Origin of the sequence: Pseudomonas chlororaphis subsp. chlororaphis, from assembly GCF_003945765.1 — a bacterium.
Lineage (GTDB): Bacteria > Pseudomonadota > Gammaproteobacteria > Pseudomonadales > Pseudomonadaceae > Aquipseudomonas > Aquipseudomonas chlororaphis.
Genome location: NZ_CP027712.1, coordinates 5,641,713 through 5,752,851 on the forward strand (window position 1 = coordinate 5,641,713; position 111,139 = coordinate 5,752,851).

Genomic DNA, 111,139 nt, shown 5'->3' on the forward strand with positions numbered 1-111,139 from the left:
GCGATGGCGGCGGCATGGCGTCCCTGCTATTGCCGGAAGATGTCGAGATTCGCGTACCGGCCAATGTCACTGCACGCATCCAGGAAGTCCACCTGCTGGCGATCCACTGCCTCTGCGACTTGATCGACAGCCAACTGTTCGGGAGTGAAGAATGACCCCTAATCGCCTTGGCCTACTGGCCCTGACCCTAGCCTTGAGCATCAGCGGTTGCAGCTCGGTGATTACCGCCACCCGCGAAAGCCCGATCGAAGATGACCGCGGCACCCGCACCTTCGGCAGCAAGATCGATGACTCACTGATCCAGACCAAAGTCGAAGTGAACGTCGCCAAGGCCAGTCCGGATCTGGACCACAATTCGCACATCGTGGTGACCAGCTTCAACGGTATCGTCCTGCTGGCTGGCCAGACCCCGCGCGCCGAGCTCAAGACACTCGCCGAGCAGGCCGCCAGCGCCGTGCAACGGGTGAAGAAAGTCCACAACGAACTGCAGGTTCTGCCGCCCTCTTCCCTGCTGGCCCGGCAGAACGATGCCTGGCTGACCACCAAGATCAAGACCCAGATGCTGACCGATGCCAGCATTCCAGGCTCGCGCATCAAGGTCGTGACGGAAAACGGCATCGTCTACCTGCTGGGCCTGCTGACCCAACAGGAAGCCACCCAGGCGACCAATCTGGTACAGGGCGTTTCCGGCGTGCAGAAAATCGTCAAACTGTTCGAGTACATCGACTGATGTGAACGAAAGGTACAGACACAAAAAAGGCGATCCGGATGGATCGCCTTTTTTATTACTTCACGACCTTCAGACTGGGTCGACCGCTTGGACGCGGCGGCTCGTTATCCGGTGGTGGAATATCATCATCCGGCTCAACTTCATCGTCCTCGTCATCCACGGGCGACTCCAGATCGAACACCATACCCTGACCATTCTCCCGGGCGTAAATGCCCAGGATCGCCGGCACAGGGACGTACAAGCTATGCGGGACGCCACCGAAGCGCCCCTCGAAAGTCACCACCTCGTTATCCATGTGCAAATGACGCACGGCACTCGGCGAAATATTCAGGACGATCTGTCCGTCACTGGCGAAACCCTGAGGCACCTGCACCGCCGGGTATTCGGAATTGACCAGCATATGCGGGGTGCAATCGTTGTCCACAATCCACTCGTAGAGCGCGCGGACCAGATAAGGTCGACTGGAGTTCATAGCGGCTCCTTAAGCCTTAGCGCATGTCGCGTTCGACGCCAGACAGACTTGCCTGGAACGTCTCACGGGCGAACTGGCGCTCCATGTAATCAAGCAACGGCTTGGCTTGCCGTGGCAATTCAATACCCAGGATCGGTAATCTCCAGAGTATTGGTAATAGGCAGCAATCCACCAGACTTTGTTCCTCACTGAGGAAAAACGGCTTCTCCGCGAACAGCGGTGAAACGCCAGTCAGGCTCTCGCGCAGCTCTTTGCGAGCCTGGGCCCGAGCGGCTTCCTTGGTCCGGGAATCCAGGATCAGATCCACCAGCCCACACCAGTCACGCTGGATCCGGTGGATCAGCAGACGGCTGTTGGCACGCGCCACTGGGTAAACCGGCAGTAGTGGCGGGTGCGGGTAACGCTCATCCAGATATTCCATCACCACGGTCGACTCCCACAACGCCAGGTCACGATCGACCAGGGTGGGCAGACTGCCGTAAGGGTTCACTTCGATCAGCTTCGGCGGCTGACGCCCCGCCTCCACACTGATGATCTCGGCGCTGACACCCTTCTCTGCGAGCACGATACGTACCCGGTGGGAATAGTGGTCGGCGGGGTCGGAGTAACAGGCCAACCGATTGGTCACGCCCATGGCGGTCCTCCTCGCTTGTTGAAATTATCGGAAGCAGAAAAACGAGCGCGCCCAGAGGGCGCCTCCCGTAACGCCTGGATGATCCAGACTCGTTACACCTTCAGAGACGCCCTTGGGCGCGCACGATTAACAGCAATGAATTACAGCTTTATCAATGAACGTCTTTCCAGTATTCGCGCTTGAGCAGATAGGCGAACACGAAGAAGAAGGCCAGATACAGTAACACATAGGTGCCGATACGTTGATGCTCCAGCTTGACCGGGTTGGCCGAGTAGGCCAGGAAGGTCACCAGGTTCTTGACCTTCTCGTCGAACTGCTCTTCGTTGAGCGTGCCGGTTTTCGGCAGCACGGTCAGTTGGTCGCAAGCTTCATGGGTCAAAGCGGTACCGGTCAGCGGATCGTATTGCTTCTTGCCATCTTCGACGATCTGCACCTGTTTGCAGCCAACAACCTGGCGACCCTGCAGGCCGACCAGGACGTTAGGCATACCCACGTTCGGGAAGACCTTGTTGTTCACGCCCCATGGACGCGCAGGGTCTTCGTAGAAGGAGCGCAGGTAGCCATAGAGCCAGTCGGTACCACGCACACGAGCCACCAGGGTCAGGTCGGGCGGAGCCGCACCGAACCAGGTCTTGGCGTCAGCCGGCTGCATGCCGATGCTCATGTGATCGCCGATTTTCGCACCGGTGAACACCAGCTTGCTCATCATCAGATCGTGAGGAATCCCCAGATCGTCGGCAACGCGCTCATAGCGTTGGAACTTGGCGCTGTGGCAGCCCATGCAGTAGTTGGCGAATGTCCGTGCACCATCCTGCATGGCGGCCTTGTCGGAGACGTCGATGTCGACTTTTTCCAGCTCGGGACCACCGTGTTCGGCCGCGAAGGACAGTACAGGCATAGCAGCAAGAATCAGTACAGCAAATAGCTTTTTCATCAGCCAGTCACCCTTTCCGGAACCGGTTTGGTCTTCTCGAGCCTGGTGTAGAACGGCATCAGAATGAAGTAGGCGAAGTACAGGAAGGTACATACCTGCGACAGCAGCGTGCGACCCGGTGTCGGTGCCAGAACGCCGAGGATCCCCAGGATCACGAACGAGATGCAGAACACCACCAGCCAGATCTTGCTCAGCCAACCCTTGTAGCGCATGGATTTGACCGGGCTGCGATCGAGCCATGGCAGCACGAACAACACGGCGATCGCCGCGCCCATCGCAATAACACCCAGCAGCTTGTCCGGAACCGCGCGCAGAATCGCGTAGAACGGGGTGAAGTACCAAACCGGGGCAATATGCTCAGGCGTCTTGAACGGGTTGGCCTGTTCGAAGTTCGGCTTCTCTAGGAAATAACCACCCATTTCCGGGAAGAAGAACACGATCGAGCAGAAGATGAACAGGAACACCACCACGCCGACGATGTCTTTCACGGTGTAGTACGGGTGGAAAGCGATGCCATCCAGCGGTACGCCGTTTTCGTCTTTGTGCTTCTTGATGTCCACGCCATCCGGGTTGTTCGAACCCACTTCGTGCAGCGCCAGGATGTGCAGCACTACCAGACCGAGAATCACGATTGGCAGGGCCACTACGTGCAAGGCGAAGAAGCGGTTCAGGGTAATACCGGAAATCAGGTAGTCACCACGAATCCACTGGGTCAGGTCGTTACCGATGACCGGGATCGCACCAAACAGCGAGATGATCACCTGGGCACCCCAGTAGGACATTTGCCCCCAAGGCAGCAGGTAGCCCATGAAGGCTTCGGCCATCAGCGCCAGGTAGATCAGCATGCCGAACAGCCACACCAGCTCACGCGGCTTCTGGTAAGAACCGTAGAGCAGGCCACGGAACATATGCAGATAGACCACGATGAAGAACGCCGAGGCGCCAGTGGAGTGCAACAGACGCAGGATCGAGCCGTACTCGACGTCGCGCATGATGTATTCGACGGAAGCGAAAGCCTCTTCCGCCGACGGGGTGTAGCTCATGGTCAGCCAGACACCGGTGACGATCTGGTTAACCAGAACCAGCAGAGCCAGGGAACCAAAGAAGTAGAAGAAGTTGAAGTTCTTCGGGGCGTAATACTTGCTGAGATGGTCTTCCCACATTTTGGTCGCGGGGAAGCGCGCATCAACCCAATCCATGAACTTGCTCATCACGCTTTCTCCGTATCGACGCCGATGACAATAAGGTCGTCCGACTCATAGGAATGCGGGGGTACTGGCAGGTTCAAAGGCGCGGGTTGCGACTTGTAGACGCGGCCAGCCAGATCGTAGTGGGAACCGTGGCAAGGGCAGAAATAGCCACCTACCCAATCCTTGCCCAGATCCGCAGGCGCCACTTCAGGGCGGAAAGTCGGTGAGCAACCCAGGTGGGTGCAGATACCGATCAGCAGCAGAATCTCTGGCTTGATCGAACGCACTTCCGGGTCGACGTAGGTTGGTTGGACAGAGTTCTTGGAGTCGGGGTCGGAAAGTTGACCCTCGATCTTTTTGAGATTCCCCAGGATTTCCTGTGTGCGGCGGACGATGAATACCGGCTGACCACGCCACTCAGCAATCATCTGCTGACCTGGGTCGATCTTGCTGATATTCACTTTCACCGGTGCCCCTGCGGCTTTCGCCTTGGCACTGGGAAACCATGACCCCACGAACGGGACCGCAGCCCCCACCGCTCCTGCAGCACCCACCACGGATGTGGCTGCTACAAGGAAGCGACGCCGGCCTGCATTCACGCCGTCATTGCTCATTCAGTCCTCTCCCATCAGCTTTGTGGCCTGTTAAATCAGGCATCTACTAAGTAAAAATCTGAACTTATAAAAATTTTGCCGAATGGTAATGAAAAGCCCCTACTCTGACAAGGTAATTACCAACTTGGCCCTGCCCCAAGCCCTGTAGTATAGGGGCTCTGCAGATGTGGCAAGTTGTCACAGCGCAAAATAATCGCCCATAAAAAAACGCCCAGCTCCGCAAGGAGACTGGGCGTTTTTTGAACGCGAAAGCGAATTAACGCTTCGAGTACTGCGGACGCTTACGCGCTTTACGCAGACCAACTTTCTTACGTTCAACTTCACGTGCGTCACGGGTTACGAAACCGGCTTTACGCAGAGCGCTGCGCAGAGTTTCGTCGTAATCCATCAGAGCGCGAGTGATGCCGTGGCGGATTGCGCCAGCTTGGCCACTCACACCACCGCCGATAACGGTGACGTAGATGTCGAACTTCTCGACGGTCTCGGTCAGTTCCAGCGGCTGACGAACTACCATGCGGGCAGTTTCGCGGCCGAAGAAGTTATCCAGGGAGCGGTTGTTGATGGAGATGTTGCCAGTGCCCGGACGCAGGAAAACGCGTGCGGTTGCAGTCTTGCGACGGCCAGTGCCGTAATTTTGAGTCGCCGACATAATGAACTATTCCGTTAAATCTTCAGTTCTTGGGGCTGCTGAGCAGTATGAGGGTGTGCAGCGCCCGCATAGACTTTCAGCTTACGGTACATGTCGCGACCCAGCGGGTTCTTAGGCAGCATGCCTTTTACCGCGGTCTCGATCACGCGCTCAGGGGCTTTGGCGATCAGCTTTTCAAAGTTGATCGACTTGATGCCGCCCGGGAAACCGGAGTGGGAGTAGTACATTTTGTCAGTGGTTTTAGCGCCAGTAACACGTACTTGCCCAGCGTTGATCACGACGATGTAGTCACCGGTGTCGACGTGAGGGGTGTACTCAGGCTTGTGCTTGCCACGCAGACGGCTCGCGATTTCGGTGGCCAGACGACCCAGGGTCTGACCAGCAGCGTCGACGACAAACCAGTCGCGCTTAACTGTTTCCGGTTTAGCAGTAAAAGTTTTCATTCTTTATAGCCTCAGGGGCCGCCCTGTAAATTAGACGGCGGATCTTACTGAATAGTGCGTACTTTGACAAGTCAAAGGCAGCCGGATACAGACGCTATCGGGGGCTCGGGTCAGCGCGTCCGTTATACGGCAAGATTCTTCGGCAGGCGGCGCATCACTTCCACTGCAGAAAGAGCTGCGGAATTATGCAGATTGCGAAAAAAAATTCAACCTGCTTTTATGATTGTTTTGCCGAAGGAGCACCCGATGGACTATCGCCAGCTAGGCCGGACCGACCTGAACGTGAGTGCAATCTGCCTGGGAACCATGACCTGGGGCGAGCAAAACAGCGAGTCCGAGGCCTTCGCCCAGATCGAACGGGCCAAGGCTGTCGGGATCAATTTCATCGACACCGCGGAGATGTACCCGGTGCCGCCAAAGGCCGAAACCTATGCCACCACCGAGCGCTACATCGGTAACTGGTTCAAGGCTCGCGGCGATCGCGCCGACTGGATCCTGGCGAGCAAGATCGCCGGCCCCGGCAACACCATCGACTACATTCGCGACAACCAGCTCAAACACAACCGCAAACACATAGTCCAAGCCGTGGACGCCAGCCTCAAGCGCCTGCAGACCGACTGGATCGACCTCTACCAGTTGCATTGGCCAGAGCGCAGCACCAACTTCTTCGGCCAACTGGGCTACAAGCACAAGGAAGAAGACTTCACCCCGCTGGAGGAAACCCTCGAAGCCCTGGATGAGCAGGTCAAGGCCGGCAAGATCCGCCACATTGGCCTGTCCAACGAAACGCCCTGGGGCACCATGAAGTTCCTGGCCCTCGCCGAGAGCCGCGGCTGGCCACGGGCGGTATCGATCCAGAACCCCTACAACCTGCTCAACCGCAGCTTTGAAGTGGGCCTGGCGGAAATCGCCATTCGCGAACAATGTGGATTGCTGGCCTATTCGCCACTGGCGTTCGGCTTCCTCTCCGGCAAATACGAAGGCGGCGCGCGCCCGGCCAAAGGCCGCCTGAGCCTGTACAGCCGCTTCAGCCGCTACTTCAACCCGCAATCGGAAGCGGCCTGCAGCCGCTATGTCGCCCTGGCCCGCGAGCACGGCCTGGATCCGGCGCAAATGGCCCTGGCATTCGTCACCCAGCAACCGTTCGTCACCAGCAACATTATTGGGGCGACCACCCTCGAACAACTGGACAGCAATATCGCCAGTCTCGAGCTGAAGCTGTCGAATGAGGTGCTGGCCGGCATCGAGGCGATCCACAAGGACCACCCGAATCCGGCGCCGTAACCCGCTCGTAGGTGCGAGCCTGCCTGGCTCGCTCTTACGCGCAACCCAATGCCGCTACAGGGAACGCGCAATGATTTCCTTCATGATCTCGTTGGTCCCGGCATAGATCCGCTGCACCCGCGCATCCGCCCAGGCCCGGGCCACCGGGTACTCCCACATGAAGCCGTAACCGCCGTGCAACTGCACGCATTCGTCGAGCACCTTGCATTGCAGGTCCGTGCCCCAGTACTTGGCCATGGCGGCGGTCGGTACATCGAGCTTGCCTTGCAGATGCAATTCCAGGCAGCGGTCGACGAAGACCCGGCCGATCTGGATCTCGGTGGCCATTTCCGCCAGTTTGAAGCGGGTGTTCTGGAAGTCGGCGATCGACTTGCCGAAGGCCTTGCGCTCGCGGGTGTACTCCAGGGTCCACTGCAATGCCGCCTCGGCTGACGCCAGACCGCCTACCGCCACCGTCAAACGCTCCTGCGGCAACTCCTGCATCAGGTAGGCAAAGCCCATTCCGGCCTGCCCCAGCAGGTTTTCCTTGGGCACGCGGACGTCCTGGAAGAACAGTTCGGAAGTGTCCTGGGCCTTCATACCGACCTTTTCCAGGCGTTTGCCCTTGGAGAAACCGGGCGTATCCGCCTCCACCAGGAACAGGCTGGTGCCCTTGGCGCCGGCCTTCGGATCGGTCTTGGCCACGACAATCACCAGATCGGCCAGATAACCGTTGGTGATAAAGGTCTTGGAGCCGTTGATCACATAGTCGTCACCGTCCAGCACCGCAGTGGTCTTGACCCCCTGCAGGTCGGAGCCGGCGCCCGGCTCGGTCATGGCGATGGCCGTGACCATCTCGCCGGACACCAGTTTCGGCAGGTACTTGTGCTTAAGCTCCTCGCTGCCGTAATGCAGGATGTAAGGCGCGACGATATCGGAATGCAGGGAGAAGCCGATACCGGTCAGACCAAGGCGCCCCACCTCCTCGATCACTACCGCGCTATAGAGAAAGTCAGCCCCCAGTCCGCCGTACTCCTCGGGGAGATGGGAGCAGAGCATTCCCGCCTCACCGGCCTTGTTCCACAAGGCGCGGTCGATGTTGCCCTGTTTTTCCCATTGCCCATGGAACGGCACGGCCTCCTTTTCCAGGAAGGTACGTACGCTGTCACGAAAGAGTTCGTGCTCGGAGCTGAACAAGGTTCTGGGGATCATGGGGCCACCTGTCGTTATTGTTAGCCGGGATTGGCCCACAGAGCCTAAGCCCACGCGTACAACACAGGACACTGGACACATCCGACAAAAAATAAGACGATCCAGCCGTCTGGTGACCACTTTCCCCTATAAGAACAATTTAATTATGTCTAACCAAACCTCCACGCCCTTGCGGCGCGTCAGCATCCTGGCCATCGACCGGGTTTTCGCCTCCACCCTCATGCAAGCCAAGGATTTCTTCCATCTGGCCAGCCTGCGCTACGGCAAGCAGCTGGGCCAGGGCCTGACCCCGGCCTTCGAAACCCGCCTGGTCAGCCCCGATGGCAAACCGGTATGCAGTTTCAGCAATGTGATCATGCCGGTGGACGGCGGCCTGGAAGATACCGACGTGATCATCCTCCCGGCGTTCTGGGACGATTTCGAAACCCTCTGCCAACGTTATCCACAGGTCCTGCCCTGGCTGCGCCAGCAACACGCCCGCGGCGCCGTGCTCTGCGGCGAGGCCACCGGGGTGTTCTGGCTGGCCGAAGCCGGGTTGCTCGACGGCAAGGAAGCCACCACTTACTGGCGTTTCTTCAATGCCTTCAGCGAACGCTTCCCCAAGGTCCAGCTCAATCAGGACAAGCACCTGACCGACGCCGACAACCTGTATTGCGCCGGCGGCACCACTTCGGCCTGCGACCTGTACATCTACCTGATCGAGCGTTTCTGCGGCGCCAACGTGGCCCAGGCCGTGGCCCGCGACATTCTCTATGAAGTGCAGCGCAGCTATTCCCCGGGGCGTATCGGCTTTGGCGGCCAGAAGCTGCACCAGGACGTGATCATCCTGCAGATCCAGCACTGGCTCGAAGAGCATTTCGCCGACAAGTTCCGCTTCGAGGACGTGGCCCGCGAACATGGCATGAGCATTCGCAATTTCATGCGTCGCTTCCAGACCGCCACCGGCGACAAACCCCTGCATTACCTGCAGCGCCTGCGCATAGAAACCGCCAAGGGCCTGCTCTCGGGGACGCGCAAGAGCATCAAGACCATCAGCTACGAGGTCGGCTATGACGATGCGAGCTTCTTCGCCCGCCTGTTCCGCCAGCACACCGAGCTGTCACCGAACCAGTACCGGCAGCAGTTTCACCAACAAGCCGCGTAAATGAAAAAGGGCCTGCAATGCAGGCCCTTCTTTTATCCGGAAACCGTTAAGGCTTGTGCGCCCGCGAGAGGAACTCGTGGGACTGCATTTCCAGCAGACGGCTGAGGGTGCGCTGGAACTCGAAGGTCAGGCGGCCGCCGGTGTACAGATCCTTGAGCTCGACTTCAGCGGAAATGATCAGCTTGACGTTACGGTCGTAGAACTCGTCGACCATGTTGATGAAGCGACGGGCGATATCGTCGGTGGCGACGCTCATCTGCTCGACACCGCTGACCAGCACGGCGTGGAAGATCTTGCCCAGCTCGATGTAGTCATTCTGGCTGCGTGGGCCATCGCACAGTTCGCGGAAGTCAAACCAGGCTACGTCATCGCAGGTACGCAGGGCGCGGATTTCGCGGTTCTCGACGATCAGCACATCGTTTTCCACCGCCTGGGTGCATTCCGGCGTCAGCGCACGGAAGCTCTTGCGCAGGCTTTCGTGGGCCGCTTCGTCCAGCGGGAAGTGGAACAACTCGGCCTGCTCCAGGTGACGCAGACGGTAGTCGACGCCACTGTCGACGTTGACGATCTCGGTGTGCTGCTTGATCAGGGCAATGGCCGGCAGGAAGCGCGCACGTTGCAGGCCATCCTTGTACAGACCGTCCGGCACGATGTTCGAGGTAGCCACCAGGGTCACGCCGTTCTTGAACAGCTCTTCCATCAGCGTGCCGAGGATCATCGCGTCGGTGATGTCGGAAACGAAGAATTCGTCGAAGCAGATCACCCGGGCCTCGTCGGCGAAGCGCTTGGCGATGATGGTCAGCGGGTTCTTCTCGCCGCCCAGGGTTTTCATCTCCTCGTGCACACGCTTCATGAAGCGGTGGAAGTGAGTACGGACCTTCTGCTTGAACGGCAGGGCTTCAAAGAAGGTATCGACCAGATACGTCTTGCCACGCCCTACCCCGCCCCAGAAGTACAGGCCCTTGACCGGCACCTGGTCTTTCTTGCCAAACAGCTTGCCCAGCAGGCCCGGCTTGTTGTTCGACGCGGCGATCAGATCGTCGTACAGGCGCTGCAAATGACGCACGGCGGTTTCCTGCGCGGCGTCGTGGAAGAACTCCGGGCGTTTCAGATCAGCTTGGTATCGTTCTAGGGGCGTCATAATTCGTTAGCAAGGCAACAAAAACGGGCCGTCACTGTAGCGACGGCCCTTGAGAATGGCAATCAGCCCTTGGTCGGGAGATTGCGGTTAGTCCTGCACAGGCGCCAGGGCGACGCGCAGCGCCTCGATCGCCGCATCGCGGGCCGCCGTGTCGGCAAAGGCCGGGCTGTCGGCCACGCACTCGCCTTCCAGCCACACGCTGAAACCCAGCGCTTCACTGCGCAGATCCAGAGCCTGGCCAGATTGCAGTTGCTTGGTCACTGCACCTGCGGTCTTGCCGTCGGCGAAGTTGCGCGACAGCAACAATTGCTCGCCATCGGCGGCCAGCAGGCGGAAGCGGAAGCTGCCGTCGTCTTCGCGGAAGCTGACGAAGCGCGCGGCCTTGGCCGCTTTCTTCTTGGTGGTCGCCGCCACTTGTACCTGATTGACGAACGAACGCAGGCCCACGGCCTCGCGCAGCTCGTTGAGGAATGGCGTGGCCACGGCGCGGGCTTTCTTGGCGCCGGCCTGGAGGATGTCTTCCAGGTCCGAAGGACGCTCGATCAACTGGTGATAACGCTCGCGCGCCTCGCCCAACTGGTTATCCAGCAGCTGGAACAGACGATTCTTCGCCTCGCCCCAACCCAGGCCCTGCAGCAGCTCGCTGCGGAATTCGTCGGCCTGGGCCGGCGTCGCGAAAGCCTGGAACAGGGTGAACAGGTGAGCGTTGTCCGGGTCCTTGGCTTCGCCAGGAGCGCGGGAGTCGGTGACAATGCGCGAGATCGCGTCCTTCATGTCCTTGGCGCTGCTGAACAACGGGATGGTGTTGTCGTAGCTCTTGGACATCTTGCGGCCATCGAGGCCCGGCAAGGTGGCAACGCTTTCCTCGATCAGCGCCTCGGGCATGGTGAAGAATTCCTTGCCCTGGCCGAACAGATGGTTGAAGCGCTGGCCGATATCGCGGGCCATTTCCACGTGCTGGATCTGGTCGCGACCGACCGGCACCTTGTGGGCGTTGAACATCAGGATGTCCGCGGCCATCAGCACCGGGTAGCTGTACAGGCCCATGGTGATGCCGGCGTCCGGGTCTTCGCCGGTCTCGACGTTTTTATCCACCGAAGCCTTGTAGGCGTGAGCACGGTTGAGCAGGCCCTTGGCCGCCACGCAGGTCAGCAACCAGGTCAGTTCAGGGATTTCCGGGATGTCCGACTGGCGATAGAAAGTCACGCGCTCCACATCCAGGCCACCGGCCAGCCAGGTCGCGGCGATTTCCAGGCGCGAGCGCTGGATACGCAGCGGGTCATCGCACTTGATCAGAGCGTGATAGTCGGCCAGGAAGTAGAACGAGTCGGCATTGCTGTCGCGGCTGGCGAGGATCGCCGGGCGGATGGCGCCAGCGTAGTTGCCCAGGTGCGGCGTGCCGGTGGTGGTGATGCCGGTAAGGATGCGCGTACGAGTAGTCATGGGTAATCGCTTATCAGACTGCAATCAATTCGAGAGTCGTGGCAGCACCAGATCCTTGAGATCGGTGAGCTTGCCATGAAAAAAGTGTCCGCATTCTGCCACTTTCAGCAGCTCATGGGGGCGCTCAAGCGCGTCGGACCAGTCATAGACCAGCTGCGGGTCGACCACTTCGTCGGTTTCCGGCTGGATCAGGGTCAGCGGGCAGTTCTGCGGCAGCAGGTCGCTATCGCGCAAACGCATCACGGCGGCAGCGACCATGAACAGGTGCTTGAGCGGCTCGCCGCGGGCCTCTAGGCGCCCGCCGAGGCTGGCGGCGACGAAGCCGCCGAAGGAGAAGCCGAGCAGGGTCATCGGCAAGTCCGGGTGCTTGGCCCGCAGCCATTCGGCAGCCGCCTGCGCGTCGTCGACTTCACCGCTGCCCATGTCGTGGCTGCCTTCGCTGGCGCCGACGCCACGGTAGTTGAAACGCAAGGTGATCAGGCCGGCGTCACGCGCCGTACGTTGCAGGGTCGAGACCACCTTGTTGAGCATGGTGCCGCCCTGCACCGGGTTCGGATGACAGATCAGCGCCACGCCACGGGCGTCGGCGACATCCAGATACAAGGCTTCCAGTTGGCCGACCGGGCCGGCAATCACTACGGGGGTTTCACGCATAAGCAAGGAAGGAACTCCGTGACCTCGAATCGGGTCGACTCGTCTAGCAAATTGTCTGTGCCAATCTATTGCGAGTGAATCGCGGTATACAGCGCAGGTTCGAGCCGTTAACGTAAAGCAAAGCCGTTTATAGAGGAAGGACTCGTGGAACACTCGCTCCTAGTTTGGTTGTTGCCGACTCTTGCCCTGATCGCGGGTGTCGCCATTGGATTTCTGGTCGCTCGCCTGCTGCCGAATGCCGCGCCTAACCGCACGCAACGTCAGCTGGATGATATTCAGGAACGTTTTGACAGCTATCAGAACGAAGTGGTCACCCACTTCAACAGCACCGCCACCCTGGTGAAAAAACTCACTCAAAGCTATCAGGAAGTGCAGGACCACCTCGCCGAGGGCGCCAACCGCCTGGCCCTGGACGAGTTGACCCGCCAACGCCTGCTGGCCGCGCTGCACTCCGACTCGGTGCAGGCTCCACGGGAACGCCTGACGCCACCGCGCGACCAGGAACCGCCACGGGACTACGCGCCAAAGACGCCTAACGCGCCTGGCATGCTCGACGAGCATTATGGTCTGAAGAAGTAATCAGGCTTCGCGTCCAGTAAAAAGCCCCCGGACAATTCGGTTGTCCGGGGGCTTTTTTGTATCTGGTGATTTGATAGCGGCTGATCGGACCTCTTCGCGGGCAAGCCTGCGAAGAGGCCGGCAAAGGCCACACACAAAAATGCCCGACCACAGGATCGGGCATTTCTTCATTCAAACGATCAGTTACGGATACTGCTGAACCGTACCCGGCTGTTGCTGCTGACCACCATACTGCTGGCCAGGAATCGCCTTGAGGTTCACTTCCACTCGACGGTTCTGCGCACGGCCGTTGACATCGCCGTTGCTGGCGATCGGGTTATCCGGGCCAGCGCCACGGGCCGACAGGTTGGCACCGCTGACACCTTGCGAGGTCAGGTAGGTCGCCACGCTCTGGGCGCGACGCTGGGACAGGTCCATGTTGTGCTGGCGGCTGCCGGTGCTGTCGGTGTAGCCGACGATTTCGATCTGGTTCTGGTTGAACTCCTTGAGGGAGTTGGCCAGGTTGTTCAGCGGCTGATAGAAGCTTGGGGCGATGTTCGCCGAATCGGTGGCGAAGGTGATGTTGCCCGGCATGATCAGTTTGATCTGATCGCCCTGGCGCTGCACTTCGACTCCGGTATTGGCCATGCTGGCACGCAGTTTCTTTTCCTGCTGGTCGGCGTAGTAGCCGTAGCCGGCGGCGGAAGCACCGACTACCGCGGCGCCGATCAGCGCGCCCTTGCCACGGTTGTTGTGGTCGATGGCGGCACCGGCCAGCGCACCGGCCAAGGCACCCAGGCCACCGTATTTTGCAGTTTTGCTCATGCCCGTGGAGCCGTCGGCCTGCCCCTGATTGTCATAGGGGTTAGGCGAAGCACAGCCGGACAACAAGGCCACAGCGGTAGCAACAACGATCAAACGACGCGAGGTGAACATGGAGAAGCTCCTACTTTTTTCATTCTGTGATGCAGCGGACGTTGGCAACAGACCTTTGCAGGTGTTTGAACACGGCCAATGACAAAAATTCCGTGAAACTTTTGACAGCAAAGCTCAGGCCCTGACAAAGGGATTCTCACGCATTTCATCGCCCAGGCGGGTGTCCGGACCATGCCCGGCCACCACAGTCGCGTCTTCGTCGAGGGTGTACAGACGCTGCTTGATCGAACGCACGATGGTGGCCTGGTCGCCCCCCCACAGATCCGTGCGCCCTACCCCGCGCTTGAACAACGTGTCGCCGGCAATCAGCAGCTTAGCCTCTGCGAACCAGAAGCTCATGGAACCTGGGGTATGTCCCGGCGTATGCAGGGCCACGCCGCAACCGCAGGCCAGCTCTTCGTCATCCGCCAACCAGCGATCCGGTGCCGGTACCGGCGTGTAAGGCACGCCGAACATGCTGCACTGCATCTCCAGGTTGTCCCATAGGAACTGATCCTCCTTGTGCAGGTGCAGGGTCGCGCCGGTTTTCTCCTTCATCTGTCCGGATGCCAGGAAGTGATCCAGGTGGGCATGGGTATGAATGATGCTCACCACCTTCAGCCCCAGCGCGTCGAGCCGCGCCATGATCAGGTCGGGATTGCCGCCCGGGTCGACGACTATGGCCTTCTTTGTAACAGGGTCGCCAATGATCGTGCAGTTGCACTGCAAGGGACCGACGGGGAAGGTTTCGCGAATAAGAGCAGGCTTGGCGGCTTCCATGGGATGTTCCTGAAGAAATCGATAGGCCATTCTCGCACAGCTTGCAGCTGCTGCTTTGCCGCGCAATGCAGACAACGACAACTGCCGCCACGCCCCGGGGCGGCAATCATTCACAGTCAGAACGCCAACTGCAGGGTTTCCTCGCCTTCCAGTGCCAGCAGAAACTGCTTGGCCTGCAGGCCGCCGGCAAAACCGGTGAGGCTGCCCGAGGCGCCGATCACCCGGTGGCAAGGCGCGATGATCGAGATCGGGTTCCGGCCATTGGCCGCACCGACTGCGCGCACGGCCTTGGGACTGCCCACCTGCGCGGCAATCTGGCTATAGCTGCGGGTTTCACCGAAAGGAATGGTCAGCAGCGCCTGCCAGACCTTGCGCTGGAACTCGGTGCCGACAAAGTCCAGTTCCAGTTCGAAGCGATCGCGGCTGCCGGCAAAGTACTCCTTGAGCTGGCGCTCGGTTTCCAGCAAGACCGGATGATCGTCGGCAGGCTGCAACGGGCCGAGACGCACCCGGTTTTCGCGTTCGTTCTCCCAGAGAATCGCGGCGAGCTTCGTGCCTCTGGCCACCAGGGTCAGTTGACCGACAGGCGAGTTGATCAATTTGAATACGCAGGACATGACAAGCCTCCTTTATCTTCCAGGGAGATCAGGCCCGGACCTGGCCTTCATCTCGGTACGCCTGCACTGTAGATCGACATTCAAGCGCAAGAACTACGTTTCTTGCGCTTGAACTCAGTGCCGGATTTTCCCGGGGCCGCTACATCGGCTACTCATCCTCTTCGATCAGATAACAATTGTCACTGCTGCTGCGCCGGCCATGGGGATCGACGATAAAAGCCCCGCGCCCGTTGCCGCACTCCAGCAGATGCACCGGCGACAGCTCACGCTGTTGATCGATACGCGCATTGAGCCGGACGATATAGGTGCCCAGCGCAAGCGCCACGCAAAGAATCAGCAACAGGCACAGCACCAACTGGTCGGTGTAATCCGCGCAGGTCTTTTCAGAAGGCATAGGCAATAGAGCCCGATCCTGCTGCCAGCCCGCCCCCATTCCCGGTCAAGAACCCTGACAGCGGCCCACCCCCGCCCAGGCGCGCCACAGACGTGCCGGGCGACAAGGCACAGGCCATCAGGCCGATGACAATCAAGACCAGCAGAATGCCTTTGACGACAGCAGACAAGTTCATGGTGGCGCTCTCTTGGTGTAAAAGCCGCCACCCTAGAGTCCGACAGGTTAACGCCAGGTAAACATCGGTAAAAAACGCGCCGGCTCCGTTATCCTCTGGGCCACTGAGCGACACAGGTCCAAGGGGACGTTCCCGTGCATATCCACCTGCTGCTGGTCGAGGACAACCTCGACCTGGCCAACACCGTCATCGAATACCTGGAGATCACCGGGATCGTCTGCGATCACGCCAGTAATGGCCAGACCGGCCTGAACCTGGCGCTGAGACAACACTATGATGTGATCCTGCTGGACATCATGCTGCCGCGCCTGGACGGCCAACAGCTGTGCAAACAGCTGCGCGAACAGGGCAAACAGACACCGATCCTGATGCTTACCTCGCTGGATGCCCTGCCGGACAAGCTCGCCAGCTTTGCCATGGGCGCCGACGATTACCTGGTCAAGCCCTTCGAACTGGCCGAACTGGTGGCCAGGATCCGCGCCCTGAGCCTGCGGCGCAGCGGCCAGGCCAGCCGCCTGCAAGTGGCCGACCTGACCATGGATCTGTCCACCCGCAAGGTCAGCCGCGCCGGACAGGAACTGCACCTGTCGCCCACCTGCTGGACCCTGCTGGAATGCCTGATGCGTGCCAGTCCCGAGCCGGTGGGGCGCGAACGTCTCGAGGCAACGGTCTGGGGCGACGAGCCGCCAGACAGCAACACCCTCAAGGTGCACATGCACCGCTTGCGCAAGGCGGTGGACAAGGATTTCAGCCAAGCGCTGATCCACACTATTTCTGGCGTCGGTGTGCAGTTGAGGACTCCATGCGTAAAGGGCTGAGTCTGAAATGGGTGATCAGCGGCAGTTTCCTGCTGTTGATTGCCGTGGTGCTGCTGATCTACAGCCAGCTGCTATCGAGCTATAGCATCCGGGGCCTGCTCTATACCGCCAGCGCCATGATGGAAGAAGAAGCCCTGTATTTCGTCAGGCACTACAAGAAAGACCCAAGCCTTGCCCCGCCGCAGAACTATTTCTTCAGCAGCGTTATCGGCAAGGAAGCGCTGCCGCCGAAAATTCGCCAGTTACTGGATACGCCGCCAACCCTGTCCTTCGGCGCCGTGCAGGTGTTCGGTGAACTGGACGCCGATGGACAGGATGAAGTCAAGGCGATCCTGGCCCAGCCCCTGGGTGACGGCAAAATCCTCTACATGTTCGATGTCGACCACGACCATGAAGAAGGTGGCGAGGTCGAGACCCCGTTGTCGGATGCCTATCTCGATCACGAACTGAACAGCATTAATGTCATCAGTCTGGCGGTATTCATCCCGGCACTGATCATCATCGCCCTGCTGGTCTGGTGGCTGGTGCGTCCTCTCGGCCGGCTGGCCCAGTGGTCCACCACCCTGAAAGATCCGGAGGAGGTGTCCAGCCAACGCCCGAATTTCCGTTTCAAGGAGTTCAATGTCCTGGCCGACTCCCTGGCCCAGAGCGTGCAGCAGGTGCAGGCCGCCAGCCAGCGCGAAGGGCGCCTGCTGCGCTACACCAGCCATGAGTTACGCACACCGCTGGCGGTGCTCAAGGCCAACCTGGAACTGCTGACCCTGCAGGTCGGGGGCTCCCTGCCCCTGCCTCTGCAACGTATCGAACGCTCGGTGCTGAACATGCAGCGCATTGCCGAGACGCTACTGTGGATGAGCCGCGAGCGCGTTGAACCCTTGCCGGAAGAAGCCATCGACATGGCCGAGCTGTTCAACGAATTGATCCAGGAGCATCGCTACCTGATCGGCAAGCGGGATATCGAACTGATCCTCGACATCAGCAACGAGCCTTGTCGCCTGCCCCTGACCGCCTGCCGAATCGTGGTTGGTAACTTTCTGCGCAATGCCCTGCAATATGCTGAAGAAGGCAGCATCGAAATCACCTTCGAACAGCTGCAACTGCGCATCGTCAACCGTATCCGTGATACCAGCCAGGCGGAAGAATCCAGCGACTTCGGCTACGGCCTGGGCCTGGAGCTGATGCGCCAGCTGTGCGCCAGGCTGGGCTGGCACATCCAGGTCCTCACCGAACAACAGCGCTTCACCGTGACCCTGGACTTCAACACCGCAGAACCACCTGCTTCGCCCCAGGAGCGAGCCGAGGACGATACCCGCAAGATCAGCTGAGCGCTCAATCAGCCCAGTAATCCCAACTCCTGGGCCCGGGCCACGGCCTGGGTGCGACGCTCCACCCCCAGCTTGCTGTTGATATGGCTGGCGTGGGTCTTCACGGTGTGCAGCGAGATAAACAACTGATCGCTGATTTCCTGGTTGGAACAGCCCTGGGCGATCAGTTGCAGCACCGCCAGCTCGCGGGAGCTGAGGGCTTCGCCGTGATGCTGCTCCAGGGAATCACGTGCCACAGCGACCGGCAGGCGTTCGAGCAAGGTCTGGCGCAATGGCGTCGCCGCCCCCTGCTGAAGTTGCTCGCGAACCCAGGCCGGATGCGCCCGCACCGCCCATTCGAAGGGTTGCAATGCCCCGCCCACGGCAGCCTCCAGCGCCAGGGCAAAGGCCTGTCGGGCCTCGGGGTCGCGCCCCTGGGCCAGCAACAGCGCGACCTTCTGATTCAGCGCCATCACATTGAGCATCTGCCGCCCGGTCTGCCGGCCATGCTCCAGCAGTTTGTCCAGGCGCTGCTCGGCCAGGGCCGGCTCGCCCTGGATGCTGTCGAGCAAGGCTTGCTGCAACTCGATATGCAGCGGCAGCTGTGGATGAAATTCCGGTGCCGCTGCGGCCTGGTCGCCGGTGTAGGTCTGCCCCAGGCGAGCCAGCCATGCCTGCGCCAGGTCGGTGCGGCCCTGGGCCAGCCAGAGTTCGCATTTGACCAGGGTGATCATCGCCAGGTAGTAGATCGGCGGTACGTCCCAGATGTGCATCAGGCGTTCAGCCTCAGCCAGCTCGGCAAAGGCCTTGGCAAATTCACCGTTGTGACCTTCCAGGTTGGCGATCACGCAATGGCCGATCAGCACGCTGATATCGCGACAGGCCCGTGCCTCGACCAGCCCCGCCCGCAGGCGCGCCAGTCCGGTCTCGGGCTGGCAGCGCAACGCCAGCAGGTAACCTTCGTACAGCGTCAGCCGCGCCCGTATCGCGTACAGGCGTTGCGCCGACAGGCCATACAAGCGCTGCAAGCCCTGGCGGACTTCATCCAGCGCCCGCAGGATCTCGCCGCGGGCTTGCAGCACCCGGGCCCGGTCGTAATGGGCCAGGGCCTCGAACAAGGGGTTGCCGACCCGCTGCGCCAGTTCCAGGGACTCGCGGTTGAGCCCCCGGGCGCGCCACAGGTCGCCATCGGCGATCGCCAGGTTGGACAGGGTCGACAGGCACACCAGCCGCTGCCCGTAACGTTTCTGGGGCAAGGTTTCCAGGGCTTCGGTGCAGTACAGCAGGGTCAGCTCGCGATTCCCCCGTCCGCGGGCGACGATCCCGCTCAAGGCCAGCCATTGCGCCAGCATGGATTTCTGCGCGGTGGCCGAGGGGGCCGGCAGGAAGCGGCTCAAATGGCTGGCCAGCTCCTCGGCGGCATCCAACTGGCACGCCAGCCCCAGCGCCCAGCTGTACAGCACGATCAGCCGCGGGGTGCTGATCAGCAGGCTGTCGGGCAAGTCCATTTTCCAGCGCAACAGCATGCCGACGTTCTGCTCGGCCAGCAGTTGTTCCTCGGACAGGTTCTGTACCAGGTTCGCCGCCACGTCCAGGTGCCCGGCGCGCAACGCCTGCTCCACCGCTTCGTCCAGCAGCCCCTGGGCGTTGAACCAGCGACAGGCCCGCAGGTGCAGGCTGGCCGGCGGCAATATCGCGTTGGCGGTGGGCCGGGTGCGCAGCAGGTCGGAGAACAGGTGGTGATAACGGTACCAGTGCCCCTGCTCGTCCAGCGGCACCAGGAATACCTGGTGGGCCAACAGGTAACGCAGGATCTCGGCACTGTCGTGGGACTCGCGCAATGCATCGCACAGGTCGCTGCAGAAACGTTCCTGGGGCGCCGTGTCGTAGAGGAACGACTGCACTTCGGCAGGCAGGCAATCGATGACCTCTTCCAGCAGATAATCGCGAATCAGGCCTTCACCGCCATTCAGCGACTGCGGCAAGGTTGCGCCACTGCCCGCCTCCGAGGCCGCCAACAGCCAGAAACGCAGCCCCGCCACCCAGCCTTCGCTGCGCAGGATCAGGCTTTCCAGCGCCTCGCCGCGCAGCGAACTGCTGTGCCGGTCGAGCAGGGTCAGGGATTCGTCGTAAGTCAGGCGCAGGTCCTGTTCGTGCAGTTCCAGCAACTGCCGCGACAGGCGCAGACGCGCCAGGTGCCAGTCCGGGCGCTGGCGGCTGGTTACCAGCACCAGCAAGCCGTCGGGCAAATGATTGAGGAAGAACTGCAGGCAGCGATCGAGCACCGGCCCCTGGGCCAGGTGGTAATCGTCCAGTACCAGCAACAAGGGAGAAGCAGTGGAAAGATGGGCCGCCAACTCATCGAGCAGCCCGTCCAGCCACTCTTCGAAGGCGAAGGGCTGGTGGCGCTGGCGCATCTTCAGCAGCCCGAGGGATTGGTTGCCCAGTTGGGCGAAATATTGTTGCAGCCCCTCAAGCAGGCGTTCAAGAAAACGTCCCGGATCGCTGTCCCGGCGACTGAGCCCCAGCCACAGGCTGCGCCAGTGCGGCGGCAGGCTTTGGCAGAACTCCACCGCCAGAGAACTCTTGCCAAAACCGGCCGGTGCGCTGACCAACAGCAGCCGGCCACTGAGGCCCGCGCTCAAGCGCTCGCACAGACGCGGCCGCAGTACGTAGCCGTCGGGCAAGGGAGGTCGGTAGAAGCGCCCTTCCGGCGCGGGAATGGCCGCACCGGCAGGCCCCTGGATACGGGACAGATCAGTCATGGCCAACTCTTATTGAAGTGCTGTTGTCGGCAATACAGATGTCGGCAGACTAGCGGTAAAAAGCCCCCTGTTGAAGATTTTTGCTACAGATGGATAGAAAAAGAATACAACCGGGTTTTTCAACGTTCCCCGCGTACCAGTAGGAGCGAGCTTGCTCGCGATAAGGGCAGCGCGGTTTTACCGGGAGGTGGCATCGTCTGGAGTATTTTTCGCGAGCAAGCTCGCTCCAGAGGCCACCCCGGGTCTTGTAGAAAAACGCAGACAATAAAAAACGCCCCGAACCAGTCGGGGCGTCGATCGAGGATGCGCCTCGATTTACCGCGGGTTAACGAACGCCATCCTGGCGCAGGGCCGCCGGAGTGAAGTCGCTGGTGGTGGCGGTGAAGCCGAAGTCGTAGGCCGATTTCTCTTCGTTCTTCATGCCCAGTGCCAGGTAACGGCCGGACTGCAGGTCGTAGAGGGTTTCCAGGGCGTACCACGGCACTTGCTTGTCGTAATAGTTCTCGGCATGCGCCTCGGCCACGCGCCACAGCTGGCCACGACCGTCGTAGTGGTCGATCACCGCGGCCTGCCAGGTGTCTTCGTCGATGTAGAAGTCACGCTTGGCGTAGATATGGCGCTGACCTTCCTTCAGGGTCGCGACCACGTGCCAGACACGGCGCAGCTCGTAGCGAGCCAGGTCCTGGTTGATGTGGCCGGCCTTGATGATCTCGGCGTACTTCAGTTGCGGCGAATCGAGCTTGTAGCTGTTGGAGGCGATGTACATCTCCTTCTTGCCTTCCAGCTTCCAGTCGTAGCGGTCCGGCGCGCCGTTATACATGTCGAGGTTGTCGGAGGTACGCAGGCCGTCGGCGGCGGTACCCGGACCGTCATACGACACTTGCGGGGCGCGACGCACACGACGCTGGCCAGCGTTGTAGACCCACGCCGAACGCGGCTCCTTCACCTGGTCGAGGGTTTCGTGCACCAGCAGCACACCACCGGCCAGACGCGCCGGCGCGGTCACTTTCTGCTTGAAGTAGAACAGGATGTTGCCCGGGTTGGCCGGATCGTAGTCCTTCATCTTGTCGCGGAACACGAACTGGTCCTGGAAGTACACCAGGCTGAACGAGCCGTTGGCCTGTGGCGTCGCCTGGGTCACCAGGCGGGTCACGCTGCCGCCGCGATAGCGGGTGATGTGGTTCCAAATGACTTCCACGCCGCTTTTCGGAATCGGGAACGGAATGGCGGTCTTGAAGTTTTCCAGGCCGTTGCCGCCGCTGACCAGGTTGGTCTTGGTGGCGTTTTCCTTGATCGCGGCGAACACATCGGCTGGCACCGTGGCGCCGCGGTGGGAAGGATAGACCGGCATCTTGTAGGTTTCCGGGTAGCGCTTGAACATCGCGTACTGCCCTGGCGCCAGCTTGTCCTTGTACTGCTCGACATTCTGCGCGGTGATGGTGAACTGCGGCTGCTCGCTGGCGTACGGGTTGGACAGGAAGCCCTTGCCATCCACACTGCCGGCGTTGGTCGGCAAGGCTTTCCAGGCCGGAATGGTGCCGGCTGAGTTACCGGCCATTTCCGCGCCCATCGGCGTCAGGGAGGTACCCAGCTTGGCCGCTTCATCGGCCGAGACCGCGGCCATGACCCCGGTCGCCAGCAGCGACAGCCCGAGGACACCGACCTGCAACAGACTCTTGGTTACTTTCATATTCTTGTTCTTCCTGAAAATGCAGTGCTTAGAAGTTCACGCCGAAACTAAGGGCCACGAAGTCACGGTCATCCACGGTGGTGTACTTGCCGTCGAAGAAGTTGGTGTACGCCAGGCTCGCGGTGTAGGTGTTCTGGTACTCGGCATCCACGCCCAGGCTGATGGCCTTGCGACCTTCCTCGAAGTTGCCGCCAGGGCCAGGCGAGTAACCACTGACGTCATGGGACCAGGCCACGTTCGGCTTGAGGTTCACACCGGCGAACACGTCGTTGTATTCCCAGATGGCACGACCGCGATAACCCCAGGAAGTCGAGGTGGTGAAGCCGTCGTCGTTGCAGTTGCGGCTGCGATTGTTGGTCGCCGCGCCTGGACCCGCGCCGTTGATGGTGCTGGTATTGAGGATCTGCGAGCAGGTGTCCAGGCTGCCGGTGGCAGGCAGTTCGCCCGGGCCATAGACCGGATCGCGGCCGTAACGAACCTTGGAGGTGCTTTCCAGGCCGCCCACGTAGGTCAGGCCGACTTCACCAACCAGGGTCAGGCGGCTCGCGCCCATGACCTGATCGAAGAAGTGGGTGAAGGTGGTCTGCAGCTGGGTGATCTCTTTACGGCGATAGCCGTGCAAGTCCTGACCCGGGGAGCCGTCGAGCAACGAGGCATTGGCCAGGGTGCCGCCCAGGGGACGAACACCGGCGAACAGGATATCGGTGGAGTTCAACTGCACCGGAGCGTTCGGGCGATAGCTGATCTCACCGCTCCATGCGGTACCGGTAGGCAAGGTGGTGGAGAAGCTCAGACCGTAGAGGCGGATGTCCTCAGGGTACTCGACGAAGTACTCGGAGCTGCCCGCCACCACCAGTGGGCCCAGGGCGCGGAACGCTGGAGGCAAGGCCGCGACACGGTCGAAGACCGACTGCGGAGCACCGGTGGCGCTGAAGATCGGCGCACGGCTGTGGTAGTTCATGAAGTACGCGCCGAACTCGGTGTCGAGCGGCTCGTACATGTACTTGAAGGACACGCCCCACTGCCCGCTGTCCCGTGCATCGCGGTCCGGGCCACGACGCACCAGCACGCCTTCCTGATTGACGTCGACGCCCGCGGCGGCCAGTGGCCCCAGGGCAATCGACGGAATGGTCGAGCGCTTGTTCAGCACCCGCAGATTGTCGGTGCAACCGTCGGCGATGATGTCCGGCTGGGAGAAGAAGGTGCCGCAGTTGTCGACGACGGTCTGGTCCCATTCCAGCTGATAGAAGGCTTCGGCCGAGAGGTTGTCGGTCAGGCTCTGGGAAACGTAGAACATGTTGACCGGGATCAGGCCTTCCTTGACCTCCGCGCCAGGACGGCGGAAAGCCGATACGTCGATCGGGTTGATCGAGTTGATGCCGCCGCCGATGAAGGTACTTTCACCCCAGCTCACGACTTGCTTACCCAGGCGCACGGAACCCGGCTGCTCGGCGATCGAGTAGTTGTGGTAGATGAAGGCGTCGAGGATCTGCCCGCCGGAGGACTTGGCGCCTTCCTTGCGGTTGCTGTCGCTGATGTCCTTGAACTCGCGGCTTTCGTCCTTGAGCTCGAAGTCATACCAGTATTTGCCACGGACGAAGACGCCGGTATCGCCGTATTTCAGTTCAAGGTCGTGGATGCCCTTGAAGATCTTGGAAAAGGTTTCGCCGCTTTTGAAGTTAGCGTGGCCATCGTCGGAGGTCTGGGACAGGCCATGACCGCCGTTGTTGACACCAATCAGATTCTTGTTGGGGCTCTGGGTAGACCAGCTCGCACCCAGCGATAGAGAAGAGTCGAACTGACCTTCGATTTCACCGATGTTGAAACTGACGCCGAAGGCAGGTCCGGCGAGCGTAGAGGCGAGACTGACGGCCAGAGGCAGTTTCGCCCGGCGCCAGAACTGGTTTACTGATGTCATCGACGCTACTCCATGTGCTTTATTGTTATGGCAGTGAGCACTTTTAAAAACGCTCTGAACGGGCGGAACCCAGTCAGCCCCGAAGTCGTTCAAAGTTGCATCGCCCCATGTTGTGCGGTTGCCCCGTTCTTAAAAATCCTTGGGCGGACTATAGCCAGCAGGTGGTACGGCTTGATCCCTCTAAAGTGTGATTTGCAGCCTCCAACCACTCTGGAACGGTCCTTTCGCCAGTCCGGCAAATGCCGGCACGGCAAGGATGGCTGAAAATTCGGATTTGACAAGGCAAGCGCTTGCTTGGTGGGCTCTACCGTGCCCTTTCGGGCACGGTAGGAGGTGTTTATAGCGTCGAAAGAAAGGTGCTGTTGTTGGCCTGCCATTCGGTGATGTCGAGGCGGATGCGCTTCTTGTCGAGCTTGCCGACACTGGTCTTGGGAATTTCAGTAACAAGGGCGATCTGGCTGGGAATCGCCCACTTGCTCAAGTGCCCCTGTTCGACAAACGGCTTGAGATGCTCCTTGAGTTCCTTGGCCTCGATCGCATGCCCTTCACGGACCACCAGCAAGGCGAACGGGCGCTCGCCCCATTGCGGATCGGGGATCCCCACCACTGCTACTTCGCGTACCGCCGGGTGACGGCTGATCAGGTCTTCCAGGGCCAGGGACGATACCCACTCGCCTCCGGTCTTGATCACATCCTTGATCCGGTCGCGAATATCGATCACGCCCATGCCGTCGAGAGTCGCCACGTCGCCGGTGTGCAGCCAGCCGCCTTCCCACAGCTCTGCGCCCTTCTGCGGCTCATTGAAATAGCCTTCGGTCAACCAGGGCGCGCGCAGCACCAGCTCACCCTGGGTCTCGCCATCGGCCGGCAGGAAGTTGCCGTCGCCATCGACAATCGCCGCCTCCACCAGAGGTCCGGGCACGCCGGCCTTGATCCGGTAGGTAGTGCGCTCATCCTCGGTGCCCACCAGCAGTTCTTCGTTGAGGTGGGCGCAGGACACCAGCGGCCCGGTTTCCGACATGCCATAGGCCGCCGTCAGCTGAATGCCCTTGGCCTTGGAGGCCTCGTACAGCGCACGGTTGAGCGCGCTGCCGCCAATGACGATCTTCCAGCCGCCGAAATCCGTGCCCTGGGCCGCCTTGGCATTGAGCAGCATCTGCAAGATAGTCGGCACGCAATGGGAGAAGGTGACCTTCTCCTTGCGCCACAGCTCCACCAGCAGTTCCGGGTCGTAACGGCCGGGGTAGACCTGCTTGAGGCCGAGCATGGTCGCCACATAAGGCAGGCCCCAGGCATGCACATGGAACATCGGGGTAATGGGCATGTACACATCGCTGGTGCCCAGCAGGCGCACGCTGTCGATGCTGCCCATGATCACCGCCACGCCCATGGTGTGCAGCACCAGCTGGCGGTGGGTGAAGTACACGCCCTTCGGATTGCCGGTGGTGCCTGTGGTGTAGAAGGTGGTGGCCACCGAGTTTTCGTCGAAATCCTCGAAGGCGTACTGGGTGCTGGCAGCCGCCAGAAGCTGCTCGTATTCGCCCACCAGGTTGGGCAGGTCGGCGCTCTTGTCCGGGCCGTCGGTCAGCAGCAGGGTTTTCTCCACCGTGCTCAGTTGCCCGGCGATCGCCTGGTAGAGCCCGACAAACTCGCTGTTGACCAGCACGAAGCGGTCCTCGGCGTGATTCATGGTGTACAGGATCTGTTCCGGCGACAGGCGTACGTTGATGGTATGGATCACCGCGCCGATCATCGGGATGGCGAACATGCACTCCAGATAGCGATGGCTGTCCCAGTCCATCACCGCCACGGTATCCCCGGCCTTGACCCCGGCAGCCGTCAACACGTTCGCCAGCCTGGCCACGCGCTCGATCAGGGTTGGGTAGCTGTAACGCAGCTTGTCCCGGTAGACGATTTCACGGGTCTTCTCGTAACGGGTGCCGGACATCAGCAGCCGCTTGATCAATAGCGGGTATTGGTAGGCGCCTTCGGCTGGCGGAATAACGCGAGTCTGCAACATAAGCATCCCTTTTCGTGACTGCACGGTCGTGGCTGAAGAACGCTCACTCTAGAGCGCCGCTGGCTCTGCCAAATCAGCCAAAGGAATGATTTGCAGAGCCGTACGAATGCTAGCTCCAAGCCAGCATTCGCGCGACCAGACATTCGCCATGGGAAGGCACATGTGTGAGTGTCAAGCCGTTTGCTCGACCACCCTGCGCGGGAATAGCTCGGCGCCCCGAATCAGCTCAAGGCGCCAGGACCCATTACAGCCCCATCAGTTAGCCCCGGGTGTAGCCCCGTGCAGTTGCAAATGCTGTTGCAGGTAGCTGCGCAGACGTTTTTCCACATCGCGGTTACGCGGCCTGGGCAACCCGGCCGGCCATTCGCCACGTGCCAGCGCGCGAATCGGCGCCTGCTGGCTCATGCCCCGGCGCTGGATCTGACGCAGCCCCTGATCCCACCAGACATGGCGGCAAGCCTCGACATAGGGCGAGATCGGGCCGCAGCTGCCATACAGCAGGTCGCGTCCGACTTTTTGCATGTCCTTGTTCTGCCGCCTCAAGTAGAACTTGATCCGCGAGCGCTGAAACAGCGACGGCAAGGGTTTACGCCGTGGGACCTCGCGCTGCAGGCGCAGCAACTCCGGCCGGAAGGCTTCGCCATGGCGCTGGAAAAACAGCGCTTGCATGGCGTGGAAGAAGTCCTTGTCGGAGAAGTAGTGATAGATGCAACTCTTGCTCTCGCCCACGGATTGACCGCGCAAGGCAAATGACAAGGCGATCTGTTCCAGGGTGTGCAGGTCCTTGATGTGGGCGCTCCACTCGTCAATCAAGGCAATCGAGGCTTGCATCAGCGGACCATCGCCGGCCGTCAGGCCACAAACCCCGCTGTTGAACAGGCGCTGGTCGTCGGCTACCGACTGACCGCTGGCCTGCAGGTAGCGGTCGAGTTTGACGAACTCGGGGCGGGTACGGACCTCTGACCAGAGAAACTCGTCTTCATCGATCAGATACTGGCCGGGTGCGATGCGATCGAACAGCCGCTGCGGGTCGGCCTCGAACAAGGTGTCGGTATCGACAAACAGGGTCTTGTCCGCCAGCACGAGGCCTGCGGCAAAGGCACAGGCCTTGCGCCGGTGGTAGTAGCCCTGGTCACCCTGCCACTCGACCAGCATTTGTTCACTCAACGGCACCACTTGCACCGGCCAGCCGCGGTAATCCTCGGGACGGTCGGTCATGACCCGAATCACCAGCGGCTCGGCACTCTTGCTCTGGTCGAGGGCCGTCAGAATGCTGAACTTCGCTTCATGGCGATAAACCTCTTTGCCGCCATAAACCAGATAGAGCAACTGCTGCGGTACTTTTTGTATCGTCATCAAGCGTCCGGTCTCGCGCGCTCTCCGGACGGTCAAGGGGCTCGACCTGCCGGAGTGGCATAAAAGCGGACGATTGTACGATTAATCCCAATTAAGGATCAGAAATATCCGATAAACCTGAACGAGAAAGACCGGCTCAATGCATCTCGGTAAAGGCCAGCTTCATCCCGATGGCGATCAGCACCGCGCCCATGGTGCGGTCGAACCAGTGGCCCATGCGGGCAAAACCGGCGCGGACTTTCTGCTGGCTGAACAGCAGCGCCACCAGGCAGAACCAGGTAGCCGTCGCCACCGCCAGGTACACGCCATAACCGGCCTGGATGGCCAGGGGCGTGTGCGGATTGATGACTACGGTGAACAGTGACAGGAAAAACAGCGTCGCTTTCGGGTTCAGGCCGTTGGTCACGAAGCCGGAAGTGAAGGCACCGCGCGCGGTGCGCTCGCCAGCTTCCAGGTGCAGATTCTCGGTAGCTGGCTTGGCCGGCTGCGCCCGCAGGGCCTTGTAGCCGATGTACAGCAGGTAAGCGGCGGCGGCCCATTTCAGCGCGTTGAACAGCACGATCGACTGCGACACGATCAGACCGATACCCAGCAGCGAATACCCCACATGCAGGAAGATCGCGGTGCCGACGCCCAAGGCGGTCCAGGTGCCGGCGCGGCGACCGTGGGTCACGCTTTCGCGCACCACGACGGCGAAATCCGGGCCCGGGCTGGCCACTGCAAGCAGGTGAATAAGGGCGACGGTCAAGAACTCGGCGAGGTACATGGACACTCCTGTGTATCTAATTATTTCATCTGTTAGGCTCGGCAGATTACGCCTTCGGACCCTCGTGCAAAAGGTACAGTTGATGACTAACAATCGCCGCGCCGTCTTCCTCGACCACAGCTCCCTGGACCTCGGCGACCTCGACCTCAGCGCGCTGCGCCACAGCTTCGACGAACTGCAACTGCATGACCGGACCAGCCCCGAACAGGTGGTCGAGCGCCTGCAGGGAGCCCAGGTGGCGATCAGCAACAAAGTACCGCTCAATGCCGAAACCCTGGCCGCCTGCCCCGGGCTGAAACTGATCCTGGTGGCGGCCACTGGTACCAACAATGTTGATTTGGCCGCCGCCCGCGCCCAGGGCATCACCGTCGCCAACTGCCAGGGCTACGGCACGCCATCGGTGGCCCAGCACACCCTCATGCTGCTGCTTAACCTCGCCACCCGCCTCGGCGATTACCGCCAGGCGGTCAGCGACGGTCGCTGGCAGCAGGCCCGGCAGTTCTGCCTGCTGGACTTCCCGATCGTCGAACTGCAAGGCAAGACCCTGGGCCTGCTGGGCCATGGCGAACTGGGTGGCGCCGTCGCCCGCCTGGCCGAAGCCTTCGGCATGCGCGTGCTGCTGGGGCAGATTCCCGGCCGCCCGGCCCGCGCCGACCGCCTGCCGCTGGACGAATTGCTGCCACAAGTCGATGCACTGACCTTGCACTGCCCGCTCAACGAACATACCCGGCACTTTATCGGCGCCCGGGAGCTGGCCCTGCTCAAGCCCCAGGCCTTTGTGGTCAACACCGCCCGTGGCGGCCTGATCGACGAGCAAGCCCTGGCCGATGCCCTGCGCAGCGGTCACCTGGGCGGCGCGGCCACCGACGTGTTGAGCGTCGAGCCACCGACCGCTGGCAACCCGCTGCTGGCCCATGACATCCCGCGGCTGATCGTGACCCCACACAACGCCTGGGGCAGCCGCGAAGCCCGGCAGCGCATCGTCGGCCAGCTGGCGGAAAACGCCCAGGCGTTTTTCAGCGGTACAGCGCTGCGGGTCGTCAGTTGATAAACTGCGCCACTTTTTTCCCAGGAGCAGATTATGGATCCGCGCAGTGAAGTACTGCTTCGTCAGGCTGACTTGTTTCAAGGCTCGTTGCTGCTGGCCGGCCTGCCCGCCGATGACCTGCTCGGCCGCCTGCCGGGCGCCCATGGCTGGTGCTGGCACGCCGGCGATCAGGCCGCCCTGGATGCGCGTTTCGCCGGGCGCAGCCACTTCGGCGTGACGGCCCCCGAGCAAGCCTTTGCCAACGCCGTGCTGTTCCTGCCCAAGTCCAAGGAATTAACCGACTACCTGCTCAACGCCCTCGCCTCGCGCCTGGCCGGGCGCGAGCTGTATCTGGTCGGGGAGAAACGCAGCGGCATCGAACGCGCGGCCAAGCAGCTCAACCCCTTCGGCAAACCGCGCAAGCTCGACAGCGCGCGGCACTGCCAGCTGTGGCAAGTGACGGTAGATAACGCGCCACAAGCCGTCAGCCTGGAAAGCCTGGCCCAGGAATATGAACTGCCGTTGGCCGAAGGGCCGCTGAAAGTGGTCAGCCTGCCGGGGGTGTTCAGCCATGGTCGCCTGGATCGCGGCAGCGCCCTGTTGCTGGAACACCTGGACAAACTGCCCAGCGGCCACCTGCTGGATTTCGGTTGCGGCGCCGGGGTTCTGGGCGCGGCGATCAAACGTCGCTACCCCCATAACAATGTGACCCTGCTCGACGTCGATGCCTTCGCCGCTGCCAGCAGTCGCCTGACCCTGGCCGCCAATGGCCTGGAAGCCGAGGTCCTGACCGGTGACGGCATCGATGCCGCGCCCATGGGTTTGAACACCATCCTGACCAATCCGCCGTTCCATGTCGGGGTCCACACGGACTACCAGGCAACGGAGAACCTGCTGCGAAAAGCAGCCAAACATCTGAAAACCGGTGGCGAACTTCGGCTGGTGGCCAACAGCTTCCTGCGTTATCAACCGCTGATCGAAGAGCATCTCGGCCCTTGTTCGATCAAGGCCGAAGGCCAGGGTTTTCGCATCTACAGCGCCAAGCGCGGCTGAAAACCTTTTTGCAAAAGAACGCTTGCCGAATGGATTTTGCCTAGGCAGAATCCGCTCCGTCCTAGGGGAGTAGTCTCCCGCGAGCGTCACGCTCGCCCGGCATGCGTCAACATACTTGATCCTCAGATCATGGCGCATGCGACCCAAGAGTCCGCACAGACGGACCGCAGGGTTTGACAAGACCTATGACACGCACACCTTACCCGGGGCGGGAAGGCTGTACGTGTCATAGCCGTGTCGACCCGCCCCTTAGGAATGCCCTGATGCTGGATTCTCTACTGGTTCCCACCGCGATCGTTGCCTTGGCCGAAATCGGCGACAAGACGCAACTGCTTGCCCTCATTCTCGCCGCGCGCTTTCGCAAACCCTGGCCGATCATCGCTGGCATCGTCGCCGCGACCCTGGCCAACCATGCGGCAGCCGGTGCGGTAGGCGCCTGGTTCGGCAGCTTCTTCTCGGACGCGACCTTGCACTGGATCCTCGCCGCGAGCTTTACCGCGACCGCACTCTGGACCCTGGTGCCGGACAAGATGGATGACGACGAAGCCAGCACCGCCCGCAAGTTCGGCCCCTTCCTGACCACGCTGATCGCGTTCTTCCTCGCTGAAATCGGCGACAAGACCCAGATCGCCACCGTCATGCTCGCGGCGCAATACCCGGAACTGTGGCTGGTGATCATCGGCACCACCGCCGGCATGCTGATCGCCAACGTCCCGGTGGTACTGGCCGGCAACTTCGCTGCGGAGAAACTGCCCCTGACCCTGATCCGTCGCCTCGCGGCCTCGGCGTTCTTCATCCTGGCCATTGTCGCGGTGTACAAGGCCATGCAGAGCAGCGGCTGGTTGTAAGCGCACCATCAGCAGGCACACCTCCAGGCAAACCTGCGAGCACAAAAAAGCCCCGAACCAGTCGGGGCTTTCTTTTGCAGGGGGCCGGCTTGTTCACGACCCTGTCGTCAACAACACGCCAGACGATCAGGGCCTCTTGGCTTGCTGGTACAACGGCATCACCTTCGGAATCGCCGCTTCCAACGAGGAAATACGACTGCCGGACGCCGGGTGAGTACTGAGGAATTCAGGTGGCGCGCCTTCCGAAGCCTTGCTCATCTTGTTCCACAGGGTAATGGCCGCGTTCGGGTTGTAGCCGGCGCGGGCCGCCAGTTCCAGGCCGATCAGGTCGGCTTCGTTTTCATTGCCGCGACTGTTGGGCAGGGTCATCAACAGGTTGACCCCGTTGTCGCCCACGGCGACCGCTTCCTGCGGCGCGCCGGCGATCAGCGCAATCTGCTTCAGCGCGCTGACACCGTAGGCCTTGGACATCGCTTCACGACCGTGCTCGCGCAAGGCGTGAGCGATTTCATGCCCCATGACCGCGGCGATTTCATCGTCGGTCAGTTGCAACTTGTCGATGATCCCAGTGTAGAAAATGATCTTGCCGCCAGGACCACAGTTGGCGTTGAGCTCATCGTTCTTGATCAGGTTGACTTCCCAATTCCACTGCGCGGAATCCGGGCGGAACACCGGGGCCTGGGCAATCAGCCGGTTAGCGATCGCCTGGAGGCGCCTGGCATTGGCACTGGACTTGTCCAGCACGTTCTTGCTGCTCGCCTCGCCGATCGTCTGTTGATAGGACTGCGCGTAGGACTGGTTGACCTCATCGGTCGACAGCATGCTGAACATGTACTGCTTGCGATCGACCCCAACAGCGCCACCGCTGGTGGTGTTGACCGACTGGCAACCCGACAGCAGCAACGCAGCGGTGAGTGCACCCAAAACCTGCTTCTTACTCATGAAAACGCTCCCTGAAAACATGGCGCGTATCCTAGGCCCAGTTGTGTATCGACGCCAGATACAACGGACGTGTAGCACGCTGTTTTCAGATACGGCACCGTAGGAAAAAATTCACAGAACCTCCCCCTCCGCGCTGGCAACGGCCGGCAGCTGTCCATTTGCGACATGCCAGCCTACAAAACAGCCATTTTTCCAATCCTCGCTCATGGTCGGCGAGGGCCTTGCCGATACAACGGGGCAGACGTCATTCCTGCGTCCGGAGCCCTTATGAAATTCAAGTCGATCCAGTTTTCCGTGGCCGCCCTGGCCGGTGCCATCGTCCTCAGCGTGGTCGTTGCCCTGGTGCTGTACGCCCTGTTCGCCGGTGCCCGGACCCAGGAGATGGTGCAGCAGCAAACCCAGGCTCAATTCGAGCAAGTCATCGAGCAGCGACTGGTCGGCCTGGCGCAGACCCAGGTCAGCCAGATCCAGCGTGAACTCGAGGCGCCCCTGCTGATCGCCGGCGGGCTGGTGCGGATCAACGCGCTGATCGGCAGCAAGGGCGCGGACGGCAATCCACAGCTCAATCTCAGCCGCGAGCAGTTGATCAACCTGATCAAGGAAAACGTCGCGCAGAACCCGAAGATTCTCGGTGCCTATATAGGCTGGGAAAAGAACGCCATCGACCATAACGACAGCGCCTATGTCGACACCAAGGTGGTGGGTATCGATGCCAGCAACGGACGCTTCCTGCCGTGGTGGTTCCGCAACGAAGACGGCAGCCTGGGCCTGGACAAACTGGTGGACGTGGACGACCAGAAAGTCCTGTCCACTGGCGTGCGTGCCAGCGAGTACTACCTGTGCTCCAAGGAAAGCAAGAAATCCTGCGTGATCGACCCGGCGCCGTACAAGGTCGGCGACAAGATCGTCATGCTCGCCTCCTTTATTGAACCCATCCTGCTCGACGGGGCCTTCCAGGGCATCGTCGGTGCCGACCTGTCGGTGAACTTCATCCAGGACATGCTCCTGGGCGCCAACCGGAAACTCTATAACGGCGTCGGCGAAATGGCCCTGATCGGTGGCAATGGCCGGCTGGTGGCCTACACCAAGGACCCGAGCAAGTTCGGCGAAAAGGTCAGCGACATTCTCGACAGCGAGGAAGTCGCCAAGCTGGGCAACCTCAAGCGCGGCGAAGTGAACTACAACGTCGATCAGGCCCACGGGCGGATCGAGCTGTACCTGCCGTTCGGCATTGGCCAGGCCGACGCCCGCTGGATCCTGATGCTGCAACTGCCGCTGGACGCTGTCATGGCCGACCTGCAGAAACTGCAGAGCGACCTGGCCGAACAACGCCAGGCCGACACCTTCGGCATGGCCATGGTCGGCCTGATCATCGCCGGCCTCGGCCTGCTGGTGATCTGGCTGGTGGGCCACGGCATCGCCCGTCCGCTCAAGCAAATGGTGGCCATGCTCGACGACATCGCCCAGGGCGAAGGCGACCTGACCCGCCGCCTGAGCAGCGACCGCGCCGACGAACTGGGCTCGATCGCCAAGGGCTTCAATACCTTCCTGGCCAAGCTGCAGGCGATGATCAGCCAGGTGGTGACCTCGGTGCAGAGCGTCAGCGACTCCTCCGAACACACCGCCGATATCGCCATTCGCACCAACCAGGGCGTGCACAAGCAGATGGCCGAGATCGACCAGGTGGCCACCGCCGTGCATGAAATGACCGCCACCGCCCAGGACGTGGCCCGCAACGCGACCCAGGCCGCGCAAGCCGCCAACCATGCCGACCAGGCCGCCAGCCAGGGCATGCGGATCGTGCGCGACACCTCGACCGCCATCGGCGCCCTGGCCGTGGAAATCGGTCGGGCGGTGGGCGTCGTGCAGACCCTGGCCAAGGACAGCGAGAACATCAACGCAATCCTGATCGCCATTCGCGGCATCGCCGAACAGACCAACCTGCTGGCCCTCAACGCCGCCATCGAAGCCGCCCGTGCCGGCGAACAGGGCCGCGGCTTTGCCGTGGTGGCCGATGAAGTGCGCAACCTGGCGCAGAAAACCCAGCAGGCAACCGAAGAAATCCAGTCGATGATCCAGCAACTGCAGCAAGGCACCCGCGATGTGGTACGGGTCATGGAAGACAGCCAGAACCGCACCGACGAAAGCGTGCAGCACGCGGCGAAAGCGGCCGAAGCCCTGGAAACCATCACTCAGGCGGTGTCGGTGATCAATGACATGAACACCCAGATCGCCAGCGCCGCCGAAGAGCAAAGCGCCGTCGCCGAGGACATCAACCGCAACGTGATCAATATCGGCCAGGTGGCCAACGAAGTGGCGGGCGGCGCCGACGAATCCAGCGCAGCCAGCGCCGGCCTGACCAAGCTGGCCGAGCAGCAGCGGCGCCTGATCAATCAGTTCAAGGTGTAAAAAAGGCCCTGCGGACCTTGCGCAACCTTCGGCAGCGGCTACAGGGATTGCGGCGCGATTCAACAGCCCGACACGGGCTCTGTAGTCGCTGCCGTAGGCTGCGATCGAGTTGGGCGGCACTCCGTGCGAAGCGCTAGCCGAATCAGGCCACGCGACTCAGGGACGGCGTCAACCCGGGGTCAGGCATTCCGGGGCGTTGAGCTTCGGATCGTTCACCAGGTTGGCCAGCACCCGCTCGCGCAAGGCGGCCGGTGGGCTGGCCAGCAAGGCTTGCAGCACCGGCAACGGTGTATCGGGGTCGAGCCAGGCTTCCTGGCCCTGGGCATCGAGAATCAATGGCCGACGCTGGCTGGCCGCCGGCTGGGTGACCACTGCGGTGCTCAGCCAGACCTGTTCCTGCACTGGATAGGCTTCCCAGATCGCCGCGAAGAACAGCGACGAACCCTCCCCCGGCGTCAGCCAGTACGGGCGCTTGCGGGTGCCGCCGCGCCATTCGTAAAAACCGTTGGCCGGCAGCAGGCAGCGGCGCTGGCGAAAGGCTTCGCGGAACATCGGCTGTTCGGCCAGGGTTTCGGCACGGGCATGGGCCGGGGTGCGCGACAGATCGGTCAGCCAGGGTGGCGTCAGGCCCCAGCGGGCGCGGGCAAGGTTGCGCTGGCCGTCGCTGTTGCGCAGGATCAGCACCGAATCGTTGGGTGATATGTTCCACTGCGCCTGCTGGTCCGCCGGAAATCCGGGCAAGACGGCAAACGCTTGGTTCCAGCGAAACAGGGCATAACGTCCACACATGGGGCAAACAACTCTCGGAAAATCGGCGGCCAGCCTAACAGATCAGCACGCCGGCATGATTGGCTGGCTCGTCGCCGGGCATCGGCAGCGCGGCATTGTACGCGGCGATCAGCTCCCGAGCGTATTGCGCCTGGTCGTTATCCACCGCCAGCCCAAGGAGGCCGAACATGGGCAACTCACCGGTACCGCCAAGCAAATCCCGCCCCACCAGATGCGCCTCGACCCCCTCGCTGGCCAGCATGCCCTGAAGCAACTCCGCCTCCAGCAGGTTTTCCGGTTCGTAGATTCGCTGCATAAAGCCCCCCGTCACTCGTTTTCGCTGCGCACGTCGAGCATCCATTCCTGCCCGTCGGTCTGCAGGGTAAACACAATGGGCCGACAACAGACCGGACAATCCTCGATGTACTGCTGATCGCCCCCGGACAGGTCCAGTACAGCCTCGGCCTCTTCACCACAGTAGGGACATTGATAGCGCTCGGTTTCCAGCATCGCGGCCTCCGGAGTGACTTGTGCGTATAATCGCCGGTCTATTTGCAGGGCTATTGAGATCTGAGCTTACTTTTCAGACCGCGCCCGGCTATTTTTCGATCCAAACCTTTTCTTACCTAGCCGTTTCCAACAAGAGAGCATGATGGGCGAATTCGATGCCATCCGACCTTACGACGACACTGAAGTACCAGCGGTGCTGGCTCGACTGCTCGGCGACAAGGCGTTTCTAGATATCCTCACCCACTTCAGCTTCCCGCGCTTTGCCGGTGCTTTCGGCTGGCTGCTCAAACCCCTTATAGCTCATCGGCTGCGCCGTGAGTTCGCCGCGGTCACTTCGGTGGCGACCCTGCAGGACAAGGTCGAGTTCTACGTCGACCGCACCATCGAGCGGGCCACCGACGGCGTGACCTACACCGGGGTCGAGCAGTTCAAGTCCGGCAGCGCCTACCTGTTCATCGCCAACCACCGCGACATCGTGATGGACCCGGCCTTCGTCAATTACGCGGTGTACCACGCCGGGCTGCCGACCCCGCGCATCGCCATTGGCGACAACCTGCTGCAGAAGCCTTTCGTCAGCGACCTGATGCGCCTGAACAAGAGCTTCATCGTGCACCGTTCTATCACCGGACGCCGGGAAAAGATGGCCGCCTACCAGCTGCTGTCGGCCTACATCAACCACTCGATCCGCAACGATTGCGCATCGATCTGGATTGCCCAGGCCGAAGGCCGGGCCAAGGACGGCGACGACCGTACCGAATCGGCGATCCTCAAGATGTTCCACATGAGCCGCAAGGACGAGCCGTTCGGCGAGGTCATCCAGTCGCTGAACCTGACCCCGGTGTCGATCAGCTACGAATACGACCCTTGCGATCAGGCCAAGGCCCGCGAGCTGTATATCCGCGCTACCACCGGCAGCTACACCAAGGCCCCGGGCGAGGACGACATCAGCATCGCCAAAGGCATCACCGGCTATAAGGGCCGGGTCCATGTGAACTTCGCCGCGCCGATCAGCGAGCTGTTCGAGGACACCAAGCAATTGGCGGTGGAGATGGACCGGCAGATCCTCGGCGGTTATCGCCTGTTCCCGGTGCATTACCTGGCCTACGCCCAGTGGAGCGATGCCGACCCGGCGCTGCAGGTACCGAGCGCGGCCCAGGTGTTCCCGGCGGACGAACTGGCCAAGGCCCAGGAAGAGTGGCAACGGCGCCTGGACGCCTGCCCGGAGGAACATCGCCCGTACCTGGTGCTGCAATATGCGACGCCGGTGCGCAATCAGTATCGGGTCAAGGCGGGACTGGCATTGCCATAACGCTCACCGCACACGACAACGGCGCCAGAAGGCGCCGTTGTCGTTTGTGCAATGTGTGCCGGGAAACGATGCCGATCGCCAGCTTGCTCGCGAGAGCGGCCTCGGCTTTCAGAATCGGGTACTGATCCAGGACACCAGCAACGCCAGCCCCAGGCAGGCAAAACCGAAGCGGTAGAAGAACCGGTTCATGCGCAAGGTCGCATCGTCCAATGCCTGCCCCGGCAGATCCTGGGAGCGGGATTGGCCCTGGGCGGCCAGATTGGCCAGCGCGCGCTGCTCACGACGTCGTGTGGCGTGCAACAACCAGCTACCGGGAAAGGCGAACAGCAAGGCAAGAATATTGATCAGCTTGGCGGGGTGGGCGCTGAACAGCGACCAGATCAGTTGCAGCGACATCACGAACCTCGAATGAAACCGGATAACGAGCCCTGACGGCTCGCGGCGCGGATTTTACCCAAAGGCCCACTTTCTGCCTGGGCTTTCCGACAGATAACAAGCCGCCTGCCGGTTAATTCACCCTGTCATACGTTCGTCATACAAACAGGCCAGTCTGGCGCCCCTCGAAACCGACACGGAGCTTGTCATGCTGCACGCAGAAAACCAGGACCGCCTCTACCTGATCGCCCCCAGCGACGAACAGGAAGCCTTGGTCGGCGCCTTGGCCTTCAACGTCCAGGACCGCCACTGGCTGGTGTATTGCGCCCTCGGCGGGCACCAGCATGCCGACCTGCCGGAAACCGACCTGCTGACAGGCGTCAGCGTGCTGGATTTTTACGTCGAGGCGGCGTGAGTCCGGACTCGAAACAAATCGACAGTCAATAAAAAGCCCGGCTTCTGTGGAAGCCGGGCTTTTTTGTGTACAGCGCCGAAGCCGTCAAGCAAGGCCCTTCGGGCCTTATCGTCCGAACGCGGCCCGAGCCTGCGGCAGCGGCTACACAAGGCTCACATCATTCGCCGAGAATCTGGCCGATGCTCGGGTCCTTGAACAGGCGGGTCAAGGCGTCGCTGAGCACGTCGCTGACCAGCTTGGTATTGGTTTCCTGGTTCGGCGCCATGCCGAAACGCTGGTCCAGGGACGCACCGTAGCGACCGCTGTAGCGGCGGTTGGCGTTCTGCACATCGGAACGGAAGGTCGCACCGATGGTGGCCTCGGTCACGTACAGGCCTTCCTTGGGCGACTGATACTTCAGCTCGGCCAGGGTCACGGTCAGTTGCGGAGCGTTCAGCGCGTTGGCGGTCGGGGTAAAGCCCAGCAGGCGTACCGCGGCCTCGGCCTGGGCCTGCAGCTTCGGCAGGATCTGCGCGCCCTGGACGGTAATCGCGCTGGTTTCAGGGTACAGCCCGCCGCGGGTACCCAGGGTTGGCGACGGACGGCCATCGACCACTTTCACGACCACCGGCTGGCCATGGCCGACCGGCGCGAGCTGAGTGGTGAGCTTCGGTTCCGGGCTGAGTTGTTGCGGGCTATGGGCGCAACCAGCCAGCGTCAAACTGGTCACAGTAATCAAACCGAACAACAGGCGTTGCAACATGCTCATTTCTCCAGGAATCAGGCACAGACAGACGCGCAGTATAGCGGGGGTCAGCGGCCGCTAACCAGCGGCCCGGCGCGAGTCAGTCAGCTCTCATACAGGTTCGGTACAAGGCGCTTGCTGTAACCTCCCCGTCACGGACGTTACATGGCCATGTAACGCCCAGGCGGCATTCTTCATCGCAACTGCCCAACAGGTACATCGCCATGCATTTCCTCTGGTCCTTGTTCGCTCCGCGCCAGAAATACCGCAGCTTCGCCAAGCTCGACCCGCAGGGCCGCTGCCAGGCTTTCAAGCACTGCAAAGTGCCGCCAATGGGCGACGGCTGGGTGGAAATCGAGGAAATCCGTCTCAACTGGTTGCACCAGCCGCTACCCGCCAGCGCCCGCGTCAGCCCACGCATTGCCCGCGCCCGGGTGCAACCGATGATGGCTACCTGACCAAAAGACTAATAAAAGTCATTAAACAGGATCATTTCCGCGCGTTTCTTCGTTACAATCTCCCCCCGATTATAAGGACGTCTCCTGATCGGGCCTCGCAGCATCGCTGATGCATCAGCTTCAGCTCCCCCGCATTGCCCACAGAGAGCCGCCCACACAGATCGAGTGAAGCCGGCGTGCTTGCTGTTCATCTTGCAAACCACCGCTTTTCGCGCATCTGCAGAGCTGCCATTGCTCGGCCACTAAGCTGTTCGCCCGTTAATGCCACGTGCTCCATGTCGGCATTCACCCCTCGGGCCGGTGCCAGGCTTGGACAGCCCTTTTTTGAGGTTCACGTCTTCAAAAGAGCGTGAAAAAACGGGTTTTCACAACTTCACAAGAGTGTGGCGAGCAAATGAATAGTTTTGCGTCTGTACTGGCACCATTAGCGTCTACAACAGCCCGATTACACAGGACCGAGCACGCCTCAGATACTTGCGCTTGAAGCCTGTCCGCTACGGATTTGGTTGCACAAACGGACTCTTGACCATAAGTCGAATTGCCCGCCCTGCCCTGAAATGCGTTCATACGCGGATCAGGCCCGGTTGGTAGCGTCCGTCGAAGTTGCGAAAAATTGCGAAGATTCGGACATGGCGATCCTGGCCATGAGTGACCCGGGGCATAACGTGAACCGCCCCTTACTCCTGGCAGCTATGCCGTCAATTTGGTGCTGCAGATTTTGGAGACGCGTTAATGGCGCATAACGAAGCAGTAGACGTCGTATTGGTTGGGGCCGGTATCATGAGTGCCACCCTCGCTGTACTGCTCAAGGAGCTCGACCCCGCGATCAAGCTGGAAGTCGTCGAGCTGATGGATTCGGGTGCCGCGGAAAGTTCCAACCCGTGGAACAACGCCGGTACCGGCCACGCCGGCCTCTGTGAGCTGAACTACACGCCACAGGCCGCCGACGGTTCCGTCGATATCAAGAAAGCCGTGCACATCAACACCCAGTTCGAGGTGTCGAAGCAGTTCTGGTCCTACCTGACCAAGAAAGGCACCTTCGGCTCGTCCAAGTCCTTTATCAGCCCGGTGCCGCACCTGAGCTTCGTCCAGGGCGACAGCGGTGTGTCCTTCCTGAAGAAGCGCTTTGAAGTGCTGAGCAAGCACCACGCTTTCGCGGACATGGAATACACCGAAGACAAGGCCAAGATGGCCGAGTGGATGCCGCTGATGATGCCGGGGCGCGCGGCTGACGAAGTCCTCGCCGCCACCCGCGTGATCAACGGCACCGACGTCAACTTCGGCGCCCTGACCAACCAGTTGCTCAAGCACCTGACCAGCGCACCCGATGCCCAGGTCAAGTACTGCAAGCGCGTGACCGGCCTGAAACGCAACAAGGACAACGGCTGGACCGTCAGCATCAAGGACGTCAACAGCGGCAACACCCGTGAAGTCGACGCCAAGTTCGTGTTCCTCGGCGCTGGTGGCGCAGCACTGCCGCTGCTGCAGGCTTCGGGCATCGAGGAAAGCAAAGGCTTCGGCGGCTTCCCGATCAGCGGCCAGTGGCTGCGTTGCGACAACCCGGAAGTGGTCAAGCATCACCAGGCCAAGGTCTACAGTCAGGCCGCGGTCGGTTCGCCACCGATGTCCGTGCCGCACCTGGACACCCGCGTGGTCGATGGCAAGAAGTCCCTGCTGTTCGGGCCGTACGCCGGCTTCACCACCAAGTTCCTCAAGCACGGCTCGTTCATGGACCTGCCGATGTCGGTTCGCGCCGGCAATATCGGCCCGATGCTGGCCGTGGCCAAGAACAACATGGACCTGACCAAGTACCTGGTCAGCGAAGTGATGCAGTCCATGGAGCAGCGCCTGGAATCCCTGCGTCGCTTCTACCCGGAGGCCAAGGCCGAAGACTGGCGCCTGGAAGTGGCCGGCCAGCGGGTGCAGATCATCAAGAAGGATCCGAAGAAAGGCGGCGTGCTGCAGTTTGGTACCGAGCTGGTCGCAGCCAAGGACGGCTCCCTCGCCGCCCTGCTCGGCGCTTCACCAGGCGCTTCGGTGACCGTCTCGATCATGCTGGAACTGATCGAGCGCTGCTTCCCGGCCAAGGCCAGCGGCGAGTGGGCCAGCAAGCTCAAGGAAATCTTCCCGGCCCGTGAAAAGGCCCTGGAAACCGACGCCGCGCTGTACCGCAAGATCAACAGCGAGAACAACGTCAGCCTGGAACTGGTCGAACAGAGCAGCGAAGCCGAAAGCTACGCTTAAGCCGCGCTCATGAAAAACGCCCCGCTCTCTTGGAGAACGGGGCGTTTTTTTATCGCCGCTTAAACACAGCCACAGACGGGGCGGTGAGTTTTCAGCCGCGGGCTTTTTCGATCAGTTCGATGTAGTCGGCGGCATTGCGCTGGTCCTGGATCAGGGCCACGAAGTCCTTGCCGTGTTCGTCCTTGCCGTCCAGGTCGTAGCCGGCCTCGACGAAGAACACCAGGAAACGCTCGAAATCGTCGATACGCAGGCCACGATAGGCCTTGATCAGCTTGTGCAGGGACGGCGAAGTGGCGTCGGCCGGCTCGAAATCGAGGAACAGTTTGATCTGCGCATCGCCGATCTCGTCACCAATCACTTGTTTCTTATCTTTACGCATTGCCGACTCCAGCTCGCAGACATTTCACGGGGCAGGCAGTTTACCCCCAGGCCGCATCGGGCCTCAACGCGAGTGTACGGCGCCGGTGTGCAGATCGGCCCAGATGTGGCCGTTGGCGTAGCTGAGGAACTGGCAATACACCGTGTCGTTGCGCAACAGGTCCATCACCACCCGATACTGGGCCAATGGATAGAACAGGGTGAGGGTCTTGCTCTTGGCGTCGAACTGGGGCTTTTTCAGGCTTTTGCTCTCGCCATCGAAATTCACCAGCACCTGGCTGATGGTCGCGCCCTTGTTCAACGGCTTGCCCTTGAGCCGGACCAGCAGCGGCGAAGTGACCGGGATCGGTTGCTGGTTGGATTGGCGCTGGCTGCCGATGACCACCGAGTATTCGGTGACCTGCAACAACTGTTGCTGCTCGGGGGCGGCGTCACGCAGGGTCAGGTCATCGGGGGGCAGGAACTGCGCATGCATGGGCGCCGGGGCGGCGGCCAGGGGCAGGCTCAGGATCAGAACAAAGGCCGCGCAACTGCGAATCAAAAGGCTCATGACAGGCTCCGGACACAAGGCCTGGCACTCTAGCATGGGTCAGCGCAGATTTTTTGCAGCGGCTACAGCTCAAGCGCGAGGATGGCGCTCAGTCGAACTGGGCGCGCATCCAGGCCTGGTATTCGGCCACATCCGGCTCCCCCTCGCGGGGCGCCCAAGCGGCCAGTTCACCTTCGCCGACCGGGCGATAAGGCCCGGCCTTGCATTCGAACATCAGGCTATCGGGCTCAAGCACCACAAGACCGTGGTAGACGCCGACCGGCAAGTCGACGCCCATGCAATCGCCACCCGCCTGCAGCACACGTTTTTCCAGCACCTGACCGGCGTCGTCGAAAATCAGCAGGCCCAGGCGCCCCTTGAGCACCAGCAAGGTCTCGGCCTTGTCGTCACTCAGGTGACGATGGGGCGGGATATAGGTGGATGGCTGCAGTCCCACCGCCATGCGGTGACAAGGCTCTTGCATCTGATGGAAGTTGTGGTGATGACGACCACGGGGGCTGGCCGAGGACTTTTCGGCCAGTTCGGCAAACAGCGACTGATCCAGATAGCTCGGCCCGCCCATGGCTTACATGCCCTTGACGGCAAAGATGCCGGCAGCGTTGCGCCAGTAACCCTTGTAGTCCATACCGTAACCGAAGATGTAGCGGTCCACGCAGGGCAGGCCGACGTAATCGGCCTTCAGGTCGAGACGGGCCTTGCGGTCGTGGTCCTTGTCGATCAGCACGGCGGTGTGCACCGCGCGGGCACCGGCGTGTTTGCAGAAGTCGATGATCGCGCCCAGGGTATGCCCCTCGTCGAGGATGTCGTCGATGATCAGCACGTCACGGTCGATGAAGGACACTTCCGGCTTGGACTTCCAGAACAGCTCGCCGCCGCTGGTTTCGTTGCGATAGCGGGTAGCGTGCAGGTAGGAAGCTTCCAGGGGGAATTTCAGGTGGGTCAGCAGCTTGCCGGAGAAGATCAGGCCACCGTTCATCACGCAGAAAACCACCGGATTGCGCTCCGCCAGTTGTTCATTGATTTGTGCACCGACTCGGGCGATGGCCGCCTCGACCTCAGCTTCGGTGTACAGGCAGTCAGCCTCGCGCATGATTTGACGGATATGCTCGAGATCAGCGGACATGGCGCTCTCCAGGGGGGTGGCAGTTTCGGAAAAGCGAGCAAAGGTACGCATCCGGCCCGGTCAGATCAAGCGTTTCTGGACTAACGTACTTAGATGTCTATAGGACAACACCCTCGGATAGATTAATCTAGGCCGGTTTTTTTGCCCGCCGCCGGAGCCTTTCCCTATGCCCATCCGTGAGATCCGCCATCCGCTGATCCGACACAAACTTGGCCTTATGCGCCGCGCCGACATTAGCACGAAGAACTTCCGCGAGCTCGCTCAGGAAGTCGGTGCCCTGCTGACGTACGAAGCCACCAAAGACTTGCCGCTCGAATCCTATGAGATTCCGGGCTGGTGCGGCCCCGTCCAGGTCGAGAAGATCGCCGGCAAGAAGATTACCGTGGTGCCGATCCTGCGTGCCGGTATCGGCATGCTCGAAGGCGTGCTCAGCCTGATCCCGGGCGCCAAGGTCAGCGCCGTGGGCGTGGCCCGCAACGAGGAAACCCTGCAGGCGCACACCTACCTGGAAAAACTGGTTCCGGAAATCGACGAACGCCTGGCCATGATCATCGACCCGATGCTCGCCACCGGCAGCTCCATGGTCGCGACCATCGACCTGCTGAAAAAGGCTGGCTGCAAGGACATCCGCGCCATGGTGCTGGTCGCCGCCCCCGAGGGCATCGAAGCCGTCGAGAAAGCGCACCCGGACGTGACCATCTACACCGCATCCATCGATCAGAAACTCAACGAGCACGGCTACATCATCCCGGGCCTGGGCGATGCCGGCGACAAGATCTTCGGCACCAAGCAGAAGGACGCCTGAGCATGCGGGATGAGTTCAACGATCCGCTCTGGCGCCAGGTGCTGTCTGGCGCGCAGATGCTCTTCGTGGCCTTTGGCGCGTTGGTGTTGATGCCGCTGATTACCGGTCTCGACCCCAACGTGGCGCTGTTCACGGCGGGTCTCGGGACTCTGTTGTTCCAGCTCGTGACCGGGCGCCAGGTACCGGTATTCCTGGCCTCCAGCTTTGCCTTCATCACCCCGATCATTCTCGCCAAGGGCCAGTTCGGCCTGGCCGCGACCATGGGCGGGGTGATGGCGGCCGGTTTCGTTTATACCTTCCTGGGCCTGGCGGTGAAGATCAAGGGCACCGGTTTCATCGACCGGCTGCTGCCGCCGGTAGTGATCGGCCCGGTGATCATTTCCATCGGCCTGGCCATGGCACCGATCGCCGCCAACATGGCGATGGGCAAGGCCGGCGACGGCAGCGAGCTGATTCATTACCAGACGGCGATGATGATCTCGATGCCGGCGCTGCTGACCACCCTGATCGTCGCGGTGTTCGGCAAAGGCATCTTCCGCCTGGTGCCGATCATCTCCGGGGTGCTGGTGGGCTTTGCCCTGTCGTTCTACTTCGGCGTGGTCGATACCGCGAAGATCGCCGCGGCGCCCTGGCTGGCCCTGCCGCACTTCACCGCGCCGGAGTTCAACTGGCAGGCGATCCTGTTCATCGTCCCTGTGGCCCTGGCACCCGCCATCGAGCACATCGGTGGGGTGATCGCGGTCGGCAGCGTGACCGGTCGCGATTACCTGAAGAAGCCCGGCCTGCATCGCACCCTGTTCGGTGACGGCATCGCCACCACCGCCGCCGGCCTGTTCGGCGGTCCGCCCAATACCACCTACGCCGAAGTGACTGGCGCGGTCATGCTGACCAAGAACTACAACCCGAAAATCATGACCTGGGCGGCGGTCTTCGCCATCAGCCTGGCGTTTATCGGCAAGTTCGGCGCATTGCTGCAAAGCATTCCGGTACCGGTGATGGGCGGGATTCTCTGCCTGTTGTTCGGTTCGATCGCGGCGGTGGGCATGAACACCCTGATCCGTCACAAGATCGACCTGGGCGAAGCCCGCAATCTGGTGATCGTTTCGGTGACCCTGGTGTTCGGGATTGGCGGGGTGTTGATCGGTACCGGTACCGGTCCGGACGACTTCGGCCTGAAAGGGATCGCCCTGTGCGCCGTCGTCGCGATTGCGCTGAACCTGATCCTGCCGGGCAACGATGGCTGGAAGAACAAGAAGGCTGAGGAACCGCTGATCTGAGGATCCGCGTCAGCCGGAAATCCATCGCGGGCAAGCCTCGCTCCTACAGACGGTATTGCCGTAGGAGCAAGGCTTGCCCGCGATGCGTTTACAACGCCAAAGGCCCGCGCTCGCACAAGGTGTTCAATGCCTTGGCCCATTGCGGGTCATCGTTCAGGCACGGCACCAGTACCAACTCCTCCCCTCCCGCTTCGCGGAACTGTTCGCGACCGCGATCACCGATCTCTTCCAGGGTCTCGATGCAGTCGGCGACAAACGCCGGGCACATCACCAGGATCTTCTTCACCCCCTGTCGGGCCAATTCATCCAGGCGCGCTTCGGTGTAGGGCTCGATCCACTTGGCACGCCCCAGACGGGACTGGAACGACACCGACCACTTGCCGTCCGCCAGCCCCATGCGCTCGGCGAATGCCCGGGCCGTGCTCAGGCACTGGCCGCGGTAACAGGTCGCGGCTACCTCGGGTGTCGCGTTGCGGCAACAATCGCCTTCCAGGCTGTGGCCGGGATTGAGCTTTTTCAGGTGCCGCTCGGGCAAGCCATGAAAGCTCAGCAGCAGATGATCGAAGTCCTGTTGCAGGTGCGGCCTGGCACTGGCCACCAGCGCGTCGAGGTACTCCGGCTGATCGTAAAACGGCTGCAGCACCGACAGCTGCACATCCAGCTTCTTGTCCCGAATCACCCGCCGGGCTTCCTCCACCACCGTGGTCACGGTGCTGTCGGCGAATTGTGGATAGAGCGGCGCCAGGGTGATCTTCTTCTGCCCCTGGGCCACCAGGCGCAGCAACGCCGACTCGATGGACGGCTCGCCATAACGCATCGCCAGTTCCACCGGACCGTGCTTCCACTCACTCGTCATGGCTTCCTGCAAGCGGCGGCTGAGCACCACCAGCGGCGAACCCTGCTCCCACCAGATCGAAGCGTAGGCATGGGCCGATTGCTCCGGACGCTTAATCAGGATCAGCGATACCAGCAACCGCCGAACCGGCCACGGCAGATCGATCACGTAAGGGTCCATCAGGAATTGATTGAGGTAGCTGCGCACATCCGCCACCGAGGTGGAGGCCGGCGAACCCAGGTTGACCAGGAGCAACGCGTGATCGGTCATGCAACGTCCTATTTCAGAGGCGGCTGGACAGGTCGTCCAGGGCCGCACGCAAATCAGTGAACTGGAAAGTGAATCCGGCGGCCTGCAACCGCGCGGGGACCGCGCGCTGACCACCCAGCAGCAACAACGACAATTCCCCCAGGCCGACACGCAAGACAAAGGCCGGCACCGGCACTACCGCCGGCCGGCGCAAGACGCTGCCCAGGGTCTTGGCGAACTCGCGATTGCGCACCGGCCTGGGCGCGCAGGCATTATAAGGACCGCTGGCATCACTGCGGTGCAGAAGAAAATCAATCAGGGCGATTTGATCCTTGATATGAATCCACGGCATCCACTGCCGACCGTTGCCAATCGGCCCGCCCAGCGCCAGTTTGAAGGGCAGCAGCAGGCGCGACAAAAAGCCGCCCTCGGCCGCCAGCACCAGGCCCGTGCGAATCAGCACCACACGCAGGCCCATGGCCTCGGCACGCTGCGCGGTTTCCTCCCAGGCGATACACAACTGGCTGGCGAAATCCTCACTGACCGGGGGCGAATCCTCGTTCAGCTCGCGCTCCCCGCCATCGCCATACCAGCCCACGGCCGACCCGGAGATCAGCAACCCGGGCTTCTGCCCCCGGCTTTCCAGCCAGGCCAACAACTTTTCCGTCAGGGTAATGCGGCTGCTCCAAAGCAGCGCCTTGCGCTTGTGAGTCCAGGGCCGATCGGCGATCGGTGCTCCCGCCAGGTTGATGATGGCGTCGACCGGTTCCTCTGCAAGCTCGTCCAGGCGGGCGATGCCGCGAACCTGAGCGCCACAGAGTTTGGGCACCTCGGTGGGCCGGCGACTCCATACGGTCAACTGATGGCCCTGGGTCAACCAGTGACGGCAGAGCTGACGTCCTATCAAACCAGTACCGCCGGTCAGCAATATGTGCATGACATCTTCCTCGCGTGGCGTTTTACCCGCATCCCTAGTCTATTTTTATAAGCAGGGATCTTTTCAATCGGGCAGGCTCTGTGTTTAACAATAGGACACCCTGTAAAACCGATAACGCCGAAAGTTATACCAAAAAACAAAATTGTACAGATTTTAACGACGGCGTAGTCTGCACAGAAAGGTAAACGAGGCCCCTATGACCGTACCCATCGCAATCATTGGTACCGGCATCGCCGGACTCTCCGCCACCCAGGCGCTGAGAGACGCCGGGCATGTCGTGCAACTCTTCGACAAGAGCCGCGGCAGCGGCGGGCGTATGTCCAGCAAACGCAGCGACGCCGGCGCGCTGGACATGGGCGCGCAATATTTCACCGCCCGCGACCGGCGCTTCGTCACCGAAGTCCAGCGCTGGCAAGCCAATGGCTGGGCCGCCGAATGGGCGCCGCAGCTGTACAACTTCCATGGCGGCCAGCTCACCCCGTCGCCGGACGAACAGACCCGCTGGGTCGGCACCCCACGCATGAGCGCCATCACCCGTGGCCTGCTGGGCGAAACTGAGGTGCATTTCGCCTGCCGCATCACCGAGGTCTACCGCGGCGAACAGCATTGGCACCTGCAGGATGCCGAAGGTTTCACCCACGGCCCGTTCAGCCACGTGATCATCGCCACGCCGGCCCCCCAGGCCACCGCCCTGCTGGCCGCCGCACCGAAACTGGCGAGTGCCGCCGCCGGGGTGAAGATGGACCCGACCTGGGCTGTCGCCCTGGCATTCGAGACCGCGCTGGAAACCCCAGTGGAAGGCTGCTTCGTACAGGACAGCCCGCTGGACTGGCTGGCCCGCAACCGCAGCAAGCCAGGGCGCGACAACAGCCTCGACACCTGGGTCCTGCATGCCAGCAGCACCTGGAGCCGCCAGCACATCGATCTGCCGAAAGAAGCAGTGATTGAACAGTTGCACGGCGCATTCGCCGAACTGCTGCACAGCGCCATGCCCGCCCCGACCTTCAGCCTCGCCCACCGCTGGCTCTACGCTCGCCCGGCCAGCAGCCATGAGTGGGGAGCCCTGGCGGATGTCGATCTGGGGCTCTATGTGTGCGGCGACTGGTGCCTGTCCGGTCGCGTCGAAGGGGCCTGGCTCAGCGGGCAGGAGGCCGCCCGCCGGTTGCACGAAAACCTGTAAGCGCATCACCCGCGTAACGTTTTGCTGCTGTCGCAATGGACAGCAGCCTGTCTGCTCCGCTCAAGAATCGAACACACTTCTACCAGTCGGACCGTTCCGAGACGAAGAAAAACGCGCGCCACAATCTCATGCGTTAGCCAGCCAGCAATCGCACGACAGATGAGCAGGACATAACCCGAAGGGCTGCGCGGCAAACCTATACAAAATATTTGACTTGCACACCTTTGACCCTATGATGAGGCAAAGTTGTACAAAATCTTATTTTTGTACATGAAACCGGAGCCTCTCACATGCCCGACAAGCCAGCCCAGACCGACAAGCCGAGAATCGCCATCAGCGCCTGCCTGCTGGGGGCGCCTGTGCGCTACAACGGCGGGCACAAGGAATCGCGCCTGTGCAGCCAGGCCCTCGCTGAGTTTTTCGAGTTTGTCCCGCTGTGCCCGGAAGTCGCCATCGGCCTGGGTACCCCCCGCGAACCGATCCGCCTGATGGGCGATCCGCGGCAACCGCGGGCCGTTGGCAGTGTCGACCAAACCATGGATGTCACCCGGGCACTCACCGATTACGGCCAGCGCATGGCCGCTGAACTGGACAGCCTCTGCGGCTACATCTTCATGCAGAAATCTCCGTCCTGCGGCCTGGAGCGGGTCAAGGTCTACCAGGACCAGGGCCGCCCCGCCGAGCTCAGCGGACGTGGTATCCATGCCCAGGCGTTCTGCAGCCGCCATCCGGACCTCCCGGTGGAAGAAGACGGCCGGCTCAAGGATCCGGTGCTGCGGGAAAACTTCCTGACCCGGGTATTCGCCTACAGCGCCTGGCAGGACGTGCTCAGGCAAGGCCTGAGCCGTCGCCGCCTGACCGACTTTCACGCGCGCTACAAATACCTGCTGATGGCCCACAACCCGGAGCAATACAAGGTCCTCGGCAATCTGCTGGGCAGCATGGGCCAAAGCGACCCGGTGTTCGTCGGCCCGCGTTATTTCAGCCAGTTGATGGCGGCCCTGAAAAAGTGCGCCACCCGCCGTACCCACAGCAACGTGCTGCAACACATCAGCGGCTATCTCAAGCAAGCCATCAGCCGCGACGACAAACAGGAAGTGCAGCACCTCATCACCCAGTACCGCCATGGCATCGTGCCGCTGGTGGTACCGCTGACCTTGCTCAAGCATCATCTGCGCCGGCACCCCGATCCCTACATCGCGCAGCAGGCGTACCTGCAGCCCCACCCGGAAAGTCTCAGCCTGCGCAACGCGCTCTGAACCATGAACGACTCGAGGCTCGACCCGGATGCATCCGCCAGCGAATCCGATGGTGTCCATGAGCAAGGCTGGTTGCCGATTCGCGAGGTGACCCGCCAGACCGGGGTCAATGCCGTCACCCTGCGCGCCTGGGAACGCCGTTACGGGCTGATCGTGCCGCAACGCACCGCCAAGGGTCACCGGCTGTTTTCCAACGAACACGTGCAGCGCATCCTGAAGATCCTGACCTGGCTCGATCGCGGGGTGGCGGTCAGCCAGGTCAAGCACCTGCTGGACGCCGAGCCGGCGCCCAGCGAACCGGCCCACAACGACTGGCACCTGCAACGCCAGTGCCTGGTCCAGGCCATCAGCCAACTGGCCGAGCGCCAGGTCGACGAAAGCTTCAACCAGGCCATGGCGCTCTATCCGCCACGAACCTTGTGCGAGCACCTGCTGCTACCGCTGCTGGGCGAACTCGAACAGCGCTGGCAGGGCCGCTTCGGCATGCGAATGGAACGGGTGTTTTTCCATTCCTGGCTGCGCAGCAAATTCGCGGTGCGGGTCTATCACAACAATCGCCAGCTACAAGGCGCCCCGCTGCTGCTGATCAATCACTCGGACCTGCCGCTGGAGCCGCACCTGTGGCTCTGCGCCTGGCTGATCAGCAATGCCGACTGCCCGGTGCAAGTCTTCGACTGGCCGCTGCCCCCCGGTGAACTGGCCCTGGCCGCCGAACACCTGAAAGCGCGGGGCGTGCTGCTGTACGCGAGCCAGTCGATCAACCTGCGGCAACTGCCACGCCTGCTCGGCGGCCTCGACCGCCCGGTACTCATCGTCGGCCCAGCAGTGAGCATCCACCACGCCGAACTGGCCATCTGCACTACCAAGATCGCCAATCTGCACCTCGCCGCAGACCCGCTCTCGGCGCATCAGGCCCTGACCGGGCTAAGGCTTCTCTAATGCAGGAATTCCCATGCAACTGATCTGGCTACGCAGCGACCTGCGCCTGCATGACAACACCGCACTGAGCGCCGCAACCCAGCGCGGGCCGACCGTGGCCCTGTACCTGCTGAGCCCGCGGCAGTGGCAGGCGCATGACGATGCGCCGTGCAAGGTCGACTTCTGGCTGCGTAACCTTGAGCAGCTGAGCGGCGACCTGGCGCGGCTGAATATCCCGCTGCTGATCCGCCAAGCGCCGAGCTGGGAGCAGGCACCCCAGGTACTGTTGCAGCTGTGCCGGGAACTGGCCATCGAGGCGCTGCACGTCAATGAGGAATACGGCATTCACGAGAGTCGCCGTGACATGGCGGTGGCCAGCCTGCTGAAGAGCCAGGGCGTGGGCTTCCACAGCTACCTCGACCAACTGCTGTTCCGGCCCGGCAGTGTGCTGACCAGGAGCGGCGGCTACTTCCAGGTCTTCAGCCAGTTTCGCAAGGTCTGCTACAACCGGCTGCACAGCGCCCTGCCGCCACAGCTGGCGGCTCCCAGGGCGCAAGCCGCGCTGAGGATAAAGGCCGATGCGGTGCCCCGGCAGGTCGAGGGCTTCCCCACACCCGGCCCGCACCTGCAGGCGCTCTGGCCGGCCGGTGAAACCGCGGCGCAACAACGCCTGGCGCGCTTTGCCGAGACGCAGCTCGACCACTACCAGGCCGAGCGCGACTTGCCGGCCAGGCCCGGCACCAGCCAGCTTTCGCCCTACCTCGCCGCCGGCGTGCTGTCGCCGCGCCAATGCCTGCACGCGGCGCTGCAAAACAACCGGGGAGAGTTCGCCAGCGGTAGCCCCGGCGCCGTCACCTGGATCAACGAACTGCTCTGGCGCGAGTTCTACAAACACATCCTGGTGGGTTATCCGCGGGTGTCCCGGCACCGGGCCTTCCGCCCGGAAACCGAAGCCGTGGCCTGGCGCGATGCCCCCGAGGAGCTGGCGGCCTGGCAGCAGGCCCGCACCGGCCTGCCGATCATCGATGCAGCCATGCGCCAGTTGCTGGAAACCGGCTGGATGCACAACCGTTTGCGGATGATCGTGGCGATGTTCCTGACCAAGAACCTGCTAATCGACTGGCGCCAGGGCGAGCGCTTTTTCATGCACCACCTGATCGACGGCGACCTCGCGGCGAATAACGGTGGCTGGCAATGGAGTTCATCCACCGGCACCGATTCGGCGCCCTACTTCCGCATCTTCAACCCCTTGAGCCAGTCGCAGAGGTTCGACAGCCAAGGGACGTTCATCAAGCACTGGCTGCCAGAGCTGGCGGGATTGAGCGAAAAAGATATCCACAACCCGGCTGCCATGGGCGGCCTGTTCGGCGTGGCCGATTACCCGCCGCCGATGGTCGATCTGTCGATGTCCCGCGAGCGCGCCCTGGCGGCCTTCAAGAACCTGCCGTCACGGGTGGCGGCCGAGGAATATCGGGAGTAAGGGCGGCAGGCGTCCGTCAGTGGTTTCACACAGCCTGCGGCCACTGCCTTACACTGCGCGCCTATGACCACTATTCCTGTCACCCAGATCGCCGAAACGGCGGTCACCTGCTCGAGCTGCGCGGCCTGCTGCTGCCAACTGGAAGTGATGCTGATCACCGAAACCGGGGTGCCCGAACGTTTTATCGACACCGACGACTGGGGCGGCGAAGTCATGTTGCGACTGGATGATGGCTGGTGTGCCGCGCTGGATCGCAACAGCATGCTGTGCAGCATCTACGAACAACGGCCACTGATCTGCCGGGAGTTCGAGATGGGGGAAGTGGACTGCCTCAACGAACGCCGCGGCATCGCCACGGCGTATCGCTGAAAGGGTCTTACAGCGGCATGGTGTAATGCAGCGAGTAGCTCTCTACGCCGTCGTTGGGTGTCGCGATACCGGCATTGGAATAGTGCGTGGCACGGAGACCGACTTCATGCCCGCCGTTGAACCGCAGGCCGAAACCGAAGCGGTCCTCGAACTGGAACGCCGAACCGAGCTTGTTGTCCTCCACCTCGGTGTTGGCGAACACCGCCACGCCGATCCCCGCCTCGATGTAAGGCTTGATGTTCTGCCCGGCAAATTCGTACACCAGCACCGGCGAGAACGACAGGCTGTGGTTGCTGGACTTCTCGTCGCCATCCCAGAAGGTATAGGCACCGCTCCAGTAGCCGGTCAGGCGACCGACATCGCTTTGCAGCCAGCTTTTGTCCCAATCGAATTGCATACCCAGGCGATAGGTCTGGGTCGAATCGCCGGTCTGCCCCACCGAAAACTCGACGCCGGCCGCCTGTGCCGAAAAACTTTGCCCCAATAGCGCGGCTGCAAGTGCAGCCAAACAAAACATTCGTCTCATCAGGAACATCCTTTTCAAACGATTTGTATGGTGTTGTCAGATTCCGCAAACAGGTTAATAGAAATCTGTGCTTGAGCAGAAGTTCAGCTTAAATCACCGTTTCTGCGCGATTTTCTTATAGGGCGAAGCTTTGCACCGCTCCCGCCTCTTTCCAGAGCAGCGGCAGAATATGTTTGAAGTGATACGGATCGCCACTGGTCCAGAACCGGGCCTGGCGTGCAGGCCCCGCAGCCAACAGCTCGCGCTCGCCGAGCAGGCGCTCCAGCTGGCGGGCAACCGCGGCCCCGGTATCGATCAGGCTGATGTCCTCGGGGATCATCGACTTGAGCAACGGCTTGAGAAACGGATAGTGGGTGCAGCCGAGAATGAGGGTGTCACAGCCGGCCGCCAGCAGCGGTTCGACATAACCCTGCAGCAGTTGGCGCAACGCGGGGCTGTGCAGGTCCCCGGCTTCGATCCGCTCCACCAGGCCCGGACATGGCCGGGTAATGACCTTGATATCGGTGGCGAAACGATCGAGCAAGGCGGCGAACTTGGCACTCTGCAAGGTTCCGGTGGTGGCCAGCACGCCGACCACGCCGCTGCGGGTGGCGGCGGCAGCCGGCTTGACCGCGGGCTCCATGCCGATGATAGGCCAGTCCGGGTAGTCCCGACGCAGGTCGGCGACAGCGGCCACGGTCGCGGTGTTGCAGGCCAGCACCAGCGCCTTGGCGCCCTGCTCGCGGAAAAACCCGGCGACCAGGCTGCAACGCTGACGGATGAATTCGGGGGTTTTCTCGCCGTAGGGAATGTTGCCGCAATCGGCTACATATAGCAGCGACTCATGGGGCAGGCGCTGCTGGATCTCCGCCAGCACCGACAGGCCGCCGACGCCGGAGTCGAAGACACCGATCGGCGCCTCACGCATGTGGGCCCCCACAGACGCTGCAGCCCGGGTCGCGCTTGACCCGCAGTTCGCGAAAGCGCGTGCCCAGGGCATCGATCAACAACAGGCGACCCACCAGCGGCTCGCCGAACCCCACCAGCAGCTTCAAGGCCTCGAGGGCCTGCAGGCTGCCCACCAGCCCCACCAGCGGCCCGAGCACACCGGCCTCGCTGCAGGTCAGTTCGGCTTCGCTGCCGTGCCCATATAAACAGTGGTAGCACGGGCTCTCGGGACGCCGTGGGTCGAACACCGACAGTTGCCCTTCCAGGCGAATCGCCGCGCCGCTGACCAGCGGCTTGCCGGCGGCGACACAGGCGGCATTCACTGCTTCGCGGGTCGAGAAGTTATCGGTGCAATCGAGTACCAGGTCCACCGCCGTGACCGCGGCCGCCAGGGAGTCGGCATCCAGCGCGGCACGATGAGGCACCAGCTGGATTTCGGGATTGATCGCGGACAGACGCCCCATCGCCGAATCGACCTTGCTCAGGCCGATGCTGTCGGTGTCATGGATGATCTGGCGTTGCAGGTTGGTCAGGTCGACCGTGTCGAAGTCGGCCAGGTGCAGCTCGCCGACGCCCGCGGCGGCCAGGTACAAGGCCACCGGAGCGCCCAGGCCACCCAGGCCGACGATCAATACGCGGCTGGCCTTGAGTCGCAACTGGCCGTCGATGTCGACGTGCTGCAACAGAATCTGCCGGCTGTAGCGCAACAACTCCTGATCGTTCAGCACGGCAGGCGCCCCAGGCTGATGCGTTCATGACCGCCCAGGTCGACACGGCTGTGCACCTCGGCAAACCCTTGGCTGAGTAACAGGTCGCGTACAGCCGGCGCCTGGTCGTAGCCATGCTCGAGCATTAACCAGCCGCCAGCCTCAAGATGCTCTGGCGCCTGGGCGATGATCAGGCGCAGGTCGTCCAGCCCGTCCTTGCCCGCGACCAGGGCGCTCTCCGGCTCGAAACGCACATCGCCCGCCGCCAGGTGCGGGTCGGCGTCGGCGATATAGGGCGGGTTGCTGATGATCAGCTGATAACGCTCGCCTGGGAGAGCACTGAACCAATGGCTACTCAGCACCGTGACATTGTCCAGTTGCAGGCGCTGGCGGTTGCGTTCGGCCAGGGCCACGGCTTCCAGCACCCGGTCGACCGCGGTGACCCGCCACGCCGGGCGCTCGCTGGCCAGGGCCAGGGCGATGGCGCCGCTGCCGGTGCCCAGGTCGAGCACTCTGGCCGGGGTGGCGGGCAGCAGTTCCAGCGCCGCCTCCACCAGCAATTCGGTGTCGGGACGCGGAATCAGGGTGTGTGGCGCCACTTCCAGGTCGAGCTTCCAGAAGCCCTGCTGGCCAAGGATGTAAGCCACCGGTTCGCCGGAACGGCGCCGCTGCAGGTAACTGGAGAAGGTCAGCGCCGCTTCGCTGGGCACGATCCGCTCGGGCCAGGTGTGCAGGAAGCTGCGCGGCTTGCCCAGGGCAGCGGCCAGCAGCAACTCGGCATCCAGGCGGGCCGTGGGCGAATCGGGCAATTGGGCGGCGCGCAACAGGCTGGCGATGATGGTCATTTATGTTTACTCGCCCAGTGCCGCAAGTTGATCGGCCTGGTATTCGGCCAGAAGCGGTTCGATCACGGCCTCGACGCCACCGGCGAGGATTTCATCGAGGGAATAGAGAGTCAGGTTGACGCGGTGATCGGTCACCCGGCCCTGGGGAAAGTTGTAGGTGCGAATGCGCTCGGAACGGTCGCCCGAACCCACCAGCAGCTTGCGTTCGCTGGCAATCGCGTTGGCCGCGGCGCTGGTCTGCTGGTCGTTGAGCTTGGCCGACAGCCAGGACATGGCCCGCGCCCGGTTCTTGTGCTGGGAGCGTTCTTCCTGGCACTCGACCACGATTCCCGACGGGATGTGGGTGATGCGGATCGCCGAGTCGGTCTTGTTGACGTGCTGGCCACCGGCACCGGAGGAGCGGTAGGTATCGATCCGCAGGTCCGCGGGGTTGATCTCGATGGCTTCCTGTTCGTCCGGCTCGGGCAATACCGCCACGGTGCAGGCCGAAGTATGGATGCGGCCCTGGGACTCGGTGGCCGGCACCCGCTGCACGCGGTGGGCACCGGATTCGAATTTCAGCTTGCCGTAGACGTTCTCGCCTTCGACCCGGGCGATGACTTCTTTATAGCCGCCGTGCTCGCCCTCGTTTTCCGAGAGGATCTCCAGCCGCCAGCCACGCCGCTCGGCATAACGCGAATACATGCGGAACAGGTCGCCGGAGAAGATCGCCGCCTCGTCGCCACCGGTGCCGGCGCGGATTTCCAGGAACACGTTGCGCCCGTCGTTGGGGTCCTTGGGCAGCAGCATCCGTTGCAGGGTGCTTTCCAGCTCGACCAGTTGTTCCTTGGCCTCGCGGACTTCTTCCACCGCCATTTCACGCATGTCCGGATCGCTGTCCTTGAGCAGCGCCTGGGCGCCCTCGAGGTCGGCCTGGACCTTGAGCACCTGTTTATAGGTCTCGACGATCGGCTCGACTTCCGCGTACTCCTTGGAATAGGCGCGGAACTTGGCCTGATCGGAAATGACTTCGCCGTCGCCAAGCAACGCGGTCAGTTCTTCGAAACGGTCCTGGAGGACATCCAGCTTATTGAGCAGTGACGCTTTCATTGCGGTTTTTTATCCGAAGAGTCCGAAGCGCCCTCACCGAGGGCAAAGAGTTCCTGGGCCATGGCCAGCGCATCCAGGCGGCCTTCAGCGGTCAGTTTTTTCAACTGGACGCTGGGCGCATGCAGCAGTTTGTTGGTCAGGCCGCGAGCCAGTTGCATCAGGACGTCTTCGGCGCTGCTGCCGTTGGCCAGCATGCGCTGGGCCTTTTGCAGTTCCTCATCGCGCAGGCGCTCGCTCTGCTGACGATACGCCTTGAGCACGTCCACCGCAGCCAGCTCGCGCAGGCGCACCATGAAGTCCTCGGCGCCGATGTTCACCAGCTCTTCCGCCGCCTGCGCCGCGCCTTGGCGGCTCTTGAGGTTTTCGGCGACCACTTCGTGGAGATCGTCGACGGTATAGAGGTAAACGTCGTCCAACTCGCCGACTTCCGGTTCGATATCCCGCGGAACGGCAATATCCACCATGAAGATCGGCTTGTGCTTGCGCAGCTTCAGCGCGCTTTCCACCGCGCCCTTGCCAAGGATCGGCAACTGGCTGGCGGTGGAACTGATGACGATATCGCTGTGCACCAGCTCCTGGGGAATATCCGACAGCAGCACGGCATGGGCTCCAAACTGTTCGGCCAGGGTGCTGGCGCGCTCCAGCGTGCGGTTGGCGACCACGATGCGCTTGACCCCCAGGTCATGCAGGTGGCGGGCGACCAGGGTGATGGTCTCGCCGGCGCCGATCAGTAGCGCCTGGCTGCGCTGCAGATCGCTGAAAATCTGTTTCGCCAGGCTCACCGCGGCAAAGGCCACGGAAACCGGGTTTTCGCCGATGGCGGTGTCGGTACGCACCTGCTTGGCGGCGCTGAAGGTAGCCTGGAACAGCCGCCCCAGCAGCGGACCAATGGTTCCGGCCTCACGCGCCACGGCGTAGGCGGATTTCATCTGCCCGAGGATCTGCGGTTCGCCCAGCACCAGCGAGTCCAGCCCCGAGGCGACACGCATCATGTGACGAACGGCCGCATCGTCTTCGTGCACATAGGCACTGGCGCGCAGGTCTTCGAGGCTCAGATGGTGATACTCGGCCAGCCAGCGCAGCACGATATCCGCTGAAAGGTGATCCTGTTCTATATAGAGTTCACTGCGATTGCAGGTGGAGAGGATCGCAGCTTCGCGGCTGTCGGTGAGGCGGCAGAGCTGCTGCAAGGCCTCAACCAACTGCTCAGGGGTAAAGGCCACGCGCTCGCGGACGTCTACTGAAGCAGTCTTGTGGTTAATACCGAGTGCGAGGAAGGCCATTCAAGGTCGCTGATGATGTCGAGAAGCCGACAATTGTCCTACTTCGAAAGATTCAGAACAACCACTGCCGACTATTGTCCCAATAGACTGCCTCTGTAAGGCATCCGCTGAGTCTCGGTTATGTTTGGCCGAAGGCTTGTGTCATGATGATCCGACCGCAGGTTAGTCGTCCTCTTCCTATATGAATAGATCTTCCGCGTTGCTCCTCGCTTTTGTCTTCCTCAGCGGCTGCCAGGCCTTGGCCCCCGTTTCACCGGACGGTACGCCGCCGGTCGAAGACACTACCCCGGCTCCTGAAAAGCCCAAGGTTTACTCCTCGTTCAGCGAAGACACGGTCTTCAGCCTGCTGAGCGCGGAGCTGGCTGGCCAACGCAATCGTTTCGACATTGCCCTGGACAACTATGTCACCCAGGCCATCAATACCCAGGACCCGGGCATCTCCGAGCGGGCGTTTCGCATCGCCGAATACCTGGGCGCCGACCAGGCCGCGCTGGACACTGCGCTGATCTGGGCGAAAAACGCCCCGGACGACCTGGAAGCCCAGCGTGCCGCCGCCATCCAGCTGGCCCGCACCGGGCGTTACGACGAATCCATGGTCTATATGGAGAAAGTCCTGCAGGGCAAGGGCGATACCCATTTCGATTTCCTCGCGCTGTCGGCCGCCGACACCGACCAGGACACCCGCAACGGTCTGATGAAGAGTTTCGACCGCTTGCTGCAAAAACACCCGAACAACGGCCAACTGGTGTTCGGCAAGGCGCTGCTGCTGCAACAGGACGGCGACACCCGCGAAGCCCTGAAGCTGCTGGAGCAGAACCCTCCGGAAGAAGGCGAGATCGCGCCGATCCTCCTGCGCGCCCGCCTGCTGCAGAGCCTCAGCCGCGCCGACGAAGCCCTGCCGCTGCTGGAAAAAAGCATTCGCAAGTACCCGGACGACAAGCGCCTGCGCCTGACTTATGCGCGCATGCTGGTCGAGCAGGATCGCATGGACGACGCCAAGACCCAGTTCTCCAGCCTGGTCCAGCAGTATCCGGAAGACGACGAGCTGCGTTACTCCCTGGCGCTGGTCTGCCTGGAAGCCAAGGACTGGGAAGAAGCCAAGGGTTACCTGGAGGACCTGATCGCCCGGGAAAGCCACGTCGATTCGGCGCACCTGAACCTGGGCCGCATCGCCGAAGAACTCAACGACCCGCAAGGCGCGCTGGCGGAATACGGCCAGGTCGGCCCAGGTACCGACTACCTGCCGGCACAATTGCGCCAGGCCGACATCCTGATGAACAACGGCCGTACCGCCGAAGCCGAAAAACGCCTGGCCGCCGCCCGCGACACCCAGCCGGACTACGCCATCCAGCTGTACCTGATCGAAGCCGAAACCCTGTCCGCCAACAAACAGGGCGACAAGGCCTGGAAGATTCTCCAGCAAGCCTTGCAGCAATACCCGGACGATGTGAACCTGCTCTACACCCGTGCGATGCAGGCCGAGAAGCGCAACGACCTGGCCCAGATGGAAAAGGACCTGCGCCTGATCATCAAGCGCGAGCCGGACAACGCCATGGCATTGAACGCCCTCGGCTACACCCTGTCGGATCGCACGACCCGCTACGCCGAAGCCAAGGCCCTGATCGAACAGGCCCACCAGCTGACCCCGGACGATCCAGCGGTACTCGATAGCCTGGGCTGGGTGAACTATCGCCTGGGCAACCTCGCGGAAGCCGAACGCCTGCTGCGCCAGGCGCTGGAACGCTTTCCCGACCAGGAAGTCGCCGCGCACCTGGGCGAAGTGCTCTGGGCCAATGGCAAGCAACGCGAAGCCAAGCAGATCTGGAGCAAGTTCCTCAAGGACCAGCCCGACAGCCCTATCCTGCGCAGCACCATCAAGCGCCTGACCGGATCAGAGACCCTTTAAGACTATGTTTTTGCGCCACCTTATCGTTTTCAGCTTTATCGCTCTGCTCGCCGGTTGCTCGGGTTTCGGCACCCGCGAATCCGTCGAGGGTCACGGCAGCCCTGCGCTATGGCGCGAGCACAAACAGCAACTGAGCGGCCTCGACGGCTGGCAGATCAACGGCAAGATCGGCATTCGCGCCCCCAAGGATTCGGGCAGCGGCACGCTGTTCTGGCTGCAGCGCCAGGATTACTACGATATCCGCCTGTCCGGCCCGCTGGGTCGCGGCGCCGCCCGCCTGACCGGACGTCCCGGCAAGGTCGCGCTGGAAGTCGCCAACCAGGGACGTTACGAAGCTCCGACTCCGGAAGCCCTGCTCGAAGAACAGCTGGGCTGGAACCTGCCGGTCTCGCATCTGGCCTGGTGGGTTCGCGGACTGCCCGCCCCCGACAGCAAGAGTCGCCTGACCCTGGATGGCGACAGCCGCCTGTCCAATCTCGAACAGGACAACTGGCAGGTCGAATACCTGAGTTATGCACAACAGAGCGGTTACTGGCTGCCCGAGCGGATCAAGCTGCATGGCCGCGACCTTGACGTCACGCTGGTGATCAAGGAATGGCAACCACGCAAGCTGGGGCAGTAAGCATGAGCGCGCCACGACTGACCCTGCCCTCCCCGGCAAAACTCAATCTGATGCTGCATATCCTCGGTCGCCGTGAAGACGGCTATCACGAACTGCAGACGATTTTTCAGTTTCTCGATTACGGCGACGAAATCACCTTTGCCGTGCGTGATGACGGCGTCATTCGCCTGCATACGGAGTTCGCCGGCGTCCCCCACGACAGCAACCTGATCGTGCGCGCGGCCAAACAGCTTCAGGAACAGTCCGCATGCCCGTTGGGCATCGATATCTGGATCGAAAAAGTCCTGCCCATGGGCGGCGGCATCGGTGGTGGCAGTTCCAATGCAGCGACCACTTTGCTGGGCCTGAATCACCTCTGGCAACTGGGCTGGAACGAAGATCGCCTGGCCGCGCTGGGCCTTTCCCTGGGCGCCGACGTGCCGGTTTTCGTGCGGGGGCATGCGGCTTTCGCCGAGGGCGTGGGAGAAAAACTCACCCCGGTAGACCCCGAGGAACCTTGGTATCTCGTGCTGGTGCCGCAAGTCTCTGTAAGTACAGCAGAAATTTTTTCAGATCCGCTGTTGACACGTGACACTCCGCCCATTAAAGTGCGCCCCGTTCCCAAGGGAAACGGCAGAAATGACTGTTTGCCGGTGGTTGCAAGGCGTTATCCAGATGTACGTAACGCATTGAATTTGCTAGGTAAATTTACCGAAGCAAAACTGACCGGAACTGGAAGTTGTGTGTTTGGGGGCTTCCCAAGCAAAGCTGAAGCTGATAAAGTCTCGGCCCTTCTTACAGAGACCCTTACAGGGTTTGTAGCAAAAGGAAGCAACGTTTCGATGTTGCATCGCAAGCTGCAAAGTCTGCTCTAAAAGGAACCAAGTGCCAGGCACTTGATGCAACAGATACAGGGGCGTCGCCAAGCGGTAAGGCAGCAGGTTTTGATCCTGCCATGCGTTGGTTCGAATCCAGCCGCCCCTGCCATTTTCCTTATACTCATCCAGGTATACCCTCAGCCTTCAGGTACTGCGCGTGTCCAAGATGATGGTCTTTACGGGGAACGCTAACCCCGATCTGGCTCGGCGTGTCGTACGTCAGCTGCATATCCCTCTCGGTGACATCTCTGTCGGTAAGTTTTCCGACGGCGAAATTACCGCTGAGATCAATGAAAATGTCCGCGGTAAAGACGTCTTCATTATTCAGCCGACTTGCGCTCCGACCAACGATAACCTGATGGAACTCGTCGTGATGGCTGATGCCTTCCGCCGCTCCTCAGCGACTCGAATCACTGCTGTAATTCCTTACTTTGGTTATGCCCGTCAGGATCGCCGTCCGCGTTCCGCACGTGTGGCTATCAGCGCGAAAGTCGTGGCTGACATGCTTACCGTAGTCGGCATCGACCGTGTTCTCACGGTTGATCTGCATGCTGACCAGATTCAGGGCTTCTTCGATATTCCGGTAGATAACATCTACGGCTCCCCGGTTCTAGTGGATGACATCGAAGACCAACGTTTCGAAAACCTGATGATCGTCTCCCCGGACATTGGCGGCGTCGTGCGTGCACGTGCCGTTGCCAAATCCCTGGGCGTGGATCTCGGGATCATCGACAAGCGCCGCGAGAAAGCCAATCACTCTGAAGTGATGCATATCATCGGTGACGTTGAAGGCCGTACCTGCATCCTGGTTGACGACATGGTCGATACCGCCGGCACCCTGTGCCACGCGGCCAAGGCCCTGAAAGAGCATGGCGCTGCCAAGGTCTTTGCCTACTGCACACACCCTGTGCTGTCGGGTCGAGCAATCGAGAACATTGAAAATTCCGTGCTGGACGAGCTGGTGGTGACCAACACCATCCCGCTGTCCGCTGCAGCACAAGCCTGTGCGCGTATCCGTCAACTGGATATCGCACCGGTTGTTGCCGAAGCGGTTCGCCGTATCAGCAACGAAGAATCGATCAGCGCGATGTTCCGCTAGGGCCCTGCCCTAGCCTTACATCTCGATGACGAAAAGCGCCCCGCCCCAGCATTCCTGTTGGGGCGGGGCTTTTTTGCCCATATCGCCTTTAGCGCTGGTCGCAAACGCTGGGGCGAGTGTGGTTATTTTGGAGATACAACATGAACGATTTTACTCTGAATGCTGAACTGCGTTCCGACCTGGGGAAAGGTGCGAGCCGCCGCCTGCGTCGTCTCGCAAGCCTGGTTCCAGCTGTAGTTTACGGTGGCGACAAAGCCCCTGAATCCATCAGCATGCTGGCCAAAGAAGTTGCCAAACTGCTCGAAAACGAAGCGGCTTTCAGCCACGTTATCGAACTGAACGTTGGCGGCACCAAGCAAAACGTCGTGATCAAGGCGCTGCAACGTCACCCGGCCAAAGGCCACGTGATGCACGCTGACTTCGTACGCGTTGTTGCTGGTCAGAAACTGACCGCTATCGTTCCAGTGCACTTCATCAACGAAGCTGCTCCGGTCAAGAAAGGCGGCGAGATTTCGCACGTTATCGCTGAAATCGAAGTGTCCTGCCTGCCGAAAGACCTGCCTGAGTTCATCGAAGTCGACCTGGGCGACGCTGAAATCGGCACCATCGTTCACCTGTCGAACATCAAGGCCCCTAAAGGCGTTGAGTTCGTTGCTCTGGCTCACGGTAACGACCTGGCTGTTGCCAACGTTCACGCTCCACGTGTTGCTCCAGAAGCTGCAGAAGGCGCTGCAGAGTAATTCACTCTGCTTGCCGGAGTTACCGGAAACATCGCGGACTGGAACGTAGCGAGAAAGCGGGCGGGAACGCGGAGTTTACATAATGGTAAATGAGCACTTGTCGTCCACTTTCGCCGCACACTCCAGTCGCGGCGATGTTATCCACAACTCCAAGGAAGGGCCCCTATCGTGACTGCCATCAAACTGATCGTTGGCCTGGGTAATCCAGGCGCCGAATACGAACAGACCCGGCATAACGCAGGGGCCCTTTTTGTTGAGCGCATCGCCGAGAAACAAGGCGTCAGCCTTGTGGCCGATCGCAAATATTTCGGCCTGACCGGGCGCTTTTCGCACCAGGGCCAGGACATTCGCCTGCTGATACCCACCACCTACATGAACCGCAGCGGCCAGGCCGTGGCGGCATTGGCCGGTTTCTTCCGTATCAAGCCCGAAGAAATCCTGGTGGCGCATGACGAACTCGACCTGCCACCCGGCGTCGCCAAGCTCAAACAGGGCGGCGGGCATGGCGGGCACAATGGGTTGCGCGACATCATCGCGCAACTGGGCAACCAGAATACCTTTCACCGCTTGCGGCTTGGCATCGGCCACCCAGGCGTCGCCAGCATGGTCTCGAACTTTGTCCTGGGTCGTGCGCCGCGCGCCGAACAGGAAAAGCTCGATGCCAGCATCGATTTTGCCCTCGGCGTGCTGCCGGATATCTTCGCCGGTGAATGGAACCGTGCGATGAAAAACCTGCACAGCCAGAAGGCCTGACTCTTATCCGAGGGGAAACACCATGGGATTCAACTGCGGCATCGTCGGCCTGCCTAACGTCGGCAAGTCCACCCTGTTCAACGCCCTGACCAAATCCGGTATCGCGGCCGAGAACTTCCCCTTCTGCACCATCGAGCCGAACAGCGGCATCGTGCCGATGCCGGATCCGCGTCTGGACGCCCTGGCCGCCATCGTGGTGCCCGAGCGCGTGCTGCCGACCACCATGGAGTTCGTCGACATCGCCGGCCTGGTGGCGGGTGCCTCGAAAGGTGAAGGCCTGGGTAACAAGTTCCTGGCCAACATCCGCGAAACCGATGCCATCGCCCACGTGGTCCGCTGCTTCGAAGACGACAACGTGATCCACGTGTCCAACAGCGTCGACCCGAAACGCGACATCGAGATCATCGACCTGGAACTGATCTTCGCCGACCTCGACAGCTGCGAAAAGCAACTGCAGAAAGTCGCGCGCAACGCCAAGGGCGGTGACAAGGACGCCGTGGCGCAGAAAGCCCTGCTCGAGCAACTGATCGCGCACTTCACCGAAGGCAAGCCAGCGCGCAGCCTGATGAAGAACATGAGCGCCGACGAAAAAGCAGTGATCAAAGGCTTCCACCTGCTGACCACCAAGCCGGTCATGTACATCGCCAACGTTGCTGAAGACGGTTTCGAAAACAACCCGCACCTTGACGTGGTCAAGGCCATCGCCGAAGAAGAAGGCGCCGTGGTTGTGCCGGTCTGCAACAAGATCGAAGCGGAAATCGCCGAACTTGAAGACGGCGAAGAGAAAGACATGTTCCTCGAAGCCCTGGGCCTCGAAGAACCTGGCCTGAACCGCGTGATCCGCGCCGGCTACGAAATGCTGCACCTGCAGACCTATTTCACCGCGGGTGTAAAGGAAGTGCGCGCCTGGACCGTCCGCGTCGGCGCTACCGCTCCGCAGGCCGCCGCGGTGATCCACACCGACTTCGAGAAAGGCTTCATCCGCGCCGAAGTGATCGCCTACAACGACTTCATCCAGTTCAAGGGTGAAGCCGGTGCCAAGGAAGCCGGTAAATGGCGCCTGGAAGGCAAGGACTACATCGTCAAGGACGGCGACGTGATGCACTTCCGTTTCAACGTCTGATCTGACCTGTGCGAAATGCCCCGTGGCTTGAAACCCAAGCCACGGGCTCGCCGATGGGACTCCTGGCCCTGCTGGCTGTTACGCCCCCCTTACTCCCTCCTATTTGCCAATGCTTTACGGACATCCCCTGCCCCATGCCCGCTGTCAGGCCAATGCCTGTTTTGCCTGAAGCGGTGGACACTTCATCGCGCCACGCGACAGGAGTACCCTGCGCACCGCTGACACTGTCAGATACTTGCATGCGTTCTGCTTAACTCTATGCTCTCGCTACGCACGGACAGGAACCCGCCACAGATGCAAAGGAAAGTAATACTCGTCGACGATCATCTGCTGACACTGATCGGCATCCGCGCCTCGCTCAGCGGCGACAGCACGTTGCAGATCGTCGGCGAGGCCCAGAATGTCGAAGGGCTGTTCCAGCTGTTGGCCGAACAGCCCTGCGATCTGGTCGTCACCGATCTGATGATGCCCCACAGCGAACAGGCCGACGGCATCCGTCTGATCGAACAGTTGCGCCGCCGTTACCCCCAGATCGCAGTCATCGTGGTGACCATGCTCAACAACCCGGCGCTGCTGGCCTCGATCCTCAAGCTGGGGGTCCAGGGGTTGATCAGCAAGCGCGGGGTACAAGGCGACCTGCAAAAGGCCATTCGCGCAAGCCAAGCCAAACCCTTCGTCTCCCCGTCCATCCGGCATCTGTTCGACCCCGTGGAGCCTATGGCCGAGGTCGAACAACTGTCCCCCGCGAAGTCGAGGTGCTACGCCTCTACGGCGCCGGGCTGTCGGTCAATGAAATAGCCACGCACCTCAATCGTTCCAAGCAGACCATCAGCAGCCAGAAGAGCAGCGCCATGCGCAAGCTGGGCCTGGACAGCAACGCCAGCCTCTACCTGTACATCCAGGAAGTCGGGCTGGCCTGAGACTATGCCGAACCCTCCAGCCGGCCTGCCGCGCCTGATCCTCTGGATCATGCTCTTGCTGACCAGTGTCGCGTCCCTGGGCGCCGCCGAGCCTGAGCCTGCGCCGCTGTCCCTGGCCACGCTGATGGCCATGCGTCAGACGTTGCCCCCTCGCCCGCTACGGGTCGCCGAAGTGAGCGCCTCCAACGAGCAACCCGAACCTCGTGGCAACGATGTGCTCAACCAGATCACCAACGACTACCTGGAACACATCAGCCAGTTTCTCGAACTGCCGATTCAACGGGTGCCCTACCCTTCGGTGGACAGTGCCATCGCCGCCCTGATCGCTGGGGACATCGATCTGATGCCCCGCGCCACCGAGTACGAAAGAAAACAATCTGGGTTCGTCTACAGCAAGCCCTACCTGGACAACGAGCCGATCATCGTCGGGCGCATCGCCGACAAGGACCTGTCCCCAGACCTGGCGGGCAAACGCGTGCTGGTTCCGGCCTACTATGTGCAGGCTGAAACAGTCGGAAAGGCCTATCCCAAGGCTGAACTGATCGTGATCAACAGCATTGTCGAAGGCCTGCAACGCCTGTCCGACGGCGGAGCCGACGCACTGATCGGCGATCAACTGCGCACCAATTTCTATATGCGCAGCCTGGCCAACCTCAAGTTGCAGAACAAGTACGTCGCCAACCTGCCGGCCATGGGTTTCAGCTTCGCCGTCCGCGGGCATGAGGATAATCTGGTGCCCCTGATCAACGCCGCGCTGAAGACGGTTTCCCGGGAGCGCAAGCAAGAGATACTGCAGCACTGGGAACGCTCGCCCTGGCTGTTCGCGCCGACCGACTCCTTCGCCCTCAACAGCGCGGAAGACAGCTGGCTCAAGCGTCTTCCTTCGCTGAACCTGATCGCCCACGAAATCCCCAATTACCTGTATCGCAAGGACGACGGCCAATGGGCCGGACTGGCGTTCAATGTGCTGCGCAGCCTGGCCGACGACTACCAGCTGCAACTGAACATCATCGACAGCCAATCCCCGGATATTGACCGCCAGCGCCTGGAACGGGATGAGGCGCAAATCGCCCTATCGCTGGCACCGACTCCGGTCCGACAAAAGAGCCTGTTGTTCAGCGATGGCTTCGGCACCGAGTACTGGGCCTTCATTACCCGCGAGGGCGCCAGTTCCCCCAGCTCGCTAGCGGCCCTGGAGGGCAGGCGCCTGGCGATCGCCGCCGGACATCCCCTGCAGCCTCTGCTCCAGAGCCGCTACCCGAGCATCGAACTGGTACTCACCGACCACTATTCCCAGGCCGTGCATCTGGTCGAACAGGGCATGGTCGACGCCACGCTGAACAGCGCCGCCGATGCCCAACTGCTGGACAACCCCCGGCTCCGGAGCGGCAAGCAGTTCCAGGCCCAGGCCGAGCCCCTGGTGTTCGCCGTATCGGCCAAGCACCCCGAACTCCTGAGCATTCTCAACAAGCTCCTGTATTCGTTGAAAACTTCGGACGGCAATCAGGACCGCATCAGCATCCAGGCGCGGCCCGCCACCAAGGGTTCGCTCTGGGCCTACCTGCCGAGCTGGGTCTGGCAAAGCGCCGCGCTGGTCCTGGTGCTGGTGTTGCTGTCGTTTTACTGGAACTGGCGCCTGCGGATTCAGATCCGCCAGCGGCGCGTCGCGCAGAATCAGCTCAAGGACCAACTGGCCTTCCAGTTCGCCTTGCTCAACGGCTTGCCCATCCCGCTTTACGTGCGTGACTTGCAAGGGCGCCTGAGCACCTGCAACCACGCTTATGAGCAGTTCTTCGGCCGGTCCCTGGACGAGATGCGCGGCACCACGCCGCAAGAGCAAGGCATCGCCCCACGCGCCCTGGCCCTGGATCTGGAGGAGCAGCACCAACGGCTGCTGGATAACCGCCAGTCGCAATTCCTCGACAGCGTGATCGAGGTCGATGGCCAGGCCCATCATATCTACCAATGGCTGGTGCCCTTCTACACCGCACTCGGCAAGCAGCAGGGCCTGCTGGGCGGCTGGATCGACATCAGCGTGCGCAAGCACCTGGAACACAAGCTGCTCGAAGCCCAGCAGCAGGCAATCGACGCCAGCGCGGCGAAAAGCCAGTTCCTCGCGACCATGAGCCATGAGCTGCGCACCCCGCTGAACGCCATGGTTGGCCTGCTGGAGCTGGAAACCAGCGGCGCGTCCACCCCTTCGCAAAACCTCAGCATCGCCCAGCAGTCGGCGCAATCGATGATCGATCTGATCGGCAACATTCTCGATCTGGACAAGGTCGAGACCGGCCAGATGGAGCTGGTGCCCGGCCCCACCGACCTCGATCAACTATTGGCCAACTGCCTTGAGCTGTTCGCCGCGCAGGCCCGGGAAAAACACCTGGAGCTGAAGCTGCAACACCGCCTGCCCCCCGAGCGGCGCTACCAGGTGGACGCCCTGCGCCTGACGCAGATCCTTCACAACCTGTTGTCCAACGCCTTGAAGTTCACGAACCAGGGCTGGGTCGAACTGTCGGTCCAGGAGCTGGACTCGGGGCCTCGGCAAAGCCGCCTGATGTTCCATGTCAGCGACACCGGCATCGGCATCGCCGAGGATCAGCAGCCGCAGATTTTCGCGCCTTACCAGCAAGCCCACGCCGAGATCGCCCACCTGCACGGCGGTTCCGGCCTGGGCCTGAGCATCTGCAAACAGCTGGTCGAGCTCATGGGCGGCAGCATCCGCCTCGCCAGTGCGCCGGACCAGGGTTGCCGGGTCAGCTTCGAACTGACCCTGCCCTGGCAACCGGACAAGGACCAGCCGCAGCATGCCCTTCAAGGCGCTACGGCGGTGGCCGGGTTGAATGTACTGATCGTCGACGACGTCTCCACCAACGGCCTGGTGCTCGAACAGCAACTGCTCAGGCTCGGCCATCGCGGGACCTACGTCAGCAATGGCAAGGCGGCCTTGCAAGCCTGGGAGCAGGGCCAGTTCGATGTGCTGGTCACCGATTGCAACATGCCGCACATGGACGGCTACGCCCTGGCCCGCAGTGTCCGTGCCGCAGAACAGGCGTGCGGGCTGCCCAGGATCCCGATCATCGGCTACACCGCCCGCGCCCTGGCAGACGAAAAGCAGCGTTGCCAGGCGGCCGGCATGGACGACCTGATGATCAAGCCCATCGTCCTCGAGCGCCTGCGGGAAATACTCGGCAAGCTGAAAGCGCCCGGGCTATCCAGTTCATCCCTCAACGCCCCCCTCACGCCGCCCCTCGCCCCAGCGCCTGACGAGGAGGCTGCCGCAACGTTCGACCTGACCTACCTGGAGGGCTTCCAGAGCGATCCGCAGCTCAAGGAGCGCTTGCTCCAGGAGCTGCGCCGGAACCTGGAGCAGGAGCGCGAGCTGCTGAGCGCCCCGCTGCCCGACCCGCCGGAGTTCCTCGAACAGTGGGTCCACCGGGTCAGCGGCCTGGCCTGCACAGTCGATTCGCCGGCGTTGATGCGGGCCTGCCTCGACCTGCAACGTGCGGCTCGTGGAAGCGAGCAGGACCTGGAGGCGCAACGCCACGCAGTGCTGTCGGTCATCGAACGCATGCTGCGCGATATCGAACGCCACGCCTGACCCGTCCCGGGCAGCCCTGAGCAACAATCCGGCCCTGGGCAACCCCAGGCCGCCCTCCTGAAACATTTTGTTCCATTCCCTGGCTCGCCGTTTCGTACTCGTCTCATACAAGGCAAAAGCCCCGCTCGGCATCCTAGGCCCCCTTCGAAGCCGGGCGCCGCGGACCAGGAACACTCCAGGTCGACCCATTGGGTGGCCGGCATCGAAGAACTTAAAAAAAGACTCTTTCATATCCCTAATTCAAGGTGATTCGATGCTTCATAACACCCGCGCCAGCGCCATGCGCAAGCTTCCGTTGGCCATCACCCTCGGCCTGGCTTCGCTGGCCAGCCAGCAAGCCTTCGCCCACGGTTATGTCGAAAGTCCGAAGTCCCGTGCCTTCATGTGCTCCGCCACCGGCGGCAACCTCAACCGCGATTGCGGCCCCGTCACTTACGAACCGCAGAGTGTCGAGTACTCGCCATCGGTCCAGCATCACTACCCCAAGGATTACTGCTCGGGCGACTTCACCCAATGCGGTCCGGCGAACGGCACCATCCCGGCGGGCGGCATCACCAGCTTCTCGCAGCTCAACGAGCAGACGGCGACCCGCTGGCAGAAAACCACGATCAAGCCGGGCATGAATGAATTCACCTGGCACTACTCCGCCGGTCACGCCAGCGCCTACTACCAGTTCTACATCACCAAGAAAGACTGGAACCCGAACCAGCCGCTGACCCGCGACTCCTTCGAGATGACCCCGCTGCTCAATGAAAACGCCGGTGGCGTGCGTCCGCCGGCCGGTGGCAAGACCCAGCACAAGGTCAACATTCCTGCTGACCGCAGCGGTTATCACGTGATCCTGGCGACCTGGAAAATCGCCGACACCGCCGCCACCTTCTACCAGGCCATCGACGTCAACATCGACAACGATGGCGCACCGATTCCCGACTGGAAAATCCTCGGGGCCGTACAGCCTGAACAACTGCAAATCGGCGACAAGGTCAGCACTCGCGTGTTCACCAATGCCGGCGAACAGCAGAACCGCCAGACCCGCCTGAACATCGAGACCGCCGAGCAGGCCAACGCCAACACCTGGCCGTTCCTGTTGGCGGAAAAGGTCAACAAGGCCAATGCCGGTTATGTGATGGGCGAGCTCAACGCCAACAACGAAGTCGTGCCCAACTACGGCAAGAACACCCTGTACGCCAAGAACAACAGCGACGTGGTGCGTGTGGAAATCCAGAAAGAGCAGCCGAGCATTCCTGGCGAGCTGAAACTTTCCGGCCTGCAGGCCGAGTACACCTTGAAGGACAACGCCACCGACCTGCACTTCAACGCCATTGCCCAGGGCGGCAAGTACACCATCAGCTCGACGGTCTTCAACGGCAAGAACGAAAGCATTGCTCACGTACAAGCCGAGCCTGGCAACAACACCCCGCACTTCTCCATCCCGCTGCGTAACGTCAGCGAAGGTGAGTACGACGTGGTGGTCGTGGCCAAGCCGGAGAAAGGCGAGCAGCTGCAACAAAGCCAGCGCATCACCCTGAAAGCCGAGGAAGTGGGCGGCGGCGGTGATTACGACTTCGTCTTCCCCAAAGGCCTGACCGGCTACAAGGCCGGCACCAAGGTCCTGGCCAAGGACGGCAACGTCTATGAATGCAAGCCGTTCCCTTACAGCGGCTACTGCATCCAGTGGAACGCTGGCGCCACTCAGTTCGAGCCTGGCGTGGGCAGCAACTGGAAGGACGCCTGGATTCGCAAGTAATCCATAACCTGACCAACCGCAGCGTGGTGCCCCGGCACCGCGTTGCGGACCTTGGGAATCGACATGAATCACCCTCACTACTCAAGACCGCGCAGGCTGCTGCACTGGCTGTTCGCCGCCGTTGTGCTGTGGGCCACGATCAGCGGCTATGCCAGCGCCCTGTTGCAGCCGCCAAGCTCGGTCCAACAGGCGATCGCCTTTATCAATGTCTCGCTGACCACCCTGCTGGTGCCGCTGTTCGTCCTGCGGCTGTTCTACCTGGTGCGTCATCCCGCTCCGGCGGCGCCCGCCCATCAGAACGCGGCTGAGCGCAAGCTGGTGCATGCCGGGCACGCAGCCCTGCTGGTCACCCTCGGCACCGTGCTGTTCAGCGGCGTGCTGATGATGTCGCGCCCGATCGACCTGTTCGGCCTGCAGCTCCCGCAACCCTTGCAGGACCTGGCGGCCATCACCTTTTTCGAAGAGCTTCACCACTACAGCTGCATGGCCCTGGCCCTGCTGGTGGCCGGCCATATCGCCGCGGTGATCCTCCACCAATGGCGCGGGCAGAGCGTGCTCAGACGCATGCTGCCCAAACGCCCATGAAAACGCTGCTCTCATGGCGCCCGCGCGGCGCCGGCCAGCGCTACCTGCTGCCCGTAAGCCTGGTCGCCCTGGGTCTCTGGCTGACCTGGCTCGGCCTCGACAGCTGGACCTACCGGCAAGTCGTGGCGGGCCAGCCGGTGCCGAGCGCGGTACCGAGCGCCAGCGCCGAACAGCGGCTGCCCGCGCCCCTGGACGATCGCAACATCGCCAGGGTGTTCGGCGCCGTGCCGGTCGAATTCGACAGCGCGCAGGCCAGCCTGCCGCTGGTCCTGCTCGCCAGCCTGCTGGGCAACCAGCCCGAACAATCCAGGGCCCTGATCCAGTACGCCGACAGCCGGGCCTTCTACTCCCCGGGCGAACGCCTGCCCGACGGTACGCTGCTCAAGAGTGTCAGCGCCGATCAGGTGGTGGTGCTGCGCAACGGCCGTGAACAGAACCTGCTGCTACCCGGGCGCCAACTGCGCCTGCTCAGCCCCCAGACAACCCCACCGGAGGTCGCCGACCGAAAAGCCACGGCCCTTCTGCGAGCGATAGAGAACACACCATGAAACTGTCCAAGATTGCAGGCGCCGTACTCAGCCTCGGCCTTCTTTTGAGTGCCCTGCCCAGTACCGCGGCCCTCACCACCCAGCGCCTGTGGACGCTGAACATGAAGGACGCCGAACTGCGCGACCTGGCCAGCGAAGTCGGTGAAATCACCGGCAAGACCCTGGTGGTCGATGCCCGGCTGCAAGGCAAGGTCAGCGTGCAATCGTCCAGTGCGCTGGACAAGGACGGTATCTACTCGCTGTTCCTCAGCGTGCTGCGCAGCCAGGGTTTCGTCGCCCTGGACCAGGGCGACCGGGTGCTGATCGTGCCGGCGATGGAAGCCAAGACCAAATCCAGCGAGCAGTCCGGCGATGAGTTCGTGACCCGGGTCCTGGACCTGCGCAACGCCAACGCCGCGGAAATCTCCGGGGTGGTGCGCCCGCTGGTGAGCGACGACGCCTATGTCGCGCCCTCGGCCAGCTCCAACGCGCTGGTGGTTTCCGACAGCGCCAGCAACGTCGAGCGCATCCGCCAGGTGGTCAGCGAACTGGACCAGGCCGGCAACCGCTCGTTCAGCACCGTGGCGCTCAAGCATGCCTGGGCCAGCGATGTGGCCCGCACCCTGAACGAAAGCATCAGCCAGACGGGCAACGGCCCCAGCGACGCCAAGGCCGTGGGCGACGCCCGCAGCAACCGGGTGATCCTCGCGGGTTCCGCCCAGGCCCGCCAGCGCATGGCCGATCTGGTCAGGGCCATCGACGTGCCGAGCAATGCCAATGACAGCGCGCGGGTGGTACGCCTGCACCACAGCGATGCGAAAAAACTCTCGAAGCTGCTCGACGGCATCGGCAAGCGCCTGGAAGACGGCAATCGCGGTGGCGGCGAAGGCAAGGGCAGCGGCAACTCGATACTGGTGAGCGCCGACGAAAGCCAGAACGCCCTGGTGCTGATGGCCGACCCGGCGCAACTGAGCATGCTCGACAAAGTCATCACCCAGCTGGACCAGCCACGGGCCCAGGTACTGGTGGAAGCGGCCATCGTCGAAGTCAGCGGCGACATCAACGAAGCCCTCGGCGTGCAATGGGCGGCGCGCGCCGGCAACGTCACCGGCGGCACCAACTTCAGTGGCACCGGCCTGTCGATCGGTACCCTGCTGGGGAATGGCAAGGACAAGAACATCACCCTGCCGGACGGCGCCATCATCGGCATCGGCACCAGCAATTTCGGCGCGCTGGTCACCGCCCTGTCCAGCGACTCGAAGAACAACCTGCTGTCCACCCCGAGCCTGCTGACCCTGGACAACGAAGCGGCGGAAATCCTCGTCGGCCAGAACGTGCCGTTCCAGACCGGCTCGTATACCACCGACACCGCTGGCGCCAGCAACCCCTTCACCACCGTGGAGCGCCAGGACGTCGGCGTGACCCTCAAGGTGACGCCGCACATCAACGAGGGCAACACCCTGCGCCTGAAAGTCGAGCAGGAAAGCTCGGAGCTGGCCAGCGCCCCGCCCGGCATCACCACCAGCGACGTGATCACCAACAAGCGCTCGGTGAAAAGCACCATCCTCGCCGACGACGGGCAGATCATCGTGCTCGGCGGCCTGATCAAGGACAACGTCAAGACCCAGGTCAGCAAGGTGCCGGTGCTGGGCAGCATTCCCCTGCTCGGCCGGCTGTTCACCAGCACCAAGGACGTCACCGAAAAGACCAACCTGATGGTCTTCCTGCGGCCGACCCTGGTGCGCGGCAGCGCCGATGCCGTCAACGTCAGCCAGCGCAAGTACAACGACCTGCGCAAGCTGCGCGCCAACGGCGACAGCCGCAGCGGCCTGGCCCTGCCCGCCGACTCGCGCCAGCTGTTCGATGCCGCGCCGCAGGATGGGACCCTCGACATTCGCGCCAGAGAGCCACGCCGATGAACCCGGTCGCGCGCCTGCCCTTTGGTTTCGCCAAGCGCCATGGGGTCCTGCTGGAGCCCCAGGAGAGCGGCCTGCGGCTTTACTGCCGGGCCGACACGCCGGTGGAAATCCTCGCCGAGATCCGCCGCTGCCACGGCCCGCTGCTGGGCCACCGGATACTCGACGCCGAGGGTTTCGCCGAACTGCTGGCCGAGCACTATCGCGATGGCCGCGACGACGCCATGCAAATGGCCGAGGGCCTGGGCGACCAGATCGCCGGCCAGGACGACCTGGCCAGCCTGGCCGAGCAACTGCCGCAGATCACCGACCTGCTGGAGCAGGAAGATGACGCGCCGATCATTCGCCTGATCAACGCGATCCTCGGCGAAGCGGTGAAGGTCAAGGCTTCGGATATCCACCTGGAAACCTTCGAGCAGCACCTGTCCGTGCGCCTGCGGGTCGACGGCCTGCTGCGCGAAGTGCTGCGCCCGCGCCGGGAACTGGCGGGCCTGCTGGTGTCGCGGATCAAGGTCATGTCCAAGCTCGACATCGCCGAGAAGCGCATCCCCCAGGACGGCCGCATCGCCCTGCGCATCGGCGGCCATGAAGTGGACGTGCGGGTCTCCACCCTGCCTTCGGCCTACGGCGAGCGGGTGGTCATGCGCCTGCTCGACAAACAGGCCGGGCGCCTGAACCTGGGGCGGCTGGGCATGGCCGAGGCGATCCGCGACAAGCTGGAAGACGCCCTGCTGCGCCCCCACGGCATCCTGCTGGTCACCGGCCCCACCGGTTCCGGCAAGACCACCACGTTGTATGCCGGGCTCAGCAGCCTGAACAACCAGACGCGCAACATCCTGACCATCGAAGACCCGGTGGAATACCACCTGGCCGGCATCGGCCAGACCCAGGTCAACACCAAGGTCGACATGACCTTCGCCCGTGGCCTGCGCGCCATCCTGCGCCAGGACCCGGACGTGGTCATGGTCGGCGAGATCCGTGACCGGGAAACCGCCGACATCGCCGTGCAAGCCTCCCTCACCGGCCACCTGGTGCTGTCCACCCTGCACACCAACAGCGCCATCGGCGCCGTCACCCGCCTGCTGGACATGGGCATCGAGCCCTTCCTGCTGTGCACCTCGCTGCTCGGCGTGGTCGCCCAGCGCCTGGTGCGGGTGCTCTGCGGCGATTGCAAGAGCGCCGCGCCGGCCGACGCCGCGGCCTGCCACCAGGTGCACCTCGACCCGCAACAGGCGCCGCTGCTCTATCACCCGGTCGGCTGCCCGGCCTGCCAGCACAGCGGCTATCGCGGCCGCCAGGGCATCTACGAACTGGTGCTGTTCGACGAACCGCTGCGCCAGTTGATCCACGAAGGGGCTGGCGAAGCCGCCTTGACCCAGTACGCGCGCCAGCATGCCCACAGCCTGTTCGCCGACGGCCGGGACAAGGTGCTGCAAGGCGTCACCAGCGTCGAAGAACTGCTACGTGTAACCCGGGAGCACTGACCGTGGCCGCCTACGAATACCTCGCCATGTGCAACGCCGGGCGCAAGACCCGCGGCGTGCAGGAAGCCGACAGCGCGCGGCAGGTCCGCCAGCTGCTGCGCGAACGCAACCTGATCGCCCTGCAGGTCAAGCCGGCCCGCGGGCAACAGGACCGCTCCGGCGCCACACTGACCAGCAGCCAACGCCTCAGCCCGGCGCAACTGGCCTTGCTCACCCGCCAGCTGGCGACCCTGGTCCAGGCCGCTCTGCCCCTGGAAGAAGTGCTGGCCGCGGTCGCCGCGCAATGCAGCAAGCGCGCGCAGCAAAGCATGATGCTGGCGATCCGCGCACGGGTGCTGGAAGGCCATGACCTGGCCCGAGCCATGGGCGAATACCCGCGCGCCTTCACCTCGATGTACCGGGCCACGGTGGCCGCCGGCGAACGCGCCGGCCATCTGGCCCAGATACTGATGCAACTGGCCGACTACACCGAGGCCCGGCATGCCGCCCGCCAGCAGCTGCAACTGGCCATGCTGTACCCGAGCATCCTGCTGCTGGCGGCCTTCGGCATCGTCGGCTTCCTGCTCAGTTTCGTGGTGCCGGATGTGGTCAAGGTGTTCATCGACAGTGGCCAGCAACTGCCGGTGCTGACCCGCGGCCTGATCGCCACCAGCGACTTCGCCCGGGACTACGGCCTGCTCCTGCTGCTGATGCTCGGCAGCCTCGCCGCCGGCCTGCGCGTGGCCCTGCGCAAGCCCGCCCTGGCCATGCGCTGGCATCAGGCCCAGCTGCGCTTGCCGGTGATCGGGCGGGTCATCCAGGCCAGCAACAGCACCCGTTTTGTCAGCACCCTGGCGATTCTCGGACGCAGCGGCGTGCCACTTGTTGATGCTCTGGAGATTTCCGCCGAAGTGGTCGCCAACCAGCAGATTCGTACTCGTATGAAAGACGTGGCGCGCGCCGTGCGCGAAGGTAGCGGGCTGACCCGGGCCCTGGAACAGAGCGGCGATTTCCCGCCGATGATGCTGTACATGATCGCCAGTGGCGAACGCTCGGGGGAACTGGACGGCATGCTCGAACGTGCCGCCCACCAGCAGCAGACCCAGCTGTCCAACGGCATCGCCATGCTGGTCGGGCTGTTCGAGCCGGCGATGCTGGTGTTCATGGGCGCCAGCGTGCTGGTGATCGTCCTGGCGATCCTGATGCCCATTCTCAACCTCAACCAACTCATCACCTGAAGAGCACACAACATGCGCAACCCTTCCCGCCAACGCGGCTTCACCCTGATCGAGATCATGGTGGTCGTGGTGATTCTCGGTGTCCTGGCCGCCCTGGTGGTCCCGCAGATCATGAGCCGTCCGGACCAGGCCAAGGTCACCGCCGCCCGCAGCGACATCAAGGCCGTGGCCACCGCCCTGGAAATCTACAAGCTCGACAACCATCACTACCCCTCGACCCAGCAGGGCCTGGAAGCCCTGGTGAAGAAACCGGCGGGCATGCCGGCGGCCCTCAACTGGAACCCCGACGGCTACCTCAAGCGCCTGCCCAAGGACCCCTGGGGCAACCCTTACCAGTTCCTCGCCCCGGGTCGCGAAGGCTCGGCCTACGACCTGTATTCCTTCGGTGCCGACGGCCGCAACGGCGGCGACGGCACCAACGCCGACATCGGCAACTGGGAGCCTTGAAGTGCGCAAGCCAATGGCGGGTTTCACCCTGCTGGAGCTGCTGGTGGTCATGCTGATCATCGGCTTGCTGGCCGGCATGGTCGGGCTGGTCCAGAGCGACTCGGGCGGGCAGAAGGCCCGGCGCGAGGCCGAGCGCCTGCAAAACCTCATTGGCCTGCTGCGCGAAGACGCGGTGTTGAACAACCTCAATCACGGCCTGCGCCTGGCGCCGGACCACTACGCAGTGCTGAGCCTCGACCGCGGCGGCCAGTGGCAGGCCGACAAACGCTTCAAGGAACACCGGCTGCCCGGCGAGCTGCGCCTGAACCTGCAGGAGCCACCAGGCCCAAATAAAGGCCTGGGCCAGGGCAAGGAGCCGCAACTCTGGGTGCTGGCCAACGACCAGATCTCGCCCTTCAGCCTGCAGCTGGAGTACCGCCAGCAACCGCTGCTGTCGCTGTCCAGCGACGGGGTCGAGGAGGTGCGTCTTGCCCCGGTGCAATGAACAGGCGGGCTTCACCCTGCTGGAAGTGATGGTCGCCCTGGCCATCTTCGCCGTGCTGTCGCTGTCGCTCTACAGCGCCACCGAACACCTGATCGGCAACAACGGCGGCCTCAGCGAACGAACCCTGGCGCAATGGCTGGCGGACAACCGCCTGAACGAACTGCGCGCCGGCATGCGCCAGGCCCAGAGCCAGCACCAGGAACCGATCCGCTTCGCCGGGCGCGACTGGCTGCTGACCAGCGAAACCGCCGCGGCGCCCGACCCGCGTCTGCTGAAGATCGTGCTCGAAGTCTCCACCGACGCGCCCATACCCCGGCAGCGCGCGCGCCTGGCCGGTTACCTGGAGGCCCGCCCATGAAACGCCGGCAACAGGGCTTCACCCTGCTCGAAGTGCTGATCGCCATGGCCCTGTTCAGCCTGCTCGGCCTGGCCTGCTATCAACTGCTCGAACGCATGATGCACACCGACCAGCGGATTCATCAGCACGAACTGCAACTGCGGCGCCTGCAACGCGCGGTGGGCATCTTCGAACGTGACCTGGCCCAGGCCATCGCCTACCCGGTCAACGGCAGTTCGACGCGCCAGGCCCTGATCGGCGAGCCCGGGCGCATCCAGCTGGTGCGGGGCGGCTGGAGCAATCCCTTGCAGCAGGCACGCAACGACCTGCTGCTGGTCACCTATCGCTGGAGCGACAACCAATGGCTGCGCGAGTACCGCAGCCCGGTGGACGGTCCCGACCTGTCCGGCACTGCCGCGCAACAACTGCTGCTCGATGGCGTCCGCCTCGAACGCCTGCGCTACATCGACGACCAGGGTCAGGCCCATTCCAACTGGCCCGTCGGCCAGGCGCCATTGAGCCTGCCCCAGGCCATCGAGCTGGAACTCGACGCTCCGGGTTATCCCGGCCTGCGGCGGGTAATCCTGCTACCGGGCTTCAAGGGGCTGGACCATGGTTAAGGCTTGTAGACAACGGGGCATCGCGCTGATCAGCGTGCTGTTGATCACCTCCCTGGCGACCCTGATCGTCAGTGACATGCTGGCCCGCCAGCGCCTGAGCCTGATCGGCAGCTCCAACCAGCTGTTGCAGCAACAACTGTGGCAACTGGCGCTCAGTGGCGAAGCCTGGGCCCGTGGCCAACTGCGCGATGACTGGCGCGATGAGCCGGAACCCAAGCGCGTGCACCTGGGCCAACGCTGGGCCCAAAGCACGCCGACCTTCGACATAGACGGCGGGCGTATCCGCATCCAGCTGCAAGACCTCGGCGCGCGCTTCAACCTCGGCACCTTGCGCACGCCCAACGACCGCATCAGTCGTGTGCGCTACCAGCGTTTGCTCAAGGAACTCGACCTGCCGCCCCACGACCCCACGCGCCTGCCGCCGGTCCGTGGTTTCGACGGCAAGCCGCTGGCCTGGAACGACAGCAGCGAATTGATGCGCCTGAAAGGCGTCGACACAGCGGTCATGGAACGCCTGCGGCCCTGGGTCAGAACCACGCCGGGGGCGCTGAACCTCAACACCGCCCCGGCCGAACAGCTGGCCAGCCTGGGCCAGCTCGACCTGGCCCAGGCCACCGCCCTGGTGCAGGCGCGTCCCGCCGATGGCTACAAGACGGTGCAGGAGTTTCTCGACGCCCCCGTGCTGAAACAGCACGAGATCAGCAGCCAGGGGCTCGATGTCAGCAGCCGCTATTTCCAGGCGCTGCTGGATGTCGAACTGGGCGACCGCCAATTGCGCCTGATCAGCCGCCTGCGCATCGAGCAGGACGGTCAGGTCAGCGTACTGCAGCGCACCCTCGCCGCCCCTTCCCGTTTTCCGGAGTAAACCCCATGCAAGCCTGGCTTTACCTCGCCACAGTGAATGCGGACGACGACTCGCCCGTCACCTGGTGGCAAACCAACAGCGAGCCGGTGCACGGCACGCTGCAACAGGCGGCGGTGCTGGCCGGCCAGCGCCTGACCCTGCTGTTGCCGGCGGAAATCGCCAGCCATCACCGCTTCGACGTACCGCCGCGCAGCGGCCGCTGGTTGCAGCAAGCCATCCATTCGGTGCTGGAAGAACGGCTGCTGGACGACCCCGAGCAGTTGCACCTGGCCCGTGGGCCGTTGCAGGCGCGGCGGCACTGTCGCCTGTTCGCCCTGCAACGGCAGTGGCTGGAGCAACTGCTGGAACGACTGGCCAGTCATGGCCTGACGGCCGAGCGCATTCATGTCGATGCCGACTGCCTGCCGGACAGCCAGGCCCTGGCCCTGCGCTGCCACGACCGCTGGCTGATCGGCGGGGCCTGCCAGCAACGCCTGGCGCTCGACGACCAGGCCCTCGAAGAACTGGCCCCGCTGCTGCCCGACACCCTGCAACGCAGCGAGGAAACGCCCTGGTCGCTGTTGGCCCAGGGCAGCGCGCAGGCCATCGATCTGCGCCAGGGGGCATTCGCCCTGCGCAGCCCGTCGCGCACGCCATGGCGGGCGCTGCTGGCGATCCTGGCCATCGCCTGCGGCGCTCAAGTGGCCCAGGACGTGGGTCATCGCTGGTTGCTGCAACACAAGGCCGCCGAGGTGACCGAGGCCAGCCTGGAACTCTGGCGCCAACGCTTCCCCGACGAGCCCCGGGTGATCGACCTTGCCCGCCAGGTCCAGGCCCGTGCCCAGCAGGCCGGCCAACCCCGGCAAAGCCTGGCGCGCCGGCTCGACAGCCTGGCCAGCCAATGGACCGGCAGCGATGGCGGCGATACGCGAATCCGCCGGCTGGACTACCAACAGGCGCAAGGCTGGACCCTGCAAGTCAACGCGCCGGATTTCTCCACCCTCGAACGCCTGCGCGAAGCCCTCGCGCAGCAGGGCGCGAATGTGCAGGCCGACTCGGCCGTGCTCGCTCCCGACGGGGTCAGCGCCCGCCTGAAAATCACGGACTAACCCATGACCACCCTTTTCAATCGTTACTCGAACCGCTGGCAACAGCTACCGGCCCGCGATCGCCTGGCCCTGAAGTTGCTCAGCCTGTTTCTGGCCGTGACGCTGTTCTGGACCCTGCTCTGGAGTCCTCAGCGCCAGGCCCTGCGCCAGGCTGAACAGCAGTTCCAGGAGGCCCTGCAGTTGCAAACCGACCTGCTCAAACTCCCTTCGTCCACCCAGGCCCGCGGCCCGCAGGCCAACGGCCGAACCCTGGCCGGCCTGATCACCGCCAGCACGGCCGCGGCCAACCTGAGCATCGAACGCATGGACAGCGAAGAATCCGGACGCCTCAATCTCAACCTCGGCGGCGCGCTGCAAGACCTGCTGACCTGGCTGGACGACGTGGAAAACCAGGGCGTCAACCTGGTGTCGCTGCAGCTGGAGGTCGACCCTCAGGCCCTGGTCCAGGCCCGCCTGACCCTGGAGGCCAACTGATCGCGCCCGCCGCTCAGCGGGCCGACTCCTCATCGACCCGCTCAGTGCCCAGCAGGCGCGGGCCCCAATCCTCGACCGCCGCCTGCTCGACCCGGCGCTCCAGGGTGCGGCGCCACGAAGGCACCAGCGGCAACTCCAGGCACAGACGAATCTCCTCCAGCGCCACCTCGCGGGAAAACAGCACCGCGCTCAAGCGCGACAGCGGCCACTGCTCGAACGGGCGCTCGACCTGCTGCAACACGTCCCCGGCGCTCAGGCTGCCCGCCTCCAGCACCCGGTAATACCAGCCGGTGCGCCCGCTCTGCTGGACCCGCAGTGACATGTCTTTCACGGCAAAGCGGTCATTGAGTTTCCAGCACGGCATGCGGCCCTGGGACACCTCCAGCAACACGCTGCCGACCCGGACCCGGTCGCCCAGGCAGACGTTCTGCTCGGTCCAGCCGTGGCTGCTGAAGTTCTCGCCAAAGGCGCCCGGCTGCTCCAGCAAGGCGTGCGGCCCCAACTCGGCGGCCCAGGCGGCGTAATGCTCGCGGGGATAGTGATGAATGGCTTTCTCAGTGCCGCCATGCACCCGCAGGTCGCCCTGCTCGTCTTCCAGCAGGCCCAGGGGACCGACCTGCAGGCTGCCGGTGCGCGGGGTCTTGGCGATCGCGCTCATGGACCCCGGCCGGCTGTAGGCCACGGCGCGGCCAGTCAACAGGGCATCGAGGGTTATACGCTCAGGGGTCATTACCTTACTCCATGGTTTCAGCGGCGAACGGATGTTCCCGGCAGATCAACTCACTGTCGGCAGCTGCCAGCGGCTCTTCGGCCAGGCCCAAGCTCGGCACATCCCGGGCCCTTTCGCTCACGGCCTGCACTCAGGCTTTTCGGGTCCGCGGCAGGAAGATCGCCAGCAGGCCGAACAGCGGCAGGAACGAGCACAGGAAGTACACATACTCGATGCCGTGGATGTCCGCCAAGTGGCCCAGCAGCGCCGCGCCGATCCCACCGAACCCGAACATCAGGCCGAAGAACACCCCGGCGATCATGCCGACGTTGCCCGGCACCAGCTCCTGGGCGTAGACCACGATGGCCGAGAACGCCGACGCCAGGATGAAGCCGATCACCACGCTGAGCACGCTGGTCCAGAACAGGTCGACATGGGGCAGCAGCAAGGTGAACGGCGCCACGCCGAGGATCGAGAACCAGATCACCGCCTTGCGCCCGATCTTGTCGCCGATCGGCCCGCCGAAGAAGGTCCCGGCCGCCACCGCGCCAAGGAACAGGAACAGGTGCAGCTGCGAGCTGGCCACCGACAGGTCGAACTTCTCGATCAGATAGAAGGTGAAGTAGCTGGTCAGGCTGGCCATGTAGAAATACTTGGAGAACACCAGCAGCCCCAGCACCACCAGGGCGCTGAGCACCCGCCCCCTGGACAGGCCGTGGGTCGCCGCCTGGCCCTGCTTGAGCTTGAACAGCTTGAGGTGGTTGGCATACCAGCGGCTGATGGCGTAGAGCAGCGCCACGGCGAACACCGCCAACAGGCCAAACCAGGCCACATTGCCCTGGCCGAAGGGAATGATGATGGCCGCCGCCAGCAGCGGGCCGAAGGCCGTGCCGGCATTGCCGCCGACCTGGAAGGTCGATTGCGCCAGGCCATAACGCCCGCCGGAGGCCAGCCGCGCCACCCGCGAGGCTTCCGGGTGGAAGGTCGAGGAGCCGACACCAATCAGCCCCGCTGCCAGCAGGATCAAGGCAAAGCTGCCAACCTGGGACATCATCAGAATGCCGATCAGGGTGCAGACCATGCCCACCGGCAACAGGTACGGCTTGGGGTGGCGGTCGGTGTAATAACCGACCCACGGCTGCAACAGCGAGGCCGTGAGCTGGAAGGTCAGGGTAATCAGGCCGACCTGGGTGAAGGTCAGGCCGTAGCTGGCCTTGAGCATCGGGTAGATCGCCGGCAGCACCGCCTGGATCAGGTCGTTGATCAAATGCGCCAGCGCCACCGCGCCAATGATGCGCAGCACCAGGGGGCTGCTGTGTGAAGGCGCGGGAGTCGCCACAGAGGCGGACTGAACATTGCTGATAGCCATGAGAGTTTCCGTACAGCAGATGGATGCGCAGTTGCAGGGGTGGCCAATGTGCCATTTTTCGGTGCGCCGCGGCTATCCCCTTAGCTTGCTAACGACTTGAATATTTTGCTTGATGCGCGGCACGGCAAAACATCGGAGCCTGCGTTCAGCGGCACGGCCGACGCAAACCGGCCAATACGGTGTAGCGACTAAAACGCGGACCAGGGTTCACGGCGCGTTGCGCGTGCAATCGCAGGATGCGCTGGCGGCTACAGGAGGGAATTGGATAAACGGTTGATAGCGTAGATAATTTTTTTATAAAAAGCGCTTGACGCCTTACCGTTCTACGCGAATAATGCGCGCCACTTGGCTACATAGCTCAGTTGGTTAGAGCATAGCATTCATAATGCTGGGGTCCGGGGTTCAAGTCCCTGTGTAGCCACCAAGTACCTCAACAAAGCCCGCCTTGTGCGGGCTTTGTTGTTTCTGGCTATCTCTCCACCTTCCCTCCATGTATCTCCTATCCTCGCCAAATAATTGAACTGAGGGGATGCAAGCCCAAAACGCCGCCCCCCCTGCCCCATGAGCGCACCAGCCATTCTCTACGACTACCTGGACCAGACTGCCGCCTTCAATGCCGACGGCCGGATCAACACCACTGTCGTCACCGTTCGCTTCGGCACAGTCCCCAGCGAATGGCTTCACCTCGATGCCACCGATGCCCCTACCAGATCTTGCAGGTGCCAAGCCGGTACAAGTCCTCTATAAAACTGCACTCCCTTCATCCCTAAGGAAAACTTCAGTAATGCACATGGAAGAGCACACACTGAACGAAATGAGCGACGAGCTGAAACTCATGCTCGGCCGCTTTCGGCACGAACAATTCGTCGAGAAACTCGGATGGCGGCTGCCGGCCCATCCGAGCCAGGCAGGTTGCGAATGGGATCAATACGACACCGAGCACGCCCGCTACCTTCTGGCGTTCAATGAAGACCGCGCCATCGTTGGCTGCGCCCGCCTGATTCCCACCACGTTCCCCAACCTGCTTGAAGGGGTGTTCGGCCATACCTGCGCCGGGGCGCCGCCCAAGCATCCAGCCATCTGGGAAATGACTCGCTTCACCACCCGCGAACCGCAACTGGCGATGCCGTTGTTCTGGAGAAGCCTCAAGACGGCCAGCCTGGCGGGCGCAGATGCCATCGTCGGGATCGTCAACAGCACCATGGAGCGCTATTACAAAATCAACGGCGTCCACTACGAACGACTGGGCCCGGTCACGGTGCACCAGAATGAAAAAATCCTCGCCATCAAACTCTCGGCCCACCGCGAGCATCACCGCAGCGCAGTCGCACCGTCAGCCTTCATGTCCGACACATTATTGAGAGAGACCGCTTGATACAGGCCGAGTCGTCCTTCTTGAAGACCCTCAGATATAGCCCATCGCGACGGCGTAAGAGACTGCCTGCACGCGGTTACTGGCGCCGATTTTGCGTTGGATGTTGCGGTGGTGGTAATTCACCGTATCGGTGCACACCCCCATGATCACGCCGATTTCCTCCGAGGTCTTGCCGTCGGCCGTCCAGCGCAGCACATCACATTCCCTCCCGCTGAACTCCACATCCGTATTGAAGACCCGCACGTCGCTCTCCAGCTCGGAAATCTTGTCGTGGACCGCTGCAGCAAACGCTTTGATCACCAGCTTCAACGCTTCGAACTCCTGAAGACTGATGGGATTATCCTTGCGCGCCAGGCTTAACATCCCAACCCTCCCCTGGGTGTTGAACGAGGGTTGTGCCAGGCCGTGGCGTAAATTCGAGTCGTTGGCTTCGGACCACAGATCCGGGCACCCCCGGAACAACTCGTTGCTCCACAAAATGGGGGACGACGAGACTTTGCTGTGCTTCACCGTGGGATCGATCACCGCGTAGTTAGCCGCCTGATATCGTTGCACCCAGTCCTCGGGATAATTGCCATACATATAAGTCCTGGGCCGCATGAACGGAGTCACGCTGCACATGCCGTAGGCAAAAAAATCAAACCGTAGTTCGCGCAAGGCCCTCAACGCGACAGCTGTAAACTCCTGCATATCCATGGTTCGCGCAAAGATACTATAAAAGTACGCATCCCATCCCAACTGCTGCCCTAATTCCATTCTGAGCACCACCAAAGTTGAAAACAGGCCGTTAGCCTAGACCAACCTGACACCCTGTCAACAAGCAAAACCACACCGCCATAGGCTGCTTCGCACTAGCACTAGATTTATTGCATCTAATACAACTAACTAAATAGAACATTGCATCCTGACGATGCTAGCAAGCCATTACCGCCTCTCAGCCGACGAATGAACCTGCCTCTTCATAATAATGCAACAGTTCACCCGGTGGACTGCAGCCAGCCCGTTCATGTCCTACATCACTACAAGATCTGGTAGTTCCACCCCCAAGAAATGCAGGTGTATAAACAACACCCGCTCGGCACGGCCACGAAGGAACAATAGTTAAAAACTGTAAATATTCACCCGCGCCAATTAACTAAATATTTACTTTCAAAAACACAACCCCAACTAAGGAGGATGCTGCCCATGCCTGCTTCGCTTTCCCCTAGCGGCTTTAATGATCACCTTGAACTTCGCCAAAAAAATCGCGCCACGGTCGAACAGTACATGCGCACTAACGGCAAAGATCGCCTGCGTCGTCATGAATTGTTCACTCAGGATGGCAGTGGCGGTTCCTGGAACACCGAAACCGGTGAACCCCTTGTGTTTAAAGGCCACACGAAGCTGGCTGCCCTCGGCGTATGGCTGGAGAAGTGCTTTCCGGACTGGCAATGGCACAACGTCCGGGTGTTTGAAACCGATAACCCCAACCACTTCTGGGTGGAAAGCGACGGTCGCGGCAAGACCCTGGTTCCCGGTTACTCCGAAGGTTATTGCGAAAATCATTACATCCATTCTTTCGAACTGGACGACGGCAAGATCACGCAGAACCGTGAATTCATGAACCCCTTCCAACAACTTCGCGCCTTGGGCATCCCCGTTCCAAAAATCAAGCGTGAAGGTATCCCCGCCTCATAACACCCCTTATTCATTGGAGATTGAGCATGCCCAATAGCACAGCGCAACAACTAACCGCTAGCGACATCACTGAACTTCGCCGCAAGAACCGCGCCACGGTCGAGCAATATATGCGCACCAAAGGCCAAGACCGCCTGCGCCGCCATGAACTATTTACCGAAGATGGTTCAGGCGGCTTATGGACCACCGATACCGGCGCGCCGATTGTAATCAGTGGCAAGGCCAAGTTGGCCGAACATGCTGTTTGGTCACTCAAGTGCTTCCCGGACTGGGAGTGGTACAACGTCAAAGTATTTGAAACCGATGACCCTAACCATATCTGGGTCGAGTGTGATGGCCACGGCAAGATCCTCTTTCCCGGTTATCCGGAAGGCTATTACGAGAACCACTTCCTGCACTCCTTCGAGCTGGAAGACGGCAAAGTAAAACGCAATCGCGAATTCATGAACGTCTTTCAACAACTGCGCGCCCTGGGTATTCCAGTGCCGCAAATCAAACGTGAAGGCATTCCAACTTAATCCTCGTGAGAGTGATCGCATCATGGAAGACTTACTGAAACGGGTTCTAAGTTGTGAAGCGTTCCAGCAGCCTCAATGGAGCGAACCATCACAATTGCATGACGCGCAGGCCTACCTCAGGGACAGCGCCTCATTGATTCGAGTGGAAGACATCCTGGTGCTGCGCGCCACCCTGGCGCGTGTAGCGGCCGGCGAAGCGATGGTCATCCAGTCCGGTGACTGCGCCGAGGACATGGATGAAAGCACTCCCGATCATGTGGCCCGCAAAGCAGCGGTGCTGGACATCCTGGCCGGAGCGTTCCGGCTCGTGACCCAGCAACCGGTGGTACGGGTGGGACGGATTGCCGGGCAGTTTGCCAAGCCCCGTTCCAATAACAACGAACGCATTGGCGATCTCGAGTTGCCAGTGTATCGCGGTGACATGGTCAACGGCCGCGAGGCCGTCTGCGGCCATCGCCAGCACGATGCGCAACGCCTGGTTCGAGGCTATGGCGCCGCACGGGACATCATGCAGCACCTGGGCTGGAAAGCGTCGGCAGGCCAGGAGCAACTCATAGGTTCACCGGCCTGGACCAGCCACGAAATGCTGGTACTCGACTACGAACTGCCACAACTGCGCCAGGACGAACAGGGCCGGGTATTTCTCGGTTCTACCCACTGGCCGTGGATCGGCGAGCGCACCCGTCAGTTAACGGGCGCTCACGTGGCGCTGCTCAGCGAAGTGCTCAACCCAGTGGCGTGCAAGGTCGGCCCGGACATTACCCGGGACCAGCTGCTGAGCCTGTGTGAGCGCCTGGACGCCAAGCGCGAACCCGGCCGGCTGACCCTGATTGCCCGCATGGGCGCCCAGAAGGTCGCCGAGCGCCTGCCTCCACTGGTCGAAGCGGTGCGCCAGGCCGGCCACAAGATCATCTGGCTGAGCGACCCGATGCACGGCAACACCATCGTCGCGCCCTGCGGCAACAAGACCCGCATGGTGCAGGCCATCACCGAGGAAATCGCCGCCTTCAAGCATGCCGTGACCTCTGCCGGTGGCGTGGCCGCCGGCCTGCACCTGGAAACCACCCCTGACGACGTCAGCGAGTGCGCTTCCGATGCCGCCGGCCTGCATCAGGTCGCCAGCCGCTACAAAAGCCTGTGCGACCCGCGCCTGAACCCCTGGCAAGCCATTACTGCGGTGATGGCCTGGAAAAACCAGCCCTCCTCAACCCTTGCCTCCTTTTGACTGGAGTTTGTCGTCATGACCGGCATTCCATCGATCGTCCCTTACGCCTTGCCTACCAACCGCGACCTGCCCGTCAACCTCGCGCAATGGAGCATCGACCCCGAGCGTGCCGTGCTGTTGGTGCATGACATGCAGCGCTACTTCCTGCGACCCTTGCCCGACGCCCTGCGTGACGAAGTCGTGAGCAATGCCGCGCGCATTCGCCAGTGGGCCGCCGACAACGGCGTTCCGGTGGCCTACACCGCCCAGCCCGGCAGCATGAGCGAGGAGCAACGCGGGCTGCTCAAAGACTTCTGGGGCCCGGGCATGAAGGCCAGCCCCACCGACCGCGAGGTGGTCGGCGCCCTGGCGCCCAAGCCCGGCGACTGGTTGCTGACCAAGTGGCGCTACAGTGCGTTCTTCAACTCCGACCTGCTGGAACGCATGCGCGCCAACGAGCGCGATCAGTTGATCCTGTGCGGGGTGTACGCCCATGTCGGGGTACTGATTTCCACCGTGGATGCCTACTCCAACGATATCCAGCCGTTCCTCGTTGCCGACGCGATCGCCGACTTCAGCAAGGAGCACCACTGGATGGCCATCGAATACGCCGCCAGCCGTTGCGCCATGGTCATCACCACCGACGAGGTGGTGCTATGAGCCAAACCGCAGCCCACCTCATGGAACGCATCCTGCAACCGGTTCCCGAGCCGTTTGCCCTGTTGTACCGCCCGGAATCCAGCGGCCCCGGCCTGCTGGACGTGCTGATCGGCGAAATGTCGGAACCGCAGGTCCTGGCCGATATCGACTTGCCTGCCACCTCGATCGGCGCGCCTCGCCTGGATGTACTGGCGCTGATTCCCTACCGGCAGATCGCCGAGCGCGGTTTCGAGGCGGTGGACGATCAGTCGCCGCTGCTGGCGATGAACATCACCGAGCAGCAATCCATCAGCATCGAACGCTTGCTGGGGTTGCTGCCCAACGTGCCGATCCAGTTGAACAGTGAACGCTTCGACCTCAGCGACGCGAGCTACGCCGAGATCGTCAGCCAGGTGATCGCCAACGAAATCGGCTCCGGGGAAGGCGCCAACTTCGTCATCAAGCGCACCTTCCTGGCCGAGATCAGCGAGTACGGCCCGGCCAGTGCGCTGTCGTTCTTTCGCCATCTGCTGGAACGGGAGAAAGGCGCCTACTGGACGTTCATCATCCACACCGGCAGCCGTACCTTCGTGGGTGCGTCCCCCGAGCGCCACATCAGCATCAAGGATGGGCTCGCGGTGATGAACCCCATCAGCGGCACTTACCGCTATCCGCCCGCCGGCCCCAACCTGACGGAAGTCATGGACTTCCTGGCGGATCGCAAAGAGGCCGACGAGCTCTACATGGTGGTGGATGAAGAGCTGAAAATGATGGCGCGCATCTGTGACGACGGCGGCCACGTCCTCGGTCCTTACCTCAAGGAAATGGCGCACCTGGCCCACACCGAGTACTTCATCGAAGGCAAGACCCATCGCGATGTACGGGAAATCCTGCGCGAAACCCTGTTTGCCCCGACCGTCACCGGCAGCCCGCTGGAAAGCGCCTGCCGGGTCATCCAGCGCTATGAGCCGCAAGGCCGCGCGTACTACAGCGGCATGGCTGCGCTGATCGGCAGCGATGGCAAGGGCGGGCGTTCCCTGGACTCGGCGATCCTGATTCGCACCGCCGACATCGATAACAGCGGCGAGGTGCGGATCAGCGTGGGCTCGACCATCGTGCGCCATTCCGACCCGATGACCGAGGCTGCCGAAAGCCGGGCCAAGGCCACCGGCCTGATCAGCGCACTGAAAAACCAGGCGCCCTCGCGCTTCGGCAATCACCTGCAAGTGCGCGCCGCATTGGCCAACCGCAATGCCTACGTCTCGGACTTCTGGCTGATGGACAGCCAGCAGCGGGAGCAGATCCAGGCCGACTTCAGTGGGCGCCAGGTGCTGATCGTCGACGCCGAAGACACCTTCACTTCGATGATCGCCAAGCAACTGCGGGCCCTGGGCCTGGTGGTGACGGTATGTAGCTTCAGCGACGAATACAGCTTTGACGGCTACGACCTGGTCATCATGGGCCCCGGCCCCGGTAACCCGAGCGAAGTCCAACAGCCGAAAATCAACCACCTGCACGTGGCCATCCGCTCCTTGCTCAGCCAGCAGCGGCCGTTCCTTGCGGTGTGCCTGAGCCATCAGGTGCTGAGCTTATGCCTGGGCCTGGAACTGCAGCGCAAAGCCATTCCCAACCAGGGTGTGCAAAAACAGATCGACCTGTTTGGCAACGCCGAACGGGTGGGCTTCTACAACACCTTCGCCGCCCAGAGTTCGAGTGACCGCCTGGACATCGACGGCATCGGCACTGTCGAGATCAGCCGCGACAGCGAGACCGGCGAGGTGCATGCCCTGCGTGGGCCGTCGTTCGCCTCCATGCAGTTTCATGCCGAGTCGCTGCTGACCCAGGAAGGCCCGCGCATCATCGCCGACCTGCTGCGGCACGCCCTCATCCACACACCTGTCGAGAGCAACGCTTCGGCCGCCGGGAGATAACCATGCACCATTACGTCATCATCGACGCCTTTGCCAGCGCCCCGCTGGAGGGCAATCCGGTCGCGGTGTTCTTTGACGCCGATGACTTGTCGGCCGAGCAAATGCAACGCATCGCCCGGGAGATGAACCTGTCGGAAACCACCTTCGTGCTCAAGCCGCGCAACTGTGGCGATGCGCTGATCCGGATCTTCACCCCGGTCAACGAACTGCCCTTCGCCGGGCACCCGTTGCTGGGCACGGCCATTGCCCTGGGTGCGCACACCGACAATCACCGGCTGTTCCTGGAAACCCAGATGGGCACCATCGCCTTTGACCTGGAGCGCCAGAACGGCAACGTCGTCGCCGCCAGCATGGACCAGCCGATACCGACCTGGACGGCCCTGGGGCGCGACGTCGAATTGCTCAAGGCCCTGGGCATCAGCGACTCGACCTTTCCCATCGAGATCTATCACAACGGCCCGCGTCATGTGTTTGTCGGCCTGCCGAGCATCGCCGCGTTGTCCGCCCTGCACCCCGACCACCGTGCCCTGTCCAGCTTCCACGACATGGCCATCAACTGTTTTGCCGGCGCGGGACGGCGTTGGCGCAGCCGGATGTTCTCACCGGCCTATGGGGTGGTCGAGGATGCGGCCACAGGCTCCGCTGCCGGGCCCTTGGCGATTCATCTGGCGCGTCATGGCCAGATCGAGTTCGGCCAGCAGATCGAGATTCTTCAGGGCGTGGAAATCGGCCGCCCTTCACTGATGTTCGCCAGGACCGAGGGCCGCGCCGATCAACTGACGCGGGTCGAAGTATCAGGCAATGGCGTCACCTTCGGACGGGGGACCATCGTTCTATGAACAGTTCAGTACTAGGCCAGCCGCTGCTGGGTAAAGGCATGTCGGAATCCCTGACTGGCACACTGGATGCGCCGTTTCCCGAGTACCAGACGCTGCCTGCCGATCCCATGAGCGTGCTGCACAACTGGCTCGAACGCGCACGCCGCGTGGGCATCCGCGAACCCCGTGCGCTGGCGCTGGCCACGGCTGACAGCCAGGGCCGGCCTTCGACGCGCATCGTGGTGATCAGCGAGATCAATGACACCGGGGTGCTGTTCAGCACCCATGCCGGAAGCCAGAAAGGCCGCGAACTGACAGAGAACCCCTGGGGCTCGGGTGTGCTGTATTGGCGCGAAACCAGCCAGCAGATCATCCTCAATGGCCAGGCCGTGCGCTTGCCGGATGCCAAGGCTGACGAGGCGTGGCTGAAGCGCCCTTATGCCACGCATCCGATGTCATCGGTGTCTCGCCAGAGTGAAGAACTCAAGGATGTTCAAGCCATGCGCAGCGCCGCCAGGGAACTGGCCGACGTGCAAGGTCCGCTGCCGCGTCCCGAGGGTTATTGCGTGTTTGAGTTGCGGCTTGAGTCGTTGGAGTTCTGGGGTAACGGCCAGGAGCGCCTGCATGAGCGCCTGCGCTATGACCGCAGCGATACGGGCTGGAAGGTGCGGCGTTTGCAACCCTGAATAACGCAGGTATTTGCACGAGACCCGCCTCGTTGACGAGTCAGCCAAGGTGGCATGACTCGCTCAATACAGAGCTGGCGCGGTTCAATGATTAATGACAGGAGTTACTAAATGTGTGGTCTCACAGGATGGGTAGACTATACGCGCAGGCTCGAAGGGGAAGACCCTGCGATTCGCGCCATGACCAATACGCTGGCACTGCGCGGGCCTGATGCGCAAGGCATATGGAAACATCGACACGCCCTGCTGGGGCATCGGCGGCTGGCGGTCATCGACCTGAGCGGCGGTACCCAGCCAATGGTCTATCGCTTTGCGGACGGCCAGGAGGTCTCGCTGGTCTACACAGGGGAGGTCTACAACCACGATGCGTTGCGCGACCAGCTACGACAGGCGGGGCATGAATTTCAGACTCGCAGCGATACCGAGGTCGTGCTGCATGCCTACCTGGAATGGGGCGAGCGTTGCTGCGATCACCTGACAGGCATGTTCGCCTTCGCCCTGTTCGACGGACGCGATGGCCACCTGCTGTTGGTACGCGATCGCCTGGGGATCAAGCCGCTGTTCTATGCCCGGCATCGCGAAGGGCTGCTCTTCGGCTCGGAGATCAAGGCCATCCTGGCTCACCCGGAGTTCACTACGGGGCTGGAAGTGACGGGGCTGGTCGACGTGCTCACGCTGTCGAAGGGAACCGCCCAGACGCCTTTCAGGAACCTGATGGAGCTGCTTCCCGGCCACTTCCTGTCCTGGCGCCCCAATGGGCAGATGAAGATCCAGTGCTACTGGAAAGTACGCCGTCAGGAGCACCAGGACGACCTGCAGACGACCGTGCAACAGACCCGCGAGTTGGTCACCCACGCGTTGGGTTCGCAGTTGTATGCCGACGTTCCCGTGTGCTCGCTGCTGTCCGGCGGGCTCGACTCCACCACCCTCACGGCCATCGCGCAACGTATCGTCAAGGCGAAGACCGGCGGGGATATCAATTCCTTTTCGGTGGACTTCACTGGCCAGTCCGCGCAGTTCAAGAGCGACGACCTGCGTCCCGACCAGGACCAGCCCTTTGCCCTGTTGGCCGCGGAGTTCATCGGTAGCCGGCACCAGACCGTCCTCATCGACAACGAGGAGCTGATCTCCGACCTGGCGCGCGAGGAGGTGTTCCGCGCCAAGGACGTACCGTTCACCTTCGGCGACATGGATACCTCGTTGAACCTGTTGTTCAGGGAAATTCGCAAGCACTCCACGGTGGCCATCTCCGGGGAGGGCGCCGATGAGGTCTTCGGTGGCTATGGCTGGTTCCGTGATCCTCAGGTCATCGCCTCCGCGTCCTTTCCATGGGCGTCGCGGGTGAAGTTGCCGGCCGCTTTTATCAATGCCGACTTCAACCGCCAATGCGATCTCGCCCAGTACCAACAGGCGAGCTACGACGATGCGCTGCGCCAGGTCGAACACCTGGCGCAAGACAGCCCGCACGAGCGCCGGATGCGCGAGCTTTGCCACATGCACCTGAAACGCTGGATGGTGATGCTGCTGGATCGCAAGGACCGCCTGAGCATGTGCAACAGCCTCGAGGTACGTGTGCCGTTCACCGATCACCAATTGGTCGAGTACATCTATAACGTGCCTTGGTCGATCAAGAGCAAGGATGGCGAGGAGAAGTGGCTGCTCAAGCAGGCCTGTGCCGACTTCGTACCGGAGGCGGTGCTCAAACGCCGCAAGAGCCCCTATCCGACCTCAGCCGACCTGGGCTACGAACGCTTCCTGCGCCAGAGTGCCCGGCAGCTTCTGCAGGACACGGGGAACCCGGTGTTCGGCATCGTATCCCACGCCTATATGGCCGAGGAACTGCGCCAGCCCGAGGGCCACTTCAATACGCAAATGAGCCGGCACAGCCTGGAAACAGCGCTGGCGCTGGATGCCTGGCTACGTTTGCACGGGATCTCGGTCTGATACGAGCCTGAGGCAGCCACAGGCAGGCCCGCCGGCCTGTGGCTGCCATTGCCGGCACGGTGTTTCTACCTTGACTCAAGGCGCCCCGCGCCCCGCGCCTTCAATGCCAAAGCCCAAGCCCCCAGAAATCCCAGCGGCGCCACCGGCCGCCTCCAGGCCAGCGTCCGGCATCGGGCCTTGCCCGCAAGCACCGGCAATCCCGGCACCGTAGCGCCCAGCGAAAGGGTCAGCATGGGCCCGCTCACTGTTGTACATTCCTCCCCACGGACGACACATCATTTACCCAGTGAACGGAGTTCAACGCGTGTTCTCGACCCTCAATCCGCGTCACCGCCGGCTTGCCAGTTTCTCGCTGCTAGCCGTCGCCTTAAGCCTCGCCGCCTGCAACGCTTCCGCCCCTTCCCACACCGCCCTGCCCCCCGCCCCGGAAATCGCTTCGGGTTATCGCACCGACCTGCAAGTGCAGCACGCCGACCGGCATATGGCGGCCGCGGCCAACCCGTTGGCGGCCGAAGCCGGGCGCGAAATGTTGCGCAAGGGTGGTTCGGCCATCGATGCGGCGATTGCCATGCAAGCGGTATTGACCCTGGTGGAGCCGCAGTCGTCGGGTATCGGCGGCGGGGCCTTGATCGTGCTCTGGGACGGCAAGGCGGTGCGCACGTACGACGGTCGCGAAACCGCGCCGGCCGGGGCCACCGAGAAGCTGTTCCTGCAAGCTGACGGCAAGCCCATGCCGTTCCCGCAGGCACAGATCGGCGGCCGTTCGGTGGGTACGCCCGGCGTGCTGCGCGCCCTGGAACTGGCCCATGAAAAACACGGCCGCCTGCCGTGGGCGCAGCTGTTCGAGCCGGCGATTCGCCTGGCGGACCAGGGTTTCCCGATCTCTCCGCGCCTGCACAGCATGATCGTCGCCGATCCGTACCTGGCGAAATCGCCGGACATGGCCGCCTACTTCCTGCAGGCCGATGGCACGCCGAAAGCCGTCGGCACCCTGCTGAAAAACCCGCAGCTGGCCGCCGTGCTCGAACGCATCGCCAAAGAGGGCCCGAACGCTCTGTACCAAGGGCCGGTCGCCCGGGAAATCGTCGCCAAGGTGCAGGGCCACGCCAACCCGGGCAGCCTGTCGCTCAACGACCTGCAAGGCTACCGCGCCAAGGAGCGCGAACCGCTGTGCACCGACTACAAGCGCTGGCAGGTCTGCGGCATGCCGCCGCCTTCGTCGGGCGGTATCGCCCTGGCGCAGATCCTCGGCACCCTGCAGGCGCTGGAAGCCCGCGATCCGCGTTATGCGCTGCCACCGTTGAAGCCGGCCAAGACCAGCCTGCCAGCCGGCCTGGAACCGGCGCCTGAAGCGGTGCACCTGATCGCCGAAGCCGAACGCCTGGCCTACGCCGACCGCGCTTTGTACGTGGCGGATTCGGACTTCGCCCCGGTGCCGATCGCCGGCCTGGTCGCCCCGCAGTACCTGGCGCAGCGCGCCGCCTTGATCGGCGAGCGCAGCATGGCCAAGGCCGAGCCCGGCAAGCCCCAGGGCATCCAGGTGGCCTACGCCCCGGATCGCTCGCCGATGCGCATCTCCACCTCGCAAGTGGTGGCGGTGGATGACCAGGGCGGCGCGGTGTCCATGACCACCACCGTGGAGGCGGCCTTCGGCTCGCACCTGATGGTCCAGGGCTTCATGCTCAACAACCAGATGACCGACTTCTCCTTCATCCCCGAAGAGAACGGCCAGCCGGTGGCCAACCGCGTGCAGCCGGGCAAGCGCCCACGCTCGTCCATGGCGCCGACCCTGGTCTTCGATCGCGACAGCGGTGAACTGCTGGCCACCGTCGGCTCGCCGGGCGGCTCGCAGATCATCGAGTACGTGGCCAAGTCGGTGATCGGCATGCTTGACTGGAACCTCGACCCGCAAGCCGCCATCAGCCTGCCCAACTTCGGCAGCCGCAACGGCCCGACCGAACTGGAGCAAGGCCAGTTCACCCCTGGGTTGAAAGCGGCGCTGAAAGCCAAGGGGCATGAGCTGAGCGACATCGACATGACCAGCGGCACCCAGGCGATCGTGCGGGTGCGCGATGCCCAGGGCAAAACCTGGTGGGCCGGCGGCGCCGATCCACGCCGTGAAGGGGCAGCGCTGGGGGATTGAGGCCAACGCAGGAGAACCCAAAGGGCTTGCCGCGAGGTGGGCCCTTTTTATTTTTTACGCCGCGCAAGCGCAGGCATGGGTGGTGAATGCTGTATGCCGATTTTTCCTGCGTTCTGTGTCTGACGCCGTCTTTCGATCGCTCCTAGCATCAGTTTTTTTGGCCGAGGTGCAGGCGATGAACCCGATTCCCGGCGGTATCGATTTTTCAGGCTTAACAGTGCGCCGACTGACGGCCGACGACCTCGAACTGGTCTGCCGGCACCGCGAGGCGATGTTCCTCGAAGCGGGAGGCGAACCCGCGGCCCTGCAAGTGATGAGCGAACACTTCCGCCCCTGGCTGCGCGAGCGTTTGCCCGATGGCCGCTACTACGGTTTTGCCCTGCTGGACGGCCAGCAACCGGTGGCGGCCATTGGCTTGATGAGCATCGACTGGCCGCCCCACCCGGCCCATCCGACCCAGGACCAGCGCGGTTATGTGCTCAATGTGTACGTCGAACCCGCCTACCGGCGCCGAGGGCTGGCCTCGGCGCTGATGAAGCTGGCGGAAGCCGAATTCATCCAGCGCGGGCTAAGCTTTGCCGTGTTGCATGCGACCGAGGTGGGCAAGCCGGTGTATGCCGGATTGGGCTGGGCGGCCACCGCGGAAATGGCCAAGGTGCTGAACACAGGCCTGTAGCCGCTGCCGAGCCCGCGAGGCTGCGAACGACCCCGCCGGGGGCGCAGGAATCTTGAGACCGCTGGAGGACCTTCGGTCCTATCGCAGCCTTCGGCAGCGGCTACAGGGGCCAATGGGCTTTCGACTGGTGCGTTACGCCTTTTGGGTAGCCGCTGCCGAAGGCTGCGATCGACCGGAACGGGCGCAGCGATCTTACTGGCGCCGAAGGCCCTTCGGGCCTTATCGCAGCCTTCGGCAGCGGCTACAGAATCCTTTAGGGCTTCAAGAAATGCGCATATCTCACAGTCACAGAATGTCGCAGTAACAGCGTTGCGACTCCATCTCTTCCACCCTATGGTTCGACCATCGCTGCAAAACCAGCGAACAGGCTTGGCGGCCTGATAGAATCGAGGCGCACAAGCGCCCCCACCTTTGCAGGCGCTTTTTTTTGCGCCCGCATACCTGCGTTATGACGGGTTGCGTGGGAGAGCCTTCGGGTTCGCCGGTTGCCTTGATTCCCGGTCCGCCAATCCTGCGTAACCCGTCACCCTGATCTGTTTGGCGGCAGACAGTGATGATTCTTCGAATCAAGGAGGTTCACCATGAAACACACCCTCAATCCGTCCCCTTCCTCCCTGCACACCCTCGGCGAAATAACCTTTGCCAATTGTGGCGAAGACCAACGCCCGCTGCTGCGGGTCAACGCCGACGTGCCCCTGGCCGATGCCCTGGAACACGCCTCGTTGCTGCTACATCTGGCAAAACAGTTGACCCTGGACGCGGCCATGGAACCGCAGGCGGACCGCTATGCTTGGGCGGCACATTACCTGGGTGAGATGGGTAAAGCGGTGATGGATGATGTGCACACCGCGATGACAGCAGGCGCTGATCGACACTGAGCAACACCTCTGGGACGGGTAGCCTCGGTGACTATCCGTCCATCGCCTTCCTCTCTCATCCCATTGCTTAAGTCCCATGACGGGACTAGGATTTCGAGCCATGAGGATTATCGCCGTCAGTCATTTGAAGACGTTCTGGGAACAGCACCCGGATGTCGAACAACCGCTTCTGGCCTGGATCGATGAAGCGCGCAACGCCAACTGGTCCACCCCGGCGCAGATCAAGGAGCAGTTTTGCAGCGCCAGTATTCTTAAAAGCCGTCGTGTGGTGTTCAACATCAAAGGCAATGACTACCGCTTGGTAGTTGCCGTGGCTTACCGCTTTGGCGCCCTCTACATCAAGTTCGTTGGCACTCACCAGCAGTACGATGCCATCGACGACGACCGCGTTGAAATGGAGTAACGACCATGCAGATTCGCCCCATCCACACCGATCAGGATTACCGCGCGGCACTCAAGCAGGTGTCGGCGCTGTTCGATAACGAGCCCGAACCCGGCACCGCAGAAGGCGACTACTTCGACGTGATGATCACCCTGATCGAAGCCTATGAAGCCAAGCACTTCCCCATCGACCTGCCCAACCCGATCGATGCCATCAAGTTCCGCATGGAGCAATCGGGCCTGTCGGCCGCCGACCTGGCACCGGCCATCGGCCGAACCAACCGGGTCTACGAAGTGCTCAACGGCAAACGCGCCCTGACCCTACCAATGATCTGGAAACTGCACCAACTGTTCGGCATCCCCGCCGAGAGCCTGATCAAGCCGGTGAAATCGGTCTGAGCGGTTCTCGATCAGGCACCAATGATCCAGGTCCTCCCCGCTCGCCGAGGGTCATTCTTGGTCGCGAATCCCCTCCAGCCTTCAATGATTTCTGACCGTCGAATGCCCCCGATAAACGAGTGGAACTCAACGACACCGCCCAGCGTTTTCGAGTCGATGCCCCCGGACAGTGTGGTCGAACTCTATATCCCGCTGAAAAACTGATGCCGCGATCGGACGAGCTGCCGACCAGTTGACAGGCCTCTGTCAGCAAAAGGACTCATGATCCCGCTATGCTCTGTAGCAGTCCAAGGCAACAGAGCGAAGGTCCGATGAGTTTCCAGGCGCCAGTGTTGAAGCAGATACCGGGCATCCGTCACGAGTTTTCGCGTATCGGGGCAACAAAGCCCGCCAACCTGTTCTTCTGCTCCCAGGCCCACACCGGCGAGGTGGTGGAGGCCAGCACCACCCTGCCCAGCGGCATCATCCGCGGCGACGCGGTGTTCACCCGCACCGGTCGCCCCATTGCGGTGATCACCGCCGACTGCCTGCCGCTGCTGATCAGCAGCGAAGACGCCTCGTGGGTCGCCGCGGTCCATGCCGGCTGGAAAGGCTTGCACGGCGGCATCATCGACAATGTGCTGCAGCACTTCGCCGCCAAGGGCATCGCCGCCCATCAGCTGCGCGTGGCGTTCGGCCCGTCGATCAAGCCTTGCTGCTACGAAGTCAGCCCGGATTTCATTAACACCCTGTCGGCCACCCAAGGCCACCTGTGGTCGCCGGAGCAGACACCCTGGAGCCAGGAGCGCCCCGCGCCACGGCTGCCCCCGGAGATTGCCCCGCCAGCGCCGACCCGGCCGGACTCGCTGTGGTTCGACCTGAGCCTCTATGCCCTGAACCTGTTGCGCGCGGCAGGCATCGATGAGGAACAGATCGAACACTGCGAGCACTGCACCTACTGTTCCAGCGCGACCCTGGCCAGCTATCGCCGCCGCGGCCACCGGGGCGAGGAGAAGTCCTTCCAGTATTCCTGGATCGGGCGCGCCTGAAACCGCATCTTCAGATTTATCGCGATAGGTCCTTGGCATCGCACCGGGTTAATCTTGCGCGCCCTGTAGACCCACAAAGGAATGATCGTGTCTGACAAGCTCTATGCCCCGCCTCAAGCCCAGCTGGCCACTGCCAGCGACGTGCAGCGCCCTTTCTACGTAGTGTCCAAGACCAAGTTCATGACCCTGTTCATGCTGACCTTCGGCCTCTACCTGCTGTACTGGGCCTACAAGAACTGGCAGCAGTTCAAGCAGGCCAGCGGACAACCCATGTGGCCCACTGCCCGGGCCATGCTCATGCTGTTCTACACCCACGCGCTGTACCGCGAAGCCAATACCCTGATCAAGAAAAACGGCCGTCGCCATGACTGGCTACCGTGGGACCTGGCTTCGCAGTTCGTGGTGATACTGCTGATCAGCCACGGCCTTGATGGCATGTCCAAAAGGCATCCCGACAATCTGTGGCTGGATATCGCCAGCCTGGTGCTGTTGCCGATCCAGGCGCTGGTGACCTTCAAGGGCCAGCGCGGCCTCAACGCCGCCGCCGGTGACCCGCTGGGCGAAAGCAACGCGCGGTTCACCCCGATCAACTATGTGTTCATGGCTCTCGGGGCAACGCTGTGGTGCACGATGCTGTACTACATGGCCACGACTGTGAACTGAGCCCGGGCCTCAAACGCTCACATACACCCACGCCTCGATCCCGGACAGCAGCACCACGCTCACGCGCTTGTAGTCCGCCACCTCGTAGCTGTCCGCCGCGGCCAGCTCCTGGGCAGTAATGCGAAACACCGTGCCCGGGATCGGCGCGCTGGCCGCGCTGCCCGGGCGCAGGATCGGGTGATGGGTCTTGCCGCTGGTGGCCAGCACCTGGGGGTCGGTGATCTGCACCCAGGCCTGTTCATACCCCGGCAGCGCGTCCGCGTTGCCCTCCAGCTCGCGACCGAAGTTGGCCAGTTGCACGGCCTTGTCCTGCAAGGTGCCGTAGGAAAACAGGTACTGCGACGCTTCAGTGGCAACGCTCATTGCTCACTCCAGAATTCAACGGCTGATTTTCAATGCCTGGCGCGCCGCATGGCGCTCCAGCGCCAACTCGATCAGGCGGCTGACCAGTTCGCTATAGGTCATGCCCGCGGCCTGCCACAGCTTCGGATACATGCTGATGCGGGTGAAACCGGGCAGCGAATTGATCTCGTTGATCAGCACTTCGCCACCCTGGGTCAGGAACACATCGACCCGCGCCAGCCCCGAACAGCCCAGCACCTGGAACGCCTCGACCGCCAGGGTGCGAATCCGCTCGCTGACCTCTTCGCTGAGGTCCGCCGGCACCACCACCTGGGCCGCCTGGTCGTCGATATATTTGCTGTCGTAGGAATAAAAACCGCTACCGACCACGATTTCCCCACAACCGCTGGCGATCGGCTGATCGTTGCCCAGCACCGCGCATTCGATCTCGCGACCGCTGACCGCCGACTCCACCAAGACCTTTTCATCGAAACCCAGCGCCAGCTCGATCGCCGCGTGGTATTCCGCCGCGCTGGTGACCTTGCTCACGCCCACGGACGAGCCCTGGTTCGCCGGCTTGACGAACATCGGCAGGCCCAGTTTGCCCTGCGCCAGGGCAAAGTCGGTGCGCGCCGCGGTGGCCCGGTTCAGGGTGATAAAAGGCGTCACCGCCAGGCCGGCATCGCGCAGCAGGCGCTTGCTGATGTCCTTGTCCATGCACACCGCCGAACCCAGCACATCGGAACCCACGAACGGCAGGTCGGCCATGCGCAGCAGACCCTGCAGGCAACCGTCTTCGCCGAGGGTGCCGTGGACGATGGGGAAAATCACATCGACGTGGCCCAGCAGTTCCTGGCTGGAGGTTTCCACCAGTTGCTGGCTGGCCTTGCCCGGCACCACCGCCAGTTCGCGGTTGGACCGGTTGAGGGCGATCAGCGCCGGGTTTTCCTGGTTGATCAGGAAGTTCGAGGTGTCGTTGAGGTGCCAGTGGCCGTTCTTGTCGATGCCGATCAACACCGGTTCGAAGCGCTCGCGATCCAGCGCATCGACGATGTTGCGCGCCGATTGCAGCGACACTTCGTGTTCGGCCGAACGGCCACCAAAAATAATCCCGACCCGCAGCTTGCTCATGGTTTGTTCCCGTTAAAAAAGTGGTTCAGCGCTTGTATCGGACCGCTCAAGCCGGCTGATGTCGCAGGTGAATCAGCGCCACCCGCTCATTTTGTTTGTTCCGGCGTTCTTCGATGGCGAACGGCACGAAACCGATCTTGGGATACAGCAGCAGGCCCGCCACGTTGTCATTGAAGCAGGACAGGGTCACCTGCGCGGCCTGGTGCTTGTCCCGGGCAATGCGCAGCATCTCGCCGATCAGTTGCCCGGCGACACCCGCGCCGCGGGCCTCGGGATCGACGATGACATTGCCGATGGTGCAGGTGCCGTGGGTGCCCCATTGGTAGAAGTTGGCGAAACCCAGCACCTGGCCGTCCCGCTCGATCACGGTCGAATCAGAGCGCTGGGCAATGGCGTCGCGCAGTTGCTCGTGGGTCAGCGGCCAGGTGGCCGCCGGGAAAAAGAAAAACAACTCGCCGGGATCCCGGGCAAAACCACAGATCCGTGGAATATCCCGATCCTGCACGGGGCGAAAAGCAAAGCTCATGTCCTGTCTCCTGACCCTGAAAATCCATGGCGTGCGCCCAGCCCCGGTTTCAGCGATTGGCCACCAGATGGGCGCCGAACAGCAGGTAGCAACTGCCGGCAAAGCGGTCCAGCCATTTGCGCGAACGACTATAGACGGCAGCCATGCGGTTGCTGGCGAAGAACAGCGCGACGCAGCAGTACCAGGTGAACGACAGCGAAGCCATGGTGAGCACGGCCAGGGCCAGCAGCAACGGCGGCGGTGACGCCGGCATCGAGGTGGCGAAAATGGTGGCGACGAACAGCGCCGACTTGGGGTTGGTCATATTGCCGAGAAAGCCCAGGCGATAGGCCGAGAACAGGCTACGGCCCGACTCGCCAGGCAAGCCATTGCCAGCCCCGGTCGGCGCCGGCTTGCGCCTGAACTGCTTGAGGCCAAGGTAGATCAGGTAGCAGCCGCCGGCGATCTTGAAGGCCAGGTACAGGGCCGGGGCCGCGCTGAACAGCGACTTGATCCCCAGGCCGCCGGCCAAGCCCCAAAGCACCGTGCCAGTGGCGACGCCCAGCGCCGCGGTCATGCCATGCCGGCGCGAACAGCTGGCGGCCAATTGCGCCGTGGTAAAGAAATTCGGCCCCGGTGTGACCACGGCCACGGTCCAGAGCAACGCCAGCGACAGCAGCGGGCCGGCATACAGCCAATGTTCAAGCGCCATGACACAGACCGCCTTTTGTCACATGAGGGGGGACGCTGACGCTACTCCACCTCGGGCTCATGGATCAACAGGTCGCCCGGCTGACACTCCAGGTATTGGCAGATCGCGTCCAGGGTCGCGAGCCGCAGGCCCTTGACCTTGCCCTGCTTGAGCAGGGACAGGTTGGCCTCGGTGATGCCGATCGCCGCGGCGAGGTCCTTGGATTTGACCTTGCGCCGGGCCAGCATCACGTCCAGCTGAATGACAATTGACATACTGATCTCACACGAAGGCGCGGTTTTCCGAATCCACTTCACTGGCCTGCCAGAGGATACGCGCGATGATGGAAATGCACGCAGCCAAAAACAGCGCGACAAAGGTCGGGGCAGTGATGCTGAGACTGATCAGGCGTTCGCCCACTGGCGCGTTCAGGGTGACCCAGACACTGAGCAACGGCTCGCAGAGAAAATCCAGCAACACCCACAGCCCCACGCCCCGGCCGACCTTGCCCAGGTGCACCGCCGCGGCACAGGAAAAATACTCGCCACGGGCATAGCTCTGGAACAGCCGGCGCAGATGGCTCAAGCCATAGGCCAGCGCCAGCAGGGGAATGCTCGACAGCAAAATACCGCCCAGGGTTTGCCACCAGGGAAAAGCGGCACCGGCAGCCAGATGGCTCGACAGGCCATTGCTCAGGCCAAACCCGAACCCATAGCCATTTTCCGCGCTCAACTGCGGAAACAGCCACAGCGCCGCGTTGAGCAGCAGCATGGCAATGATCAGTAACAGGGTGACAGCCGACATGCGCTGGCTGAAACGGGCAAGACCTTGGGACGTCATGGGAAGGCTCCAGAGGAAGGAATGTGGGAGAAACCATAAAGAATTAATTATCGTAAAACAATAATTAATTTCTGTTTATCGATCATTCAATTCATAAGCCCAGCGATACCCCCGGGGCTATGCTGAAAGTAATGGAGGCCATTGGAGAACGCTCATGAACGGTTTCCTGGTGATTTTCTTCACCCAGCAGAATCGCCGCTACCACGGCAAAATGCTGGGGGACTGGCTCGTCGACCTGGCCAATGAACTGGGCCTGCGCGGCGCGACCATGAGCACCGCCATCGAAGGCTTCGGCCACACCGGCCGGCTGCACTCCGCACACTTTTTCGAACTGGCCGACCAGCCCATCGAGGTCCGCCTGGCACTCACCGAAGAGGAGTCGGCCCGGTTGTTCGAACGCCTGGAGGACGAGGACATTGCGCTGTTCTACATCAAGACGCCGATCGAGTTCGGCACCCTCGGCAAAGAGGCCAAGGAAGCCGACGCGGGCGGATGACGCGCTGAAGACAGGTGCGCCCTCCTGGGTTACCGTACTAGCCTGACGTTGTGTCGAGGACAGTTTCATGGGCAAGCCCGCCCCCCGCAAAGACTGGGTCCACCGCGCGCCTCCCGCCCGGGGGCTGGAGCGTATCGAGGCGTTTTTCGCCGGGCATGGCTACGACCTGCACCGTCACGACACCTACGCCATCGGCCGCACGCTGTCCGGCGTGCAGAGTTTCCAGTACCGCGGCGGCTGGCGCCATAACCTGCCGGGCGGGACCATGGTGCTGCATCCGGATGAAGTCCACGACGGCGAAGCCGGCACCCAGGACGGTTTCCATTACCGCATGCTGTATATCGAGCCGGCGCTGATCCAGCAGATCCTCGGCGGCCAGCCGCTGCCCTTCATCAAGAACGGCCTGTCCACCGACCCACGCTTGTTCGCCGCCACCGACACCTTGCTGCGCAGCATGGACGGCCCGCTGGATCCGCTGGAACAGGAAGACGCGCTGTTCGATCTGGCCCATGCGCTGAATGCCGTGTCCGGCGTTTCCCGGCCGGCGCAGCGCTTCGACTATCAGGCCGCGGAGCGGGCGCGGGAATACATGCACAGCGCCCTGGACCAGAGCATCACCCTCGACGAACTGGCCACCCACAGCGGCCGCGACCGCTGGAGCCTGTCGCGGGACTTTCGCCTGCTGTTCGGCACCAGCCCCTATCGCTACCTGACCATGCGCCGCCTGGACCTGGTCCGGGCGCTGTTGCTGCAAGGCCAGCCGCTGGTCAGCGCGGCGCTGCTCGCCGGCTTTACCGACCAGAGCCACATGACCCGGCAATTCAGCAAGACCTACGGACTGCCGCCGGCGCGCTGGCTGAAAATGCACGGCCGCTGAACGCCGCCCGGCACGCACAATCGTACAAGAACCGCAGCACCGCGCTGATTACCGTAGAGGCCCGATCCCCTCTTTACGGAGCCGCAGCATGAACCCAGCCAGCAGCACGCCCATCACTTACCAGAGCCTGAATTTCGCCTACAAACTCAGCCTGTTCGACGACCACTGGCAAGCCCGCGTCATCGCCGAAATGAACGACTACCAGTTCAAACTGGTGAAGCTGCAAGGGGACTTCATCTGGCACGACCACCCGCACACCGACGAGACCTTTATCGTCCTCGAAGGCCAATTGCGCATCGACTTCGCCGACGGCCAGGTGACCATCAACCAGGGCGAGATGTTTGTCGTGCCCAAGGGCATGAAACACAAGCCGTACGCCGAGCAGGAGGTCAAGCTGCTGCTGATCGAACCCAAGGGCGTGCGCAACACCGGTGAAGAAGGCGGCGAACGCACGGCCGCCAATGATGTGTGGATCTGAGTTGCCCCGGGGTTGAGCCTCTGTAGCCGCTGCCGAGCGAAGCGAGGCTGCGATCGGCAGCGCAGCGGCCGTAAAGGCGGGCAATGCGTTCCTCAAGGCAAACCGCATGCGCAGGTTTGGCGAGGACTGCGTCCTCGTTCGCAGCCTCGCGGTGCTCGGCAGCGGCTACAGCACCGTCATCGGCTGCCACTCAACCGCGTTCGGCGGCTGCCGCCAGGCCTTGGCCTGTCGGCACTCGCAAACGCAGGGCCAACAGCGCCCCCAGCAGGGCGAGCAAGGCGCTGGCACCTACCGCCTGCTCGATGCCGACGGCCTGTGAGCCGCCCAGCCCGGCGTTGGCCAGGGACACCAGCAGCGCCAGCCCCAGCGCGCCGCCGATCTGCTGGCTGGTGGAGGCAATGCCCGCCGCCACGCCCTGCTCGCCCGGCGCGATGCCTTGCCCGGCCGAGACCCACATGGCGGTCCAGGTCATGCCCTGGCCGATGCTCTGCACCACGATGCCCGGCATCAGGCTCCAGAACCCCGCCCCGTCGGGCAGCGCCACATACACCCCGCCAATGCCCAGTGCGCCCAGGAGCAAGCCGCTGACCAGGGTCGCCCGCAGCCCGAAGCGCAGCAACGAACGTTCGGCCAGCCAGATGCCCACGGTGCACAGCAGCGTCGCCGGCAAAAACGCCACGCCGCTTTGCAACACGCTGTAGCCGTAGACCTGCTGGAAGTACAGGGCGAGGAAGTAGTACTGCACGCCGAAGCTGCTCATGAACAAGGCAGTAAGGAACATCGCCAGGCGCAGCTCGCGATGGGCCAGCAGGCGCAGCGGCATCAGCGGGTCGTGGCCACGCTGCTCGATCCACACGAACACCCCGAGCAGCAACAGCGCCAGCGCCCCGCAGCCCAGGGTCGCCGGGGCGCTCCAGCCCCATTCCGGGCCCTGGACGATGGCGAACACCAACAGCGTGCCGCCCACCGTCACGGTCAAGGCGCCGCTGAGGTCGAAACGCCGGCCGCGCTCGCGCTGGCCATCGGCCGGAATCCAGCGCCGGGCCAGCAAGGCACAGGCCCCAGCCAGCGGAACGTTGACCAGAAACACCGCCTCCCAGCCCCACCATTGGGTCAGCACGCCACCGAGCAACGCGCCCAGGGCCAGGCCCGCCGCCGAGGCCGCGCTCCACACTGCGAACGCTCGGTTGCGCGCCGGCCCTTCGGGGTAATGGCTGTTGATCAGCGCCAGCGTCGCCGGGAACAGCATCGCCCCGCCGACACCCTGCACCGCCCGCGCCAGCACCAGCAGCAGTGCGCTGCCGCCCAGGCCGCCAGCCAGCGAAGCCAGGGCGTACAGGCTTTGCCCGACGATATAGAAACGCCGCTTGCCCAGCAGGTCGGCCGCCCGACCGCCCAGCAGCAGGAAGCCGCCGAAGGCCACGCTGTAGGCACTGACCACCCATTGCAGCTGTTGCGCGGAAAACCCCAGGTGGCTGCCGATCTCCGGCAAGGCAACGAAGACGATGGTCGCGTCCAGGGCGATGATCAGCTGCGCGCTGGCCAGCAGGAGCAGCATCCAGCCTGACGGCCTGGCTGAAGAGGTAGCGGGCATCACGTCGAGTCCTTGTGTGGAAAATAAAGGGGGGATGAATCAAGGACTCTCAGTTTCTTTGATGCCGATTAGATGATAAATACCGTCATTGCTCTTTCAGTGATGACTTTAATCATGGATCTGAATGCCGTTCGTTTGCTGGTCCGGGTCGCCGAGACCCGCAGCTTTACCCGCGCCGCCGGCGATCTGCGGCTGACCCAGTCCGGCCTGTCGCGGGCCATTTCGCGCCTGGAGCAGCAACTGGGCGTACGCCTGCTGCAACGCAACACCCGCAGCGTCAGCCTGACCCCGGACGGCCAGCTGCTGGTGGAGCGCGCCGCGCCGCTGCTGGCCGAACTGGCGCAGACCGAAAGCCTGCTGCTGGACCGTCGCGACTCGCCCACCGGGCTGCTGAAAATCAGCACGCCGTCGCTGTTCGGACGCAAGGTGGTGATGCCGTTGATCGGACGCCTGACCGAGCAATACCCGGACCTGAGCATCGAGGCGGTGATGACCGATCGCCTGGTGGACATCGTCGACGAAGGCTTCGACGCCATCCTGCGCACCGGCGAGATCCAGGACCAGCGCCTGATCGCCCGCCCCCTGGCGCCGCTGCGTTGGGTCACCGTGGCATCCCCGGCCTACCTGGCGCGCCATGGCACGCCGCAGACGGTGGAAGAGCTGCAACAGCACAACTGCCTGACCGTGCGCAATTTGCGCAGCGGGCGCCTGGTGGACTGGCAGTTCATGCGCGACGGCAAGGTGCGCGATGTCAGCGTGCCCAGCCGGCTGATCTTCGATATCGGCGACGCGCTGGTGGACGGTGTGCTGGGGGGATTCGGCATCGCCCAGTTGATGAACTTCGCCGTCGAGGACGCCCTCGCCGACGGTCGCCTGGTGCCGATCCTGCAGGCCTTCTCCGGACGCAGCCGGGCGCTGTCGCTGGTCTACCCGCCGTCGCGCCAGTACTCGCCGAAACTCAAGGTCTTCGCCGACGCCCTGAACACCGTCAGCTGGTAAGCCCGACTGTAGCCGCTGTCGAGCGAAGCGAGGCTGCGTTCGAGGACGCAGTCCTCGCCAAACCTGCGCACGCGGTTTAGCTGGATGAATGCGGCGCCTGGTTTGGCGACCGCTGCGCGATCGATCGCAACCTCGCGGGCTCGGCAGCGGCTACGGGGGTAGCGGCGCAGGCGGTTCACAAGGCCAGGGTCTTGCCGTCCAGCGAGTCGCCAATCGTCAGGAAATGCCCGCCCGCCACATGGTGCAGGGTGCGCAAGGCATCGTGCCCGGTGAAATGCCAACGGCCGTCGCTGAACACTCGCTCATCGGCCTGGGCGGCGATGACCTCGCCGAGGAACAGGTCGTAGCGTTCATGGTTGTGCGGTTCCGGCAGCAACCGGCATTCGAGCCAGGCCACGCAACCCTCGAGCAGCGGCGCGTCGATCAGCTCGCCGGCGAAGGTCGGCAGGCCATAGCGCTCGAACTTGTCGCGGCCCTGGTCGCGGTTCAGTTCCAGGCCGGAAGTGGAACCCACGGTCTGCGCGATATCGACCTGGGCGGCGCACGGCACGTTGAGCACGAAGGTGCCGGAGGCTTCCAGCAGTTGCCGGGTCCAGGTGGATTTGTCGAGCACCACGGCGACTTTCGGCGGCTCGAAATCCAGCGGCATGGCCCAGGCCGCGGCCATGATGTTGCGCTGGCCGCCATGGGTGGCGCTGACCAGCACGGTCGGCCCGTGGTTGAGCAGACGGTAGGCCTTGGCCAGCGGAACCGGACGACGATGGGATGGGCTCATGGGTAAGGCTCCAGGAGAAAAACGTCGATTGTAGCGACATCCCGGTTCCGCACAGCAGTCGGGATTGGGCAATTTCCCTGGACAATCCATCCAGATTGACCGGGCTTATCCCTGACTTGCGGCTGCTTAGACTGGGCCTTCACCTCACAGGCTGAAGGAGCTTTTCCATGGCAGACCATTCTTTGAAAAACCACTCGTTGAAAGACAAGGTCGCGTTGATCGCCGGTGGCGCGAAGAACCTGGGCGGCCTGATCGCCCGGGACCTGGCCGCCCATGGCGCGAAGGCCATCGCCGTGCATTACAACAGCGCCGCCAGCAAGGCCGACGCCGACCGGACCGTGGCGGCGATCAAGAACCTGGGCGTCGATGCCCACGCCTGGCAGGCCGACCTGACCGCCGCCGCGGCCGTGGAGCAACTCTTCAGCGACGCCAAGGCGCATTTCGGCAAGATCGACATCGCCATCAACACCGTGGGCAAGGTCCTGAAAAAACCCATAGTCGAGATCAGCGAAGCCGAGTACGACGACATGTTCGCGGTCAACTCCAAGAGCGCGTTCTTCTTTATCAAGGAAGCCGGCAAGCACCTGGAGGACCACGGCAAGCTGGTGTCGCTGGTGACCTCGCTGCTCGGCGCCTACACGCCGTTCTATGCCGCCTACGGCGGGGCCAAGGCACCGGTGGAACACTTCACCCGCGCCGCCTCCAAGGAATTCGGCGCCCGCGGCATCTCGGTGACCGCCGTGGGCCCTGGGCCGATGGACACGCCATTCTTCTACCCGGCCGAAGGCGCCGACGCCGTGGCTTACCACAAGACCGCCGCGGCGCTGTCCGGCTTCAGCAAGACCGGCCTGACCGACATCAAGGACGTGGTGCCCTTCATCCGTCATCTGGTCACCGACGGCTGGTGGATCACCGGCCAGACCCTGCTGATCAACGGCGGCTACACCACCAAGTGAGGCCCGGCCTTCTGATCGACGGTTGTCATCGACCCGAGTAATCCGCCAAGGGGCGAGGTAGATTGGCGTTTGCGAAAGGCTTGCGTAGGAGCGAGGCTTGCCCGCGATCAGGGGCTGTCTGACACAACGCTATCGCGGGCAAGCCTCGCGCCTACAGAAAATACGCACCACACGCCTCGGAACAACGCCCCATTCATGGATAAGCTCGAGCAGTACCGTGTATTCATCCAGGTGGCTGACATGGGCAGTTTCATCAAGGCCGCGCACGCCCTTGAACTGCCCCGGGCTACCGTCTCGGCAGCGGTACAGCAACTGGAAACCGCCCTCGCCACGCGCCTGTTGCACCGCACCACGCGCCAGGTTCAGCTGACCGCCGACGGCGCGGTCCTGCTGGAGCGCGCGCGCCTGTTGCTGAGCGATGCGGTGGAACTCGAGCAGCTGTTTCACACCCGTCAACTGGACGTCTGTGGCCGGCTCAATATCGACGTGCCCAGCCGCATTGCCCGGCGCCTGATCGCCCCCGCCCTGCCCGAGCTTTTCGCCCGCTACCCCAGCCTGAAGCTGGCGCTGGGCTCCACCGACCGTTCCAT

Annotated in this window: 116 protein-coding genes, 2 tRNA genes, 2 pseudogenes and 1 riboswitch (2 of these 121 only partly in view); of the genes and pseudogenes, 69 read left to right on the forward strand and 51 right to left on the reverse strand. The window is 62.5% G+C overall.

Going from position 1 to position 111,139, the window contains the following annotated elements:
• Window positions 1-155, forward strand: partial view of a phosphoheptose isomerase gene (locus tag C4K27_RS25505; RefSeq protein WP_007928463.1) — the end only. The gene continues 439 nt to the left of window position 1, outside the view; the window shows 155 of its 594 coding nt (coding positions 440-594); its start codon lies off the left edge, out of view; its stop codon occupies window positions 153-155.
• Window positions 152-730 (forward strand): BON domain-containing protein, encoded by a 579-nt coding sequence (locus C4K27_RS25510; RefSeq protein ID WP_053262565.1) that lies wholly within the window; start codon window positions 152-154, stop codon window positions 728-730. The genes C4K27_RS25505 and C4K27_RS25510 overlap by 4 nt, the downstream gene beginning before the upstream one ends.
• 55 nt (window positions 731-785) lie before the next feature.
• Here C4K27_RS25510 and C4K27_RS25515 read toward each other — a convergent pair whose 3' ends face one another.
• The 7 genes from C4K27_RS25515 to rplM all read right to left on the reverse strand — a co-directional run bounded on the left by C4K27_RS25515 (window position 786) and on the right by rplM (window position 5,666).
• Window positions 786-1,202 (reverse strand): ClpXP protease specificity-enhancing factor, encoded by a 417-nt coding sequence (locus C4K27_RS25515; protein ID WP_053262566.1) that lies wholly within the window; start codon window positions 1,200-1,202, stop codon window positions 786-788.
• 16 nt (window positions 1,203-1,218) lie between these two features.
• A complete protein-coding gene (locus tag C4K27_RS25520; RefSeq protein WP_007928460.1) occupies window positions 1,219-1,836 on the reverse strand; it encodes a glutathione S-transferase N-terminal domain-containing protein in 618 nt (205 codons plus the stop codon).
• 151 nt (window positions 1,837-1,987) lie between these two features.
• Complete coding sequence (locus C4K27_RS25525) at window positions 1,988-2,770, reverse strand: cytochrome c1 (protein WP_007928459.1); 783 nt, start codon at window positions 2,768-2,770, stop codon at window positions 1,988-1,990.
• Window positions 2,770-3,981 carry a cytochrome b gene (locus C4K27_RS25530; protein ID WP_007928456.1) on the reverse strand — a complete coding sequence of 404 codons (1,212 nt, stop codon included), beginning with the start codon at window positions 3,979-3,981 and terminating at the stop codon, window positions 2,770-2,772. The genes C4K27_RS25525 and C4K27_RS25530 overlap by 1 nt, the downstream gene beginning before the upstream one ends.
• Complete coding sequence (gene petA, locus C4K27_RS25535) at window positions 3,981-4,574, reverse strand: ubiquinol-cytochrome c reductase iron-sulfur subunit (RefSeq protein ID WP_007928454.1); 594 nt, start codon at window positions 4,572-4,574, stop codon at window positions 3,981-3,983. The genes C4K27_RS25530 and petA overlap by 1 nt, the downstream gene beginning before the upstream one ends.
• Before the next feature lie 256 nt (window positions 4,575-4,830).
• On the reverse strand, window positions 4,831-5,223 hold the full coding sequence (rpsI, locus tag C4K27_RS25540; RefSeq protein ID WP_003228056.1) for a 30S ribosomal protein S9: 393 nt from the start codon (window positions 5,221-5,223) through the stop codon (window positions 4,831-4,833).
• Window positions 5,224-5,237: 14 nt separating this feature from the next.
• Entirely contained in the window at window positions 5,238-5,666 is a 429-nt protein-coding gene (rplM, locus tag C4K27_RS25545; protein WP_053262567.1) for a 50S ribosomal protein L13, read from the reverse strand.
• A gap of 246 nt (window positions 5,667-5,912) precedes the next feature.
• On the opposite strand from rplM, the gene C4K27_RS25550 reads away from it, so the two are divergent.
• Window positions 5,913-6,950: an NADP(H)-dependent aldo-keto reductase gene (locus C4K27_RS25550; protein ID WP_053262568.1), complete on the forward strand. Its 1,038-nt coding sequence runs from the start codon at window positions 5,913-5,915 to the stop codon at window positions 6,948-6,950.
• Between the two features lie 54 nt (window positions 6,951-7,004).
• Here the strand turns inward: C4K27_RS25550 and C4K27_RS25555 are convergent, their stop codons facing one another.
• Entirely contained in the window at window positions 7,005-8,141 is a 1,137-nt protein-coding gene (locus tag C4K27_RS25555; protein ID WP_053262569.1) for an acyl-CoA dehydrogenase family protein, read from the reverse strand.
• 244 nt (window positions 8,142-8,385) lie between these two features.
• Between C4K27_RS25555 and C4K27_RS25560 the strand changes: the two genes are divergently transcribed.
• A complete protein-coding gene (locus C4K27_RS25560) occupies window positions 8,386-9,285 on the forward strand; it encodes a GlxA family transcriptional regulator (RefSeq protein ID WP_173613366.1) in 900 nt (299 codons plus the stop codon).
• Between the two features lie 46 nt (window positions 9,286-9,331).
• On the opposite strand, the gene zapE is transcribed toward C4K27_RS25560, so the two are convergent.
• The 3 genes from zapE to C4K27_RS25575 form a co-directional block, all read right to left on the reverse strand.
• On the reverse strand, window positions 9,332-10,426 hold the full coding sequence (gene zapE / locus C4K27_RS25565) for a cell division protein ZapE (RefSeq protein WP_007928431.1): 1,095 nt from the start codon (window positions 10,424-10,426) through the stop codon (window positions 9,332-9,334).
• A gap of 87 nt (window positions 10,427-10,513) precedes the next feature.
• Window positions 10,514-11,869, reverse strand: coding sequence for a tryptophan--tRNA ligase (locus C4K27_RS25570; protein ID WP_053262571.1), 1,356 nt, complete (start codon window positions 11,867-11,869; stop codon window positions 10,514-10,516).
• A gap of 24 nt (window positions 11,870-11,893) precedes the next feature.
• A complete protein-coding gene (locus tag C4K27_RS25575) occupies window positions 11,894-12,523 on the reverse strand; it encodes an alpha/beta hydrolase (protein ID WP_053262572.1) in 630 nt (209 codons plus the stop codon).
• Between the two features lie 144 nt (window positions 12,524-12,667).
• Here C4K27_RS25575 and C4K27_RS25580 point away from each other — a divergent pair, with 144 nt between their 5' ends.
• Window positions 12,668-13,102 (forward strand): Z-ring associated ZapG family protein, encoded by a 435-nt coding sequence (locus C4K27_RS25580; protein WP_007928428.1) that lies wholly within the window; start codon window positions 12,668-12,670, stop codon window positions 13,100-13,102.
• Window positions 13,103-13,285: 183 nt separating this feature from the next.
• Here C4K27_RS25580 and C4K27_RS25585 read toward each other — a convergent pair whose 3' ends face one another.
• From C4K27_RS25585 to C4K27_RS25605, 5 genes are all read right to left on the reverse strand, one after another.
• Window positions 13,286-14,017 (reverse strand): YiaD family glycine zipper/OmpA-like lipoprotein, encoded by a 732-nt coding sequence (locus C4K27_RS25585; protein ID WP_009045527.1) that lies wholly within the window; start codon window positions 14,015-14,017, stop codon window positions 13,286-13,288.
• Between the two features lie 114 nt (window positions 14,018-14,131).
• Window positions 14,132-14,776, reverse strand: coding sequence for an MBL fold metallo-hydrolase (locus tag C4K27_RS25590; protein WP_009045528.1), 645 nt, complete (start codon window positions 14,774-14,776; stop codon window positions 14,132-14,134).
• Window positions 14,777-14,892: 116 nt separating this feature from the next.
• Entirely contained in the window at window positions 14,893-15,393 is a 501-nt protein-coding gene (locus tag C4K27_RS25595) for a methylated-DNA--[protein]-cysteine S-methyltransferase (protein ID WP_009045529.1), read from the reverse strand.
• 148 nt (window positions 15,394-15,541) lie between these two features.
• Window positions 15,542-15,787: a hypothetical protein gene (locus C4K27_RS25600; protein WP_037004990.1), complete on the reverse strand. Its 246-nt coding sequence runs from the start codon at window positions 15,785-15,787 to the stop codon at window positions 15,542-15,544.
• On the reverse strand, window positions 15,777-15,962 hold the full coding sequence (locus tag C4K27_RS25605) for a hypothetical protein (RefSeq protein ID WP_053262573.1): 186 nt from the start codon (window positions 15,960-15,962) through the stop codon (window positions 15,777-15,779). Before C4K27_RS25605 ends, C4K27_RS25600 begins: the two co-directional genes overlap by 11 nt.
• 134 nt (window positions 15,963-16,096) lie before the next feature.
• Between C4K27_RS25605 and C4K27_RS25610 the strand changes: the two genes are divergently transcribed.
• Together C4K27_RS25610 and C4K27_RS25615 are read left to right on the forward strand one after the other, a co-directional pair.
• Complete coding sequence (locus C4K27_RS25610) at window positions 16,097-16,780, forward strand: response regulator transcription factor (RefSeq protein WP_053262574.1); 684 nt, start codon at window positions 16,097-16,099, stop codon at window positions 16,778-16,780.
• On the forward strand, window positions 16,765-18,105 hold the full coding sequence (locus tag C4K27_RS25615; RefSeq protein ID WP_053262575.1) for a sensor histidine kinase: 1,341 nt from the start codon (window positions 16,765-16,767) through the stop codon (window positions 18,103-18,105). The genes C4K27_RS25610 and C4K27_RS25615 overlap by 16 nt, the downstream gene beginning before the upstream one ends.
• A gap of 8 nt (window positions 18,106-18,113) precedes the next feature.
• Here the strand turns inward: C4K27_RS25615 and C4K27_RS25620 are convergent, their stop codons facing one another.
• The 6 genes from C4K27_RS25620 to C4K27_RS25645 form a co-directional block, all read right to left on the reverse strand.
• A complete protein-coding gene (locus tag C4K27_RS25620) occupies window positions 18,114-20,849 on the reverse strand; it encodes a winged helix-turn-helix domain-containing protein (RefSeq protein WP_053262576.1) in 2,736 nt (911 codons plus the stop codon).
• Between the two features lie 325 nt (window positions 20,850-21,174).
• A complete protein-coding gene (locus C4K27_RS25625) occupies window positions 21,175-22,539 on the reverse strand; it encodes a DUF1329 domain-containing protein (protein WP_007928419.1) in 1,365 nt (454 codons plus the stop codon).
• A gap of 28 nt (window positions 22,540-22,567) precedes the next feature.
• On the reverse strand, window positions 22,568-24,457 hold the full coding sequence (locus C4K27_RS25630; RefSeq protein WP_053262577.1) for a DUF1302 domain-containing protein: 1,890 nt from the start codon (window positions 24,455-24,457) through the stop codon (window positions 22,568-22,570).
• Between the two features lie 337 nt (window positions 24,458-24,794).
• Window positions 24,795-26,477 carry a fatty acid--CoA ligase gene (locus C4K27_RS25635; protein WP_053262578.1) on the reverse strand — a complete coding sequence of 561 codons (1,683 nt, stop codon included), beginning with the start codon at window positions 26,475-26,477 and terminating at the stop codon, window positions 24,795-24,797.
• Window positions 26,478-26,732: 255 nt separating this feature from the next.
• Entirely contained in the window at window positions 26,733-27,833 is a 1,101-nt protein-coding gene (locus tag C4K27_RS25640) for a hypothetical protein (protein WP_053262579.1), read from the reverse strand.
• A 136-nt stretch (window positions 27,834-27,969) separates the two neighbouring features.
• The gene (locus C4K27_RS25645) at window positions 27,970-28,599 is read right to left on the reverse strand and encodes a LysE family translocator (protein WP_053262580.1); all 630 of its coding nucleotides are present in this window, start codon (window positions 28,597-28,599) and stop codon (window positions 27,970-27,972) included.
• A gap of 82 nt (window positions 28,600-28,681) precedes the next feature.
• Between C4K27_RS25645 and C4K27_RS25650 the strand changes: the two genes are divergently transcribed.
• The 3 genes from C4K27_RS25650 (at window position 28,682) to C4K27_RS25660 (ending at window position 31,527) form a co-directional block, all read left to right on the forward strand.
• Window positions 28,682-29,647 carry a 2-hydroxyacid dehydrogenase gene (locus C4K27_RS25650; RefSeq protein WP_053262581.1) on the forward strand — a complete coding sequence of 322 codons (966 nt, stop codon included), beginning with the start codon at window positions 28,682-28,684 and terminating at the stop codon, window positions 29,645-29,647.
• Between the two features lie 33 nt (window positions 29,648-29,680).
• Entirely contained in the window at window positions 29,681-30,679 is a 999-nt protein-coding gene (locus tag C4K27_RS25655) for a methyltransferase (RefSeq protein ID WP_053262582.1), read from the forward strand.
• Window positions 30,680-30,730: 51 nt separating this feature from the next.
• Window positions 30,731-30,854, forward strand: a riboswitch (yybP-ykoY riboswitch).
• 88 nt (window positions 30,855-30,942) lie between these two features.
• Window positions 30,943-31,527, forward strand: coding sequence for a TMEM165/GDT1 family protein (locus C4K27_RS25660; RefSeq protein ID WP_009045541.1), 585 nt, complete (start codon window positions 30,943-30,945; stop codon window positions 31,525-31,527).
• A gap of 126 nt (window positions 31,528-31,653) precedes the next feature.
• Here C4K27_RS25660 and C4K27_RS25665 read toward each other — a convergent pair whose 3' ends face one another.
• Complete coding sequence (locus tag C4K27_RS25665; protein WP_007928401.1) at window positions 31,654-32,469, reverse strand: M48 family metallopeptidase; 816 nt, start codon at window positions 32,467-32,469, stop codon at window positions 31,654-31,656.
• Window positions 32,470-33,825: 1,356 nt separating this feature from the next.
• Here C4K27_RS25665 and C4K27_RS31800 point away from each other — a divergent pair.
• Both C4K27_RS31800 and C4K27_RS31805 read left to right on the forward strand, forming a co-directional pair.
• Window positions 33,826-34,023 (forward strand): annotated as a pseudogene (locus C4K27_RS31800) (HAMP domain-containing protein); the annotation flags it as partial.
• Between the two features lie 111 nt (window positions 34,024-34,134).
• Window positions 34,135-34,878 carry a methyl-accepting chemotaxis protein gene (locus tag C4K27_RS31805; protein ID WP_370686835.1) on the forward strand — a complete coding sequence of 248 codons (744 nt, stop codon included), beginning with the start codon at window positions 34,135-34,137 and terminating at the stop codon, window positions 34,876-34,878.
• A gap of 168 nt (window positions 34,879-35,046) precedes the next feature.
• Here C4K27_RS31805 and C4K27_RS25675 read toward each other — a convergent pair whose 3' ends face one another.
• From C4K27_RS25675 to C4K27_RS25685, 3 genes are read right to left on the reverse strand one after another with little or no spacing between them, the layout of a single operon-like run.
• Window positions 35,047-35,667: an SOS response-associated peptidase gene (locus C4K27_RS25675; protein WP_053262584.1), complete on the reverse strand. Its 621-nt coding sequence runs from the start codon at window positions 35,665-35,667 to the stop codon at window positions 35,047-35,049.
• Between the two features lie 34 nt (window positions 35,668-35,701).
• A complete protein-coding gene (locus C4K27_RS25680; RefSeq protein WP_007928396.1) occupies window positions 35,702-35,962 on the reverse strand; it encodes a putative signal transducing protein in 261 nt (86 codons plus the stop codon).
• A gap of 11 nt (window positions 35,963-35,973) precedes the next feature.
• On the reverse strand, window positions 35,974-36,156 hold the full coding sequence (locus C4K27_RS25685) for a CPXCG motif-containing cysteine-rich protein (RefSeq protein WP_007928395.1): 183 nt from the start codon (window positions 36,154-36,156) through the stop codon (window positions 35,974-35,976).
• A 142-nt stretch (window positions 36,157-36,298) separates the two neighbouring features.
• On the opposite strand from C4K27_RS25685, the gene C4K27_RS25690 reads away from it, so the two are divergent.
• Complete coding sequence (locus C4K27_RS25690; RefSeq protein WP_007928394.1) at window positions 36,299-37,465, forward strand: 1-acyl-sn-glycerol-3-phosphate acyltransferase; 1,167 nt, start codon at window positions 36,299-36,301, stop codon at window positions 37,463-37,465.
• Window positions 37,466-37,573: 108 nt separating this feature from the next.
• Here the strand turns inward: C4K27_RS25690 and C4K27_RS25695 are convergent, their stop codons facing one another.
• Entirely contained in the window at window positions 37,574-37,861 is a 288-nt protein-coding gene (locus C4K27_RS25695; protein WP_053262585.1) for a hypothetical protein, read from the reverse strand.
• A gap of 187 nt (window positions 37,862-38,048) precedes the next feature.
• Here C4K27_RS25695 and C4K27_RS25700 point away from each other — a divergent pair, with 187 nt between their 5' ends.
• Window positions 38,049-38,255 (forward strand): hypothetical protein, encoded by a 207-nt coding sequence (locus tag C4K27_RS25700; RefSeq protein ID WP_007928392.1) that lies wholly within the window; start codon window positions 38,049-38,051, stop codon window positions 38,253-38,255.
• Between the two features lie 157 nt (window positions 38,256-38,412).
• On the opposite strand, the gene C4K27_RS25705 is transcribed toward C4K27_RS25700, so the two are convergent.
• Complete coding sequence (locus C4K27_RS25705) at window positions 38,413-38,997, reverse strand: YajG family lipoprotein (protein WP_009045547.1); 585 nt, start codon at window positions 38,995-38,997, stop codon at window positions 38,413-38,415.
• 206 nt (window positions 38,998-39,203) lie between these two features.
• Here C4K27_RS25705 and C4K27_RS25710 point away from each other — a divergent pair, with 206 nt between their 5' ends.
• Window positions 39,204-39,437: a hypothetical protein gene (locus tag C4K27_RS25710; protein WP_025806225.1), complete on the forward strand. Its 234-nt coding sequence runs from the start codon at window positions 39,204-39,206 to the stop codon at window positions 39,435-39,437.
• 732 nt (window positions 39,438-40,169) lie between these two features.
• Entirely contained in the window at window positions 40,170-41,681 is a 1,512-nt protein-coding gene (mqo, locus tag C4K27_RS25715) for a malate dehydrogenase (quinone) (RefSeq protein ID WP_053262586.1), read from the forward strand.
• A gap of 91 nt (window positions 41,682-41,772) precedes the next feature.
• On the opposite strand, the gene C4K27_RS25720 is transcribed toward mqo, so the two are convergent.
• From C4K27_RS25720 to C4K27_RS25735, 4 genes are all read right to left on the reverse strand, one after another.
• On the reverse strand, window positions 41,773-42,060 hold the full coding sequence (locus tag C4K27_RS25720; protein WP_007928384.1) for a PA4642 family protein: 288 nt from the start codon (window positions 42,058-42,060) through the stop codon (window positions 41,773-41,775).
• A gap of 63 nt (window positions 42,061-42,123) precedes the next feature.
• Complete coding sequence (locus C4K27_RS25725; RefSeq protein WP_053262587.1) at window positions 42,124-42,609, reverse strand: hypothetical protein; 486 nt, start codon at window positions 42,607-42,609, stop codon at window positions 42,124-42,126.
• Window positions 42,610-42,697: 88 nt separating this feature from the next.
• Complete coding sequence (locus C4K27_RS25730) at window positions 42,698-43,171, reverse strand: WbuC family cupin fold metalloprotein (protein ID WP_053262588.1); 474 nt, start codon at window positions 43,169-43,171, stop codon at window positions 42,698-42,700.
• A gap of 3 nt (window positions 43,172-43,174) precedes the next feature.
• Entirely contained in the window at window positions 43,175-43,732 is a 558-nt protein-coding gene (locus C4K27_RS25735) for a hypoxanthine-guanine phosphoribosyltransferase (RefSeq protein ID WP_053262589.1), read from the reverse strand.
• Between the two features lie 166 nt (window positions 43,733-43,898).
• Between C4K27_RS25735 and upp the strand changes: the two genes are divergently transcribed.
• Both upp and C4K27_RS25745 read left to right on the forward strand, forming a co-directional pair.
• Entirely contained in the window at window positions 43,899-44,537 is a 639-nt protein-coding gene (upp, locus tag C4K27_RS25740) for a uracil phosphoribosyltransferase (protein ID WP_007928379.1), read from the forward strand.
• Between the two features lie 2 nt (window positions 44,538-44,539).
• On the forward strand, window positions 44,540-45,814 hold the full coding sequence (locus C4K27_RS25745; protein WP_053262590.1) for a uracil-xanthine permease family protein: 1,275 nt from the start codon (window positions 44,540-44,542) through the stop codon (window positions 45,812-45,814).
• A gap of 88 nt (window positions 45,815-45,902) precedes the next feature.
• Here the strand turns inward: C4K27_RS25745 and hemH are convergent, their stop codons facing one another.
• Together hemH and C4K27_RS25755 are read right to left on the reverse strand one after the other, a co-directional pair.
• Window positions 45,903-46,919 carry a ferrochelatase gene (hemH, locus tag C4K27_RS25750; RefSeq protein ID WP_053262591.1) on the reverse strand — a complete coding sequence of 339 codons (1,017 nt, stop codon included), beginning with the start codon at window positions 46,917-46,919 and terminating at the stop codon, window positions 45,903-45,905.
• 13 nt (window positions 46,920-46,932) lie between these two features.
• The gene (locus tag C4K27_RS25755; RefSeq protein ID WP_053262592.1) at window positions 46,933-47,835 is read right to left on the reverse strand and encodes a TIGR01777 family oxidoreductase; all 903 of its coding nucleotides are present in this window, start codon (window positions 47,833-47,835) and stop codon (window positions 46,933-46,935) included.
• A gap of 196 nt (window positions 47,836-48,031) precedes the next feature.
• Here C4K27_RS25755 and C4K27_RS25760 point away from each other — a divergent pair, with 196 nt between their 5' ends.
• The 5 genes from C4K27_RS25760 to C4K27_RS25780 all read left to right on the forward strand — a co-directional run bounded on the left by C4K27_RS25760 (window position 48,032) and on the right by C4K27_RS25780 (window position 53,041).
• Window positions 48,032-49,015 (forward strand): NAD(P)/FAD-dependent oxidoreductase, encoded by a 984-nt coding sequence (locus tag C4K27_RS25760; RefSeq protein ID WP_053262593.1) that lies wholly within the window; start codon window positions 48,032-48,034, stop codon window positions 49,013-49,015.
• 290 nt (window positions 49,016-49,305) lie between these two features.
• On the forward strand, window positions 49,306-50,274 hold the full coding sequence (locus tag C4K27_RS25765) for a YbgA family protein (protein WP_053262594.1): 969 nt from the start codon (window positions 49,306-49,308) through the stop codon (window positions 50,272-50,274).
• A 3-nt stretch (window positions 50,275-50,277) separates the two neighbouring features.
• Window positions 50,278-51,213: a MerR family transcriptional regulator gene (locus tag C4K27_RS25770; protein ID WP_053262595.1), complete on the forward strand. Its 936-nt coding sequence runs from the start codon at window positions 50,278-50,280 to the stop codon at window positions 51,211-51,213.
• A 13-nt stretch (window positions 51,214-51,226) separates the two neighbouring features.
• Window positions 51,227-52,672, forward strand: coding sequence for a deoxyribodipyrimidine photo-lyase (phrB, locus tag C4K27_RS25775; protein ID WP_053262596.1), 1,446 nt, complete (start codon window positions 51,227-51,229; stop codon window positions 52,670-52,672).
• 63 nt (window positions 52,673-52,735) lie between these two features.
• The gene (locus C4K27_RS25780; protein ID WP_023967381.1) at window positions 52,736-53,041 is read left to right on the forward strand and encodes a YkgJ family cysteine cluster protein; all 306 of its coding nucleotides are present in this window, start codon (window positions 52,736-52,738) and stop codon (window positions 53,039-53,041) included.
• Between the two features lie 7 nt (window positions 53,042-53,048).
• Here C4K27_RS25780 and C4K27_RS25785 read toward each other — a convergent pair whose 3' ends face one another.
• The 6 genes from C4K27_RS25785 to hemA form a co-directional block, all read right to left on the reverse strand.
• The gene (locus C4K27_RS25785; protein WP_007928361.1) at window positions 53,049-53,567 is read right to left on the reverse strand and encodes an acyloxyacyl hydrolase; all 519 of its coding nucleotides are present in this window, start codon (window positions 53,565-53,567) and stop codon (window positions 53,049-53,051) included.
• A 115-nt stretch (window positions 53,568-53,682) separates the two neighbouring features.
• Window positions 53,683-54,474, reverse strand: a complete 792-nt coding sequence (gene murI / locus C4K27_RS25790; RefSeq protein ID WP_053262597.1) for a glutamate racemase — start codon at window positions 54,472-54,474, stop codon at window positions 53,683-53,685.
• Entirely contained in the window at window positions 54,467-55,222 is a 756-nt protein-coding gene (locus C4K27_RS25795; protein WP_053262598.1) for a molybdopterin-synthase adenylyltransferase MoeB, read from the reverse strand. Before C4K27_RS25795 ends, murI begins: the two co-directional genes overlap by 8 nt.
• Window positions 55,216-56,046 (reverse strand): peptide chain release factor N(5)-glutamine methyltransferase, encoded by an 831-nt coding sequence (prmC, locus tag C4K27_RS25800; protein ID WP_053262599.1) that lies wholly within the window; start codon window positions 56,044-56,046, stop codon window positions 55,216-55,218. Before prmC ends, C4K27_RS25795 begins: the two co-directional genes overlap by 7 nt.
• Before the next feature lie 6 nt (window positions 56,047-56,052).
• A complete protein-coding gene (gene prfA, locus C4K27_RS25805) occupies window positions 56,053-57,135 on the reverse strand; it encodes a peptide chain release factor 1 (RefSeq protein WP_007928353.1) in 1,083 nt (360 codons plus the stop codon).
• Window positions 57,132-58,418 (reverse strand): glutamyl-tRNA reductase, encoded by a 1,287-nt coding sequence (hemA, locus tag C4K27_RS25810; RefSeq protein ID WP_053262600.1) that lies wholly within the window; start codon window positions 58,416-58,418, stop codon window positions 57,132-57,134. Before hemA ends, prfA begins: the two co-directional genes overlap by 4 nt.
• Before the next feature lie 181 nt (window positions 58,419-58,599).
• Here hemA and C4K27_RS25815 point away from each other — a divergent pair, with 181 nt between their 5' ends.
• The 23 genes and pseudogenes from C4K27_RS25815 to gspM all read left to right on the forward strand — a co-directional run bounded on the left by C4K27_RS25815 (window position 58,600) and on the right by gspM (window position 81,827).
• Window positions 58,600-60,324, forward strand: a complete 1,725-nt coding sequence (locus C4K27_RS25815; protein WP_053262601.1) for a tetratricopeptide repeat protein — start codon at window positions 58,600-58,602, stop codon at window positions 60,322-60,324.
• 4 nt (window positions 60,325-60,328) lie between these two features.
• Window positions 60,329-60,946: a lipoprotein insertase outer membrane protein LolB gene (gene lolB / locus C4K27_RS25820; RefSeq protein WP_007928346.1), complete on the forward strand. Its 618-nt coding sequence runs from the start codon at window positions 60,329-60,331 to the stop codon at window positions 60,944-60,946.
• 2 nt (window positions 60,947-60,948) lie between these two features.
• Window positions 60,949-61,800, forward strand: coding sequence for a 4-(cytidine 5'-diphospho)-2-C-methyl-D-erythritol kinase (ispE, locus tag C4K27_RS25825; RefSeq protein WP_053262602.1), 852 nt, complete (start codon window positions 60,949-60,951; stop codon window positions 61,798-61,800).
• Between the two features lie 37 nt (window positions 61,801-61,837).
• A tRNA-Gln gene (locus C4K27_RS25830) sits at window positions 61,838-61,912 on the forward strand.
• Between the two features lie 48 nt (window positions 61,913-61,960).
• Window positions 61,961-62,902 carry a ribose-phosphate pyrophosphokinase gene (locus C4K27_RS25835; protein ID WP_003171603.1) on the forward strand — a complete coding sequence of 314 codons (942 nt, stop codon included), beginning with the start codon at window positions 61,961-61,963 and terminating at the stop codon, window positions 62,900-62,902.
• A gap of 140 nt (window positions 62,903-63,042) precedes the next feature.
• Window positions 63,043-63,642: a 50S ribosomal protein L25/general stress protein Ctc gene (locus C4K27_RS25840; protein ID WP_007928342.1), complete on the forward strand. Its 600-nt coding sequence runs from the start codon at window positions 63,043-63,045 to the stop codon at window positions 63,640-63,642.
• A 168-nt stretch (window positions 63,643-63,810) separates the two neighbouring features.
• Complete coding sequence (pth, locus tag C4K27_RS25845) at window positions 63,811-64,395, forward strand: aminoacyl-tRNA hydrolase (protein WP_007928340.1); 585 nt, start codon at window positions 63,811-63,813, stop codon at window positions 64,393-64,395.
• 22 nt (window positions 64,396-64,417) lie between these two features.
• Window positions 64,418-65,518 carry a redox-regulated ATPase YchF gene (gene ychF, locus C4K27_RS25850; protein ID WP_007928338.1) on the forward strand — a complete coding sequence of 367 codons (1,101 nt, stop codon included), beginning with the start codon at window positions 64,418-64,420 and terminating at the stop codon, window positions 65,516-65,518.
• 294 nt (window positions 65,519-65,812) lie between these two features.
• A pseudogene (locus C4K27_RS25855) lies at window positions 65,813-66,438 on the forward strand (response regulator).
• A gap of 4 nt (window positions 66,439-66,442) precedes the next feature.
• Window positions 66,443-70,036: an ATP-binding protein gene (locus C4K27_RS25860; protein WP_053262604.1), complete on the forward strand. Its 3,594-nt coding sequence runs from the start codon at window positions 66,443-66,445 to the stop codon at window positions 70,034-70,036.
• Window positions 70,037-70,289: 253 nt separating this feature from the next.
• Window positions 70,290-71,783, forward strand: coding sequence for an N-acetylglucosamine-binding protein GbpA (gene gbpA / locus C4K27_RS25865; RefSeq protein WP_053262605.1), 1,494 nt, complete (start codon window positions 70,290-70,292; stop codon window positions 71,781-71,783).
• A gap of 63 nt (window positions 71,784-71,846) precedes the next feature.
• Window positions 71,847-72,368 (forward strand): cytochrome b, encoded by a 522-nt coding sequence (locus C4K27_RS25870; RefSeq protein WP_053262606.1) that lies wholly within the window; start codon window positions 71,847-71,849, stop codon window positions 72,366-72,368.
• A complete protein-coding gene (locus C4K27_RS25875) occupies window positions 72,365-72,916 on the forward strand; it encodes a type II secretion system protein N (RefSeq protein ID WP_053262607.1) in 552 nt (183 codons plus the stop codon). Before C4K27_RS25870 ends, C4K27_RS25875 begins: the two co-directional genes overlap by 4 nt.
• Window positions 72,913-74,814: a type II secretion system secretin GspD gene (gene gspD / locus C4K27_RS25880; protein ID WP_053262608.1), complete on the forward strand. Its 1,902-nt coding sequence runs from the start codon at window positions 72,913-72,915 to the stop codon at window positions 74,812-74,814. Before C4K27_RS25875 ends, gspD begins: the two co-directional genes overlap by 4 nt.
• The gene (gspE, locus tag C4K27_RS25885) at window positions 74,811-76,295 is read left to right on the forward strand and encodes a type II secretion system ATPase GspE (RefSeq protein ID WP_053262609.1); all 1,485 of its coding nucleotides are present in this window, start codon (window positions 74,811-74,813) and stop codon (window positions 76,293-76,295) included. The genes gspD and gspE overlap by 4 nt, the downstream gene beginning before the upstream one ends.
• A gap of 2 nt (window positions 76,296-76,297) precedes the next feature.
• The gene (gene gspF, locus C4K27_RS25890) at window positions 76,298-77,512 is read left to right on the forward strand and encodes a type II secretion system inner membrane protein GspF (RefSeq protein WP_053262610.1); all 1,215 of its coding nucleotides are present in this window, start codon (window positions 76,298-76,300) and stop codon (window positions 77,510-77,512) included.
• A 12-nt stretch (window positions 77,513-77,524) separates the two neighbouring features.
• Complete coding sequence (gene gspG, locus C4K27_RS25895; RefSeq protein ID WP_009045575.1) at window positions 77,525-77,959, forward strand: type II secretion system major pseudopilin GspG; 435 nt, start codon at window positions 77,525-77,527, stop codon at window positions 77,957-77,959.
• Window position 77,960: 1 nt separating this feature from the next.
• Window positions 77,961-78,443 (forward strand): type II secretion system minor pseudopilin GspH, encoded by a 483-nt coding sequence (gspH, locus tag C4K27_RS25900; protein ID WP_053262611.1) that lies wholly within the window; start codon window positions 77,961-77,963, stop codon window positions 78,441-78,443.
• Entirely contained in the window at window positions 78,427-78,801 is a 375-nt protein-coding gene (gspI, locus tag C4K27_RS25905) for a type II secretion system minor pseudopilin GspI (protein WP_053262612.1), read from the forward strand. The genes gspH and gspI overlap by 17 nt, the downstream gene beginning before the upstream one ends.
• A complete protein-coding gene (gene gspJ / locus C4K27_RS25910) occupies window positions 78,798-79,400 on the forward strand; it encodes a type II secretion system minor pseudopilin GspJ (protein ID WP_053262613.1) in 603 nt (200 codons plus the stop codon). Before gspI ends, gspJ begins: the two co-directional genes overlap by 4 nt.
• On the forward strand, window positions 79,393-80,265 hold the full coding sequence (gene gspK / locus C4K27_RS25915) for a type II secretion system minor pseudopilin GspK (protein ID WP_053262614.1): 873 nt from the start codon (window positions 79,393-79,395) through the stop codon (window positions 80,263-80,265). The genes gspJ and gspK overlap by 8 nt, the downstream gene beginning before the upstream one ends.
• A gap of 5 nt (window positions 80,266-80,270) precedes the next feature.
• On the forward strand, window positions 80,271-81,353 hold the full coding sequence (gspL, locus tag C4K27_RS25920) for a type II secretion system protein GspL (RefSeq protein WP_053262615.1): 1,083 nt from the start codon (window positions 80,271-80,273) through the stop codon (window positions 81,351-81,353).
• Between the two features lie 3 nt (window positions 81,354-81,356).
• Window positions 81,357-81,827 (forward strand): type II secretion system protein GspM, encoded by a 471-nt coding sequence (gene gspM, locus C4K27_RS25925; protein WP_053262616.1) that lies wholly within the window; start codon window positions 81,357-81,359, stop codon window positions 81,825-81,827.
• A 13-nt stretch (window positions 81,828-81,840) separates the two neighbouring features.
• Here the strand turns inward: gspM and C4K27_RS25930 are convergent, their stop codons facing one another.
• Window positions 81,841-82,557 (reverse strand): MOSC domain-containing protein, encoded by a 717-nt coding sequence (locus C4K27_RS25930; RefSeq protein WP_053262617.1) that lies wholly within the window; start codon window positions 82,555-82,557, stop codon window positions 81,841-81,843.
• A gap of 130 nt (window positions 82,558-82,687) precedes the next feature.
• Window positions 82,688-83,905 (reverse strand): MFS transporter, encoded by a 1,218-nt coding sequence (locus C4K27_RS25940; protein WP_007923205.1) that lies wholly within the window; start codon window positions 83,903-83,905, stop codon window positions 82,688-82,690.
• Window positions 83,906-84,252: 347 nt separating this feature from the next.
• Between C4K27_RS25940 and C4K27_RS25945 the strand changes: the two genes are divergently transcribed.
• Both C4K27_RS25945 and C4K27_RS25950 read left to right on the forward strand, forming a co-directional pair.
• Window positions 84,253-84,329 (forward strand) — tRNA-Met (locus C4K27_RS25945).
• Window positions 84,330-84,689: 360 nt separating this feature from the next.
• The gene (locus tag C4K27_RS25950; RefSeq protein ID WP_007923204.1) at window positions 84,690-85,280 is read left to right on the forward strand and encodes an acyl-homoserine-lactone synthase; all 591 of its coding nucleotides are present in this window, start codon (window positions 84,690-84,692) and stop codon (window positions 85,278-85,280) included.
• Between the two features lie 30 nt (window positions 85,281-85,310).
• Here the strand turns inward: C4K27_RS25950 and C4K27_RS25955 are convergent, their stop codons facing one another.
• Window positions 85,311-86,036: an autoinducer binding domain-containing protein gene (locus tag C4K27_RS25955; RefSeq protein WP_053262618.1), complete on the reverse strand. Its 726-nt coding sequence runs from the start codon at window positions 86,034-86,036 to the stop codon at window positions 85,311-85,313.
• A gap of 429 nt (window positions 86,037-86,465) precedes the next feature.
• On the opposite strand from C4K27_RS25955, the gene C4K27_RS25960 reads away from it, so the two are divergent.
• The 15 genes from C4K27_RS25960 (at window position 86,466) to C4K27_RS26030 (ending at window position 100,865) form a co-directional block, all read left to right on the forward strand.
• Entirely contained in the window at window positions 86,466-86,957 is a 492-nt protein-coding gene (locus C4K27_RS25960) for a PhzA/PhzB family protein (RefSeq protein ID WP_053262619.1), read from the forward strand.
• Between the two features lie 26 nt (window positions 86,958-86,983).
• Window positions 86,984-87,475: a PhzA/PhzB family protein gene (locus tag C4K27_RS25965; RefSeq protein WP_053262620.1), complete on the forward strand. Its 492-nt coding sequence runs from the start codon at window positions 86,984-86,986 to the stop codon at window positions 87,473-87,475.
• Window positions 87,476-87,497: 22 nt separating this feature from the next.
• Entirely contained in the window at window positions 87,498-88,700 is a 1,203-nt protein-coding gene (locus tag C4K27_RS25970) for a 3-deoxy-7-phosphoheptulonate synthase (protein ID WP_053262621.1), read from the forward strand.
• Between the two features lie 15 nt (window positions 88,701-88,715).
• Entirely contained in the window at window positions 88,716-89,339 is a 624-nt protein-coding gene (locus C4K27_RS25975) for an isochorismatase family protein (protein ID WP_053262622.1), read from the forward strand.
• A 20-nt stretch (window positions 89,340-89,359) separates the two neighbouring features.
• Window positions 89,360-91,249: an anthranilate synthase family protein gene (locus C4K27_RS25980; protein WP_394325651.1), complete on the forward strand. Its 1,890-nt coding sequence runs from the start codon at window positions 89,360-89,362 to the stop codon at window positions 91,247-91,249.
• Window positions 91,250-91,251: 2 nt separating this feature from the next.
• Window positions 91,252-92,088 (forward strand): PhzF family phenazine biosynthesis protein, encoded by an 837-nt coding sequence (locus C4K27_RS25985; protein WP_053262624.1) that lies wholly within the window; start codon window positions 91,252-91,254, stop codon window positions 92,086-92,088.
• Window positions 92,085-92,753: a phenazine biosynthesis FMN-dependent oxidase PhzG gene (phzG, locus tag C4K27_RS25990; RefSeq protein ID WP_053262625.1), complete on the forward strand. Its 669-nt coding sequence runs from the start codon at window positions 92,085-92,087 to the stop codon at window positions 92,751-92,753. The genes C4K27_RS25985 and phzG overlap by 4 nt, the downstream gene beginning before the upstream one ends.
• Before the next feature lie 111 nt (window positions 92,754-92,864).
• Window positions 92,865-94,697 (forward strand): asparagine synthase (glutamine-hydrolyzing), encoded by a 1,833-nt coding sequence (gene asnB, locus C4K27_RS25995; RefSeq protein ID WP_053262626.1) that lies wholly within the window; start codon window positions 92,865-92,867, stop codon window positions 94,695-94,697.
• 304 nt (window positions 94,698-95,001) lie between these two features.
• Window positions 95,002-96,840 carry a gamma-glutamyltransferase gene (gene ggt / locus C4K27_RS26000; protein WP_053262628.1) on the forward strand — a complete coding sequence of 613 codons (1,839 nt, stop codon included), beginning with the start codon at window positions 95,002-95,004 and terminating at the stop codon, window positions 96,838-96,840.
• Between the two features lie 175 nt (window positions 96,841-97,015).
• Window positions 97,016-97,516 (forward strand): GNAT family N-acetyltransferase, encoded by a 501-nt coding sequence (locus C4K27_RS26005; protein ID WP_053262679.1) that lies wholly within the window; start codon window positions 97,016-97,018, stop codon window positions 97,514-97,516.
• A gap of 581 nt (window positions 97,517-98,097) precedes the next feature.
• Window positions 98,098-98,394, forward strand: a complete 297-nt coding sequence (locus tag C4K27_RS26010) for a DUF3077 domain-containing protein (protein WP_053262629.1) — start codon at window positions 98,098-98,100, stop codon at window positions 98,392-98,394.
• Between the two features lie 100 nt (window positions 98,395-98,494).
• A complete protein-coding gene (locus tag C4K27_RS26015) occupies window positions 98,495-98,797 on the forward strand; it encodes a type II toxin-antitoxin system HigB family toxin (protein WP_053262630.1) in 303 nt (100 codons plus the stop codon).
• 5 nt (window positions 98,798-98,802) lie between these two features.
• On the forward strand, window positions 98,803-99,174 hold the full coding sequence (locus C4K27_RS26020) for a helix-turn-helix domain-containing protein (RefSeq protein WP_053262631.1): 372 nt from the start codon (window positions 98,803-98,805) through the stop codon (window positions 99,172-99,174).
• A 311-nt stretch (window positions 99,175-99,485) separates the two neighbouring features.
• Window positions 99,486-100,202 carry a purine nucleoside phosphorylase YfiH/LACC1 family protein gene (locus C4K27_RS26025; RefSeq protein ID WP_053262632.1) on the forward strand — a complete coding sequence of 239 codons (717 nt, stop codon included), beginning with the start codon at window positions 99,486-99,488 and terminating at the stop codon, window positions 100,200-100,202.
• Between the two features lie 81 nt (window positions 100,203-100,283).
• On the forward strand, window positions 100,284-100,865 hold the full coding sequence (locus tag C4K27_RS26030; protein ID WP_238437400.1) for a hypothetical protein: 582 nt from the start codon (window positions 100,284-100,286) through the stop codon (window positions 100,863-100,865).
• 9 nt (window positions 100,866-100,874) lie between these two features.
• On the opposite strand, the gene C4K27_RS26035 is transcribed toward C4K27_RS26030, so the two are convergent.
• Genes C4K27_RS26035 through C4K27_RS26060 form a run of 6 tightly spaced genes read right to left on the reverse strand, consistent with a single transcriptional unit; the run spans window position 100,875 to window position 104,374 of the window.
• Window positions 100,875-101,228, reverse strand: a complete 354-nt coding sequence (locus C4K27_RS26035; protein ID WP_053262633.1) for a gamma-glutamylcyclotransferase family protein — start codon at window positions 101,226-101,228, stop codon at window positions 100,875-100,877.
• 15 nt (window positions 101,229-101,243) lie between these two features.
• Window positions 101,244-102,338: a D-alanine--D-alanine ligase gene (gene ddlA, locus C4K27_RS26040; protein ID WP_053262634.1), complete on the reverse strand. Its 1,095-nt coding sequence runs from the start codon at window positions 102,336-102,338 to the stop codon at window positions 101,244-101,246.
• Between the two features lie 46 nt (window positions 102,339-102,384).
• Window positions 102,385-102,864, reverse strand: a complete 480-nt coding sequence (locus C4K27_RS26045) for a GNAT family N-acetyltransferase (protein ID WP_053262635.1) — start codon at window positions 102,862-102,864, stop codon at window positions 102,385-102,387.
• A 49-nt stretch (window positions 102,865-102,913) separates the two neighbouring features.
• Entirely contained in the window at window positions 102,914-103,555 is a 642-nt protein-coding gene (locus C4K27_RS26050; protein WP_053262636.1) for a LysE family transporter, read from the reverse strand.
• A 41-nt stretch (window positions 103,556-103,596) separates the two neighbouring features.
• Window positions 103,597-103,809, reverse strand: coding sequence for a helix-turn-helix domain-containing protein (locus C4K27_RS26055; RefSeq protein ID WP_009050838.1), 213 nt, complete (start codon window positions 103,807-103,809; stop codon window positions 103,597-103,599).
• 7 nt (window positions 103,810-103,816) lie between these two features.
• Window positions 103,817-104,374 (reverse strand): DUF2975 domain-containing protein, encoded by a 558-nt coding sequence (locus tag C4K27_RS26060; protein WP_053262637.1) that lies wholly within the window; start codon window positions 104,372-104,374, stop codon window positions 103,817-103,819.
• Between the two features lie 154 nt (window positions 104,375-104,528).
• On the opposite strand from C4K27_RS26060, the gene C4K27_RS26065 reads away from it, so the two are divergent.
• The 3 genes from C4K27_RS26065 (at window position 104,529) to C4K27_RS26075 (ending at window position 106,225) form a co-directional block, all read left to right on the forward strand.
• Entirely contained in the window at window positions 104,529-104,870 is a 342-nt protein-coding gene (locus C4K27_RS26065; RefSeq protein ID WP_053262638.1) for a DUF190 domain-containing protein, read from the forward strand.
• A gap of 67 nt (window positions 104,871-104,937) precedes the next feature.
• A complete protein-coding gene (locus tag C4K27_RS26070) occupies window positions 104,938-105,747 on the forward strand; it encodes an AraC family transcriptional regulator (RefSeq protein ID WP_053262639.1) in 810 nt (269 codons plus the stop codon).
• Between the two features lie 88 nt (window positions 105,748-105,835).
• The gene (locus C4K27_RS26075) at window positions 105,836-106,225 is read left to right on the forward strand and encodes a cupin domain-containing protein (protein WP_053262640.1); all 390 of its coding nucleotides are present in this window, start codon (window positions 105,836-105,838) and stop codon (window positions 106,223-106,225) included.
• Between the two features lie 190 nt (window positions 106,226-106,415).
• On the opposite strand, the gene C4K27_RS26080 is transcribed toward C4K27_RS26075, so the two are convergent.
• Entirely contained in the window at window positions 106,416-107,819 is a 1,404-nt protein-coding gene (locus C4K27_RS26080) for an MFS transporter (protein WP_053262641.1), read from the reverse strand.
• A gap of 114 nt (window positions 107,820-107,933) precedes the next feature.
• On the opposite strand from C4K27_RS26080, the gene C4K27_RS26085 reads away from it, so the two are divergent.
• Window positions 107,934-108,818 carry a LysR family transcriptional regulator gene (locus C4K27_RS26085; RefSeq protein WP_053262642.1) on the forward strand — a complete coding sequence of 295 codons (885 nt, stop codon included), beginning with the start codon at window positions 107,934-107,936 and terminating at the stop codon, window positions 108,816-108,818.
• A gap of 175 nt (window positions 108,819-108,993) precedes the next feature.
• Here the strand turns inward: C4K27_RS26085 and C4K27_RS26090 are convergent, their stop codons facing one another.
• Window positions 108,994-109,593, reverse strand: coding sequence for a flavin reductase family protein (locus C4K27_RS26090; protein ID WP_053262643.1), 600 nt, complete (start codon window positions 109,591-109,593; stop codon window positions 108,994-108,996).
• A gap of 182 nt (window positions 109,594-109,775) precedes the next feature.
• Here C4K27_RS26090 and C4K27_RS26095 point away from each other — a divergent pair, with 182 nt between their 5' ends.
• Entirely contained in the window at window positions 109,776-110,549 is a 774-nt protein-coding gene (locus tag C4K27_RS26095) for an SDR family oxidoreductase (protein ID WP_101339488.1), read from the forward strand.
• 195 nt (window positions 110,550-110,744) lie between these two features.
• A protein-coding gene (locus tag C4K27_RS26100) for a LysR family transcriptional regulator (protein WP_053262645.1) crosses the window boundary here: on the forward strand, window positions 110,745-111,139 show its 5' portion. It continues 523 nt past the right edge of the window; the window shows 395 of its 918 coding nt (coding positions 1-395); its start codon is at window positions 110,745-110,747; its stop codon lies beyond the right edge, outside the window.

Bases quoted from the DNA above. Each gene is read 5' to 3' on its own strand.
- C4K27_RS25510 (WP_053262565.1), top strand. From the start codon at position 152: ATGACCCCTAATCGCCTTGGCCTACTGGCCCTGACCCTAGCCTTGAGC.
- C4K27_RS25515 (WP_053262566.1), bottom strand. From the start codon at position 1,202: ATGAACTCCAGTCGACCTTATCTGGTCCGCGCGCTCTACGAGTGGATT.
- C4K27_RS25520 (WP_007928460.1), bottom strand. From the start codon at position 1,836: ATGGGCGTGACCAATCGGTTGGCCTGTTACTCCGACCCCGCCGACCAC.
- C4K27_RS25525 (WP_007928459.1), bottom strand. From the start codon at position 2,770: ATGAAAAAGCTATTTGCTGTACTGATTCTTGCTGCTATGCCTGTACTG.
- C4K27_RS25530 (WP_007928456.1), bottom strand. From the start codon at position 3,981: ATGAGCAAGTTCATGGATTGGGTTGATGCGCGCTTCCCCGCGACCAAA.
- petA (WP_007928454.1), bottom strand. From the start codon at position 4,574: ATGAGCAATGACGGCGTGAATGCAGGCCGGCGTCGCTTCCTTGTAGCA.
- rpsI (WP_003228056.1), bottom strand. From the start codon at position 5,223: ATGTCGGCGACTCAAAATTACGGCACTGGCCGTCGCAAGACTGCAACC.
- rplM (WP_053262567.1), bottom strand. From the start codon at position 5,666: ATGAAAACTTTTACTGCTAAACCGGAAACAGTTAAGCGCGACTGGTTT.
- C4K27_RS25550 (WP_053262568.1), top strand. From the start codon at position 5,913: ATGGACTATCGCCAGCTAGGCCGGACCGACCTGAACGTGAGTGCAATC.
- C4K27_RS25555 (WP_053262569.1), bottom strand. From the start codon at position 8,141: ATGATCCCCAGAACCTTGTTCAGCTCCGAGCACGAACTCTTTCGTGAC.
- zapE (WP_007928431.1), bottom strand. From the start codon at position 10,426: ATGACGCCCCTAGAACGATACCAAGCTGATCTGAAACGCCCGGAGTTC.
- C4K27_RS25570 (WP_053262571.1), bottom strand. From the start codon at position 11,869: ATGACTACTCGTACGCGCATCCTTACCGGCATCACCACCACCGGCACG.
- C4K27_RS25575 (WP_053262572.1), bottom strand. From the start codon at position 12,523: ATGCGTGAAACCCCCGTAGTGATTGCCGGCCCGGTCGGCCAACTGGAA.
- C4K27_RS25585 (WP_009045527.1), bottom strand. From the start codon at position 14,017: ATGTTCACCTCGCGTCGTTTGATCGTTGTTGCTACCGCTGTGGCCTTG.
- C4K27_RS25590 (WP_009045528.1), bottom strand. From the start codon at position 14,776: ATGGAAGCCGCCAAGCCTGCTCTTATTCGCGAAACCTTCCCCGTCGGT.
- C4K27_RS25595 (WP_009045529.1), bottom strand. From the start codon at position 15,393: ATGTCCTGCGTATTCAAATTGATCAACTCGCCTGTCGGTCAACTGACC.
- C4K27_RS25600 (WP_037004990.1), bottom strand. From the start codon at position 15,787: ATGCCTTCTGAAAAGACCTGCGCGGATTACACCGACCAGTTGGTGCTG.
- C4K27_RS25605 (WP_053262573.1), bottom strand. From the start codon at position 15,962: ATGAACTTGTCTGCTGTCGTCAAAGGCATTCTGCTGGTCTTGATTGTC.
- C4K27_RS25615 (WP_053262575.1), top strand. From the start codon at position 16,765: ATGCGTAAAGGGCTGAGTCTGAAATGGGTGATCAGCGGCAGTTTCCTG.
- C4K27_RS25620 (WP_053262576.1), bottom strand. From the start codon at position 20,849: ATGACTGATCTGTCCCGTATCCAGGGGCCTGCCGGTGCGGCCATTCCC.
- C4K27_RS25625 (WP_007928419.1), bottom strand. From the start codon at position 22,539: ATGAAAGTAACCAAGAGTCTGTTGCAGGTCGGTGTCCTCGGGCTGTCG.
- C4K27_RS25630 (WP_053262577.1), bottom strand. From the start codon at position 24,457: ATGACATCAGTAAACCAGTTCTGGCGCCGGGCGAAACTGCCTCTGGCC.
- C4K27_RS25635 (WP_053262578.1), bottom strand. From the start codon at position 26,477: ATGTTGCAGACTCGCGTTATTCCGCCAGCCGAAGGCGCCTACCAATAC.
- C4K27_RS25640 (WP_053262579.1), bottom strand. From the start codon at position 27,833: ATGACGATACAAAAAGTACCGCAGCAGTTGCTCTATCTGGTTTATGGC.
- C4K27_RS25645 (WP_053262580.1), bottom strand. From the start codon at position 28,599: ATGTACCTCGCCGAGTTCTTGACCGTCGCCCTTATTCACCTGCTTGCA.
- C4K27_RS25650 (WP_053262581.1), top strand. From the start codon at position 28,682: ATGACTAACAATCGCCGCGCCGTCTTCCTCGACCACAGCTCCCTGGAC.
- C4K27_RS25655 (WP_053262582.1), top strand. From the start codon at position 29,681: ATGGATCCGCGCAGTGAAGTACTGCTTCGTCAGGCTGACTTGTTTCAA.
- C4K27_RS25660 (WP_009045541.1), top strand. From the start codon at position 30,943: ATGCTGGATTCTCTACTGGTTCCCACCGCGATCGTTGCCTTGGCCGAA.
- C4K27_RS25665 (WP_007928401.1), bottom strand. From the start codon at position 32,469: ATGAGTAAGAAGCAGGTTTTGGGTGCACTCACCGCTGCGTTGCTGCTG.
- C4K27_RS31805 (WP_370686835.1), top strand. From the start codon at position 34,135: ATGGCCGAGATCGACCAGGTGGCCACCGCCGTGCATGAAATGACCGCC.
- C4K27_RS25675 (WP_053262584.1), bottom strand. From the start codon at position 35,667: ATGTGTGGACGTTATGCCCTGTTTCGCTGGAACCAAGCGTTTGCCGTC.
- C4K27_RS25680 (WP_007928396.1), bottom strand. From the start codon at position 35,962: ATGCAGCGAATCTACGAACCGGAAAACCTGCTGGAGGCGGAGTTGCTT.
- C4K27_RS25685 (WP_007928395.1), bottom strand. From the start codon at position 36,156: ATGCTGGAAACCGAGCGCTATCAATGTCCCTACTGTGGTGAAGAGGCC.
- C4K27_RS25690 (WP_007928394.1), top strand. From the start codon at position 36,299: ATGGGCGAATTCGATGCCATCCGACCTTACGACGACACTGAAGTACCA.
- C4K27_RS25695 (WP_053262585.1), bottom strand. From the start codon at position 37,861: ATGTCGCTGCAACTGATCTGGTCGCTGTTCAGCGCCCACCCCGCCAAG.
- C4K27_RS25700 (WP_007928392.1), top strand. From the start codon at position 38,049: ATGCTGCACGCAGAAAACCAGGACCGCCTCTACCTGATCGCCCCCAGC.
- C4K27_RS25705 (WP_009045547.1), bottom strand. From the start codon at position 38,997: ATGTTGCAACGCCTGTTGTTCGGTTTGATTACTGTGACCAGTTTGACG.
- C4K27_RS25710 (WP_025806225.1), top strand. From the start codon at position 39,204: ATGCATTTCCTCTGGTCCTTGTTCGCTCCGCGCCAGAAATACCGCAGC.
- mqo (WP_053262586.1), top strand. From the start codon at position 40,170: ATGGCGCATAACGAAGCAGTAGACGTCGTATTGGTTGGGGCCGGTATC.
- C4K27_RS25720 (WP_007928384.1), bottom strand. From the start codon at position 42,060: ATGCGTAAAGATAAGAAACAAGTGATTGGTGACGAGATCGGCGATGCG.
- C4K27_RS25725 (WP_053262587.1), bottom strand. From the start codon at position 42,609: ATGAGCCTTTTGATTCGCAGTTGCGCGGCCTTTGTTCTGATCCTGAGC.
- C4K27_RS25730 (WP_053262588.1), bottom strand. From the start codon at position 43,171: ATGGGCGGGCCGAGCTATCTGGATCAGTCGCTGTTTGCCGAACTGGCC.
- C4K27_RS25735 (WP_053262589.1), bottom strand. From the start codon at position 43,732: ATGTCCGCTGATCTCGAGCATATCCGTCAAATCATGCGCGAGGCTGAC.
- upp (WP_007928379.1), top strand. From the start codon at position 43,899: ATGCCCATCCGTGAGATCCGCCATCCGCTGATCCGACACAAACTTGGC.
- C4K27_RS25745 (WP_053262590.1), top strand. From the start codon at position 44,540: ATGCGGGATGAGTTCAACGATCCGCTCTGGCGCCAGGTGCTGTCTGGC.
- hemH (WP_053262591.1), bottom strand. From the start codon at position 46,919: ATGACCGATCACGCGTTGCTCCTGGTCAACCTGGGTTCGCCGGCCTCC.
- C4K27_RS25755 (WP_053262592.1), bottom strand. From the start codon at position 47,835: ATGCACATATTGCTGACCGGCGGTACTGGTTTGATAGGACGTCAGCTC.
- C4K27_RS25760 (WP_053262593.1), top strand. From the start codon at position 48,032: ATGACCGTACCCATCGCAATCATTGGTACCGGCATCGCCGGACTCTCC.
- C4K27_RS25765 (WP_053262594.1), top strand. From the start codon at position 49,306: ATGCCCGACAAGCCAGCCCAGACCGACAAGCCGAGAATCGCCATCAGC.
- C4K27_RS25770 (WP_053262595.1), top strand. From the start codon at position 50,278: ATGAACGACTCGAGGCTCGACCCGGATGCATCCGCCAGCGAATCCGAT.
- phrB (WP_053262596.1), top strand. From the start codon at position 51,227: ATGCAACTGATCTGGCTACGCAGCGACCTGCGCCTGCATGACAACACC.
- C4K27_RS25780 (WP_023967381.1), top strand. From the start codon at position 52,736: ATGACCACTATTCCTGTCACCCAGATCGCCGAAACGGCGGTCACCTGC.
- C4K27_RS25785 (WP_007928361.1), bottom strand. From the start codon at position 53,567: ATGAGACGAATGTTTTGTTTGGCTGCACTTGCAGCCGCGCTATTGGGG.
- murI (WP_053262597.1), bottom strand. From the start codon at position 54,474: ATGCGTGAGGCGCCGATCGGTGTCTTCGACTCCGGCGTCGGCGGCCTG.
- prmC (WP_053262599.1), bottom strand. From the start codon at position 56,046: ATGACCATCATCGCCAGCCTGTTGCGCGCCGCCCAATTGCCCGATTCG.
- prfA (WP_007928353.1), bottom strand. From the start codon at position 57,135: ATGAAAGCGTCACTGCTCAATAAGCTGGATGTCCTCCAGGACCGTTTC.
- hemA (WP_053262600.1), bottom strand. From the start codon at position 58,418: ATGGCCTTCCTCGCACTCGGTATTAACCACAAGACTGCTTCAGTAGAC.
- C4K27_RS25815 (WP_053262601.1), top strand. From the start codon at position 58,600: ATGAATAGATCTTCCGCGTTGCTCCTCGCTTTTGTCTTCCTCAGCGGC.
- lolB (WP_007928346.1), top strand. From the start codon at position 60,329: ATGTTTTTGCGCCACCTTATCGTTTTCAGCTTTATCGCTCTGCTCGCC.
- ispE (WP_053262602.1), top strand. From the start codon at position 60,949: ATGAGCGCGCCACGACTGACCCTGCCCTCCCCGGCAAAACTCAATCTG.
- C4K27_RS25840 (WP_007928342.1), top strand. From the start codon at position 63,043: ATGAACGATTTTACTCTGAATGCTGAACTGCGTTCCGACCTGGGGAAA.
- ychF (WP_007928338.1), top strand. From the start codon at position 64,418: ATGGGATTCAACTGCGGCATCGTCGGCCTGCCTAACGTCGGCAAGTCC.
- C4K27_RS25860 (WP_053262604.1), top strand. From the start codon at position 66,443: ATGCCGAACCCTCCAGCCGGCCTGCCGCGCCTGATCCTCTGGATCATG.
- gbpA (WP_053262605.1), top strand. From the start codon at position 70,290: ATGCTTCATAACACCCGCGCCAGCGCCATGCGCAAGCTTCCGTTGGCC.
- C4K27_RS25870 (WP_053262606.1), top strand. From the start codon at position 71,847: ATGAATCACCCTCACTACTCAAGACCGCGCAGGCTGCTGCACTGGCTG.
- C4K27_RS25875 (WP_053262607.1), top strand. From the start codon at position 72,365: ATGAAAACGCTGCTCTCATGGCGCCCGCGCGGCGCCGGCCAGCGCTAC.
- gspD (WP_053262608.1), top strand. From the start codon at position 72,913: ATGAAACTGTCCAAGATTGCAGGCGCCGTACTCAGCCTCGGCCTTCTT.
- gspE (WP_053262609.1), top strand. From the start codon at position 74,811: ATGAACCCGGTCGCGCGCCTGCCCTTTGGTTTCGCCAAGCGCCATGGG.
- gspG (WP_009045575.1), top strand. From the start codon at position 77,525: ATGCGCAACCCTTCCCGCCAACGCGGCTTCACCCTGATCGAGATCATG.
- gspJ (WP_053262613.1), top strand. From the start codon at position 78,798: ATGAAACGCCGGCAACAGGGCTTCACCCTGCTCGAAGTGCTGATCGCC.
- gspK (WP_053262614.1), top strand. From the start codon at position 79,393: ATGGTTAAGGCTTGTAGACAACGGGGCATCGCGCTGATCAGCGTGCTG.
- gspL (WP_053262615.1), top strand. From the start codon at position 80,271: ATGCAAGCCTGGCTTTACCTCGCCACAGTGAATGCGGACGACGACTCG.
- gspM (WP_053262616.1), top strand. From the start codon at position 81,357: ATGACCACCCTTTTCAATCGTTACTCGAACCGCTGGCAACAGCTACCG.
- C4K27_RS25930 (WP_053262617.1), bottom strand. From the start codon at position 82,557: ATGACCCCTGAGCGTATAACCCTCGATGCCCTGTTGACTGGCCGCGCC.
- C4K27_RS25940 (WP_007923205.1), bottom strand. From the start codon at position 83,905: ATGGCTATCAGCAATGTTCAGTCCGCCTCTGTGGCGACTCCCGCGCCT.
- C4K27_RS25950 (WP_007923204.1), top strand. From the start codon at position 84,690: ATGCACATGGAAGAGCACACACTGAACGAAATGAGCGACGAGCTGAAA.
- C4K27_RS25955 (WP_053262618.1), bottom strand. From the start codon at position 86,036: ATGGAATTAGGGCAGCAGTTGGGATGGGATGCGTACTTTTATAGTATC.
- C4K27_RS25960 (WP_053262619.1), top strand. From the start codon at position 86,466: ATGCCTGCTTCGCTTTCCCCTAGCGGCTTTAATGATCACCTTGAACTT.
- C4K27_RS25965 (WP_053262620.1), top strand. From the start codon at position 86,984: ATGCCCAATAGCACAGCGCAACAACTAACCGCTAGCGACATCACTGAA.
- C4K27_RS25970 (WP_053262621.1), top strand. From the start codon at position 87,498: ATGGAAGACTTACTGAAACGGGTTCTAAGTTGTGAAGCGTTCCAGCAG.
- C4K27_RS25975 (WP_053262622.1), top strand. From the start codon at position 88,716: ATGACCGGCATTCCATCGATCGTCCCTTACGCCTTGCCTACCAACCGC.
- C4K27_RS25980 (WP_394325651.1), top strand. From the start codon at position 89,360: ATGGAACGCATCCTGCAACCGGTTCCCGAGCCGTTTGCCCTGTTGTAC.
- C4K27_RS25985 (WP_053262624.1), top strand. From the start codon at position 91,252: ATGCACCATTACGTCATCATCGACGCCTTTGCCAGCGCCCCGCTGGAG.
- phzG (WP_053262625.1), top strand. From the start codon at position 92,085: ATGAACAGTTCAGTACTAGGCCAGCCGCTGCTGGGTAAAGGCATGTCG.
- asnB (WP_053262626.1), top strand. From the start codon at position 92,865: ATGTGTGGTCTCACAGGATGGGTAGACTATACGCGCAGGCTCGAAGGG.
- C4K27_RS26005 (WP_053262679.1), top strand. From the start codon at position 97,016: ATGAACCCGATTCCCGGCGGTATCGATTTTTCAGGCTTAACAGTGCGC.
- C4K27_RS26010 (WP_053262629.1), top strand. From the start codon at position 98,098: ATGAAACACACCCTCAATCCGTCCCCTTCCTCCCTGCACACCCTCGGC.
- C4K27_RS26015 (WP_053262630.1), top strand. From the start codon at position 98,495: ATGAGGATTATCGCCGTCAGTCATTTGAAGACGTTCTGGGAACAGCAC.
- C4K27_RS26020 (WP_053262631.1), top strand. From the start codon at position 98,803: ATGCAGATTCGCCCCATCCACACCGATCAGGATTACCGCGCGGCACTC.
- C4K27_RS26025 (WP_053262632.1), top strand. From the start codon at position 99,486: ATGAGTTTCCAGGCGCCAGTGTTGAAGCAGATACCGGGCATCCGTCAC.
- C4K27_RS26030 (WP_238437400.1), top strand. From the start codon at position 100,284: ATGATCGTGTCTGACAAGCTCTATGCCCCGCCTCAAGCCCAGCTGGCC.
- C4K27_RS26035 (WP_053262633.1), bottom strand. From the start codon at position 101,228: ATGAGCGTTGCCACTGAAGCGTCGCAGTACCTGTTTTCCTACGGCACC.
- ddlA (WP_053262634.1), bottom strand. From the start codon at position 102,338: ATGAGCAAGCTGCGGGTCGGGATTATTTTTGGTGGCCGTTCGGCCGAA.
- C4K27_RS26045 (WP_053262635.1), bottom strand. From the start codon at position 102,864: ATGAGCTTTGCTTTTCGCCCCGTGCAGGATCGGGATATTCCACGGATC.
- C4K27_RS26050 (WP_053262636.1), bottom strand. From the start codon at position 103,555: ATGGCGCTTGAACATTGGCTGTATGCCGGCCCGCTGCTGTCGCTGGCG.
- C4K27_RS26055 (WP_009050838.1), bottom strand. From the start codon at position 103,809: ATGTCAATTGTCATTCAGCTGGACGTGATGCTGGCCCGGCGCAAGGTC.
- C4K27_RS26060 (WP_053262637.1), bottom strand. From the start codon at position 104,374: ATGACGTCCCAAGGTCTTGCCCGTTTCAGCCAGCGCATGTCGGCTGTC.
- C4K27_RS26065 (WP_053262638.1), top strand. From the start codon at position 104,529: ATGAACGGTTTCCTGGTGATTTTCTTCACCCAGCAGAATCGCCGCTAC.
- C4K27_RS26070 (WP_053262639.1), top strand. From the start codon at position 104,938: ATGGGCAAGCCCGCCCCCCGCAAAGACTGGGTCCACCGCGCGCCTCCC.
- C4K27_RS26075 (WP_053262640.1), top strand. From the start codon at position 105,836: ATGAACCCAGCCAGCAGCACGCCCATCACTTACCAGAGCCTGAATTTC.
- C4K27_RS26080 (WP_053262641.1), bottom strand. From the start codon at position 107,819: ATGCCCGCTACCTCTTCAGCCAGGCCGTCAGGCTGGATGCTGCTCCTG.
- C4K27_RS26085 (WP_053262642.1), top strand. From the start codon at position 107,934: ATGGATCTGAATGCCGTTCGTTTGCTGGTCCGGGTCGCCGAGACCCGC.
- C4K27_RS26090 (WP_053262643.1), bottom strand. From the start codon at position 109,593: ATGAGCCCATCCCATCGTCGTCCGGTTCCGCTGGCCAAGGCCTACCGT.